This is a genomic window from Ruegeria sp. BE1 (assembly GCF_056538885.1).
This window is the reverse complement of the sequence record NZ_JBQFTY010000006.1, coordinates 1-110,040: the sequence shown is the minus strand read 5'-3', so window position 1 is coordinate 110,040 and position 110,040 is coordinate 1. Positions and strand designations below refer to the sequence as shown.

Genomic DNA, 110,040 nt, shown 5'->3' with positions numbered 1-110,040 from the left:
ATGACGAATGCGTCAGGGGCGTTGGCGGCGATGCCTTCGCCGACCGACTTCATGACCTTCAGGTTGATGCCCAGCAGGTCATCGCGGCTCATACCCGGTTTGCGGGGGACACCGGCGGTCACGATGCAGACATCGGCACCTGCGATGTCCTCATAGGACTGTGTGCCTTTCAACTTGGCGTCGAACCCTTCGGAGGGGCCGGATTCCGCGATGTCCAGCGCTTTGCCTTCCGGGGTGCCTTCGGCGATGTCGAACAGGACGACGTCACCCAGTTCTTTCATTGCAGCGAGGTGGGCGAGCGTGCCGCCGATCTGACCTGCGCCGATCAGCGCGATCTTGGGTCTGGCCATGTTGAATGTCTCCGATGGATTTAGAAATCGCGGATGTGCTAGTCGCTAAAACGGCAATAGGCAAGGGTTCCGCGACGTGGCATACAACCGCATACCGTTGTCGGCACCTGCTGGTTGCGCTAAACGACCTGTCAGACAAGCCTATTTTGGATCACCGCATGTTCGAGATGAATTTTATGTTTTTCGCTGTGGCGATTCCGGCGGTGATTTTTGCCGGGATATCCAAGGGCGGTTTTGGATCGGGCGTGGCCTTTGCGTCATCATCGATTCTGGCGCTGATCCTGACGCCCGGGCAGGCGCTGGCGCTGATGTTGCCGATCCTGATGGTGATCGATGTGGCGACCTTGCGGCCCTACTGGAAACGCTGGAGCTGGCCGGATTCGCGCCTGCTGATCCTGGGCGCTGTGCCCGGTATTGCGTTGGGCGCGTGGCTGTACCGTGCCACCGATGATGACCTTTTGCGCCTATTGATCGGGGGAATCTCGGTCGGGTTCGTGATCTGGCACGTAGCTCAAAGCAAGGGGCTGATCCGTGGCTTTGCCAACCGTTTGCCGCCACCTGCCGGTCTGTTTGCCGGTCTGGTCGCGGGTTTCACCAGCTTTGTCAGCCATGCCGGTGGTCCACCCGCCGCCGTCTATCTGCTGTCACAGCGCCTGACGAAGACCGAGTTTCAGGCCAGCACCGTACTGGTCTTTTGGGTCATCAATGCGGTGAAATTCGTGCCGTTTGCCTATCTCGGCTTGTTCACCTGGCACACGGCGCTGGCGGATCTTTTGCTGGCACCCTTTGCTATCCTGGGCGCCTGGTTGGGCGTTCGGGCGCATTTCATGCTGTCCGAGCGCCTGTTTTTTGGCATTGCCTATGTTCTGCTGACCATCACCGGCAGTAAGCTGATCTGGGATGCGCTGACTTAGGTGTTGGGGGGCAGCGCTTCGGCCGTCGTCTCATAGGCCTGACCCGTGGCGATCAGGCAAGTCGTGCCATCGGGCAGCGTTACTGTGATCGTCCAGCTGCCTGTCTGATCCGATGCAAAGACCTCCATCACAGCGCCTTGCCGGGCAATGCCGATGCCGCGACGTGTTTCGCCATAGGTTTCGGCCAGCCGTTTGATCACATCATCACGCGGGGCACAGGTGCGGGCCTGCACCTGCCCGGCGGCCAGAACCATGATGCCAAGGCCCATCGTCATCTTGAAAAGCGTCTTCTTCATCGGTCACCCCTTTCGATTCTATCTGGTAAGCAGGGTGGGGTCGTGTGACCGAAATTTGGTTAAACCGCCGCACGTTGCGTCACTTATGCTGCGTTGCGGCAATTTTGCCCTTGAACTTTCCGATAAAAAATGGCCCCTTCTGCGCAACAATCTTTCAAAGGGAGAGGCCAGTGGACATCCGTCAGCGCCCCTATCGTTCCGTTCTATACATCCCCGGCTCGCGTGACCGGGCGCTGGACAAGGCGCGGAGCTTGCCTGTGGATGCGATCATCTTCGACCTTGAGGATGCGGTGGCTGCTGATGAAAAACCCAAAGCGCGTGAGACGCTCAGGGCGGCTCTGGCTGCCGGTGGGTACGGCTCGCGGGTCAAGATCGTGCGGATCAACGGGCTGGATACCGAATGGGGCCGCGCCGATGCCGAAGCGGTGCGGGATATGGATGCTGATGTGGTTCTGCTGCCCAAAGTGAGCTCGGCGGCGGATGTGGATGCACTGGCGGCGATAACCGGTGACATGCCGATCTGGGCAATGATGGAGACGCCACGCGGCATGCTGAACGCGGCCGAGATCGCAGCCCATCCCCTGATGGCTGGCTTTGTCATGGGCACCAACGATTTGGCCAAAGAATTGCAGACCCGCTTTCGCCCCGACCGGCTGCCGATGATGACCTCGCTGGGCCTGTGCCTGCTGGCCGCCAAGGCGGAAGGGCTGATCATTGTCGATGGGGTCTACAACGCATTCAAGGATGGCGAAGGGCTGGCAGCGGAATGCGAGCAGGGCCGCGATATGGGCTTTGACGGCAAGACACTGATCCACCCGGCGCAGGTCGACATCACCAACGCGGCCTTCGCGCCTTCTGAGACCGAGATCGATCTGGCCCGCCGCCAGATCGCCGCCTTTGAAGAGGTTGAATCCCAAGGCCAGGGTGTCGCTGTCGTAGATGGCAAGATTGTTGAAAATCTGCATGTTGTAACAGCCCGCGAAATTCTGGCAAAAGCTGAGGCGATAGTAGCTTTGCAAGCGGGGTAAGCCAGCATGGGCTTTGTTCTTCTGATCCTTGGGGTGGCGCTTTGGGCGGCCGCCCATCTTTTCAAACGTCTGATGCCCGCGCAACGCGCGGCGATGGGCGATGACGGCAAGGGCGCGGTGGCGCTGGCGCTTGTTGCGGCGATTCTGTTGATGATCTTCGGCTATCGCATGACCGATTTCATCTATGTCTGGGCGCCGCCAACCTTCCTGATCCACGTCAACAACCTGTTGGTTCTGATCGCCATCTTCCTGATGAGCCCAGCAGGCAAGAAAGGCCGTCTGCTGAACAAGCTGCGCCATCCGATGCTGGGCGGGTTCAAGCTGTGGGCGTTTGCGCATTTGCTGGTGAATGGCGATCTGGCCTCGATCATCCTGTTTGGCGGCCTGCTGGCCTGGGCGGTTGTCGAGGTCATCGTGATCAACAAATCTGAGCCTGACTGGACACCGGCGGAACCCGGAACGTACGGCAAGGATGCGATGTTCTTTGTGGCGTCAATCGTGTTGTTGGGCGTGATTGGCTATATTCACGGGCTGGTTGGCCCGTCACCGTTTGGATCGTAAGGAAAACACCATGGCGAAACTCTATCGCTTGCTGACCGAGGAAGACACCTCTGCCTTCTGTCACAAGGTCACGGACGCGCTGGCCAAAGGGTGGGAGCTGTATGGCGATCCCTCCTATGCCTTTGACACGGCCAACAACGTGATGCGCTGCGCGCAGGCCGTCACCAAAGAGGTTGCGGCCGACTATTCCCCCGACATGAAGCTGGGACAGCAATAATGGCAAAAACCAATCCGGGTAACTTTTTCGAGGATTATTCCGTCGGGCAGATCCTGCACCACGCGGTGCCGCGTACCGTGACCGATGGCGAGCGGGCGCTGTATCATGCGCTGTATCCGGCGCGACATGCGCTTTATTCCTCGGATGAGTTCGCCCGGAATTGCGGTTTGCCGCAAAGCCCGATTGACGATCTGGCGGCGTTCCACGTGGTATTTGGCAAGACGGTTCCCGATATCTCGCTGAACGCCGTTGCCAATCTGGGCTATGCCGAGGGGCGCTGGCTGAAGCCGGTCTATTCCGATGACACGCTGCGGTCTGAATCCGAGGTGATCGGGGTCAAGCAGAACTCGAACGGGAAAACCGGCGTGGTCTGGGTGCGTACGCGCGGCCTGAACCAGCATGACGAGGTGGTCATCGAGTATGTGCGCTGGGTGATGGTGCGCAAATCGAACATCGACGCCCCCGCGCCCGAGGCCGTGGTGCCGGATCTGAAACAGGTGCTGACGGTTGACGATCTGGTGGTGCCCGAGGGGCTGGATTTCGCGGCCTATGATTTCGTTCAATCTGGCGAGGCCCATCGTTGGGGCGATTATGAGATCGGCGAGACCATCGACCATGTCGACGGTGTGACAGTGGAAGAGGCCGAACATATGCTGGCCACGCGCCTCTGGCAGAACACCGCCAAGGTGCATTTCGATCTGACCTTCCGCCCCGAGGGTCGCTTGATCTATGGCGGGCATGTGATCTCGATGGCGCGGGCCTTGTCGTTCAACGGCCTGGCCAACGCGCAGATGATCGTCGGTCTGAACGGGGGCGCGCATGCCAACCCGTGTTTTGCGGGCGATACGATCAAGGCGTGGTCCGAGGTTCTGGATAAGGCCGAAACCTGTGTTCCCGGCGTGGGGGCCATTCGACTGCGGCTGGTGGCCACCAAGGGCGGCGCGCCGTTTGAGCTGAAGGGCGACGATGGCCGCTACAAACCAGAGGTTCTGCTGGACCTCGACTATTGGGCGCTGATGCCAATCTGACCGGACGCACATTCATTTGATCGCAGGCGCCATCATTCGTGCTAGGTTGCGCCTATGGTCCTGTTTCGCTCAGTCGCTGCTTGCCTGTTGCTGACGCCCCCTGCGCTGGCGTGTGATCTTGCGTTGGCGCTGGCTGTGGATGTCTCGGGTTCCGTCGACTCATCCGAATACCGGATACAAATGGACGGTTTGGCAGAAGGTCTGCGTGACCCGCTGGTGTCCGAGGCGCTGGTGCGCGGGCAGGCGCAGTTGATGTTGGTGCAATGGACCGGAGCCTCGCGCCAGAAGGTGACAATTCCCTGGACCCGAATCGACAGTTTCGACACGCTGGAACGTTTCGCGGTTCAGGTCGCCGAAGACCCAAGGGTCTGGCGCAACTTTTCAACTGCGATTGGTGAGGCGCTTGAGATGACGCTGGCCAGCTTTGATGACGTGTCCAACTGCAAACGTCATCTGATCGACATTTCGGGCGATGGCGTATCGAATGAAGGGGTTGAACCGACCGAGATACATGGTCTCTTGCGCACGCATGGTGTGACGGTGAATGCCATCGCCATCGAAGAAAGCGAACCGGACCTGACCGCCTATTTCTTTGAGAACGTGATTGTGGGCGAAGGGGCCTTTGTCGTCTCGGCCGCGGGCTTTGCGGATTACCCCGAGCGTATCCGCAAGAAGTTGCTGCGCGAAGTTGTGGAGCAATCAGCCTCTTTGGACTGAGCGGTTAAGATTCGTGATCACAAAGGCTGCGATATGTAGACGCTAACATTGATTACATAGAATTAGTTTCGTGATCACAGTGCCATTTTGTGTGATCACAAATTCCGGATTTCTGCAGTTTTGCACTCGTTTTACGTGTTTTTGCGCATGCAGCACGTGACAGATTGGCAAAAACGGGTAAAACGTCTGGTAGCCAACGAAAGAGGAGCCGACATGGCCGATGTCAATCGGGGCAACCGCCCGCTCTCGCCACACATAATGATCTACCGCCCGCAGATGACGTCTCTGTCTTCGATCATGGTGCGTATCAGCGGGATCGGAGTGTTCGCTGTTGCAATTCTGGTCGTCTGGTGGCTGCTTGCCGCGTCGACATCCGAAAGCGCCTTTGGCGGGATCGATGCTTTCCTGCGCAGCTGGTTCGGCGACCTTCTCCTGACCGCCGCGACTTGGGGCTTGTGGTATCACACGCTGGGCCGTTTGCGCCACGTCATCTGGGATTTCGGCTATTGCCTGGATGTCAAAATCGCCGAGAAACTGGGGCTGGGCATGTTCGTTGGCGCGACTGTCCTGACCCTGATCACCGTGATTGCGGTTTAAGGAGGCGACGATGCGATATCTGACAGACCGCAAACGCGCGCAGGGGCTGGGCGCAGGGAAATCCGGAACACACACCCACTGGCAGGTCATGGTGCGGGCCATGGTTCTGACCGTATTGGTGCCGATCTTTATTTTCACCTTTGGTGCAGGCATTGGCGGCAGCTATGACGAGGTCATAGCCTATTTCAGCCGTCCGTTCCCGGCGATTGTCACAGCCCTGATGCTGGTCGTTGGGTTGCTGCAGCTTATGTACGAAGCGCAGGAAGCAATCGAAGATTACGTTCATGGTGTGATGGAGAAAATCTCGATCGCGGCAGTGTATGCGCTTGGCTACACACTGATGGCTGCCGGGCTGTTCGCCCTGGTCAAACTGGCCCTGTGACAAAGCGCGGTAAGGATTAAGAACGATGACAGCAGCATATGAATATGAAACCCACGAATACGACGTCGTTGTCGTAGGCGCAGGTGGTGCCGGTCTGCGGGCAACGCTGGGTATGGCGGAACAAGGTCTGCGCACGGCCTGTGTCACCAAGGTTTTCCCGACCCGTTCGCACACGGTGGCGGCGCAGGGCGGCATCGCGGCGTCCCTGTCGAACATGGGCCCCGACCACTGGCAATGGCACATGTACGATACCGTCAAAGGCTCGGACTGGCTGGGTGACACCGATGCGATGGAATACCTCGCACGCGAAGCTCCCAAAGCGGTTTATGAGCTGGAGCACTATGGTGTGCCCTTCAGCCGGACCGAAGAGGGCAAAATCTATCAGCGCCCCTTTGGCGGCCACACGACCGAGTTTGGCGAAGGCCCTGCCGTGCAGCGTACCTGTGCCGCCGCCGACCGGACCGGCCACGCGATCCTGCACACGCTGTACGGTCAGTCGCTGAAGAACAACGCTGAGTTCTACATCGAATACTTCGCCATAGACCTGATCATGTCCGAGGATGGCCAGTGTCAGGGCGTCGTCTGCTGGAAGCTGGACGACGGTACGATGCACGTCTTCAACGCCAAGATGGTGGTGCTGGCGACCGGTGGTTACGGTCGGGCCTATTTCTCGGCCACGTCGGCCCATACCTGTACCGGCGATGGTGGCGGCATGGTGGCCCGCGCGGGTCTGGCCTTGCAGGATATGGAGTTCGTTCAGTTCCACCCGACCGGCATCTACGGCTCGGGCTGTCTGATCACCGAGGGTGCACGGGGCGAGGGTGGTTACCTGACCAACTCGGAAGGTGAACGGTTTATGGAGCGCTATGCGCCCCAATACAAGGACCTCGCGCCCCGTGACTATGTCTCGCGTTCAATGACCATGGAAATCCGCGAAGGTCGCGGCCATGGCGACAATGGCGACCACATCCACCTGAACCTCAGCCATCTGCCCGCCGAAGCGCTAGCCGAGCGTCTGCCAGGCATCTCGGAATCAGCGCGCGTCTTTGCAGGCGTCGATGTGACCAAGGAACCGATCCCGGTTCTGCCGACCGTGCACTATAACATGGGCGGCATCCCGACGAACTATTGGGGTGAGGTTCTGAACCCGACCGCCGATAACCCAACTGCCGTTGTCCCTGGCCTGATGGCGGTGGGTGAGGCCGGTTGCGCCTCGGTTCATGGGGCGAACCGGCTGGGCTCGAACTCGCTGATCGATCTCGTGGTCTTTGGCCGCGCGGCTGCGATCCGGGCGGGTGAAGTTGTTGACGCGAAAGCGCCGAACCCGGTTCTGAACCAGGCGTCGGTGGACAAGGCATTTGACCGTTTCGACGAAGTGCGCAACGCAAGCGGAACAATCCCGACCGCCGATCTGCGGCTTGAGATGCAGCGCACGATGCAGGAAGACGCGGCCGTGTTCCGGACCGCCAAGACCATGGCCGAAGGCGTCGAGAAGATGACCGCAATCGCAGCCAAGATGGACGATCTGAAGGTCACAGACCGTTCGCTGGTCTGGAACAGCGACCTGATGGAATCGCTGGAACTGACCAACCTGATGCCAAGCGCTCTGGCCACCATTGTCGGTGCCGAGGCGCGCAAGGAATCCCGCGGCGCCCACGCGCATGAGGATTACACCGAACGGGATGACGAAAACTGGCGTGTCCACACAGTCAGCCGCGTCGAAGGCAACAAGGTTGAGCTTAGCTATCGCCCGGTCATCACCGATCCGCTGACGACTGAAACCGAAGGCGGCATCAGCCTCAAGAAAATCGCGCCCAAGGCGCGGACGTTCTAAGGAGAGGAACTTATGGTACAACTGACCCTCCCCAAGAATTCGCGCATCACGACGGGCAAAACCTGGCCCAAGCCGGACGGCGCGAAAAATGTGCGGAAATTCCAGATTTACCGCTGGAACCCGGAAGATGGAAAAAACCCGCAGCTCGATACTTATTTCGTCGATATGGACAGCTGCGGCCCGATGGTTCTGGACGCGCTGATCAAGATCAAGAACGAGATTGATCCGACCCTGACCTTCCGCCGGTCCTGCCGAGAAGGCATCTGCGGGTCCTGCGCGATGAATATCGACGGGATCAACACGCTGGCCTGTATCTATGGCATGGATGAGATCAAGGGCGACGTGAAAATCTATCCGCTGCCGCATATGCCGGTGGTCAAAGACCTGATCCCCGACCTGACCCATTTCTATGCGCAGCATGCATCGATCATGCCATGGCTGGAGACCAAGACCAACCGCCCGGCAAGGGAATGGAAGCAGTCCATCGAAGACCGCAAGAAGCTGGACGGTCTGTATGAATGCGTGATGTGCGCCAGCTGCTCGACCTCGTGCCCGAGCTATTGGTGGAATGGCGACCGCTATCTTGGGCCCGCCGCGTTGCTGCATGCGTATCGCTGGATCATTGACAGCCGCGATGAAGCGACAGGCGAGCGTTTGGATGAGCTGGAAGACCCGTTCAAACTGTATCGCTGCCACACGATCATGAACTGCGCCAAGACCTGCCCCAAGGGGCTGAACCCGGCCAAGGCGATTGCCGAGATCAAGAAGATGATGATCGAACGCGCGGTCTAAGCGCGGCAGAAACTGCACTTGCCGTATTGCGGCAAGTGCATGGCAAGATTGCAAAATCATGCAATGTAACCGCCCCTGTTCAGGTCTATCCTATGTTCAGGGAGGAGTGATAAAACCGAAACGGGATCGCTCCGATGCAAGAAAACCACTCAGAAAAGAACACCAAAGCAGCCGAAGCCCTGGCCTTGTTGGAACAGGCGTGGGCCTACTATACGCCAGAGGCCGTTTATGTTTCCCAAGAGCAGCACGAACCTGAACTGTTCGAATACGCAAACGCCGCCTGACGCTTGAATTTACGCAGAGATTGGGCAATGCATAAGCATGCCCATTCTGTTGCTCCTGTTGGCTGCTGGTGTGTTCGCCTATTTCGTGTGGCGGTCACACACGACCACTTTGACGCGTGATTGCCGATGGCGGCAGCATCGTAAGGAAGGCGTTTGGATTTGCGCCTATTGTGGGGCGCAGCAAGAGGGCGTGGATACGCCCACTGCCTGTTTGAAAGGGCAGTAAACAAGGTGTTCCCTGCCCTGTTGTTGTCTATGCGGCGTCGGGAAAAGCGGCCTGCAGGGCAATCTCGACCATGTCGCCAAAGCTGCTTTCGCGTTCCGACGATGGCAATGCCTCACCGGTCAGCAGATGATCGGATACGGTCAGAACGGCCAGAGCCCGGCAGTTGTGACGTGCGGCCAGAATGTACAGCTCGGCAGCTTCCATCTCGACCCCCAGAATGCCGTGCCGCACCATCTGTTCGTTCAGATCGGGGCGTTCATCATAGAAGACGTCCGACGAATAGATGCCACCCACATGAGTCGGCGTGCCCTTGGCTTCGGCGGCCTTGGCGGCGGCTTGCAGCAGGCCCCAATCGGCGCAGGGGGCAAAGTTCAGCTCTTTCAGGATGCCGCTAGACGGCGTGCTGAGCGTTGTCGACGTCATCGCCAAGATCACGTCGCGGATTTTGACGCTGTCCTGCATTCCCCCGCAGGACCCGATACGGATCAGGGTTTTTGCGCCGAAATCGCGGATCAACTCATTGGCGTAAATCGACAGGGATGGCATGCCCATACCGCTGCCCTGAATGGTGACGGGATTGCCTTTCCAGGTTCCGGTATAGCCCAACATGCCACGTACATTGTTGACCAGTTTGGCATTCTCTAGAAATGTCTCAGCCGCCCATTTCGCCCGATATGGATCACCCGGCATTAAAACGGTTTCAGCAATTTCGCCTTTTTCGGCTCCGATATGAATTGTCATTTCGCGTCCAATTCCGTCAGATTTCCAAATCGGTAATTTCCGCACCGGCCTTTAAGGCGTCATGCACCCATTGCGGTTTGCGTCCGCGGCCCGACCACGTTTGGTTTGGGTCCGCCGGGTTTTTGTATTTGGCTTTCGACTTTGCACCCTTGATTGGTTTTGCGGCGTCCTCAGACAGTTCTGAGAGAGAAAAACCAAATTCCGCCGCCGCTTTTTCGGCAGCTTTCAGCGCTTCTTTGCGTTCGCGTTTTTCTGCGCTTTTCAGTGCAATTTCTACCTTGTCGCGCAATTCCAAAAGCTCTTTGCGCGACAGGTTTTCAAGGTTGATTGCCATTTCGATTTCTCTCTATCCCGATAATTGCCCAATGCATTACCAGAACGGTAAATATCGATCTTTATCCCAATGGCAATAGAGCTGCGGAAAAGCAGACGCTATTCAGCGGCAATATTCTGCGGGTCCGCCAGGGTCACGATATCGCCCATGATTGCATTCAGCTCAAAATTCTTGGGGGTATAGATTTTCGACACCCCCATGGATTTCAGCTTTGCAGCATCTTCGTCTGGAATAATCCCGCCGACCACGACGGGGATGTCGTGCAACCCCGCGCTGCGCAGTCTTTCCATAACGTCCTCGACCAGCGGGATATGACTGCCGGACAGAATCGAAAGGCCGATCACATGGGCCTTGTCCTCAATCGCTGCGCTGACGATCTCTTCGGGTGTCAGGCGAATGCCCTCATAGCTGATGTCCATGCCACAATCGCGGGCGCGAAAGGCGATCTGTTCGGCACCGTTGGAATGGCCGTCCAGCCCGGGCTTGCCGACCAGGAATTTCAGACGGCGGCCCAGCTTGTCGCTGACCGCATCCACTGAGGCGCGCAAATCCTCCAACCCTTCGGTCTTGTTCGAGACCGAGCCCGACACGCCGGTTGGCCCACGATAGGTGCCGTAGACTTTGCGCATTTCCTCGGCCCATTCGCCGGTGGTGACGCCCGCCTTGGCGGCGGCGATGGAGGGCTCCATCACATTTGCGCCGGTCTGTGCCGCGTTACGCAAGGCGGCCAGCGCGGCGGCAACGGCTGCGTCATCACGCTCGGCCCGCCAGTCGTTCAGGCGCGCGATCTGGTCCTGCTCGACCGCAGGATCGACCACCATGATGCCGCCATCTTCGGTCTGCAGGGGTGAGGGCTCGCCTTCGGTCCATTTGTTCACACCGACCACAACGGTTTCATTGCGTTCAATCCGGTTCAGACGTTCGGCGTTCGAATCCACAAGCCGGGACTTCATGTATTCGATCGAGGCCACGGCACCGCCCATCGCATCCAGATTTGCCAGTTCAGCGCGCGCGCCCTCTTTCAACTCTTCGACCTTGGCGTCCACGGCGGGGTTGCCATCGAACAGATCGCCATATTCCAGCAGGTCGGTCTCATAGGCCAAAATCTGCTGCATCCGCATGGACCATTGCTGATCCCAGGGGCGCGGCAGGCCAAGCGCTTCGTTCCAGGCCGGCAATTGCACCGCACGGGCACGCGCCTTTTTCGACAGCGTGACGGCCAACATCTCGATCAGGATACGATAGACGTTGTTTTCCGGCTGCTGCTCGGTCAGACCCAAGGAGTTCACCTGAACCCCATAGCGGAACCTGCGGAACTTGGGGTTTTCGACGCCATAGCGGTCTTGCAGGATCTCGTCCCACAAATCGACAAAGGCGCGCATCTTGCACATCTCGGTGACGAACCGGATGCCTGCGTTCACGAAAAACGAAATCCGACCGCAAAGCGCCGGAAAATCTTCGGCGGGAACGCGGGGGCGCAGTTCGTCCAGCACGGCGATGGCGGTGGCCAGCGCATAGGCCAGTTCCTGTTCCGGTGTCGCGCCCGCCTCTTGCAGGTGATAGGAACACACATTCATCGGGTTCCATTTCGGCACGTTGGAATAGCAATACTCGGCCACATCCGCGATCATCTTCAGCGAGGGCTTTGGCGGACAGACATAGGTGCCCCGGCTGAGGTATTCCTTGATCAGGTCGTTCTGCACCGTGCCCTGCAGTTTCGAGACATCCGCGCCCTGTTCCTCGGCCACTGCGATATAGAGCGCCAGCAACCACGGCGCAGTCGCGTTGATCGTCATCGAGGTGTTCATCTGCTCCAGCGGAATCTGGTCGAACAGAACCCGCATGTCGCCAAGATGGCTGATCGGCACACCCACCTTGCCGACCTCACCGCGCGCCAGCGTATGGTCGCTGTCATAGCCGGTTTGGGTCGGCAGGTCGAAAGCCACCGAGAGTCCCGTCTGCCCTTTGGCCAGATTCCCCCGATACAGCGCGTTCGACGCCTTCGCGGTGGAGTGACCGGCATAGGTTCGGATGAGCCAGGGGCGATCTTTCTGCGTCTGCGTCATAGCGGGGCCTCACGTATCGATCGGGTAAGAAAATTACTCACGATGCTTCTAAATCGTAATTTTCATCCCGTGTCAATTCGCTGCGGCGCGGCATCTTGTGTTCTTCGGATTGTGGGGCGTTCCGTTTGCTGGCAGGGTGTGCGCATGACTCAGACCGTGGAACTTCCGCTTTGGCTTTTTTTGCTGATCCTGGTGTTTGCCGCGGTCACGTTGGCCTCGCATTTTCTATTTCCGTCGGTGCGTTGGTTCTTTCGTCGCCGCCTTGAAAGGGCGGTCAGACGCTTGAACAAGCGGCTGCAACGCCCGATTCAACCGTTCAAGCTGGCGGAACGTCACGACATGATTCAACGGTTGATCTATGACCCGCAGGTCAGCCACGCAGTACAGGATTTTGCCCGCGAAGAACGGGTGCCCGAAGCGGTCGCCTTTGAAACCGCGCGCCGTTACGCGCGCGAGATTGTGCCGTCTTTTTCCGCCGTGGCCTATTTCAGCATCGCCATTCGGGTGGCCCGGATGCTGAGCAATGCGTTCTATAACGTGCGCCTTAGTTACGTCGACGAACAGGCGGTCAAAGACATAGACCCTGATGCGACGGTTGTGTTCGTGATGAATCATCGCAGCAATATGGACTACGTGCTAGTCACCTATCTGGCGGCGCAGCAATCGGCACTGTCCTACGCGGTGGGCGAGTGGGCGCGTGTCTGGCCGCTGAGCCGTTTGATCCGCGCCATGGGGGCATATTTTATCCGGCGCAAATCCGGCAGCGAGTTATACCGGCAGGTCCTTGCATGTTATGTGCGCCACGCGACCGAGGCCGGGGTGACTCAGGCCATTTTTCCCGAAGGTGGGCTAAGCCTGACCGGCGCGCTGGGCAGGCCAAAACTGGGGCTGCTGAAATACCTGATCGATGCGACGGGCCCGGATGGGCGGGATGTGGTCTTTGTTCCGGTGGCGCTGAATTACGACCGCGTGCTTGAGGATACGATCCTGACCAAAGCTGCGCTGGGCAATGAGCGCCGGTTCCGCGCCCGTATCGGGGTGATCACTTGGTGGATTCTGAAACAGATCGGGCGTCGGCTGGTAGGCCGGTACCAGCGCTTTGGTGTGGCCTCGGTTCGCTATGGGCGTCCTGTATCCCTGCGGGAATTCCGGATCGATCACGAAGAAAACCTGATGACCGATCTGGCGCGGGACTTGATGGCCGGTATCGGCGTGGCGCTTCCGCTGGCCCCGATCCCCGTCGCCTGTTGGCTCGTGCGCGAAAAGGGAGAGGTTGCCGAAAGCGATGCCATTGAGTGGATTGATCAGCTTTTGCGACGCGACGGAGCGTCCGAGCCTGTGGACCGCCCCATGATCGAGGCTGGCCTGCAACAATTGGTCGATCGCGGCATCCTGACACGCGCGGATGGAAAAATATCCTCGTCAGGTCAACGGCTTGATCTGCTGAACTACTACGCGGCCTCGGCTTCGCTGGACGCAAATGGCAGTCTTTCTGCGCTTGCAAAGGATTTTTCTGCATCCGCTGGGTCATAAAATTACAAAAACTATCCGAATAATGTTGCATTATTTCTCAATGACCAATATCTCAACGGTTAGGTCATGCGATTCTGCATCGCGGCAATAGTTTGATTAAGGGAGGCCAAAATGGCTCTGGACACCGAAAGCGGCATTGCGTCCTACGAGGCACCGGAAAAAGACCTCTATGAAATGGGCGAAATCCCTCCGATGGGATTTGTGCCAAAGAAAATGTACGCGTGGGCGATTCGCCGGGAGCGTCACGGCGAGCCTGACACAGCCATGCAGTTGGAAGTGGTTGACGTGCCTAAGCTGGACAGCCACGAAGTGCTGGTTCTGGTGATGGCGGCGGGTGTGAATTATAATGGCGTCTGGGCGTCACTGGGCAAACCGATCAGCCCGTTTGACGGTCATGGTCAGCCTTTCCATATCGCGGGATCTGATGCCTCGGGCATCGTTTGGGCCGTTGGCGAAAAGGTCAAACGCTGGAAAGTGGGGGACGAGGTTGTCATCCACTGCAACCAGGACGACGGTGACGACGAGGCCTGCAACGGCGGCGACCCGATGTATTCCGACAGTCAGCGGATTTGGGGTTATGAGACGCCGGACGGGTCTTTTGCGCAGTTCACCAATGTTCAGGCGCAGCAGCTTATGCCGCGCCCCAAACATCTGACCTGGGAAGAAAGCGCCTGCTATACGCTGACGCTGGCCACTGCGTATCGGATGCTGTTCGGGCACGAGCCGCATGACCTGAAACCCGGTCAGAACGTTCTGGTCTGGGGTGCGTCGGGCGGTCTTGGTTCGTATGCGATCCAGTTGATCAATACGGCCGGTGCAAATGCAATCGGTGTGATCTCGGACGAAAGCAAGCGGGACTTTGTCATGGGGCTGGGCGCCAAGGGCGTGCTGAACCGCAAGGACTTCAATTGCTGGGGCCAATTGCCCACGGTGAATACACCCGAATATGCCGAGTGGTTCAAAGAGGCCCGCAAATTCGGCAAGGCGATCTGGGACATCACCGGCAAAGGCGTGAATGTCGACATGGTGTTTGAGCACCCGGGCGAAAGCACCTTCCCGGTGTCGACCTTCGTGGTGAAAAAAGGCGGTATGGTTGTGATCTGCGCCGGCACCACCGGCTATAACCTGACCTTCGATGTGCGCTATATGTGGATGCACCAGAAGCGCCTGCAGGGATCACACTTTGCGCACCTGAAACAGGCATCGGCCGCAAACCAGCTGATGGTCGAGCGCAGGTTGGACCCCTGCATGTCCGAGGTGTTCACATGGCAGGACCTGCCCGAAGCGCATATGAAAATGATGCGCAATGAGCATAAACCGGGCAACATGTCTGTTCTGGTTCAGGCGCCGCGCACCGGAATGCGGACTCTGGAAGAGGTTCTAGACGCCCGCGGTTGAGCGGTATGAAAAAAACATTAACAACGCCTGCGAATCGAGGAATCGGTTCGTGGGCGTTTTCTGTTTTGAGTAAAGTGTTTTAATTGTAACGACTTACATAAAGATCACTCCCTTTTTTTGGGGAGTAGAAACCAGTGAATAGCCCAAAAAACCTTACACATGTTATGGTTGTGTTAACCCTTCGTTAACCGTTTCGGGGAGAGGCTGATGGCGCAAAATGATTGGATACTGGACGTGTTGTCGGACCTCAACGCCTTTGCTGTTGAGAACGGTTTGACCGCGCTTGCGGAGCAGCTGGATGACACCAAGCTGATCGCTGCCGCCGAGATTGCGTCCAAAAAGACCGAGGTACGGACGCCGGCGGATGGGAATAAAACTGGATATGGGCCAAGTCCTCGAGGACTTGGAAAACACCAGCACGCTTGAAGAGCTTAGCAATGTCGCCATCCGCCTGCGGGATAGGCTGAAGGTCGAGCATCTGATCTATCACTGGGTTGATGGTGCCGGGGATCAGTACGGGTATACAACCTATCCCGACGCCTGGGCGGAACGCTATATCGAAAAGAATTACCACCGCATTGACCCGGTTATTCTGGGATGCTTTCAGCGGTTTCATCCGGTTGATTGGAAATCCCTGGATTGGTCCAGCAAAGTGGCCAAGGCTTTTTTGCAGGACGCGCAGAGCCATGGGGTCGGAAACCAGGGCTATTCGATTCCGATCCGTGGACCCAATGGGCAGTTTGCCCTCTTCACCGTGAACCATTCATGCGACGATGAAACATGGTATCGGTTCATCGAACGCCACGGGCGTGAGTTGATCCTCATTGCCCATTACTTCAATCGCAAAGCGTTGGAGTTTGAACGAGACCGGCAACCCGACGCCCCCCGCAACCTGTCGCCGCGTGAGGTGGACGCGATGACCTTGCTGGCCTTGGGCTATAGCCGCGCGCAGGTCGCCCATTCGCTGTCAATCTCCGAGCATACATTGCGGGTCTATATCGAAAGCGCCCGTGCCAAGCTTGGGGCGCAGAACACCACCCATGCCATCGCCACGGCGCTTAGCCGGGGATTAATAGTGGTTTAACGGGCGCACGCTCTCAGAACCGGAAATTAACCATGACTTTGTACCCCCTTCGTTCCTGCACAGGACGACAAGGGGAAAAAAGTCATGTTGCGTTATTTATATGCTGATGAACTGCATAGATTTCCGAATCTGGCCAAGGGCATGTTCCTTGACCGCGCCGATCAGTTCAAAACCCGGTTGGGTTGGGACGTGTACGTCAATGAAGATGGGGAAGAGCGGGATAAATACGACGATCTGAACCCGCTTTATGTCATCTGGGAAGAAGAGGATGGCAGCCATGGCGGCTCGATGCGGGTCTTGCCGACCACGGGCCCGGTGATGGTGAACGAAGTGTTTGGCCATCTGACGGGCGGTGAGCCGATTTGCAGCCCGCTGATCTGGGAGGTGACGCGGTTCTGCCTGTCCCGCACAGCCAGCCCGCATACGGCGGGGGCCATCATGCTCAGCGGGGGTGAGATGATGGAGGGGTTCGGTCTGACCCATATTGCGGGCGTATTTGATGCGCGCATGATTCGGATCTATCGCCTGATCGGGTCTTCGCCTGTGGTGCTGGGCACGCAGGGGCAAGGTCGCGACCAGATTTCGGTGGGTCTGTGGCCCTATTCCGCAGATGACTGCAACCGTGTGGCCGAACGCGCTGGCATCCAGCGCGAGCTGTCCCGGCTGTGGTTCAAGACCGCGTTTGGCACCGGCAGGCAGCATCGGTTTGCCCTGTCGGCGTAAGCGGTCGAAAAGCCAAAACCCTCTCTGGTGATAGCTGGCGCGGCCCTGTAGGGTCGCGCCATGACGACGCCTCCCGTAACCTTTTCCGAAGACCAGGCTGCCGCCTACGACAGCATCGCCGAGATGCTGCGCTCGGCCGGTGTTGATCTGGACGATGATGCCCTTTTGAAACTGCCGGGCGCTGGGAAATCCGGCGTTATGGCGGTGATTGGCAAGGCGGGGTCCGGCAAAACCCTTTTGCTGGCCGAGCTTTACAAGGCGTTGGCCGAAACCGGGGTGCAAATCGTTTCGGGCGATTTCGAAAGCCGCAAGGCCAAGGAAAAGCGCAGCCTTGCCATTCTGGCCCCCACGAACAAGGCCGCCAGCGTGTTGCGCCTGCGCGGTGTTCCGGCAACGACAATCCACCGCATCCTCTACACTCCGGTCTATGACCCGGAATATGAACGCATTGCCGAGTGGCTGGCGGGCAATGACGAACGACCCGAGATCGAAGGGCTGACCGACGAGGCCCTGGATCGGGCGGCGGCGTTTTATGCGAACAACAAGTCCATTCCGGGCGCATTGGCCGCCGCCGGACTGAGGGGGTCGGACTTCATTACCGGCTGGAAACGCCGGGATGAGCCCTTGGACATTGGGTTCGTGGACGAAGCCTCGATGCTGGACGACCGGCAGTTCGAGGACCTGCAAGAGATTTTCCCGACCCTTCTGCTGTTTGGCGACCCGGCGCAGTTGGCCCCTGTCAATCAGTCGGGCAGCATGGTGTTCGAGGCGTTGCCCGAGCCGCGCAAACAGATCCTGCACCGGGTGCACCGGCAGGATGCGGACAATCCGATTCTGGACCTTGCCCATGCGCTGGCCGACCCGCAGATGGGGTTCGAGGATTTCGAACGTCTGATCGAACAAACCGCCCGTCAGGACGACCGCGTGGTCTGGGGCCAAAGGGTTGAGGTTGACCTGATGGCCCGCAGTCCGGTTCTGGTCTGGCGCAATGCCACGCGCATCCGGCTGATCCAGGCCTTCCGCCATGTGCACGGCGCGCCGGATACCGAACTGCTTGAGGGTGAGCCGCTGATCTGCGACGGGATCGAGCTGCCGCTGAAGCACCGCAAGAAACGGCTGGACCTTGAGGCGCGCGGGCTGATCAAAGGCGCGCAGGTGATCTATCTGGGGCCGGGGCGCAAGCCGGGGTTTTCGCGCCTGCACGTCATGGGCGCCGAAGACCCGCAGGTCAGCGCCGCCTCGATCGTCAAGATCGAGAAACCGGACGAAGAAGAACCCTTCATCCCCTATGCGGCGCGGATGGGGGCAACGTTCCTGCACGGTGCAGCGGTGACCATTCACAAGGCGCAAGGGTCCCAATGGGACACCGTGCAGGTCTTTGCCCCCGACATCTACGCCGCTGCCCGCATGGGCCGGACCGAGGCTGGGCAGCCACTGTGGAAACGGCTGGCCTATGTGGCCATCACCCGCGCGCAAGAGCGGCTGATCTGGGTGGTGCGCAACCGACTGGCCAAGCCCACCCACCCTCTGCGCGTCGATGACCTGCGCGCTGTCCCCGCCGCATCGCTGACCCTGGAGGCCGAAGAAATATGACAACGATCATCGTAACCGGGGCAAGCTCGGGCATTGGCAAGGCCACGGCGGAACTGTTTCTGGCCGAGGGCTGGACGGTGGGCCTGTTGGCCCGCAGCGCCGACAAGCTGCAGCAAATGGCCGAGGGGCACGAAAAAGCGATCCCGCTGGTTGCGGATGTGACTGACCCTCAGGCGGTTCAGGCGGCGTTCGCGGCGTTTCAGGACAAGACCGGGCGGCTGGATGTGCTGTTCAACAACGCTGGTATTTTCGCGCCCGGCGGCACCATTGACGAAATCACGCTTGAGGACTGGTATCAAAGCGTCAACGTGAACCTGAATGGCATGTTCCTAAGCGCGCGTGAGGCGTTTCGGATCATGCGCCACCAATCCCCGCAGGGCGGGCGCATCATCAACAATGGCTCAATCGCTGCGCATGTACCTCGTCCAAAATCGGCGCATTACTCGGCCACGAAACATGCGATTACCGGCCTGACCCGCAGCCTGTCTCTGGATGGGCGTGAGTTTGGGATTGCCTGCGGTCAGATCGACATCGGGAATGCGCGCACGCCCATGGTGCAGGAGCTGGTCGAAAACACCATCGCCGCTGGGCAAACGCCCGACCCGACCATGGCGGTTGAGGACGCCGCGCGCTCGGTGTTGCATATGGCGACATTGCCGCCCGAGGCCAATGTGCAGTTCATGACCGTGATGGCCACGACGATGCCCTATATTGGTCGGGGCTAAGGGTTAGTTTTCGCGCAGCAACCGGAAGGCAGTCGACGCGCCCCAACCAGCCGCAATTGCGATGACCAATGACATCAGGCCGTACCAGACAGGTTGCTGGCGGGACATGTTGTAGAGGAACCGTTCCAACCCAACCTTGCGCACGTCGATGGTGGTTTCGAACTGGGAAACAACCTCGCGCCCGCGGGTCAGGTAGATACGCGCCACGTAGTCGCCCTCGGTCAGGTCTGCGGGCATGTCGATGGATGTTCTGAACAGGGTCTGTTCGTCCACCGCAACAGTGTTTTCACGGATGGAATACAGGCCCTCAGCCTCTCGGATACGGACAACGGCATCCGCGAAGTCCTGCGCGCCCTTGATGTGCATTGCTGCCCCGACCGACCGGATCGCGCGTTCGATGGACACCCGGTAGCGCAGGTCTTCGGTGTCTGACAGGATTTCGGTCAAAGGGGCGCTGGTGGCAACGGCGTAAAAGCTGGGGGCAAGGTCTACCAAGACGCTGTCGGTGTTGACCCAAATGCCCAGCCTACGTGCCTTGCGCCGCACGGTGACAGGGCCAGAGGGGCCTGCAACGGCCACGATCACCTCAAGCGGAGGTCCCGATGGGATCGGGGTTTCCCGTTTGACGGCTCCAAAAATCAGAATCTCGGACCCGTCAAATGTGGCCGTAATCGCCACGCGGTCCTGACTGAGGCCAAGTACCACGGTTTCTTCCTGGGCCAGCGCTGGCGTGACGCAGAAGACAAGCAGCAGGAGCAGGCGCTTTAGCATCATCAGTGCCCCCCTGCGGTGCCAAGCGAGTACAGCTCGGACGGTTCCAGCAGCAGGTCCAGCGCCAGTTTCCCGCACACGACCAGAACCAGGGCCGCCAGCAGGACACGCAGCTGTTCGGCTGGCATCCGCGCGCCGATTACCGTTCCGATCTGCGCACCCACAACGCCACCGACCAGCAGCAGAACAGCCAGAACGATGTCGACCGTATAGTTCGTGGTGGCGTGCAGCATGGTGGTGAAGGCGGTCACGAAGATGATCTGAAACAGCGAGGTTCCGACAACAACCTTGGTCGGCATGCCCAGCAGATAGATCATTGCCGGCACCATGATAAAGCCGCCGCCAACCCCCATGATCGCGGACAGAACGCCGACGCACAGCCCCACCATGATCGGCGGAATGACCGAGATATAGAGGCCCGATGTGCGAAACCGCATTTTGAAGGGCAGCGCATGAATCCAACCGCGCTGACGGCGTTTCGCCGGTGCGCCGCCGCCTTTTTTGGCCTTACGCAGGGCGCGCAGGCTTTCGACAAACATCAGGCTGCCGACCACGCCAAGGAAGACGACGTAACACAGCGTGACCAGCAGATCGACCTGACCCAGGCTTTTGAGGTAGTTGAATACCACCACACCCAGAGCCGCCCCCGTTAAGCCCCCGACCAACAGGACCGTCCCCATTTTCAGGTCCACGGTCTTTCGTCGGAAATGCGCCAGCACACCGGAAAAGGATGAGGCAACGATCTGGTTCGCTTCGGTGGCAACGGCAACCGCAGGGGGGATGCCGATGAAAAACAGCAGCGGCGTCATCAGGAACCCGCCGCCCACACCGAACATGCCGGACAGGATACCGACCATCCCGCCTAACCCCAAAAGCAAAAAGGCGTTGACGGAGACTTCGGCGATAGGAAGGTAAATCTGCATTTTGAATTACCGGGTACGGTCAGGCGTGCCAATCGGATTGGTGTGGGCTGACAAATACCATTGGGGTGAGGTCTTTATGCAGCGAACAGGCCGCATGGCGAATACCGGACAAGGGATTGCCCGATTTGGCTGAAAAAACCGCGCTTTGAGTAAGGCGCGCGTATGCGTTTCCCAAACCCGGGTGAAAGCGGATGCAATCACGGCTATTTCTGGAAACACACTCATACCTCTTTAGAGCGGTTGCCGCATGCAAAATCAACACTGCATGCGGCACTGCGGCGAACTGGACCGACACGCGGTCAAAACTGGACCGGTCAGCGTTCCTTTACATAGGGTTCCCCACCGGCGCGTGGCGGGGTGGCCTTGCCCACGAATCCGGCCAGAATGACCACTGTCAGGATATAGGGCAGGGCGTCCATCACCTGGACCGGGATCACCACGCCGCCCAGATCGATGTTCTGGAATCGCAACGCAACCGCTTGCAGCAGCCCAAACAGCAGACAGGCCCACATCGCATGCCATGGCCGCCATTTTGCAAAGATCAGCGCCGCCAGCGCGATAAACCCGCGCCCGGCGGTCATTTCTTTGACGAAACCGGCTTGCAGCGCGGTGGCCAGATAGGCCCCGGCGATCCCGCATAGGACGCCACAAATGGCAACAGCGGCAAAGCGCAGGCCCACGACAGACACACCTGCCGTATCCACGGCAGCCGGGTTTTCACCAACCGCGCGCAGGCGCAGGCCGAACCTTGTGCGATACAGAACCCACCATGTCAGCGGCACCATCAGAAAGGCCGCGTAGACCAGTATGGAATGGCCTGACAGAAGCTCAGCATAGATCGGGCCGATGATCGGCACCCCGCTGATGGCATCGGCAAATGGGAAATCGATCGGTTCAAACCGGGCTCCGCCAAACAGCGACGGCGTTCGGCCCCCTTGCTGAAACCAGCTCTGCGCGATCAGAACGGTCAGGCCCGAGGCCAGAAAGTTGATGGCGACGCCGGAAATCAGCTGATTGCCCCGAAAGGTGATCGAGGCCACGCCGTGTAGCGCCGACAGCACCAGAGAAGCGCCAATGCCCGCAAGCAGGCCCAGCCAAACCGATCCGGTCACGGCGGCGATTGCGGCCGAGAAGAAGGCAGCCATCAGCATTTTGCCTTCCAACCCGATGTCGAAGATCCCGGCCCGTTCCGAATAAAGCCCCGCAAGACAGGCCAGCAACAAAGGCACCGCCAGCCGTACTGTGGAATCGAGAACCTGAATGAGAGTGACGTAAAGTTCCATCATTGTGCTCCCTTCCGAACACTCAGGAACAGTTTCTCAAGCGGCATGCGGACCATGTTGTCCAGCGCACCGGTGAACAGGATCACAAGGGCCTGAATGACCACGATCAGCTCACGCGGGATCGACGTCCAAAGGGCCAGTTCGGCCCCGCCCTGATAGAGGAAGCCGAACAAAAGCGCCGCCAGGAACACGCCAAAAGGATGCGACCGACCCATTAAGGCCACGGCGATGCCGATGAACCCGGCGCCCTCGGTTGCGTTCAGGACCAGCCGCTCGGCCTCACCCATCACGTTGTTGATTGCCATCATCCCGGCCAGCGCGCCCGAGATCAGCATGGCGATGATGGTGATGCGGACGGGCGAAATCCCCGCATAAACCGCCCCGGTTTCGGAATGCCCATAGGCGCGGATTTCATAGCCCAGCCGCGTGCGCCAGATCAGCGCCCAGACGACCACACAGGCCAGAATGGCAACGAAGAATGAGATATTCGCAGGCGCGCCCCGGAACATCACGTTTTCCGCGGTCGAGAACATCGACTGGAAGGTCGGCAGGTGAACCGCATCGGGGAACCGCGCGGTGGCGGGGTCTTGCGACCCCTGCGGGCGCATCACATTGACCAGCATGTAGTTCAGGAAGGCCGCCGCGATAAAGTTGAACATGATCGTGGTGATCACGATATGGCTGCCGCGCTTGGCCTGAAGATAGGCCGGGATCGCAGCCCAGGCCGCCCCGAACAGGGCCGAGCCCACACAAGCGGCCAGCAGGGCGACGCTCCAATGCGGCCAGGGAAGGTAAAGACAGACAAAGGCGACGCCCAGCCCGCCCAACATGGCCTGACCTTCACCGCCAATGTTGAACAGGCGGGCATGAAAGGCCACGGCCACGGCCAGTCCGGTGAACATGAAATTGGTTGCGTAATACAGCGTATAGCCCCAGCCATAGGTCGACCCAAGCGCGCCCGTGACCATGGTCTTGAGGGCGTCCCACGGGTTTTCACCAATGGCGAGGATCACCAGCGCCGAGAGAATTGCGGCCAGGATCAGACTGATCAGCGGGATCAGAACGACATCGGCCCATTTGGGCATTTTATCCATGCTTCACGCGGCCTTTCCCGCAACACCGGCCATCAGCAGGCCCAGCTCTTTTTCATCTGTCTCATGGGGCAGGCGCTCGCCCATGATATGTCCGTCAAACATCACCGCGATCCGGTCGGAGAGTGAGAAGATCTCTTCCAGCTCGACCGAGACCAGCAGGATCGCCTTGCCCTGATCGCGCAGGGCGACGATCTGTTTGTGAATGAACTCGATCGCGCCAATGTCCACGCCGCGGGTCGGCTGGCCGACCAGCAGCAGATCGGGGTTCCGCTCAATCTCGCGCGCGACGACGATCTTTTGCTGATTGCCACCCGAAAAGCTTTTGGCCGACAGCCAGCCATTGGGCGGGCGCACATCGAACTTTTCAATCTTGCGCTCGGTATCGGCGCGCAGGGCGGCGTTGTTCATGAAGAGGCCGCGCTTGTAGGCCGGATCGCGGTGATAGCCAAAGGCCACGTTCTCCCACGCGTGGAAGTCCATGATCAGACCCTCGCGCTGACGGTCTTCGGGCACATGGGCGATGCCGCGCGCGCGCCGGGCCTGACCGTCTGATCCGGCACCAGACAGCGCAAGTGGCGTGCCGTTCAGGCGAATCTCGCCCTGACCGGGGCGCATCCCGCCCAGCACCTCAAGCAATTCCGACTGCCCGTTGCCCGCAACACCGGCAATGCCAACAATCTCACCGGCGCGGACAGTCAGATCGATGCCTTTGACACGTTCAACACCGGCTGAATCGAAGACCCGCAGGTTTTCCACCTCAAGCACGGGCTGCCCCGGTTTTGCGGGCACCTTGTCGACCTGTAGCAGCACCTTGCGGCCCACCATCAACTCGGCCAGCTCCTGTGGGTTGGTCTCGGCCGTTTTCACGGTGGCCGTCATCTCACCACGGCGCATGACCGAGACGGTGTCGGTGTTTTCCATGATCTCGCGCAGTTTATGCGTGATCACGATGATGGTTTTCCCTTCGGACCGCAGCCGGTCGAGGATGCGGAACAGCTGATCCGCCTCGGCGGGGGTCAGCACGCCGGTGGGTTCGTCCAAAATCAGAATCTCGGCCTTGCGATACAGCGCCTTCAGGATTTCCACCCGCTGCTGCATGCCTACGCCGATCTCGTCGATGCGCTTGTCGGGGTCGACGAACAGCTCGTATTCCTCTTCCAGCGCCTTCAGTTCTTTTCGGGCCTTGGCCAGCGACGGGGCCAGCAGGCCACCGTCTTCGGCACCAAGCACGATATTTTCCAGAACGGTGAAATTCTCAACCAGTTTGAAATGCTGGAACACCATGCCGATGCCCGCCGCAATCGCGGCCTGGCTGTCTGGGATCTCGGTCTTTTTCCCGTTGATCCAGATCTCGCCCTTATCGGCCTTGTAGAAACCGTAGAGGATGCTCATCAGCGTGGATTTGCCCGCACCGTTTTCGCCAATGATCCCGTGGATCGTTCCGGGGGCGACGCTGATGGAGATGTCTTTGTTGGCCTGAACCGGCCCAAAGGCTTTGGAAATGCCCTTAAGCTCAATGGCGGGGACGGTCATGTCTTGTCCTTGGGTTGCCGAAAGGGCCGCGCAGCTCGCGGCAGAGTGGAGACAGGGCGGAGGTTAAACCCCCGCCCCGCGTAAGATCAGAACTGCAGTGCCGGGCAGCTGTCGTTCTCATAGTAGCTGGTCACCGAGACGTTGCCGTCGATGATGTCCTGACGGGCCTTGTCAACGGCGGCTTTCATGTCGTCCGACACCAGCGACGCGTTGTTTTCGTCCATCGCATAGCCAACGCCATCTTCGGACAGGCCCATGGTGAAGACGCCGGTTTCAACATTGTCACCCGCTTTCATGGCTTCGTACACAGCCACGTCCACGCGTTTCAGCATCGAGGTCAGAACCTTGCCCGGGTGCAGGTGGTTCTGGTTGCTGTCCACGCCGATCGACAGGATGCCCTCGTCAGCAGCGGTTTGCAGAACGCCAACACCGGTGCCGCCTGCGGCTGCATAGATCACGTCAGCGCCCTGGCTGATCTGCGCCTTGGTCAGTTCCGAGCCCTTCACCGGATCGTTCCACGCCGCCGGGGTGGTGCCGGTCATGTTGGCAACAACCTCAATATCGGGGTTCACGGCTTTGGCGCCTTGCGCATAGCCACAGCCAAAGTGGCGGATCAGCGGAACATCCATTCCGCCGATAAAGCCCACGGTGCCCGACTCGGACGCCATGGCGGCCATCATGCCCACCAGATACGAGCCTTCGTGCTCAGCAAAACCAACCTGACGGATGTTCGGCGCGTCCAGCCACGTGACGTCGACCACGACAAAAGTTGTATCGGGATAGTCAGGCGCAACAGCGGACAGCGGATCGGCCATGCCGAAACCCATGGTGATGACGGGGTTCAGACCGGCCTCGGCAAAGCGGCGCAGGGCCTGCTCACGCTGGGCTTCGGACTGCATCTCGATCTCACGATAGGTGCCGCCGGTTTCTTCGGCCCAGCGAGACGCGCCGTTATGGGCTGCTTCGTTGAACGATTTGTCAAACTTGCCACCCAGGTCAAAGATCAGGGCCGGTTCGGCCATGGCTGCACCTGCGGTCAGAGCGACGGCGGCGGCAGCGCCCATCAAGGATTTCATCAGGGTCATTTGTTACTCCCGTTGGTTATTGTCGGTCGGGGCCAAGATAGCCCCGATTACCCACTGTGAGCGAGCATATCCGTTGTGATGGCGGGAATTAAGGCCGTTTGCAACCGGTGCGGTCAACTGATTTTTGACCAATTGGTCGAAAAAACTTTAGTGGGATGGCTAAGCCAGCCCGCATTCCATGACAATGGCGTCTATTTTCTGATTGTTTTCGCGTAGATAGTAGCTTTTGCGACGCCCGCAGGGGCTGTATCCACACTGTTCGTACAGGCCGATGGCGGGCTGATTGTCGGCTGCAACATCCAAAAACGCGCGGGTTGCGCCTAATATTCGCGCCTGTGCATGCCAGTTTTGCATGCAGCGCAACGCCAGACCTTGCCGTTGATGATCGGGATGGGTGGCGATTGTCAGCAATTCCGCCTCATCCGCGATGACCTGAAACAGGGCAAAAGAATCAGCCGTTCCGACGAAATGTGTGAATCGATTCTCTAGCAGATCGGCGAATTCCTGTGCCGTCCATGGGCGCGATTGGGTAAAGGCTGCCGCGTGCGTTTGGGCCAGGTCCTCGGGGCTCATCCGTCCAGCAACACAGGCGGCAGGTCTTTGGGCGGGGCCGCATCCGCCGGACGCACATAGAGAGGGGCCGGGGCGGTGGTCACGGTCTGCCAATTGCGCGCGGCAACGCGGGCGATGGCCCTGACCTGAACTTCGGAGTCGTCGTTCAGCAGCAAATTCCCCAGCGTTTCCGCCTGATCCAGCGCCATCAGCATTGGACCCTGACCGGGCTGCGCCACATAGACCTGATCACGCGGGGCGCGGATTGCAGGCAGGCCCGCGCCGGTCTCGGCCAGCGCGTCAAAGCCGGATACGCCCACGGCCGGAATACCAAGCCCAAGGGCCAGTCCGCGGGCAGCTGAGACCGAGATGCGGATGCCGGTGAAATTTCCCGGCCCGATGCCCACGCCGATTGCTGTCAGGTCGCGCCATGTGCAGTCGCCCTCGGCCAGCACCTCTTCGAGCAAGGGCATCAACCGTTCGGCTTGCCCACGTGTCATGGATTCGCTGCGTGACACCACAATCGTGTCACCCCGCAACAAAGCGGCCGCGCAATGCGCGGCCGATGTGTCAAACGCCAGAATCAGCGGGTCAGACGGCAACGGGGCGGACCTCGGTCACTTCGGGAATGTAGTGGCGCAGCAGGTTCTCGATCCCCATTTTCAGCGTCAGCGAGGATGAAGGGCACCCGGCACAAGCGCCTTGCATGTGCAGGTAGACAACGCCGCGATCAAACCCGTGGAACGTGATGTCACCGCCATCCTGGGCCACTGCCGGGCGCACGCGCGTGTCCAGCAGATCCTTGATCTGGTCCACGATTTCAGCATTTTCGCCTGTATGTTCAGCATGGCCGGACGCTGCGCTTGCCTCATCTGCCATGATCGGCTGGCCGGACTGGTAATGTTCCATAACTGCGCCAAGGATCGCCGGTTTGATGTGATCCCACTGAACGTCATCCGATTTGGTCACAGTGACAAAGTCATTGCCAAAGAACACTCCCGTGACGCCATTCACCCCGAAAATCCGCTTTGCCAGAGGTGACTTCTCACCAGCTTCGGCTGATGGAAAATCCGCTGTGCCTGCGGCCAGCACGGTTTGGCCGGGCAGGAATTTCAGCGTTGCAGGGTTCGGCGTGGATTCAGTCTGGATGAACATGGCGCGGCTCCGTTTGGGTTGTCTCTGATATGCGGGTCCGGGCCGGGGAAGTCAAGATTTGGAACGGTTCTAAATTTCAGCGGCCAGTTGCACAGCTGCGTCCAACCGGTCATCGCCCCAGAACAGTTCATCCCCCACCACAAAGCTGGGCGCACCGAACAGACCCTTTTCTTGCGCGGTCTTCGTCTGGTCAATCAACGCGGTTTTGATCGCGGGGTCCTGCGTCCGGTCCAGTGTTTCGGGCGGCAATCCGACCTGTTCCAGACATTTCGTCAGGGTCGCATCGTCGGAAATAGTCAGGCCATGCGCGAATTCGGCGGAATAGACCGCCCGGACAAACGCCGCTTTGCGCACTGGATCATCAATTGCCAACACCAGCCGCGCCGCTTTCAGGCCGTTTTGCGGAAAAGGATCAGGCCGGACAAAGGCCAGGCCGCGTTGCGCGCACAAACGTTCCATATCCCGCCACATATAGCGCCCTTTGGCGGGGTAGAGGTTGAACGGAGAGTTGTCCCACCCCTGCGCTGCAAAGATCGGCCCCAGCAAAAAGGGATGCCATTCGACTGTTACCCCGCGACCTTTCGCCAGTTCCTCGATCCGCATCGCGCTGAGATAGGAATAGGTCGAGGCGAATTCGAACCAGAACTGGATGCTGCGCGGCATGGGCGGCCCCTAGGTGATCTCTTCCAGCTTTTCCTTGCTCAGATCGCCGGGAACGATGGTGATCGGGATCGGCAGGCTGCCCGAGTTCTTGGTCAACTGCGTCACCAGCGGACCGGGGCCTTTCTTTTCAACACCAGCCCCAAGGACCAGCACGCCGATCTCAGGATCGGATTGCACGTGCTCGATGATCTGTGGCACAGGGTCGCCTTCGCGAATGGCCAGCTCCGGATCGACGCCCTGTTTGTCGCGCATCCATTTGGCGAAAACCTCGTAATGGGCATGGATACGTTCGCGGGCTTCTTCGCGCATCACTTCGGCCACGCCGATCCAATGGTTGAACTCATCCGGCGGGATGACCGACAAGATCGTCACACCGCCCCCAGTATGGGCGGCGCGCATGGCAGCAAAGCGCATCGCGTTCAGGCATTCGCGGCTGTCATCCAATACGACCAGGAACTTACGCATGGGTGTCCTCATTCATTTCGGGCGATCATGCCTGACCTGACGGGGACTGGCAACAGATGCCTAACCCGCGCTGGCAGCCCAATCCCAATACAACTCGCGCGCGCGGCGGGCGATGGGACCGACCTGATATTGCGTATCCTCCAGCGCAGTGACCGGGGTGATCTTGCTCATGTTGCCGGTCATGAACACCTCATCGGCCTTGTGGAAATCATCAAAGCTGAGGATGGCTTCGTGTACGGTCAAGCCGTCGGCACGCAGGTTTTCGATATGGCGCGCGCGGGTGATTCCAGCCAGAAACGTACCGTTTGGGGTGGGCGTGAAAACCTCTCCATCCCGGACCATAAAGATGTTGGCCGTCGCCGTTTCGGCCACATGGCCCAACGCATCCGCCACCAACGCGTTCGAGAACCCTTTGGAGCGCACCTCTTGCAGCATCCGGGCATTGTTGGGGTAAAGGCACCCGGCCTTGGCGTTCACGACCGCCGATTCCAGAACCGGACGGCGGAACCGCGTATATCCCAAGGTGGCCGAGGCGCTTTCGGGCGCCATCGGGATTTCCTCAAGGCAGATGGCAAAGCCGGTGCTGTTTTCCAAAGGTACGATGGCGGTCGCGTCGCCATCGATACCCCAATACATCGGGCGAATATAAACGGCGGCATCGCGGGAAAAGCTTTGCAGACCTTCGCGAACGATCTCGACCATCTGTTCGGTCGTCACGAAAGGGGTTAGCATCAGCGCCTCGGCAGATCGGTTTACGCGGGCGCAATGGGCCTCAAGATCGGGGGCCAGCCCGTCAAAATACCGCGCACCGTCAAACACCGATGATCCCAGCCACGCGCCATGATCAGCCGCGCGCATGATGGGGGCGTCCCCGTCATGCCACTGACCTTCGAAATAGGTGCGGATGTTTTTGCCGACTGCCATGACGCCCTCCCAAGCTTTGCGGCAAACCTAGGAAGACGTTGCGGCAACGTCCAGAGCAATCAGCCCTGTTTCGCGCCAACCATGCCCGCGATTTCGTAGGTCTGCTGCAGGATCGGGGCGGCGACGGCGCGGGCTTTTTCGGCACCTTTGGCCAAAATCCGGTCAATCTCGGCCTCTTCGCCCATCAGGCGGGCCATCTCGGACGAGATCGGGCCAAGTTTTGACACCGCCAGTTCCGCCAGCATCGGCTTGAACTCACCAAACTGTTTGCCGCCGACCTCGGCCAGAACCTGTGCGGCGGTCTGATCGCTGAGGGCTGCGTAGATGTTCACCAGATTGCGGGCCTCGGGGCGCTCGGACAGGCCATCCACCTCAGAGGGCAGGGCATCCGGGTCGGTCTTGGCCTTGCGGATTTTCTTGGCGATTGTGTCGGCGTCATCGGTCATGTTGATCCGGGTCATGTCCGACGGGTCCGAGGACGACATCTTGCGCGACCCATCCCGCAGGTTCATCACGCGCGGCGCGGGGCCGCCGATCACGGGCTCGGTCACGGGAAAGAAATCAACGCCATAGTCGTGGTTGAACTTGATCGCGATGTCGCGGGTCAGTTCCAGATGCTGTTTCTGATCTTCGCCCACCGGCACATGGGTCGCGTGATAGATCAGGATATCCGCTGCCATCAGTGCCGGATAGGCAAACAGACCCAGCGAGGCGTTCTGCGCATTCTTGCCCGCCTTGTCCTTGAACTGCGTCATCCGCTGCATCCAGCCCATGCGGGCGATACAGTTGAAAATCCACGCCAGTTGCGTGTGCTCGGGCACCTGGCTTTGGTTGAACAGGATCGATTTTTCCGGGTCCAGTCCGGCGGCGATGAAACCTGCGCAGACCTCGCGTGTTTTTTCACGCAGACGGGCCGGGTCCTGCCAGACGGTGATGGCGTGCAGATCGACCATGCAATAGATGGTCTCATAGTCTTCGCCCTGCATATCCACGAACCGCTTGAGCGCCCCCAGATAATTGCCAAGGTGCAGGTTCCCCGACGGCTGGATGCCGGAAAACACGCGCGGTGTGAACTGGGTCTCGGTCATCGAAGGGAACTCCCGTCTGGAAAAATCAGCCCCCGTCGCTTACCCATGAGGCCAAGGGACGTCAACAGCCGCGAAAGGCCAGCCCAATGAGCAGTGAGCATTATACACCCGCCGTGAACCCCCTGCCGCCCGTGGTGGTGGCGCTGGTTCTGTTTATCATGGGGATCGAACTGGCCTTTACGCTGGGCAGCCGCGGCCTGATCGGAGGGCCCGGTGCCGTCGGCTGGCGGCTGGATGCGCTGCAGAGCTATTCGTTTTCCCCCGATATTTTCGACTGGATGATGGAAAACGGGCGCTGGTCGTTTGAACATCTGATCCGATTTGTGACCTACCCGTTCGTCTCGGGCAGCTTTACGCAGGCCGTCTTTGTATGCGTTTTCCTGCTGGCCATGGGCAAAATGGTGGCCGAAGTCTTTGGTGGATTCCAGATGTTGGTCATTTTTGTGCTGTCCGGCGTCGGTGGTGCATTGGCCTATGCCCTGCTGCTGGACCCGCGCTATCCGCTCGTTGGCGGTTTCCCTCCGGTCTATGGTCTGATCGGGGCGTTCACTTGGCTGCTGTGGCGCAAGCTGTCCTTGGTGGGAGAAAACCAATCGCGGGCCTTTGGGCTGATTGCGGCACTTATGGGCATCCAACTGGTCTTTGGCCTGCTGTTCGGCGGTACGTCTGACTGGATTGCCGATCTGGGCGGGTTCGCGACCGGGTTTGGGCTGTCTTTCTTTCTGGCTCCGGGCGGTTGGGCGCGGATCGTGCGGCGCATTCGCCGAGACTGATCAGGACCGACGTAGGGCCTTTTTGAACTCTGACAGTTCAAACGCGCGCAACAGGTGGCCCAGACCGAAATACGAGACCGCGGCCACCATGATCAGAATAAGCAGTGCCAGATAGCGCCAGCCGGGCAGGCCCAGCGTCCAGCCGAACAGCTGAAGGGCGGCAAAAAGGACCACTCCCATCCCAAGCGACGCGGCCACAATCCGCCACACCCGGCGTTTGAACCGGGCGTCGAACTGCGCCTCTTCGCCCATGTGGCGCGCGCCAAAAGCCAAAAGCGCGACCATGGCCCACCCGGCAGTCGAGGCCGCAATCGCGGGTGCAATCCAACCCACCAGCGGGTACAGACCAAAGGCCAGCACCGCATTCACGATCATGGCGACCACAGCATAGTGGAACGGGGTCCGCGTATTCTCACGCGCGAAATACAGCGGTTGAAGCAGCTTTTGCAGCATGAAGGCGGGCAGGCCGATGCCATAGATCGCCACGGCCAGCGCCGTGGCCGTTGTGTCCTGCGGCGTGAACTGCCCGCGTTCGAACAGGACCGATACGATGGGGCCGGGCATGACAATGAAGGCGACGGTCGAGGGCAGCGTCAGCAGCAACGTGAACTCTCCGGCCCGGGAATAAGCGTTGCGCGCGCCATCTTTGTCCCCGGCCCGCAGACGGCGCGACAGGTCGGGCAGCAACACGATGCCCACCGCAATGCCCACCACGCCCAAAGGCAATTGATACAGACGATCCGCCGCAAACAGCCAGCTGACCGCCTTTTCCGTTTGCGAGGCGACCAACTGACCCACCACCAGATTGACCTGAGTGACCCCCATGGCGAGCGCTGCGGGAACGGCGATGCGTACCATGTGTCGCATCTCGGGGCTGAGCTTTGGCAGGCCGGGGCGGATGCGAATACCTGCACGCTCGGTCGCGACCCAGACCAGCGCCAGTTGCGCAACTCCGGCCACGGGGATAACGGCGATCAGCCAGCGAATGACCTCACCCCCCGATATGGCGCCGGCGATCAGGGCGGTGCAGGCAAAGATGTTCAACAGAACGGGCGCTGCAGCTGCCGCGGCAAAGCGGCCCGTAGCATTCAGGACACCCGAAAACAGTGCTGCCAGCGACATGAACAGGATATAGGGAAAGACCACATAGCCGTAATCCACCGCCAGATCGAACCGTTCGTCGCCATAAAACCCCTGCGCGGTGAACCAAATGAGCGCAGGCATGAACACCATCGCCAGACCGACCAAAGTCAGCACGGCGGCGGCCAACAGGTTGAACGCATCCTGCGCGAAACCTTCGGCGTTCTCGTCGCCTTCCAACCGTTTGGAAAACATCGGGACGAAGGCCGCGTTGAACGCGCCCTCGGCAAAGAACCGGCGGAACATATTGGGCAGGCGGAAAGCCGCGACAAAGGCATCCATCACCGGGCCCGGACCGATATAGGCTGTCAGCAGAATCTCTCGCAAAAAGCCCAGTACGCGGCTGGCCAGCGTCCAGAACCCGACCGTGAACAGGCCTGAAAACAGCCGGATCTGCTTCATGATTCCGCGCGCTCGGCGCCCTCGGTGATGGCTTTGCGCAGCTTGGCCTCAAGCCCGCGCTGCTTGCTCTCCGAATGGTATTTCAGCCCGAACATGTCCTTGACGTAGAAGGTGTCGACCACCTGTTCGCCATAGGTCGCGATGACGGCGTTGGCGATATAGACATTGGCTGCCGCCAGCGTCCGCGTCAGGTCATAAAGCAGACCGGGGCGGTCGCGGGTGTCAACCTCGATGATCGTGTAAATCTCGGACCCGTCATTGTCGAAGGTGACATGAGTGGGCACGTTAAAGGCGCGCTCGCGTTTCTTGATCTTGTCACGCGATTTCAGCGCGTCGCGGGCCACGACCTCACCCTTGAGCGTTTTGTGGATCATCTGCGTCAGACGCGGCAGGCGGCTGGATTCAAAGGGATGGCCGTCGGCGTCCTGAATCCAGAACGCATCGGTGACGTAGCCGTCCTTGGTCGTATAGCTGCGTGCATCCACCACGTTGGCCCCCACTAGTGCCAGCGCCCCGGCGATACGTGCGAAAATGCCGGGGTGGTCGCCCATGGCGAAGCAGGCACGGGTGGCGTCGCGGTCTTCGTCAGGTTGCAGGCGGATTTCCACCTCACCCGGATCGCCGTTTTGTTCCAGCGCCCGCAGCATGTCGGCAAATTCTACATGGGTCGACAGGTTCAGACCCTGCCAATAGGGCGGGTAATGCCGGCCGGTTTCGACCTTGAGGTCCGACTTGGACCAATCCGCCAGCGCCGCGCGCAGGGCTTTCTTGGCCTCGGTCCCGCGGTTGGCGCGGTTGAGGTCCTCCATCCCTGTCTCAAGCGCCCGCTTGGTTTCCGCATGCAGCGCCCGCAGCAGGGTTGCTTTCCAGTTGTTCCAGGTGTTCGGCCCCACCCCGCGAATGTCGCAGACGGTCAGCACGGTCAGCAAATCCAGCCGCTTGACCGTTTTCACCGCCTTGGCAAAGTCGCGCACGGTGCGCGGGTCAGAGATGTCCCGTTTTTGCGCCATGTCTGACATCAGCAGGTGATAGCGCACCAGCCATTCGACGGTTTCCGCATCCGTCTTGTTCAGACCCAGCCGGGGGGCGATTTTGCGGGCCATCTGCGCCCCCAGGATCGAGTGATCCTCGGGCCGTCCCTTGGCGATGTCATGGATCAGCAGGGCGACATACAGAACCTTGCGGTTGACGCCCTCTTTCAGGATCGATGAGGCCAGGGGCAGGGATTCCACCAGCTCTCCGCATTCGATCTGGTTGAGGTTGACGATGCACTGGATGGTATGCTCGTCCACCGTATAGCTGTGATACATGTTGAACTGCATCATCGCCACGATGTGTTCAAATTCCGGCAAAAAGGCTGACAGAACGCCCAGTTCGTTCATCCGACGCAGGGCCCGTTCGGGGTTGCCGTGTTTCAGCATCAGATCCAGGAATATGCGCTGCGCTTCCTTGTTCTCGCGCATATCGTCATCGATCAGGTGCAGGTTGGCGCTGACCAGCCGCATTGCGTCCGGGTGGATCAGCATACCCGTTCGCAGCCCCTCTTCGAACAGGCGCAAGAGGTTCAGCTTGTCGGTCAGAAATGCATCCGGGTCAGCTACGTCCAGACGGCCATGGACCACCGTATAACCTGCCTTGACCCGCGGGCGGCGGCGAAAGATGCGCTCCAGCAGGGGCGCGCCCTTCATATGGGTCGCCTCCAGCTTGGTCAGGAAAATCCGCGTCAGTTCCCCCACGCGGGTGGCCTCGCGGAAATAGCGCTGCATGAACACTTCGACCGCGCGACGACCGGCGCGGTCTTCGTACCCCATGCGGGCGGCGACCTCGACCTGCATGTCGAATGTCAGCTGTTCCGTGGCCCGCCCGGTGACCAGATGCAGGTGCGATCGGACGGCCCACAGGAAATCCTCGGCCTGCACAAAGGTGTTGAACTCGTCACGTGTAAACAGGCCCAGCGGCACCAGCTCGGCCACGTCCTGCACGCCATAGATATACTTGGCGATCCAGTAGAGCGATTGCAGATCGCGCAGCCCGCCCTTGCCCTCTTTCACATTGGGTTCAACCATATAGCGCTGGCCCTGCTTCAGGTGGCGTTCGTCGCGCTCCTGTAGCTTGGCCTCGATGAATTGCCGCTCGCTGCCCTTGAACAGATCGGATTTCAGGCGGGTGTCCAGCTCGGCCCCAAGGGCCTGATCCCCGGCCAGATAGCGCAGTTCCAACATGGAGGTGCGGATGGTGAAATCTTCGGCACCGAGCCGCAGACAGTCTTTGATCGTGCGCGAGGAATGCCCAACCTTCAGCCGCAAATCCCACAGGATATAGAGCATGGATTCAATCACGCTCTCGGCCCAGGCGGTGATCTTGTAAGGCGTCAGAAACAGAAGATCCACATCCGAGGATGGAGCCATCTCGCCCCGCCCATAGCCGCCAACCGCCATCACGGCGATCTTTTCGCCTTGGGTCGGAGTGGCCAGCGGGTGCAGGTATTCGCTGGCGACTTTCATGGCCGTGCAGACCAATCCATCGGTCAGATAGGTGTAGGAATGTGTCAGTGGACGTGCCGCAAAGGGGCGCTGGGCAAACGCGTCGGCGATGGCCTGACGCCCGGCTTTCTGGGCCGCACGCAGAATGCGCACGGTCTCATTCCGCCGCGCGCCATTGTCGGACGTGGTTTCAAATGCCTCTGACAGTTGGGCCAACACAGCCGCGCTGTCAAAGATGTCATCGACGGGGCAAATCAGCTCACCCTTAGGGGTCAGCGTCAGCGCCGCTTGATCAGAAACCGGCGCCTGAGAAGCTTTGTGGGGCAGGGTCAATCACAATTACCTGTTTATTCTGGATCGTGGCGACAGCCAGACCGCGTTCATTCGTACCGTTCGGACGCAGGCGGAAGATGCCGCCAACGCCCTGGAAACCGGCGTTTTGCGTCAGCGCCGAAGCGGTCAGCGCATTGGATTTTCCCTGGCTGACCAGTGCACCGATTGCAGCGATTCCATCATAGGCCAGCCCGCTGATCGGGTGTGGTGCCTCACCATAGGTGTTGTTGTAGCGCTGGCGATAGGCCTGCGCCTTGGACGGGTCGGGCAGCGCAAACCAGCCGCCCTGCACGCCTGGCAGTTCCAGCGTTTGCGGCGGAATATCCCAGCGGGTCAGACCGATAAATTGTGTGGTCGCGGGCGAAATACCTGCCTCGGGCAGAAGCTGGCTGAACAGCGGCAATGCACCCGCTGTGGTGGCTGTCATGAACAGCGAGTCTGCTCCTGATGCATCGACCGCTGCCTTGACGGATGGGACCGAGTTGATGACGCCCTGCTGCGAGCGGTCGTAGCCAACCGCGCCAGCATTATTCACGCGGCTGCTGCTGAGAGCCGTGGAAATAGCGGCCTGCCCCAACTGGCCCGCCGCATCATTGCTGTGCAGGATGACCATGTTGTTCTTGCCCTGCGATCCGGCAAAGCCGACCAGCCGATTGGCGGTGTTGTCAAAGGTCGGGCCCAGTACGAACACATTGCCGCCCGCGATGCTGGTGTTGTTTGAGAAGGACAGGACGTTGACGTTGTTGTTCAGCACGGCCAGCCCGGCAGAGTTTGCCGCCTGCGCGTAAACCGGACCGAGAATGATCTTGGCCCCATCGGCCACAGCCCGCTGCGCCACCTCGGCAGCTGTGTTCGAACTGCCGCGGGTGTCGTAGACCCGCAGATCGATCGTCACGTTCTGCAGGTCAGCCATGGCCAGACGTGCCGCGTTTTCCAGACTACGCGCGAGGGCTGCGTCGCCTGATTGACCCGATCCGGCGGGCACCAGCAGGGCGACGGGAACAGGGTCGGACGTGTTGATCGACGGGCCACCGCCAATGGTGCCAACCTCACACGCGGCAAGGAAAGCTGCGGTGGCCAAAATGGCGGCGGTACGTGCCAGCTTGCGAACGGGCTTGCAAACGGTAAACATCTGAATGAAAACTCCCTGTCCCAACGGCTTGTGATACCGCCAATCTATTGGGTCGCGATAATAGACGTCACGCTGTGAGGGTCCAGCTTTGAATCACCAAAAAGTCAGATTGGGCGCGGGCCTGTATTTTGTTGCCACTCCGATCGGGACGGCACGCGACATTACGCTCAGGGCGCTGGACGTTCTGGCCTCGGCGGATGTGATCGCCGCCGAAGACACCCGGAGCCTGCGCCGGTTGATGGAGATTCACGGCGTCCCGCTGGAAGGGCGCCGCATCCTGGCCTATCACGATCACAGCGGCGCGGGTGCGCGTGGAAAGATTCTGGATGCGCTGGCCGAGGGAAAATCGGTGGCTTACGCGTCCGAGGCCGGAATGCCCCTGATTGCCGATCCGGGCTATGATCTGGGGCGGCAAGCGGCTGAGGCCGGGCATGTGGTGACTTGCGCGCCGGGCCCTTCGGCGGCTTTGATGGCGCTGACTTTGGCGGGTTTGCCGACAGACGCATTCTTTTTCGCGGGCTTTTTGCCAAATGCTTCGGGTGCACGTCGAACTCGGATTGAAGCCCTGCGCGACATCCCCGGCACGCTCGTGTTTTACGAATCGCCCAAACGTGTCGCGGCCTGCCTGTCCGATCTGGTCGAGGTGCTGGGCCCCGACCGCCCGGCGGCCCTGTGCCGCGAATTGACCAAGAAATTCGAAGAGGTTCGGCGCGGGACCTTGGCAGAGCTGGCGGAGGCCCTGCAGGATGAGACTGTCAAAGGTGAGATTGTCCTGCTTGTGGACCGTGGGCATTCGGAAACTGTTAATGAATTGGACGTAGAAGAGGCGTTGAAGAAAGCCTTGGAAACCCATTCAGTTCGGGATGCGGCGGATCTGGTGTCAGAGATGTACAAGCTGCCGCGCCGCCCGATCTATCAAAAGGCGCTGAAACTGGGAAAGGGATGATATGGCTGCACGATCTGCCCGAAGTTCGGTTTCCTATCACGCCGGGCAAGCGGCCGAACAGCAGGTTGCCTCCCATTACGAACGGCTTGGATACTCAGTCGCGCAGCGGCGCTGGCGCGGCCCTGGGGGTGAGATTGACCTGATTGCGCGGAACGCTGATGGGGTCGTGTTCATCGAGGTCAAGAAAAGCAAAAGTTTTGAGGCCGCAGCCGCCCGGATCAGCCGCCGTCAGATGGATCGCATCTATGCGTCTGCCTCTCAGTTTCTGGAAACGGAACCCAACGGGCAATTGACCAATGCCCGTTTCGATGCGGCACTGGTGGATGGGACGGGTGCGGTTCAAATCATCGAAAACGCCTTTGATCAGGGCTGACACCCATTGAACCCATGGCCGCGCTGGGCCATGTATCTGGCGTGAAATTGAGGGACACGCCATGAAAATCGCCTTTCAGATGGACCCGATCGGGGCCGTGGATATCAATGCAGACAGCTCGTTCCGTCTGGCCGAAGAGGCGCAGGCGCGTGGGCATTCGCTGTTTTTCTACAGCCCCGACCAGTTGGCCTATCAAGAGGGTCGGATCACCGCGCGGGGCCATGATATGGCAGTGCAGCGCATCGCAGGTAACCCGGCGGAACTGGGCCCCGAGCGTGAGGTTGATCTGGCCGATTTCGACGTGATCTGGCTGCGGCAGGACCCGCCGTTCGATATGCACTATATCACCTCGACCCACCTGCTGGATCGCCTGAAGGGTAAGGCATTGGTGGTCAACGACCCGTTCTGGGTGCGCAATTATCCCGAAAAACTGCTGGTTCTGGATTTCCCTGACCTGACGCCTCCGACCACGATTGCGCGGGATTTGCAGACCATCAAGGCGTTCAAGGAAAAACACCAGGATGTCATTCTCAAGCCGCTTTACGGCAATGGTGGGGCCGGTGTGTTCCGGCTGGATGCCAATGACCGCAACCTGACCTCGCTGCACGAGCTGTTCACCGGGTTCTCGCGCGAGCCTTTGATCGTGCAGAAATTCCTGCCCGACGTCAGCAATGGCGACAAACGTGTAATTCTTGTGGACGGAGAACCCGTCGGCGCCATCAACCGCGTGCCTGCGGCAGGTGAGACACGCTCGAACATGCATGTGGGCGGTCGTCCAGAAAAAATCGGCCTATCCGAGCGTGATCTTGAGATTTGCGCGGCGATTGGCCCCTTGCTGAAGGAAAAAGGCCAGATTTTCGTCGGCATCGACGTGATCGGGGACTATCTGACCGAGATCAACGTGACCTCGCCCACCGGCATTCAGGAACTTGAACGGTTCGACGGTGTGAACATCGCCGAAAAAATCTGGCAGGCGATTGAGGCCAAGCTTTAAGACGCGACCTTGGCGCTGATGCGAAAGCTCAGCGCCTCGGCCACGTGCGGGCGGCGGACATCCGGCGCGCCTTCCAGATCGGCAATCGTGCGGGCCACGCGCAGAATGCGATGAAAGGCGCGGGCGGACAGGCCGAAGCGTTCGGCGGCTTTCAACAGCAGTTCTTTACCCTCGGCGTCCGGGGCGGCGATTTCTTCCAGAACCTTGCCCTCAACATCGGCGTTTTGCCGCGTGGACGTGCCCGCGAAACGGTCGGCCTGAATGGCGCGTGCGGCGTTGACCCGCGCGGCCACGGTGGCCGAACTGTCGCCCGAGGGCGGCAGATCAAGATCGGTGAAGCCCACCGGAGGCACCTCAATCCGCAGGTCAAATCGATCCATCAGCGGGCCTGAGATGCGCCCCAGATAATCCTCACCGCATACCGGCGCGCGGGAACAGGCACGGGCGGGGTCGGTCAGGTATCCGCATTTGCAGGGGTTGGCGGCGGCCACCAGCATGAAACGGCAGGGGTATTTCACATGGGCGTTGGCGCGGGCGACCATCACCTCGCCGGTTTCAATCGGCTGGCGCAGGGTTTCCAGCACGGTGCGGGGGAATTCTGGGAATTCGTCCATGAACAACACGCCGTTATGGGCCAGCGAGATCTCACCCGGTTTAGCCCCTTTGCCACCCCCAACGATAGCGGCCATCGAGGCCGTGTGATGCGGTTCACGAAACGGGCGGGTACGGCTGATACCGCCTTCGTCCAGCAATCCGCACAAGGACTGGATCATCGAGGTTTCCAATGCCTCAACCGGGGTGAGCGGCGGCAGGATGCCGGGCAGGCGGGCGGCCAGCATCGATTTGCCCGACCCCGGTGTGCCGATCATGATCAGGTGGTGACGCCCGGCGGCAGCAATTTCCAGCGCGCGTTTGGCCCGTTCCTGCCCCTTCACGTCGCGCAGATCGCGCGCGCTGGGCGCAAGGCTGACTTCGCCGGGCTGGGCGGCGGGCAAGGGGGACTGGCCCGAGAAATGGCGCACCACATCCCCCAGTGACCCTGCGCCGATCACTTGGGTGGCGTCGACCCAGGCTGCCTCGGCGCTGGAGGCTTTGGGGCACAGCAGCGTCCGATCCTCGGCCGCGGCGGTCATGGCGGCAGGCAGGGCGCCCACGACCGGCACCAACGATCCGTCCAGCGACAGCTCGCCCAGTGATACGGCCCCTTCGGCGGCGTCCGGTGGAATGATCTCCAGCGCCGACAGCAACGCGACGGCGATGGGCAGGTCGAAATGGCTGCCCTCTTTCGGCAGGTCGGCAGGGGACAGGTTGATGGTAATGCGCTTGGATGGCAAGGCGATGGCCATCGCGCTGAGTGCGCTGCGCACCCGGTCGCGGGCTTCGGACACGGCCTTGTCGGGCAGGCCGACGATGGAAAAGGCGGGCAGGCCCGGCGAGACGGCGCATTGCACCTCAACCGGGCGGGCATCGACGCCTTGGAACGCAACAGTGTGAGAGCGGGAGACCATGAACGACCTTTTTGGTTAACAGGTCGTTGCTGCCACGGCGGCGGTTTAGGAATCGTTAACGGAAGTCACCATTGCAGTGAATTTTGGCCATGCGCCCGGGTCAGCAACGGTTTTGTCGCGACAGAACGGGTTGCAAAAGCCCCAGATGCGGCCGTCCAGCTCAAGAAAATCCGTCACGGGTTTCGCAGAATAAGGGCAGCTGTCATTGACCGACGGCCCCTGATCCACCGCGCGCGCGGCAGGGGCCCCGATGGGCCATGCCTGCGTGGGCAGATCGAGCGGATAGGGAAAGGGATCATAGGCAACGGTCAATCCCATCGCCCGCCATTGCCTGACGGAGATGTCCGCAAGCAACTCAAGGCAATAGGCGCGGTTTGCGTCTGAGACTGGCAAACCGTACCCGATGATCCGCGCGGCAACCGGGGTGTAGAACACATCCGCCAGAGAATAGTCTCCGAAAAGCGGCCCGGTCTTTGCGCCGGATACCGCCCGCGCATGGGCCCAGAGGGTTTCGATCCGTTCCAGATCGGTCAATGTGTCCTGGGACGGCTCAAACCCCTCCCAGCACTGCATCAACTGCATCGGGCATTCGCTGCGCAACGCGGTGAACCCGGCCGCCATCTCGGCGCAGAGCCACCGGGCGGTTGCGCGGGCGGCGGGGCCCCTGGGCCAAAGCCCGGCCTCCGGGTGGCGCTCGGCCAGCGTTTCCGCCATGGCAAGGCTTTCGCCTACAACCGTGCCATCGGGCAGGCGCAGGGCTGGCACAAGGCGGGCAGGGGCGAGAGGTTTCATGTCCTCGGCCATGGTGCCGGAATAGAGGCCGATCATATGGCTTCGATAAGGCAGGCCGAACTTTTCCAGCATCAGCCATCCGCGCATGGACCAGCTGGAAAACAGGCGGTCCCCGATAAACAGATCATAGGTCATGCCGGTACGATGGCGCGGCGGCAGCGATCCGTAAATCAGTGATTTGTGCGGGGTGCGATCACGGACAGTGATTGATCTGCCCCACGGACCATCGATCGCCGTGATGGGTGATATCCGTGACCGACAGGTTGTCGATCCGGTGGCTGAACGCTTCGTGCGCGGTGACATCAAGGGCGCGTTGAACCTGCGTCAGGATCACGCCGAAATGGGCGACGATGACCAGATCGCGCCCGGTATGTGCGGCGATCAGGTGATCCACGACGGTATCGACGCGGGCGCGCACCTCGTTCCAGCTTTCACCTTTGGGCGGGCGCACATCGCCGGGATTGTCCCAATAGGCAAAGGCAAGCTCGGGGTCTTCGGCCTCAATCTCTTTGAAACCGCGTAATTCCCAGGTGCCAAAGTGGATCTCGCGCAGGTCCTGGTGATGGGGTAGGCGTTGGCGCGTACCCTGTATCGCTGACGCCGTTTCCGCCGCGCGGGACAGGTCGGACGAGATCACCAGCGCGTCGGCCGGAAGATGATCGTGCAGCCGTGCGATGGCGGCCTTGTCGCTGAGGTCGGCGGGCAGATCGGACCAGCCGACCATGGTTTTGGCGTGCGTCGGCCCGTGGCGGACAAGATGCAGGCGGGTCATGGCAACTGCCCTTTCAGCACCAGCGGCAACCCGGCAGTGACCTGCACGGCCAGATCGGCCTGCGCCGCCAGCGCGATGTTCAGCCGGCCCTGCGCCTCGCGAAACCGGCGCGACAGGGCGTTATCGGGGACGATCCCATGCCCGACCTCGTTCGAGACGATGACAACCGGCGCGCGGCAATCGCGCAGCGCCTGCAGCAATTCGGCCTGAACTTGTTCCAGATCGTTTTCGGCCAGCAGATGATTGGTCAACCACATGGTCGCGCAATCGATCAGGCAGATATGGTCCGGGGTCAGATCGGACAGCACCGGGCCAAGATCGAACGGAGCCTCAACCGTGTGCCAGCCCGCGCCGCGCTGGATCACGTGGCGTTGAACCTTATTGCGCATCTCATCATCAAACACTTGTGATGTCGCAAGATAAGTTCGGATTTTCCCTGATGAAACAACGATTTGCTCGGCGAATGCCGACTTGCCCGAGGCTGCTCCACCCAGCACAAAGGTTAAATCCGGGTCCACTATTCTTACCTTTCAAGTGATCCACACCGTTTTGCTCTGCGTATCGACCCTAGGTCGGTGAGGCAAGCCCGGCCAGCGGCTGTGAAAAGGGAGATTTCAATGGCACTGGATAATGCGAACGATTTCTCGATGTCCCGGCAAGCGATGAAGGCCGAACTGCTGGACGCGGAGACCGAACTGAAACTCGCCTATGCGTGGCGCGATGAACGCGATGAACAGGCCCTGCACCGGCTGATCACGGCCTATATGCGCCTTGCGATTTCCATGGCGGCCAAGTTCAAGCGCTATGGCGCGCCCATGAATGATCTGATCCAAGAGGCTGGGCTGGGCCTGATGAAAGCCGCTGATAAGTTTGACCCCGACCGTGGCGTGCGCTTTTCGACATACGCCGTGTGGTGGATCAAGGCCAGCATTCAGGACTACGTGATGCGCAACTGGTCGATGGTGCGCACCGGATCGACCTCTTCCCAGAAATCCCTGTTCTTCAACATGCGCCGTGTTCAGGCCCGGCTGGAGCGCGAAGCCGCGACCGAGGGGATGGACCTGGACCGCCACCAGTTGCACCAGATGATCGCCGCCGAAATCGGAGTACCCCTGCGCGATGTCGAGATGATGGAGGGGCGGCTTTCCGGCTCTGATTTCTCGCTGAACGCAGTGCAGTCCGCTGACGAGGACGGGCGTGAGTGGATCGACGCGCTTGAGGATGACCGCGAACAGGCCGCCGAGGCTGTCGAAAACAGCCATGACACCGAACAGCTGCGCGACTGGCTGGTGACGGCCATGCAATCCCTAAATGATCGCGAACGTTTCATCGTGCGCGAACGCAAGCTGCGCGAACCGGCGCGAACCCTTGAAAGTCTGGGTCAGGAACTGGGCCTGTCCAAGGAACGTGTGCGCCAGCTTGAGGCGGCAGCCTTCGGAAAGATGCGCAAGAACCTTGAAGCCCAATCGCGCGAGGTGCAACACTTCATCGCATGAAACAGTTTGCGATTCTGCTGTTTGCACTTGCGGTTACGGCCCTCCCTGCTTGGGCCGATGACCGGATACCTGAAAACATCCTGTCCGGGATGACCGCTGCCGATGTGGTGATCCTGGGCGAGATTCACGACAACCCTCAACACCACGTCATTCAGGCCGAGGCGCTGAAGGCGATTCAGCCCTCTGCCGTTGTGTGGGAAATGGTGACCGAGGAAGGCGCTCAGCGTTTGGCCGACAAGGCGGTCTCAAACCCCGAGGAATTGGCGCGTATTCTGGAGTGGATTGAATCGGGATGGCCCCCGCTCAGCATGTATTACCCGGTTTTTCAGGCGTCTGATGCGCCGGTTTATGGGGCCATGGTGCCCCGCGCGGCTGCGCGAACTGCGATGGAGCGTGGTGCTGCGACCGCATTAGGGGCGGATGCCGCGCGGTATGGGTTGACTGTTCCGCTGCCCACTGACGAACAGGTCGCGCGCGAGGCGGATCAGATGGCTGCGCATTGCGATGCTCTGCCGCAATCGGCGCTGCCGCAGATGGTGGCGATACAACGTCTGCGTGACGCTGTGCTGACCCGTTCAATACTGCGCGCGATCGAGGAAACCGGCGGCCCGGTGGCTGTCATCACGGGCAACGGCCATGCGCGTAAGGACCGGGGCATTCCGACCTTTCTGTCGCGCTTGCGTCCGGGGCTGAAAGTGTTCGTTCTGGGCCAGTCCGAGGAGGGCCTGATCGAAGGTGAGTTTGATGCGATCCTCGACAGCCCGGGTGTTGAGCGCGAAGATCCGTGTCTGGCGTTTCAGTCGCAGAATTAACTGCTGGAACTGAACGGCCCGCTTGCATAATGTCGGGGCCGGTCGGGACAGGAAGGGCTTATCATGCTGGCATCCAAACGCATTCTGCTGATCATCGGCGGTGGCATTGCGGCCTATAAGTCGCTGGACCTGATCCGCCGCCTGCGGGAACGCGGTGCGTCCGTGACCCCTGTTCTGACCCGCGCGGCCGAGGAGTTCGTGACACCCCTGTCGGTGTCTGCATTGGCCGGAGAGAAGGTCTATCGTGATCTCTTCGACCTGACGGATGAGGCCGAGATGGGCCATATCCAGCTGTCGCGTTCCGCCGATCTGATCGTTGTCGCCCCGGCTACGGCTGATCTGATGGGCAAGATGGCTGGCGGGCTGGCCAATGATCTTGCCTCGACCCTGCTGATGGCGACCGATACGCCGGTGCTGTGTGCGCCCGCTATGAACGTGCGGATGTGGGATCACCCGGCAACGCAGCGCAATCTGGCGCAGTTGCAGGCGGATGGCATCCGGTTTGTTGGCCCGAACGAAGGCGACATGGCCTGCGGTGAATACGGCCCCGGGCGCATGTCGGAACCGTTGGAGATTGTCGCAGCGGTTGAGGCGGAATTGGGCGATGGGCCGTTATCCGGCAAGCGCGTGCTTGTCACCTCGGGGCCGACGCATGAACCCATCGACCCGGTCCGCTATATCGCCAACCGCTCCTCGGGCGCGCAGGGCGCGGCGGTGGCGCGAGCGCTGGCGACGCTTGGGGCCGAGGTTGTGTTTGTCACCGGCCCTGCGGATGTGCCGCCCCCGCCGGGTGTGCAGGTTGTGCACGTGGAAACCGCGCAGCAGATGTCGGATGCGGTGGATGCCGCTCTGCCCGTTGATGCAGGGGTGTTTGCGGCGGCGGTTGCCGATTGGCGGGTGTCCAGTGCCTCGGACAAAAAGCTGAAGAAAAGCCGCGATGGGTTGCCCACGCTGGAATTTGCCGAAAACCCCGACATTCTGAAGCGGGTCTCGCATATGGAGGCAGGCCGCCCTGCGCTGGTTGTCGGCTTTGCGGCCGAGACGGACGACGTGATCGAACATGCCACCGCCAAGCGGGGCCGCAAAGGATGCGACTGGATCGTGGCCAATGATGTCAGCCCGGATACCGGGATCATGGGTGGATCGGAAAACGCGGTCATCCTGATCTCGGACGCGGGGGCCGAGGAATGGCCGCGCATGGGCAAGGACGACGTCGCGCAGCGTCTGGCGGGCCGGATCGCTGACGCGCTGACCCAATAAACAAGAGGAACCGCAATGGTAGCTATTCGTGTGATCCGAGAGGAAGGGTCTGATCCGTCAATCCCCTTGCCATCCTATGAAACCGAGGGCGCGGCAGGCGCGGATGTGCGGGCGAACCTGCCGGACGGGGCCTCGGTCATGTTAGAGCCCGGCCAACGCGCGCTGGTGCCCACGGGCCTGCGTATCGAAATCCCGCAAGGGTATGAGGTGCAGGTGCGCCCCCGTTCAGGTCTGGCGCTGAAACACGGTATCACACTGCCCAATACGCCGGGCACGATTGACAGCGACTATCGCGGGCCGTTGGGGGTGATTGTTCTGAATGCGGGGCAAGAGGCGTTCGAGGTCACCCATGGCGAACGCATCGCCCAGTTGATCGTCGCCCCGGTGGTGCAGGCCACGTTCGAGGCCGCCGAAACCCTTAGCGACACGGAACGCGGTGCGGGTGGGTTCGGCTCGACCGGGCGCGGCTGATGCTGCTGGTCCTGATCCTGGCGGCGGGCCTTTGGGCGGTTGGGTACGTGGCTGGCGTATCACGAATGGCCCGGGCGACCTCGGTCGGGGTTCTGGTGTTGGGCGTGATCACGGCGCAGTTGGTTCTGCCGGATGGGAACCCGTTGCGTGAGGCAACCGGCGGCTCGGCAGCGCCCTGGCTGATATTGGGTGGCCTCGCCATTCTGGTTCTGGTTTACGGGAACGTGCTGAAACGTCTGCGCAACCGCGCCACCCCTGCCGAACCCGAGGATTCCGCCATGCCGTCTGACCAATTCTCAGAGACCGAACTGGAACGCTATGCCCGCCACATCGTGCTGCGCGAGCTGGGCGGGCCGGGGCAGAAAAAGATGAAACAGGCCCGCGTGCTGGTGATCGGCGCTGGAGGGCTTGGGGCACCTGCGTTGCAATACCTTGCGGCGGCAGGCGTCGGTACAATCGGCGTGATCGATGATGATGAGGTCGAGAACGCCAACCTGCAACGTCAGGTCATCCACCGTGATGCGGATATCGGGATGCCCAAGGTGTTCTCGGCGCAGCAGGCGATGCAGGCTCAGAACCCTAACGTGACGGTGCTGCCCTACCACCGACGCCTGACCGATGAGATCGCCGCAGACCTGTTTGCCGATTTCGACCTGATCCTCGATGGCACTGACAATTTCGACACCCGCTATCTGGCCAACCGTACAGCCGTGGCGCTGGGCAAGCCGCTGATCTCGGGCGCACTGTCGCAATGGGAAGGGCAACTAAGCGTCTTTGACCCGGCCAGTGACGCGCCGTGCTATCAGTGCATCTTCCCCGAGGCCCCGGCCCCCGGTCTGGCCCCGTCCTGCGCCGAGGCGGGGGTGATAGGCCCGCTGCCCGGTGTGGTGGGGTCGATGATGGCGGTTGAGGCGATCAAGGTGATCACCGATGCCGGTCAGGCGCTGCGCGGTGAGATGCTGATTTACGACGCGCTGTATGGCGAAAGCCGCAAGATTTCCCTGTCGCGCCGCGCCGATTGTCCGATTTGTGGCACGGGCGCGTAGCGCTGCACTGGATCATCCGGCCTGTCGTTCCTAACTCTGTGGTCAAAGGAGACTTCTATGACCAATCCGATCCTGTCCGACTGGACCACGCCGTTCGAAATCGCACCTTTTGCCGACATCGCGGATGATGATTTCTCGCCCGCTCTGGATCAGGCAATGGCGGCCCATAACGCGCAGATCGATGCGATTGCCGGGAACCCGGACGCGCCTACCTTTGCCAACACCATTGAGGCGCTAGAGGCCGCGGGTGAGCAGATGGACAAGGTCCTGTCGGTGTTTTTCACCGTGGCCGGGGCCGATAGCAATCCAGCGCGCGAGGCATTGCAGCGAGATTTCTCGCCCAAACTCTCGGCGCATTTTTCGGGTATTTCGTCGAACAAAGCTCTGTTTCAACGTGTGGCTGACCTGTGGGCCCGCAGGGACGATTTGAACCTGACCGATGAACAGGCGCGGGTTCTGATGCTATCCCATCGGGGTTTCGTGCGCGCAGGCGCGGCGCTGACCGGCGACGCAGACGCGCGAATGCAGGAAATCAAGGCGCGGCTGGCCTCATTGGGGACGTCCTTTACCCAGAACCTGCTGGCGGATGAGCGGGATTGGTTCATGGAGCTGTCCGAGGATGATCTGGAAGGTCTGCCCGATTTCGTCGTGGATGCCGCCCGTGCCGCCGGTCAGGAAAAGGGCGCAGACGGCCCGGTTGTGACCCTGTCACGGTCGATCATTGTGCCGTTCCTGCAATTCTCGCCCCGCCGTGATCTGCGCGAGACGGCGTATAAGGCGTGGACCGCACGCGGCGCCAATGGGGGTGAGACGGATAACCGTGAGATCGCCGCCGAAATTCTGGCGCTGCGCGAGGAACGGGCCAAGCTGTTGGGCTATGACAGTTTTGCCGATTACAAGCTGGAAACCGAAATGGCCCGTACGCCCGACAAGGTGCACGACCTGCTGATGCAGGTGTGGGAGCCCGCCAAGGCCCGCGCGGATGCGGATGCCGACATTCTGACACAGATGATGCAGGCGGATGGGGTCAATGGCCCTCTGGCCGCGTGGGATTGGCGCTATTACGCTGAGAAACGCCGCAAGGCCGAGCATGATCTGGATGAGGCCGCGTTGAAGCCCTACCTGCAACTGGACCGGATGATCGAGGCCTCTTTTGCCTGCGCCAACCGCCTGTTCGGGTTGGAGTTCGCACCACTGGATGTGCCGCTCTACCATCCCGATTGTCGCGCGTGGGAGGTCACGCGCAGCGGCCAGCATATCGCGGTTTTCATCGGCGATTATTTCGCGCGCGGGTCAAAACGATCCGGTGCGTGGTGCAGCGCGATGCGGGGGCAGGCGAAATTCCCAAAACCGCAGGCTCCGATCGTGATCAATGTCTGCAATTTCGCCAAGGGCGATCCGGCGCTGTTGTCTTATGATGATGCGCGGACGCTGTTCCATGAGTTCGGCCACGCGCTGCACCAGATGCTGTCGAATGTGACCTATGAAAGCATCTCGGGCACGTCCGTGGCGCGGGACTTCGTTGAACTGCCCAGCCAGCTTTATGAACACTGGCTGGAGGTGCCCGAGGTTCTGTCTGAATTCGCGACCCATGCCGACACCGGCGAGGCGATGCCCCAAGAGATGCTTGAGAAAGTGCTGAAGGCCGCCAATTTCGATCAGGGCTTTCAGACGGTGGAATATGTCGCCTCGGCGCTGGTCGATCTGGCGTTCCATGATGGCGACGCCCCGGCGGACCCGATGGCCAAACAGGCCGAGGTTCTGGCCGGTATCGGTATGCCAGCAGCCATCGGGATGCGCCATGCGACACCGCATTTCGCGCATGTGTTTGCGGGCGACGGCTATAGCTCGGGCTATTACAGCTATATGTGGTCCGAAGTCATGGATGCCGACGCCTTTGCCGCCTTTGAAGAGGCGGGCGGTGCTTTTGATCCCGAACGCGCCAAGGCGCTGGAGGAAAACATCCTGTCCACCGGCGGCTCGCGTGAGGCCGAAGACCTGTATCTGGCCTTCCGGGGCCGCTTGCCGGGTGTTGAGGCGCTGTTGAAAGGGCGCGGCCTGATCGCTGCTTAGTAGCCCAGATCGCGATTGACGAGGTGCAGGAAGGGTTCGCCTTCCTCGCCCCGGCGGATGTTCTCGCAAATCACCTGCGCGGCTGTCACGGGCCGGGTTTCCGAGGCGATATGCGGCGTCACGGTCACATTCGGATGCGCCCAATAGGGGTGATCCGCAGGCAGCGGCTCGACCCGAAACACGTCCAGCGTGGCATGACCGACCTGACCGCTGTTCAACGCGGCCAGAAAGGCGTCATCGTCGATCAATGGCCCACGGCCCGGGTTGATGATACGGGCCCCTTGGGGCAGCAGGGCCAGAGTGTCCGCGTTCAGAATGCTCTCGGTGGCCGGAGTGTCCGGCAGCAGCAAAACCACGATCTCGGCGCGGGACAGGGCGGTGCGCAGCCCCTCGGCCCCGTGCAGGCAGGTGATGCCGGGAATGTCCTTGGCGCTGCGGCTCCAACCGGTGACGTTGAAGTTCAGGGCTTTCAGCGTGCGGGCGGCAGCCTCGCCCAGTTTGCCTAATCCCAAAACACACACCTCTCGCTCTGACGCTAGCGGTGGCGCGACAGGGGCCCAGGTGCCGTCCTGAATGGTGATGTGCTGATCCATACCCAGGTGATAACGCAGCACGTGGCCGACCACCCATTCGGTCATACCCTGCGTCAGACCGTGATCGACCATCCGCGCCAGTGGCACGGTCAGCGTTTCGTTGCCCGATATGGTCTCAACCCCCGCCCACAGGCTGAGGACGGCCTTGAGTCTTGTGTAGGGGGTGAAATCCAGCAAGCCCCCATTGGGCGCATAGACCACATAGTCGACCTGATCCGGCGCGATGTCCGTGCTGAGGTGAAAATCCAGTCCCAAGCCGGTCAGGTCTTTGGACAACAGCGGCTGGTACACGGGCCAAAGCTGGGGGCGCGCGGAAAACAGGATGTTCACGGACATTCAGGGCCTTTCCGGTCAACGGGGGCGGTGGATATGGGCGCTTTGGACGATGCCGAACGCAGCCATCAAAACCAGCATGGCCGAGCCGCCATAGCTGACCATCGGCAAGGGCACACCCACCACCGGGGCAAGGCCCATCACCATCGACATGTTGACCGCAAAGAACAGGAAAAAGTTCAGCGCGATGCCAAGCGTCACCAGCGACGAGAACCTGTCCTTGGTCGACAGCGCGGTGACCAGACAGAAGATCAGGATCAGGCCATACAGGGTCAGCAGGGTGATGCCGCCGACAAAGCCGAACTCTTCGGCCAGTGTGGTAAAGATGAAATCGGTGTGTTTTTCGGGCAGGAAATTCAGGCGCGATTGGGTGCCCTGCATAAAGCCCCGCCCGTTCCAGCCCCCTGATCCCAGCGCGATCTTGGATTGGGTGATGTGATACCCCGCCCCCAGCGGGTCGGTCGATGGATCAAGAAAAGTATCGATCCGGCGGAACTGATAATCCTTGAGCAGCTGCCACTCGGTCCCGCGACTGTTGAACACAGTGGCGATCAGGCCAACAACGGCGGCGATGACGGCTGCGAAATAGGCCCAGTGAACACCGGCCAGAAACATCAACCCTCCGCCCGCCGTCAGCAGCAGGATCGAAGTGCCCAGATCGGGTTGTTTCAGAACCAGCGCAGTGGGGATGAGGATCAGCGCAACCGGGATCAGCACCCATAGCGGGCGCGAGGTTTTGTGCGAGGGCAGCCAATCGTAATAGGCGGCGAGCACCATCACCAGCGCGACCTTCATCACCTCGGACGGTTGCAGGCGCATGAACCCAAGATCGATCCAGCGCTGGGCGCCCATTCCAATTGTGCCGAACAGTTCAACGAAAATCAGCAACACGATTGAGCCGAGATAAGCCAGCACGGACATGTTTCGCCAAAACCAGATGGGCACCAGCGCAATGATGAACATCACCGTCAGGCCCAGCCCGAACCTCTCCAGTTGCGGTTCGGCCCATGGCATCCACGATCCACCGGCAACTGAAAAGAGCATCAGGAAACCGGCGCTGGCCACACTGATCAGCAACAGAGTCAGCGGCCAGTTCATATAGAGGAATTTGCGAAACCCCGAAGGCGTGGATTTGACGGTATACTCAAGATAGCTCATGCGCGGTCCTTTTCGGACGGGCGCGCTTTGGGGCGGCGGTCACCTTCCAGCTTTTTTTGCTGTTCCTTGATGCGGTCGCGGTCGGCAACCGGATAGGCTTCAAGCGGGGGCGTGCCGTTATAGAGCGCCTGCAGCATGATATCGCGTGCGATAGGCGCCGCCGCCTTGGACCCGCCACCGCCATGTTCGACCACGACGGCAATCGCGTATTTGGGATTGTCATAGGGGGCAAAGCTGACAAACAGCGCGTGGTCGCGGCGTTCCCAGGGCAGGTCTTCGTTGCGGATCACGCCCGCTGCGCGCTCGGCCTTGGTGATGTTGCGCACCTGGCTGGTGCCGGTTTTGCCCGCCATGCGGAAATCATCGGCGATGATGCGGCTGCGATAGGCGGTGCCCCGGCGGTCGTTCGACACCGACCACATGGCTTGGCGCACCTGTTCCAGATTGTTGTGGTTCACCGCCAGTTTTTCGCCCGCGCCCGAGGGCTGTTCCACCCCGTTCACAGACCGCACCAGGCGTGGTGACACCGCACGCCCGGTGGCAATGCGTGCGGTCATCACGGCCAGTTGCAGCGGTGAGGCCAGCATGAAACCCTGCCCGATCGAGGCGTTGGCCGTATCGCCCACCAGCCAGTCCTGACCGTGCACGCGCTGTTTCCATTCCTGATTGGGGGCCAGCCCGGCAGCGACGGCCGACATGGGGATGTCATGTTTGGCACCCAGACCGAAGGTCCGCGCCATGTCCGAGATTTTGTCGATCCCCACCCGCAGGGCCACGTCGTAGTAATACACATCGCAGCTGCGCTTGAGCGAGGTTTCCAGATCGACCGTCCCATGCCCGCCTCGCTTCCAGCAGTGGAAACGGCGGCTCCCGACCTTGAGGTGACCGGGGCAATAAACCGTGCTTGAGGGCGCAATCACCCCGGCCTCAAGCGCGGCCATGGCGGTGATCATCTTGAACGTGGATCCGGGCGGATAGGTGCCCTGCACTGTTTTGTTCGCCAGTGGACGGTATTTGTCATTTGTCAGCGTGCGGTAGTCAGCGACCGAGATGCCGCGTACGAACAGGTTCGGGTCAAAGCTGGGGGCTGAACTGATGGCGCTGATGTCGCCTGTCTCGCAGTCGATCACCACGGCGGCGGCGCTTTCCCCGGCCAACCGGGCCTGTGCGTATTGTTGCAAATCGGCATCGACCGACAGTTGCAGATCGGCCCCGGCGGTGCCTTCCTGCCGGTCCAACTCGCGCATCACGCGGCCTGTGGCGTTGACCTCAACCCGTTTGGCCCCGGCCTTGCCGCGCAGGCTGATCTCTTGCTTGGCCTCAAGGCCCACCTTTCCGATCTGAAAGCGCGGAATGCGCAGAACCGGTTCGGGGTCTTCGATCTGGCTGAGGTCATAATCGCTGACCGGGCCGACATAGCCCACCACATGGGCAAAGTCTTCGTATCTTGGATATTGCCGCGTTTGCCCGACCTCGGGGATCACCCCGGGCAGGGCAGGGGCGTTGACGGCAACCTTCGAGATGTCCTCCCACGTGACCTGATCAGCCAGCGTGACCGGCAGGAACGGGGCCGAGCGGCGCATCTCGGTCTTGGCGCGCTCAATCTCGTCATCGGTCAGGGGGATCAGGTCAGACAGTTTGGCGATCACCTCGTCCACATCGCCCGCATCCTCACGCACCATGACGATCCGGTATGAGGGTGAGTTCTGGCCGATGATCTGACCGTTCCGGTCATAAATCCGGCCCCGGGTCGGCGGGATCAACCGGATGTTGATCCGGTTTTCCTCGGCCAGCAGGCGATATTCGTCGGCCTGATCGACCTGCATGAACCGCATTCGGGCAGCCAGCCCCCCGATGAAGGCGGCCTGCAACCCACCTAGAATCAAGGCGCGGCGTGGCAGCCGTTTATAGGCCAGGCCCTGAGATTTGGGTTTGCGCTGTTTCATCCGCGTGCCCCTATCGTGCCCGTTTCAGCGACCGATACGCGCCGCACTCCGAACGCGCTCTGACTGAGCAGAACGATCAGAGGATAAACTGCGATTGTCAGAACCACTTGTATCACAACGGGCCCCAAAGCTGCTTGTTGCACGGACAGAATAGCAAGAATAACGCGATTCAGCATAAAAACAGCTGTGATGACCACAGCAACGGTCGACCACTCGCCCGCGAACCCCATATCGCGCATGCCAAACGCGGCGGAGCGCAGATAAGCCGCGCCCATGACAACCAGCGCGGCAAGCAGACCCGGCGGGCGCTGCAGCAACAAATCCGCCATCAGCATCACGGCAGCAATCAGCAGGGTCGGGACGAACTCGGGCCGCCGCAGAACCCAGGCAAAGGTCAGCGCAATCAGCAGATCCGGAAAGGGCCAGCGATCCGGTTGCGTATCCAGTGGCAGCAGGTGCAGAAACAGGATCAAAGCGGCCAGAAACACATACAGGCCGCGCTTGGACCACAACTGCGATGTCTGGCTATCCATCCCCCACCTCCACCGGCGGCAGCGCGGCAGCGGGTCGGGTCGGCCCGACAATCGAACCGGGATCTTCAATGCGGGGCGCGGATTGGAACCGTAGCACGCGCAGGAACTCCAGCCGTTCGAAATCGGCCGACAGCCGGACGCGCAAACGCCCGCCGGGGTCAGCCGTGATCTGGCCGATCAACAGCCCGCCGGGAAACACCCCGCCATCGCCCGAGGTGACAACACGGTCGCCGGGGCGGACCAGCTCACGATTTTCCAGAAACTCAACAGCGGGCGAGGGGGTGTTGTCGCCGGTAATCAGCGCGGTTTGTCCCGATGGCTGGATGGTCGCCGGGATCGCGCTTGAGGCATCGGTCATCAGGATCACCCGTGCCGTATCCGGCCCCACGCCCGAGATGCGCCCGACCACGCCGATACCATCCATCGTGGCCCAACCATCCATGATCCCGTCACGCTCACCCACATTCAGCAGAACCGACTGCCGGAAGGGTGAGCCGCTATCGGCCATCACAACTCCGGTGATGTAGGTCAGGCGCGGGTCAAGCCGCACATTGTTGAGGTCCAGCAGGCGGGCGTTTTCCTGTTCCAACTGCAACGCGGCCTCTTTCCAGGCGCGCATCAGGCGCAGTTCGCTGCGCAACTCCTGGTTCTGTTCGCTGAGGCGTTGGTAGCTTTGGAAATCGCGGGCCAGATTGACCACAGCAGTGACCGGCACCATGGCCCATTCCATCGAGGGCACGACCCGGTCCACCACCTGTGCGCGGAACCGTTCCACGCGCGGACTGTCGATGCGCCAGACCAGAAAGATGGCCAGCAGGCACAATACCACGATCCCCAGCAACAGTCGGCGCAAGGGGGTTGTGTATTCGTCGCGCTGTGATCGGTCCTTTGCCACAGGTTACCTTCCCGTGCTGCTCATGCCCGAGTTTTTGCCCTTAAAGGGTGCGCGCCTTAGCTTTCGTAGTCAATCGCGTGGCGCAGTTGTTTTTCATATTCAAGCGCCTTGCCGGTTCCCAAAGCCACACAATTCAGGCTTTCATCGGCAATCGACACGGCCAGACCGGTCTGTTCGCGCAGCGCAAGATCCAGATCGCCCAGCAGCGCACCGCCCCCCGTCAGCATCACGCCCCGGTCCACGATGTCTGCGGCCAGATCGGGCGGCGTGGTTTCCAGCGCGGTCATCACCGCCTCGCAAATCTGCTGGACGGGCTCGGACAGGGCCTCGGCGACTTGCGCCTGGCTGATCTCGATTTCCTTGGGCACGCCGTTCAACAGGTCACGGCCCCGGATATGCATCGACTGGCCCCGGCCATCATCAGGCATCCGTGCGGTGCCGATGGTGGTCTTGATGCGTTCGGCGGTGGATTCACCCACCAGCAGGTTCTGCTGACGGCGCAGGTACGAGATAATGGCCTCATCCATCCGGTCACCACCCACACGGACCGAGCGGGCGTAAACGATGTCGCCCAGCGACAGAACCGCGACTTCGGTCGTACCGCCGCCGATATCGACGACCATGTTGCCGGTCGGATCGGTGATCGGCATGCCGGCCCCGATGGCGGCTGCAATCGGTTCCGCAATCAGGCCGGCGCGGCGGGCGCCTGCGGACAGAACCGATTGACGGATCGCGCGTTTCTCAACCGGGGTCGCGCCGTGAGGCACACAGACAATGATCTTCGGCTTAGAGAAGGTCGAGCGTTTGTGCACCTTGCGGATAAAGTGCTTGATCATTTCTTCGGCAGTGTCGAAGTCCGCAATGACACCTTCGCGCATCGGTCGGATCGCCTCGATCGAGCCGGGGGTCCGGCCCAGCATCAGCTTTGCATCCTCGCCCACGGCCAGAACTTTTTTCACGCCGTCCTTGACGTGATAGGCCACCACCGAGGGTTCCGACAGGATCACACCGCGCCCTTTGACATAAACCAACGTGTTCGCTGTCCCAAGGTCGATAGCCATGTCCGCCGTGAACAGGCCGCCCAGATTGCCAAAGATTCCCATGTTTTCACTGATCCCGTTCGTCAGAATTTCTACTGCCCGCGACTCGACGGTTCCGGGACGGATGTCTTATAGGGTGCCATCTCGCCCGGTAAAAGGGCTGATTCCGCGACAATCAGCACCTTTCCGCCTTATTGATTGGGACTTTAGAAGGCAACATGCTCTCATATCAACATATTTACCATGCTGGAAACCTGGCTGATGTGCAAAAGCACGCTTTGTTGGCATGTGTGCTGGAGTATCTGACCCGAAAAGACAAGCCTTTGACGTATCTTGAGACCCACTCAGGCCGCGGGCTGTACAAGCTGGACGCGGCCGAGGCGGTTCGGACAGGCGAGGCCGAGGCGGGTATCCGGCGGGTCCAACAGGATAAGTGGTTTGCGGCAGACCACCCGCTGGGGCGCGCCATCCGCGCGGTGCAGCAAAGGCATGGCAAAGCGGCTTATCCGGGGTCACCGCTGATCGCCGCCAATTTGCTGAGAGAGCAGGACAGCCTGCATTTCGCCGAACTGCACCCGCAAGAGCATGCGGCTTTGGATTTCGCTCTCTCGCCCTTTGGCGCCAAGGTTTATAAGCAAGACGGCTATGAGCTGGCGCAGTCTTTGCTGGCCCCTACACCCCGGCGCGGCGTGATGCTGATCGACCCGAGCTATGAGGTGAAGTCGGAGTATGATCGCCTGCCCGGGATCATCGGTAAACTGCACCGCAAGTGGAATGTCGGCGTGATCGCGCTGTGGTACCCGATCCTGACGGACAACCTCCACAAACCGATGATTGCGGCACTTCAGTCTCAGAGCTTGCCGAAAACGCTGTGCCATGAGGTCAGGTTCGCACCTGTGCGAAAGGGGCACCGCATGGTTGGGTCAGGAATGTTTCTGATCAACGCGCCATTTGGTCTGGAAGACGAGGCCACACGGCTGACAGAGTTGTTCAAGACGCTTTAACTTAGCCTCCAGCACGGCCAAATACTCCCGCCGCGCTTGCCCGCATCAAAGATGCAGCCAAGCGAGTTGGGCCCGGCAGCGCGCCGCAGGCGCGCTGCCGGGCCCAAAACCTAAGAAGGGTCGGCAAAGCCGGGCCGCCGCGGGTGCGGGAGGCTTTGCCTTTTGGTTCAGGTCAGATCCTTGTAGCTGATCTCGCGCGCATCGGCACCGGGGCCTGCCTTTTCGCGGCGCACAATCAGGCGGTTCAGGGCGTGGATATAGGCTTTGGCCGAGGCCACGACAGTGTCGGTATTCGCCGACTGGCCGGTGGCGATCATGCCGTCCTCGCCCAGCCGGACGGACACCGTGGCCTGGGCATCGGTGCCCTCGGTAACCGCATGCACCTGATACAGCTGAAGACGCGCCGCGTTGGGGTAGATCGCCCGGATTGCCTTGAACGTCGCATCAACAGGTCCATCGCCATGCTCTGTGGCGGCAACGTCTTTGCCGTTCACCTCCATCTCAACCGTGGCTTCAGCCTGACCGCCTGTGCCGCAGGTGACCTTCATGGACACCAGTTGCAGGTGATCATCTTCTTCATCCAAGGTCATCAAGGCAATGAGGTCGTCGTCAAACACCTCTTTCTTGCGATCCGCCAGATCTTTGAACCGCACGAAGATATCCTTGAGTTGGTTGTCCCCGACATCAAAGCCCAGGGTTTCCAGCTTGTCACGCAGCGCTGCACGGCCCGAGTGTTTGCCCAAGGGCAGGGACGTCCCGGACAGCCCGATATCCTCGGGGCGCATGATCTCAAAGTTCTCGCGGTTCTTCAGCATGCCGTCCTGATGGATGCCGCTTTCATGGGCAAAGGCATTCTTGCCGACGATGGCTTTGTTGAATTGCACGTTAAAGCCCGACACGGTCGCCACACGGCGCGAGATATGCATGATCTTGGTGGTGTCGATACCCGTATGCCATGGCATGATGTCATTGCGGGTGCGCAGGGCCATCACGACCTCTTCCAGCGCGGTGTTGCCAGCGCGCTCACCCAGGCCGTTGATCGTGCATTCGATCTGACGGGCACCGCCTGCAACAGCGGCCAGCGAATTCGCGGTCGCCATGCCAAGGTCGTTGTGGCAGTGGGTTGCAAAGACCACCTCATCCGCGCCCGGAACCGTTTCGATCAGGCGCTTGATCAGGTCGGCGCTTTCCACCGGCGCGGTGTAGCCAACTGTATCAGGGATGTTGATCGTCGTTGCGCCCGCCTTGATCGCGATCTCGATCACGCGGCAGAGGTAATCCCATTCTGTGCGCGTTGCGTCCATCGGCGACCACTGCACGTTGTCGCACAGATTACGGGCGTGGGTGACTGTCTCGTGGATTTTCTCGGCCATCTCATCCTGTGTCAGGTTCGGAATGGCGCGGTGAAGGGGGGATGTGCCGATAAAGGTGTGAATGCGGTTCTGATCGGCATGTTTCACTGCCTCCCAACACCGGTCAATATCGGCGAAATTGGCGCGGGCCAGGCCACAGATGCGGCTGTTTTTCGAGCGCTGGGCAATCTCGGACACGGCCTTGAAGTCGCCCTCGGACGCGATGGGGAACCCGGCTTCGATGATGTCGACGCCCATTTCGTCCAGCAGCGCGGCAATCTCAAGCTTTTCTTCATGGGTCATGGTCGCGCCGGGGCTTTGTTCGCCGTCGCGCAAAGTGGTGTCAAAGATCAAGACGCGGTCTTGGTCGGTCACGTTGGTCATGGGAATCTCTTTCTTCTTCTGTCCTAAAGCCTATGGCGCGCGGGCGTCCTCCTCTGAGCGGGCGCGCCGGATGGCACGCTCAGAGGCGGATTAGGATCAGTAGGCCACGCAGCGACGCACCACACAGGGCGGTGTCGGCAAAAGGGATATCTGCGCGGTTGATCATGGAGGCAGATTTATACAGAGCCTGCCCGGATTGAAAAGACCCATTTATGGGCGAGCCGATCTTTGTGGGCTGATTTTCCGCGCTTTGTTGATCCAGCCTACCGCGCGGCTAGATTGAGCGTAATGAAAACGGCATTGATCATAGGCGCATCCGGGGGAATCGGGCACGCGGTTTCCGCGCGGTTAAGGGCGCAAACGGTAGAGGTGACCTCTCTGTCGCGATCCACAGACGGGTTTGACCTGACCGACCCGGACGGTGTTGATCGTGCGCTGGCGGCGCTGCCCGGCCCGTTCGATCTGATCTTTGTGGCCTCAGGCGCGCTTGAGATCAACGACGCCGCCCCCGAAAAGACCATTCGAACGGTGTCGGCGCAGGCGATGATGGATCAGTTCGCCCTGAACGCCGTGGGTCCGGCCCTGATCCTGAAGCATGCGTCGCGCCTGTTGCCACGGGATCAAAGGTCCGTGGTTACGGTCCTGTCGGCGCGGGTCGGGTCAATCGGGGACAATCGGCTGGGGGGCTGGATCAGCTACCGGGCCGCAAAAGCTGCGGTGAATCAGATCGTCCACACCACGGCGATTGAGCTGGCACGGACGCATAAACAGGCCATCTGCGCGGCGCTGCATCCGGGGACGGTTGCGACGGATTTCACCCGCAAATACCTTGGCCGTCACCCTGCGGTGGCGCCAGATGAGGCTGCCGGGAACCTGCTGACTGTCGTCGATCAGCTGACCCCGCAGGATACCGGAGGGTTTTTCGACTGGGCAGGTAAACCGGTGCCCTGGTAATGCCGGGCGTTTAACCGTCTGAGGTCGTGGTCTCAGACGGCGTGGCCTCGGGTGTCGCTTCGGGCTCAGTTTCCGAGGGTTCAGCAAGCGCGCCGTTTTCCCAAACGCCGGTTTCCTCTTCGCCATTGGCATAGCGCATGGTGCCGGTGCCCTGACGTTTGGCGTCAACAAAACTGCCTTCGTAGACGTCGCCGCTTGGGTAGGTTGCGATTCCGGTGCCGGTGATTTTGCCATCGGTCCACTGGCCGGAATAGCTGAAGCCGTTTGCCATGATGATCTCGCCTTGACCCTGACGCTTGCCTGCCTGGAAATCGCCGGAATAGACGGTGCCGTCAGGATAAGTGGCCATGCCTTTGCCCTGGCGCAGCCCGTCCACCCAATCGCCGTCATAGCTGTAGCCGTCAGCCGAGGTCAGAATACCCTTGCCGTGGTTTTTGGCGTTTCGGAACTGCCCCCGGTAGATGGTGCCGTTGGGATAGGTCGAAACACCCTCACCATCAATGACGCCGGCAATCCAGTCGCCTTCATAGGTTGAGCCATCAGTATAGGTGATGCGGCCCTTGCCTTCGGCGAGATCGGCCTTGAAATCGCCCACATAGATGGAACCGTCAGGGTAAATCACCTCGCCCAGACCTTCGATCAGGCCGTTGGTCCACTGACCGGTGTAAACATAGCCATCCGTGCCGGTATAGGTGCCCTGACCATGCCGCAGGTCGTCGACATAGTCGCCCTCGTAAACATCGCCATTGGCATAGGTGACCTTACCGATGCCCTGACGGCGGGCATCGACCAGCGTGCCTTCGTAGACATCTCCGTTCAGGTATGCCAGGCGCCCGGTACCGGTGATGCGATCCTCGGTCCAGTCGCCGGTATAGGTCATCCCGTCGGCAAGTGTCAGGCTGCCCTGACCGTGGCGTTGCCCGTCGCTCACGTCGCCCTCATAGACGCCGCCTTCGGCATAGGTGATCTTGCCGGTGCCCTGTTTGTTGCCGTCGACCCAATCGCCGTCATAGCTATAGCCGCTGGGGTCGGTCATTACGCCTTTGCCGTGATACCGCGCGTTCAGGAACCCGCCTTCATAGCGCGCGCCGTTGGCATAGATCGCCAGTCCGGTGCCGTTGATCGTCCCGTTGGCCCATTCACCCTCATAGCTGCCGCCATCGGCATAAATGATCTTGCCGCGCCCTTCGGGCTGGCCTTTGGCAAACATCCCCTCATAGACCGAGCCATTCACATAGCGGGCGATGCCGGTGCCCTGAATTTCGCCCTCGGCCCATTCGCCGGTGTATTCAAAGCCGTTGGGCAATCGATAGGTGCCGGTCCCGTGCCGCAGGCCATTGACGAATGTGCCTTCGTAAACGCCGCCGACCTCATCGTCCTTGGTGATCACCTGACCGTCTTGCGCGGCGACTGAGGCGGCGATCAACGCCAGCGTTGATGCGGAAATAAATGTTCGAAAAGTCTTCATAATCGTTCCTGCCTGCCAGGTCCTTAAACTTTTGGGCAAAACTAAGGTACCAGCGGGGACAGGGCAACGGGTTTTGCTGCATTTGCCTTTCACTCGCGCAATGATCTGCTAAATGGCAGTAAGACTGACGAGGGCAAGAGGGCAGCATGGCCGACCGTTTCCGTATCACTCTGGCGCAACTCAACCCCACGGTTGGGGACATCGCAGGCAATGCGGCCAAGGCATTGGCCGCGTGGGGACAGGCGCGCGAGGCCGGGGCCGATCTGGTGGCGTTCCCTGAAATGTTCATCACCGGCTACAATACGCAGGATCTGGTGATGAAACCCGCCTTTCACCGGGCGGCGATGGCTGCTGTGCAGGATCTTGCCGAACAATGTGCCGATGGCCCAGCCGTGGCAATTGGTGGCCCATGGGCCGAAGAGGGGTCTCTGTTCAACGCCTATCTGATCCTCAAAGGCGGGCGGATCAGCAGCAAGTCCCTCAAACACCACCTGCCCAACGAAACGGTTTTTGATGAGGTGCGCCTTTATGATGCGGGGCCTCTGGGCGGGCCCTATTCTGTGGGCAATACCCGCATTGGCAGCCCGATCTGCGAAGACAGCTGGCACCCGGATGTGGCGGAAACGCTTGAGGAAACCGGGGCCGAGTTTTTGCTGGTGCCCAATGGCTCGCCGTATTTTCGCAACAAATACGATGTGCGCTTGAACCACATGGTGGCACGCGTGGTCGAAACCGGCCTGCCGCTGATTTACCTCAACATGGTCGGCGGTCAGGACGATCAGGTTTTTGACGGTGCCACATTCGGTCTGAACCCGGGCGGAGAGATGGCGTTCCGGATGCCGGTCTTTGATGAGGCCGTGACGCATATCGATCTCGAACGCGAGGATGCGGGCTGGCGCATCGTGCCTGCCGAGATCGTGCCGCAGCCGGATGAGTGGGAGCAGGATTATCGCGCCATGGTCCAGTCCCTGCGCGATTACATGGGCAAAACGGGGTTCAAAAAGGCGGTGTTGGGTCTGTCGGGCGGGGTGGACTCGGCCCTTGTCGCGACAATTGCCGTTGATGCGATCGGCGCGGAAAATGTGCGCTGCGTGATGCTGCCATCGGAATATACCAGCCAGGGCTCGCTGGACGATGCCGAGGCGGTCGCGCAGGCGCTGGGCGTTCATTATGACTACGTGCCGATCTCGGACAGTCGAGCGGCCGTGACCGAAACCCTGGCCCCCTTGTTTGCGGGACGAAATGCCGATCTGACCGAAGAAAACATCCAGTCCCGCCTGCGCGGGCTATTGCTGATGGCGATCTCGAACAAGTTTGGCGAGATGCTGCTGACCACGGGCAACAAATCCGAAGTGGCCGTAGGTTACGCCACGATCTATGGCGATATGAATGGCGGCTATAACCCGATCAAGGATCTGTACAAAACGCGGGTGTTTGAAACCTGCCGATGGCGCAACGCCAATCACCGCGACTGGATGATGGGCCCCGCGGGCGAGGTGATCCGCCCGTCCGTGATCGACAAACCCCCCAGCGCCGAACTGCGCGAAGATCAGAAGGACAGCGACAGCCTGCCCGACTATCCGGTTCTGGATGCCATTCTGGACATTCTGGTCGATCAGGACGGGTCAATCGAAGAGTGTGTGGCCGCAGGTTTTGATCGCGAGGACGCGCTGCGGGTCCAGCATTTGGTATTTATCAGCGAATATAAGCGCTTTCAGTCCGCACCGGGGACGCGCCTGACCAGCCGCGCCTTTTGGCTGGATCGCAGGTACCCGATTGTGAATCGCTGGCGGGATCAGGGGTAAGCTAAAGACGTCTGGCATCTGGGCATGCTTCGTGGAAATGGAAACTGTGCGCCAATATTGAGCTCATAGTTTCCAAATTCGATCTAATATTCTGATTTTTCTGGCGATCACGACAGGGATCACTTGAAATTGAGACATTTTCTTGCCACATTTTAGCTTGATTAACGCCCCATATGGGGCAGCGTGGCCCAAGTTCATTTTCGAATGGTGACACGCTTTCGTGTTCGATGTCTGAGTTAACGATTTGGTGTTATTATGCATGAGGGATATGACAAACCTCTTCACCCGCCTCTAAGGTACAAGGCCATGGAATCCGAAGGACGGGTTCTGGACGAAGCCAAGCTGGATTCGGCAATTGCGGATCTGCTGCGCGAGGAAGAGCCCGAAGACCCCGAGCCGGTAGCCGAAGCTGCGAAAAGCCGCTCTCCGTTCCCGGACCTGCCCCAGCAATCCGAGATGGATCAAGAGGCGCAGGCAAGAGAGTCGGGCCTCTCTGCGACCCTGCGTCAGAAATGGGCAGAGCTGAGCGGCGCGGCCTGAACCAAACAGGTTTTCCGATGTGGAAGGCGCGAGGGCTTCGCGCCTTTTGGCATGTCTGCCACAAGCTTTGAAAATCATCCTCTCTGCGACACAAGACCTGTTGCCTGATCCGCCGCTTCGCGCCTTCATGGCGGTCCAAGACATGACGTAAGAGCGGTTGATGCCCGGACCCAAACCCACACCTGTTGAGCCCGATTTGCACCTGCCTAAAACCGTGGATGTTGTTGTCATTGGCGGCGGTATCATTGGCGCGTCAACGGCGTTGGAACTGGCCGAGCGTGGGGCCTCGGTTCTGTTGTGCGAAAAGGGTCAGATCGCGGCTGAGCAGAGCTCTCGGAATTGGGGGTGGGTGCGTTTGGGGATGCGCGATCCACGGGAAATCCCGCTGATGCTTGAGGCGCTGCACCTGTGGCAGGGGCTGGATCAACGCATTGGGCGCAAGACCGGCTATACCCGCGCGGGCATTCTCTTCGGAGCTTCGGGTAAACGGAGTCGGGGCCAATTGGAGCGGTGGCTACGCCATGTGGATGGCCTGCAAACTGGCGCCAAGCTGGTTTGGGGCGCTGAACTGGGCGCTATGCTGCCGGGGCATCAAGGCGATTTTGACTGCGCGCTATATATGCCGCAGGACGGGCGCGCGGAACCTCAATGGGCCGCCCCGGCCATTGCCGAAGCTGCGCGGGATCGCGGTGCCGTGCTGATGACCAATTGTGCCGTGCGCAGTGTCGATATGGGAAATAGCCGCGTTGCGGGCGTGTTTACTGAGAGGGGCCGTGTCGCCTGTGACTTTGTGGTGCTGGCCGGGGGCGCATGGTCGCGCCTTTTTGCCGGGAACGCAGGCATTGACCTGCCGCAGTTGAAAGTGCTCAACACCGTGCTGCGTACATCCCCTGTGGACGGACCGGAAACGGCCCTGTGGTCTGACGATTTCGCGATCCGCAAGCGCGCGGACGGCGGATACACCATCGCGTCAGGGCATGAAAACACGGTAGATATTGTGCCGGACAGTTTCCGCCTTGCGCGCCAATTCTTGCCCGCTTTTGCGCAGGAATGGCGATCCCTGCGGTTCCGGCTGTCAAAACGCTGGAGTGTCGAGGCGCAACAAGACAGGACATGGCTGCCGACCGACGTCACGCCATTCGAACACTGCCGCGTGTTGGACCCCGAGCCCTCGGCCAAAGCCCTGCGGCAAGCCTGGGCGGCGGCGCGCAAAGGGTTCCCCGCGCTCGAACAGACAGAGCTTGTACAAAGCTGGGCTGGGATGATCGATGTGACGCCGGATGCTGTGCCGGTGATCTCCGGCGTGGATCACATGCCGGGGATGTTCATCGCCACCGGGTTCTCGGGCCACGGGTTTGGCATAGGCCCCGCAGCGGGACGGCTGATGGCCGATTTGGTTGCCGACACCCCGCCGTGTGTTGATCCGGCCGCCTTTCGCCTGTCCCGATTCACGGATGGCTCAAAGGTGCGGCCGGACCCTGGATATTAGAGCGTTTCGGGTTTTACCTGAATCATTCTGCGACACGAATGTCCCGAGAACGCCGCAGGCGTGGCAGGGTATTCGTGTCTCAAGTAAAACCCGAAACGTTTTGGGGCTTAGCCCATCATCTGATAGCTGACCGGTACAAAGCGGAAGCCATCGCCGCGGGTTTCAACGTAACCCGCCGCCGGGAAGGGCATGTGATAGCCGATCATCGGTACCTTGTCGGCCGCCAGCATGCCCAGCACGTCACGACGCGATTGCGTGGCGGCGGCTTTGTCCATGTCAAAGCGGACCTCCCATTCGGGATGCGCGAAGGACCAGACATAGTGGTTGGCCAGATCAGCGGTCAGAACCAGACGCTGACCATTGCTTTCCAAATGATAGACCGTGTGACCCGGTGTATGACCATAAGCAGCCACTGCGGTAATGCCCGACGCGACCTCTCCGCCATCGCCGAGGAAGGTCATTTTCTCAGCCTGAGGCGTGACCTTTGCGGCAACCAGATCACCGACGCGGTTGCCGGCATCCTGAGCGGCCCAGAAATCATATTCCGGCGAAGCGGTCACGAAGCGCGCGTTGGCAAATGTTGGCGCTTCGTTTGTGGTCATGCCGCCGATATGGTCCGGGTGCATATGGGTCAGGACCACGACATCGATCTGGTCCGGCGTCACTCCGGCATCTTTCAGTGCGGCCTGAATGCCACCCTGGCCCAGACCGGTGTCAAACAGAACCAGTTCCGATCCGGTGTTGACCAGTGTGGGCGTAAAGAAGAACTGTGCCTTGTCGGCGGGGATGAAATTCTCGGCCGAGACTTTTGCGAATTCCTCGTCTGTCGCGCCGCCGCCAAAAATCTCCTGCGCGTCGTCGCGCGGCAAGCTGCCGTCCAACAGGGTGGTTACGGTGAAGTCGCCCAACTGAAAGGATTTGGCGATTGTCGAATTGGCCTTGGTCTCGGTTCCGGCGGCCAGAAGCGGTGTTGCGGCTGATGCAAATGGCAAAGCCGCCGCTGCACCCAGTGCAGCCCGGCGAGTAAGTTTTACGGACATTTTAAATCTCCCTGTGTGTGCCAGCACGAAGAAGATAGGTTGAAGATGTCAATTTGCCACCTGACGTTGCCGTGAACGGGCCTTTGGCTGGACAAAACGCCGATCCTGTGACAAGAGCCGCGCCAACAGGAGACACCTATGACAACCACCCGTTTCGCCCCGTCGCCCACCGGTTACATCCATGTGGGCAACCTGCGCACCGCCCTGATGAACTATCTGATCGCCCGCAAGGCTGGCGGCACGTTCATCCTGCGCATCGACGACACTGACCCCGAGCGGTCGAAGGAAGAATATGTCGACGCGATCAAGCAGGATCTGGAGTGGCTGGGCCTGCATTGGGACCGGGTCGAACGTCAGTCCGAGCGTTTGGACCGCTATGCTGAGGCTGCCGACAAGCTGCGTGAGATGGGTCGGTTTTACGAGGCGTTCGAGACGCCGACCGAACTGGACCTGAAGCGCAAGAAGCAGCTGAACATGGGCAAGCCGCCGGTCTATGACCGCGCCGCGCTGAACCTGTCTGAGGCTGAAAAAGAAGCCCTGCGCGCGGAACGCGGGAACGGCGTGTGGCGCTTCAAGCTGGACCATGAGCGGATCGAGTGGAATGACGGTATTCTGGGCGACATCTCGATCGATGCGGCGTCGGTGTCCGATCCGGTGCTGATCCGGGGTGATGGTCAGGTTCTTTACACGATTGCATCCGTGGTCGACGACACCGAGATGGGTGTGACGGACGTGGTGCGCGGTTCGGACCATGTGACCAACACTGCGACGCAGATTCAGATCATTCAGGCGCTGGGTGGAGCCTGCCCGCGCTTTGCCCACCATTCGTTGTTGACCGGTCCGCAGGGTGAGGCGCTGTCGAAACGTCTGGGTACGCTGGCCCTGCGCGATCTGCGCGAACAGGGCGTGCAGCCGATGGCTCTGTTAAGCCTGATGGCGCGTTTGGGGTCGTCTGATCCGGTCGAACTGCGCTCGGGCATGGCTGAGTTGATTGACGGGTTTGACATTGGCCGTTTCGGCGCGGCGCCGACCAAATTCGACGTGCAAGACCTGTTTCCGCTGACTGCAAAGCACCTGCAGTCCTTGCCACTGGCCGATGTTGCCAATGCCGTCGCAGACGCTGGTGTTCCCTCTGACTTAGCCGAGCCTTTCTGGGCCATGGCGCGTGAGAACATCACCACCCTGGCTGATCTGAAGGGCTGGTGGGAGCTGTGCCGCGATGGGGCTGAGCCGCTGATCGATGATGAGGATCAGGAATTTATCGCCGAGGCGGTGGCGCTGCTGCCCGAAGGCCCGTTTGACGGCGAGACCTGGGGGGTATGGACCAAAGCTGTGAAAGAGGCCACAGGCCGTAAGGGCAAGGGTCTGTTCATGCCGCTGCGCAAGGCGCTGACGGGGATGGAGCGGGGGCCGGAGATGGCGGCGCTACTGCCTTTGCTTCAGGTTATCCGCGCGCGCGGGTAAGGGAACGCGCCTGTGCGGCGCGTGCCTTCGGCAACCGTATTTGGAACGAGAAGAAGGGCCGGTGGTTTTGACCTCGGTCCTTTTTTACAGGGCATGGACGAGGTTTGCCGAAAGGTTTTGCAGGCGGGCGTCCACGAACGCAGTTTCGTGCGGTTTCAGCTGCTGGTGGCGCGGGTAGCGGGGCTCGGATCGGTCGTTCAGGATCGGTGCGTCCCACCCGTCGGTCGTAGCGAAGAAGCGGTGGGCGCCATCTTTGCCAAAAGCCCGCAGGTATCCCTGTACGACCACGTCAATATAGCTGAGCAGCAACGGATGGCGGTTGGTCGGGTCCGTATGGCGGCCCTGCGGGACGGAGTAGACGGCGATTTCCACATTGTGGGTGAGGGGATGCGTTACCGATTGGGTGGCGGGAACGCGGTCATAGGCCCATTCGCGTTCGTCCAGCGCGGCCCAGTCGTTTTTGGGCACATGCGCGATCATGCCCTCGATCTGGGAGTCCGGGTCCGGGATTGCGGTCAGGAAGGCAACGGGGCGCAGATCGGTATGCCGCCAGGCGCGCCGCCAGCCTTTTAACTTTGCCGGGTGCGGATCGGGGAAGTCGTGGGTCGACAGGTTCACGAGGCTGCCATAGCCAAAGAAATAAGGGTCTGCCACCGGCCGTGTGTCCTTTTGAAAGCGATTGATGTATGTCAAACCGCTTTTTTCGCGGACATGCAATAAGGTCTCACGTTGAAGTCAGGGAGGCCATGATGCGGATTACCAAACGGACGAATATTGCAGTACGCTTGTTGATGTATTGTGCGGCGCACCAGGACAGGTTGGTGACAAAGGCCGAGATTGCGGATGTGTGCAACATCTCTGAAAACCATCTGGCACAGGTGATCAACCAGCTTAGCCAGCTCGATTTCCTGAGCACACAGCGGGGTCGCAACGGCGGAATGCAACTGGCGCGACCGGCAGAGGACATTCGGATCGGGTCGGTGTTTCGCCATATTGAGGGCAACCTGCCAATTGCCGAGTGTTTTGCCGATGCTGACAACACCTGCCCGCTGACGGATGCCTGTCGTCTGCGTCTGGCGCTGCGGGACGCGGCTGAAGTGTTTTATGCCTCGCTGGATGAGATCACGCTGGATGCGCTGGTTTGCGACAACGACCGGCTGCTGCAAATCCTGCAACCGGTCGCCTGCGTGCGCTGATCCTATTCGATGGCGCGCAGAACCCGTGCCGGTCGCGCCGCCAGAGGGCGCAGCGCAAAGGCAAGGCCCGCAGCCAATGTGACAAGGATACCTGCCGCAACGATAACGAGGGCCGAGTTCCAGATGACCGAGAAGCTGGTGTCGAAAATATAGGTGGCGACGGCCCACCCGCCCAGAATACCTGCAAACAGGGCCACGCCTCCGGCAGCGGCGCCCAGCAGGATTGAACGCAAGGCAAAGCTGACCAGGATACGTTTGCGATCAGCACCCAGCGTTTTCAGGATTGCGGATTCGTAGCGGCGGGCGCTTTCACCCGCAGCGGCGGCTCCGATCAGAACCAGAAAGCCAGTCAGCAGGGAAATCCCTGCCCCGTAAGAGGTTGCCGCGGCCAGTCCGGCCAACAGGCCCGAGACGCGATCTATCGCGTCGCGCACGCGGATTGCAGTGATATTGGGATATTGCCCAGCCAGATCGCGCAGGATGGCGGCCTCGGCCTGTTCCTCGGCATAGACGGTGGCGATGAAACTGTGAGGGGCACCGGCCAGGGCTGATGGGTTCATCGACATGATAAATCCGATGCCTGCGGTCGAGAAATCGACCTCGCGGAAGGATGTGATTTCGGCGGTGATGTCGCGGCCCAGAATGTTCACGGTCAAAACGTCGCCAAGGCTCAGGCCCATTTCCTGAGCCTCTTCAGCGGCAAAGCTGATTTGCGGAGGACCGGCATAGTCTTCGGCCCACCACGTTCCATCCATGACGCGTGCGTTCTGAGGTGGATTGGCCGAGTATGTCACCCCTCGATCCCCGTCCAGAACCCAATGATCCCCGGCAATGTCGCGGGCAGGTTGCCCGTTAATCTGCGTGATGATCCCACGCAGCATCGGGGCGCTTTCGATGCGGCTGACGGCGGGGTCCGAGTCTAGCCGTTCACTAAAACCGGGCATCTGGTCTTTCTGGATATCGACAAAGAAATACGAGGGCGCCACGTCAGGCAGATTGCCTGAGATGGCATTGCGCAACGTACCGTCGATCTGGCCCACGGCGGCAAGAACCGAAAGGCCCAGCCCAAGTGACAGGACGACTGACGCGGCACCTTCGCGCGGGTCGGAAATGGCGGACAGGGCCAATCGCAGGGCGGGGCGGCCTCGGGCCGGGGTGGTGCTGACACGGGCCAGTTTGCGAATTGCGAAGGCGGCGAGTGTCAAAAGCATCAGTGCGCCGACCAACCCGGCAGCGGTCCAGAGGGTCAGGCGCATCGATCCGCTGAACCAGGCGGCTGAGGCGATCAACAGGACCAGGCCGAGGCCGGTGGCCACTACGTAATTTGCGCGCGGGACGGCCCGGGCCGAGGACAGCGCGTCGCGAAACAGAGTGGCGGCGCGGACCTCTTCGGTTCGGGCCAGAGGCCAGAGGGTAAAGAGGAAAGCGGTCAGTGCGCCGTATAGTGCGGCCTCGGCCAAGGGGCGGGGATAGAGGGTAAAGACGGCCGGAACAGGAAGGCGCGCTTCGATCAGCGGGGCCAGCAGCAAGGGCAGGATAGCGCCAAGGGCAAGCCCCAGCAGGATACCGATTCCCGACAAAATCCCGATCTGGATCATGTAAGTCTGGAAAATCGTCGCGCGGTCTGCGCCCAGCGTGCGCAGGATGGCTATGGTCTCGGTCTTTTGGGCCAGATAGGCGCGGACGGCGGCGGATACACCTATGCCCCCGACAGCCAGACCGGACAGGCCGACCAGCACCAGAAAAGCGCTGAGCCGGGCAACGAACTCGGTAATTCCGGGCGCGCCGTTTCGGGCGTCGGTCCAGCGCATTCCGGTGCCTTTGAAGCTGTCTCGTGCGGTGGTGGAGAGCGAGGCCAGATCGGCCTCAGGGGGCAGGTCCAGCCGGTACTTTGTGGAAAACAGCGTGCCGGGGGCCAGAAGACCCGATTGCCGCAAATCTTCGGTTCTAACCAATGTGCGGGGACCCAGACCAAAGCCATCAGCAGCCCCGTCGGGTTCATGGATCAGGGCAGCGGTCAGGATAAACTCTTGCGTTCCGAGCGCGAACCGATCCCCGACGGACAGGCCCAGACGGTCGATCAGAACCGGGTCCATCACCGCCCCCGGTAAACCCTGATGGCCATCCAGTGCAACGGGCAGAGGTTGCTCGGGCTCAAGCTTTGGGGTGCCCAGCAACGGATAGGCCGCATCGACGGCTTTCACCTGCGTCAGCGCGCGCTGGGTGTCGTCGCCTTGCCGCACTACGGCCATTGATCGGAAATCGACCACCTCGGACAGGTGCGTCGCGGTTTGTTGCATCCAGTCCCACTCGTCCTCGGTGGCAAAGCGGTAGGTGAATTCCAGTTGCGCGTCGCCGCCCAGCAAGGCTGCCCCTTCCTGCGTCAACCCGGTCTGGATCGCGGACCGGACCGAGCCGATGGCCGCAATGGCTGCGACCCCTAGGGTAAGGCAGGCCAAAAACACGCGAAACCCGCGCAGGCCGCCCCGTAATTCGCGGCGGGCCAGGCGCCCGGCAAGGCGCAGGCTCATTCGGCGGCCTCGTGTCGGGTGTCCTCTGCTATTGTGCCATCTCGCAACCTGACCACCCGGTCGCATCTGCGGGCAAGACTGTGGCTGTGCGTGACCAGAACCAGCGTTGCGCCGTGCCTGTCGCGCAGATTGAACAACAGATCGACAATGGCCGCGCCAGTGGTTTCATCCAGATTGCCCGTCGGCTCATCCGCCAGCAGGATTTGCGGGCGCGGGGCCGAAGCGCGGGCCAGGGCCACCCGCTGCTGTTCGCCCCCCGACAATTGCGCCGGGTAGTGGTCGCGGCGATGCGACAGGCCCACGGCGTCCAGCTCGGCCTGTGCACGGGTGAACGCATCTTTGTGCCCGGCCAGTTCCAGCGGCGTGGCCACGTTTTCAAGCGCGGTCATGGTGGGGATCAGGTGGAAATTCTGAAACACCACCCCCATTGCATCGCGGCGGAACCGGGCGAGTGCGTCCTCGCCCATCGCGGTCAGGTCATGATCAAGCGCGGTGATCTGCCCAGAGGTTGCCTGTTCCAGCCCGCCCATCAGCATCAGCAATGAGGATTTGCCGGACCCCGATGGCCCCACCAGACCCAGCGTTTCACCTTTTGCCACTGAAAGTGAGATATCCTGCAGGATATTCACCCGCCCGGCATTGCCATCCAGCGACAAAGCGGCATTTTTAAGCGAAAGAACGGGTGGTGTCATGCGGATTTCCAAATGGCAGCGGTCAATGTGGATATGGAGCGGTTCAGATGGTGCGCAAGGTTTTGATGTCGATGCTGTTTGCGTGCTGCGGCTTTGTGGCCACAGCCGAACAGGTGGTGATTGCTGCCCTAGGGGATTCGCTGACCCAAGGCTATGGGCTGCCGGAACAGGACGGGTTTGTCCCTCAGCTGGATCGGTGGTTGCAGGCGCAGGGTGCGGATGTGCGTCTGATCAATGCAGGCGTGTCCGGGGACACGACGGCAGGGGGTGCTGCCCGCGTAGACTGGACCCTGACCCCGGAGGTGGATGGGATGATCGTGGCGCTGGGCGGGAACGACCTGCTGCGCGGCATTGATCCGGCCGTCTCGCGCGAGAATCTTGAGGCGATTGTGCAGGCGGCGGAGGCGGCGGATGTCGATCTGCTGTTGATCGGGATGCAGGCGCCGGGGAATTACGGTGCCGAGTACAAACAGGCGTTCGATGCGATCTACCCGGAGCTGGCGCAAACCTATGGCGCGGGGTATGCGCCCAGCTTTTTCACCGGGCTGACTGCAGACGGCGACCCCGACGCTGCCCGCCGCTTTATGCAATCGGACGGCATCCATCCCAATGCCCAAGGTGTTGCCCTGATTGTGGAAAACCTCGGGCCTTATGTTCTGGAGCTTGTGAACGCCGCCCGCCCGTGATCAGACGACAGTAACGACGGTTCCGATCGGCACACGCTCATACAGGTCGATCACATGGGCGTTTATCATGCGGATACACCCGTTCGAGGCCGCGTGACCTATGGTCTGCGGTTGCGTGGTGCCGTGAATGCGGAAATAAGTGTCGACACCGTTCTGGAACAGATACAGCGCCCGCGCGCCCAGCGGGTTGTCGCTGCCGCCGGGCTGGACATAGTCATTGTCCTTGAACCGGGCATAGGTTTTGGGTTCACGCTCGATCATCTCGTCCGTGGGGCGCCATGTTGGCCACTCTTTCTTGACGTCGATGGTGGCAGTGCCTGTGAATTCCAGCCCTGCCTTGCCGACGCCGCAGCCATAGCGGATCGCCTTGCGCGGTTCGGTCACGAAATACAGATAGAAAGACCGTGGCGCGACCAGCAACTGACCGGGCTGAAATTCCTTTTTGATGCGCACGAATTGAGGGGTCGGATCATATTCGACCGCTTTCTTGGCGCTGACTATGCCGGGCAACAGGCATACGGCTGTCCCGGCCACAAAAGCGCGGCGAGTAAACATATTGCGTCCCTTCCAAAGACCAATGAACTTTTGACTATAGTTTCGAAATGATAGCCGATTTGGTCAATCGTCGGGATTACATAACTAAAACGTGATGTATTTCCTGGGTCACACTGGCCAGCGTGCCGTGCGACTGTTTGGGGTAGGGTGAGGGGCGGCCCCTCACCCTGATTGGTACTTAGGCCAGCGCGATATTGTCGGCGCTTTCGCGACCGTCACGACCGGCACGCAGCTCGTATGTGACTTTCTGGTTGTCGGCCAGACCGGTCAGGCCCGAGCGCTCGACAGCTGAGATGTGGACGAAGATGTCCTTGCCGCCATCTTCGGGTGCGATAAAGCCGTAGCCTTTGGTGGTGTTGAACCATTTTACGGTGCCTGCGGGCATATCCGTTGTCTCCTGTTTGGTGCTGCCCACGGAGTTGCGGCAGCCTGGCGTCGTTGTCCGGATCGATAGACTGAGCGCCGTAGAAGGAGACAGTGGGTCGAAATAGAAAAACGTTAGCCCTCTGGATATGGCATTGGGGTGTAGATGTGGCAAGGGTGGAGTTGCAGGCTTTCCCGGGGAAACCGATCTGTTTTCGACCCATCCGCAGGTTGGCCGGGACTGCGAGCCTTTCTGTGCTGGCTTAGGACAGTCCCAACTTTTTCAGGAAATAGGAAAATGGCTTGGACCTTTTTCCCATGGGGTAGGGGGCTTCGGTGCTGTCTGAAAGCCCAAACAGGTCACCATTTTCGTATTCTTGAATTGTTGGTTTGTACGTAACCCAATTGGAATCCCAGGTTTGATTGGGTGCAGCCTTTGTAGGCAGCTTTCGACAAATCGCTGCGATCTTTACTTCTTTGACCTTCTGCGTTTTCGGATCAACCAGCTTTGCGTCTTTGGAACATGCCTTCCACGTACCAACGATGATGTTCAGCCGCGCGGGCCAGACGACAATCGTTCCATCTTTTGCGAAATACTCAATGCGGTTCCCGGTGTCGCGTGTATAGGTGCGAATCGTTTTGCCTGAAACAAACTTTTCAACCGCAGCGGGTTTCATTGCTATATCTGCATTGCTGGCGGATTGAGCATGTGATGCACCCGCGCAAAGCGTAAGTGCCGCAGAAAGTGTAAGAATTGCCTTCATTTCTTGCCTGTAAATTTTTGGAGTAAGCCGTCCAAGGTCACATATCTTTTAGACAACCTAAAGGGAACTTTATTGTTCTTAGAAAGCGAAAAAATATCTCCTTCACGTGTCGAATGAGCCGCAGATCTGGCAGAGTTATAGTCTTCACACTCAAATTGACCACCTCGTTGCTTGGTGACCGGATTCCGAGAGCTTGATGGATACTTATAGCAAATCTCTACATCGCTGGTTCTTGCGCATTTAAGAAAACCATCGCTACCCACATCACATCTCTCAGAGTGTTGAACCTTCCACTCACCTACGACTGTTTTTCGGTTCCCGGGGTACCAAAGAAACAACGCCCCATCCGGAGAGTAGTATTCAATCTGGTTTCCGTGTGCGTCATCGTGAAAGTGAACCGTTTGCCCGGAAATCTGAGCGGCGGCCTGTGAGACTGGATCGGCAAACGTAGCGCCACCTGTGCAAATAACAATCAGAGACGCCAGTGCAGTGTTTTTCATTCAATCAAGACTCCTGTTTCATATGTTTTCAACACGGCATTGCTGGTCGGGTCGTCACCAAAACGCGTTAACCACCAGAACCAAATGAGATTTTGGCAATTTATTCACCGCGCGAACTTCTTATGCTTCGACCGTTTGGGGTTTCAGCGCATCCGGTCGAAGGCAGTGCATTTTGCCCTCTTCATATCCGCTGCACACTTTTTCGAGCTGCCCACGGGGATAAGGTAGATTGGTGTCATAGTTTGGATCGATAGACTGAGCGCCGATGAAGGAGACGGCGGGTCGAGTTAGAAAAACGTGTGCCCTTTTGATGCGGCACCCACCTGATATCGAGGTAAGGTCGTTTTTCGGACATATGTCTGACTTTACAGGGCGTTCGGATCATTTTTTGCCGTTCAGGGCGTTACTGCGCATCAAGCGGCGCAACCCCCAAAGGGTGAAAGTGTGTCTCCAGGAAGACTGAAAACAGTCTGGCAATTTGGCAATAACTTCGTCGATGGGATCATATGCCTTATCCGCGGCATGCCGCAGAGCGTCGGGAATATCCTTGGCCGTCCGTTCTTTTCGCGGGGGCAATTCAAACGGAAGCCGTGTGAACTGTGCGATTTCGTCCTGATGGTCCCACAGCGCCTCATAGCGGACGCAAAGAACGGGTATCCGAGTGAACCTGGACCATTCCCAGATCTGTCGCGCCTGTTGCAGAACGTCCCCTTCAAAGAGGTCTTCATACGTGCCAGTGGCATGCAGGTTATGAAAGTGCTGGGTAATCCAGTCATCGCCATACCGTTCTTTTGCCGAATACACGGAAAGGGCGGATTCTTTTGCAGAGCCAAAGCAGAAAACGACTCGGGTGTCTTTCGGCCACGTTCTAAGGGTGTCTGGAAAATCATGTGTCTTGTAGACGGCGGGCGTATTGAACGACGCGTCCGAAATACGGGAAATGAAATCGGCAGAACCCGCGGCTTTGGGGTGAGTTTCCCTCAGAGCCTTTGCCAGTGCGAGAAAGGTGATGGTGCTGCCCGAGCGCCCGTTACTGGCGACAAAGACGCAGACAGGGCGGTTGCGCCATGCCTCGCGTTCTGCCAGCCAGCCTGCGTATCTTTCTTCCAACTCGCCACGCCAGCGAACAAACTTGCGCTTGAGCTTTCTTCTCACCGCGCAAACTTCTTATGCTTGAGGCGTTTGGGCTCCAGCGCATCCGGGCCGAGACGACGTTTCTTGTCTTCTTCGTAATCCTCGAAGTTGCCCTCGAACCACTCCACATGGGCATCGCCCTCGAACGCCAGAATATGCGTACAAATCCGGTCGAGGAAGAAGCGGTCGTGGCTGATGACCACGGCGCAGCCAGCGAAATCGACCAGCGCGTCTTCCAGCGCGCGCAGGGTTTCGACGTCCAGATCGTTGGTCGGCTCATCCAGCAGCAGGACGTTGCCGCCCTCTTTCAGCAGGCGGGCCATGTGGACGCGGTTGCGCTCACCGCCTGACAGCAGCGAGACCTTTTTCTGCTGGTCGCCGCCCTTGAAGTTGAAGGAAGAGCAATAGGCGCGGGAATTGACCTGCGCGTCGCCCAGCTGGATGATCTCGGCGCCGCCGGTGATCGCCTCCCACACGGTGTCGTTGTCTTTCAGGTCGTCGCGGGACTGGTCGACATATGACAGTTCAACCGTATCGCCCAGTGTGATGGTGCCGCTGTCGGGTTGTTCCTGACCGGTGAGCATCTTGAACAGCGTCGATTTACCGGCGCCGTTGGGGCCGATGACGCCGACGATGCCGCCGGGGGGCAGGGCGAAATCCAGACCTTCGATCAGTTGCTTGTCGCCCATGTGTTTCGACAGGCCCTCGACCTCGATCACCTTGCCGCCGAGGCGCTGGCCGTTGGGGATGACGATCTGGGCGCGGGTCAGCTTTTCGCGTTCGGACTGTTCGGCCAGCTCGTTATAGGCGTTGATTCGGGCCTTGGATTTGGCCTGACGGGCCTTTTGACCCTGACGCATCCATTCCAGTTCGCGCTGCAGGGTCTTCTGCTTGGACTTGTCCTCGCGTGCTTCCTGTTCCAGCCGTTTGGCCTTTTGTTCCAGCCATGCGGAATAGTTGCCCTCGTAAGGAATGCCGCGGCCGCGGTCGAGTTCGAGGATCCAGCCGGTGATGTCATCCAGGAAATAGCGGTCGTGGGTGACGATCAGGATGGTGCCCTTGTAGTCGATCAGGTGCTGTTGCAGCCAGGCGATGGTTTCGGCGTCCAGGTGGTTGGTCGGTTCGTCGAGCAGCAGCATGTCCGGCGCTTCGAGCAGCAGCTTGCAGAGCGCGACGCGGCGTTTCTCACCGCCTGAGAGGTTGGCGATGTTGGCATCGTCCGGCGGGCAGCGCAGGGCCTCCATGCTGACGTCGATCTGGCTGTCGAGATCCCAGAGGTTTTCCGCGTCGATTGCGTCCTGCAGGGTGGTCATCTCTTCCATCAACTCGTCCGAGTAATTCTCGGCGATCTCCATGGCGATCTCGTTGAACCGATCAACCTTGGCCTTCTTCCCGGCCACGCCCAGCATGACGTTCTCGCGCACCGACAGCGATTCATCCAGCTGCGGTTCCTGCGGCAGATAGCCGACCTTGGCGCCCTCAGCCGCCCATGCCTCACCCGTGAAATCAGTGTCGAGGCCCGCCATGATCTTCATCAACGTCGATTTACCCGCGCCGTTGACGCCGACAACACCGATTTTCACGCCGGGCAGAAAGCTCAGGTGGATGTTTTCAAAGCACTTCTTGCCACCGGGATAGGTCTTTGAGACACCCTGCATGTGGTAGACATATTGATAGGCGGCCATGTCGCGTCCTCTGGGTCGGGGAAATTGGGTTGAAACGCTTGATATCCAAGCACGGCGGGCGGGGCAAGCTAGTGGTTTCGTGATTTTTGGCCGGTCATTGGCCGGGTTATAATCGGCACCGGTTGAGAGGCGTATGAAATGTCAGAACTTGCAGAATTGATTGCTGGATGGTCGAAACCCGGTCGTGTGGAACGGATTGGCCTGCGTTCAGCCCGGCGCGAAGATATTGTTGCTGTGAATGACGCTATAATCTCTCCTGACGGCCTCGAAGGTGATCGCAGCCGTAAGGGCAAGCGGGCGGTGACGCTGATCCAGCAGGAACACTTGGCGGCGATTGGGTCTTATCTCGGGCAGGGACCTGTTGCGCCTGAAGTCTTGCGGCGCAACTTGGTCGTGTCGGGAATCAATCTGGCGGCGCTCAAAGGACGCGAGGTGCAGGTGGGCGAGGCCATTTTGCGGTTTACCGTGATTTGCGCGCCGTGCAGCCGAATGGAGGAGGCGTTTGGCACGGGTGGCTATTCTGCCGTGCGCGGTCATGGCGGGTGGTGTGCCGAAGTGGTGCGACCGGGGCGGGTGCGCATCGGTGACCCCGTGCAACCCGTTGATTGACAAGCGACCGTAGTTCTGAGCAACAGCAAGGGATGGAGCGCTTCGCCATACCATATGCACGGCCCGGGCAGGTCATCGGGCTGTTCGGGGGGTCTTTTGACCCGCCGCATCGCGGGCATGTGCATGTCACGCGCGAGGCCACGAAGGCGTTCGGGCTGGACCGGGTGTGGTGGCTGGTTTCTCCGGGCAATCCATTGAAAGAACGCGGGCCGGCGCCTTTGCAGCAACGGGTCGCAGCCGCTCGGGACGTGATGCAACACCCGCGTGTTGAGGTTACGGGGCTTGAGGCGCTGACCGGGACGCGGGCGACGGCGGACACATTGGCGGCGTTGCAAGAGCTCTATCCGCAGGTGAAGTTTGTCTGGCTGATGGGGGCGGACAATCTGGCGCAGTTTCACCGTTGGAAAAACTGGCGGTGGATTATAGAGAACGTGCCCGTGGGCGTTGTGGCGCGACCGGGGGACCGGATCTCGGCGCGTATGTCGCCTGCGGCGCGTTTATACGCGCGCTACAGGATCGATGGTCAGGCACGGCATTTGCTGGGGCGGGCGCAGGCCCCGGCGTGGTGTTTTGTCAATGTGCCGATGGTCGATGTCAGTTCAACTCAACTTCGCAATCGCGGCATCTGGACCAACGGAGTGTTGCCGGAATAGCCCCCTTGCGCGCATACTCGGGATCAAAGGTTGTGTGCCTGTGATCTGTGAGATTTTATTTGATCCATGATTGATCGTTTTTCTCGTCGCGCTTTTCTGGTTGGGTTGGGGGCCTCGGTGATTTCCGGTTCGGCCCTGGCCGATGCGCCGGTTCAGTCCCTGCGGCCCCAGTTGCGCGGGGATGTGCCCAGCGGGGCAGAGCGGCTGATACAGTCGGCGCGGCTGCGCGGCGAGGTCGCCTTTGCCGTGGCCGATGTGGAAACAGGGGTACAGCTGGAAGAATTCGGCGGTGATCAGGGCCTGCCCCCTGCAAGTGTCGCCAAGGCGCTGACCGCGCTTTACGCGTTGGACGTTCTGGGCGCTGATTACCGGTTTGAAACCACGCTGATGGCGGACGGGCCAATTGAGAACGGTGTTTTGAAGGGGGATTTGATCCTTGTGGGGGGTGGTGATCCTCTGCTGGACACCGATGATCTGGCCACAATGGCAGCCAACCTGCGCGAGGCCGGGATCACCGAGGTGCGCGGGGCGTTCAAGGTTTACGACGGCGCGCTGCCCTATGTCTTTAGCATCGATCCCGGGCAGCCGGATCACTTGGGATACAGCCCGGCGATCAGCGGCATTTCACTGAACTTCAACCGGGTCCATTTTGAATGGAAGCGCGCAGGGTCCGATTACTCGGTCACGATGGATGCGCGCACGGCCCGTTACACGCCCGCCGTGGATATGGCATCAATGCGTGTCGAAAAGCGGAACCTGCCCATCTATACCTATCAACCCAGCGCCCGGCAGGATCTCTGGACCGTCGCAAGGGGTGCGTTGGGCAATGGTGGGGCGCGTTGGTTGCCGGTGCGCAAGCCCGCGCTGTATGCGGGCGACGTTTTCCGCACTCTGGCCCGGTCGAACGGGATTGTTCTGGGGCGGGTCCAGATTACAAGCGCGACTCCGAAGGGAACCGTACTGGTCGTACATCAGAGCGATCCGCTTGAGAGTATCTTGCGCGGCATGCTGAAATTTTCGACCAATATCACGGCGGAAATGGTTGGCATGACCGCTTCGCGGGCGCGCGGGTCCGATATCCAAAGCCTCGCTGAGTCAGCGGCGGAAATGAACCGTTGGGCTGCTGAAACCTTTGGCGTGGACGGCATCAAAATGGTGGATCATTCCGGTCTGGGGGATGCGTCGCGCGTGGCACCCACAGACCTGGTGACGGTGCTGGTTGAGACCCGAAAAGATGGTGCATTGCGGGCTTTGCTTAAGAAATTCAACCTGCTGGACAGTCAGGGGCGACCCGTTCGGGATCATCCCATCCGGGTCGAAGCTAAGACCGGAACATTGAACTTTGTATCAGGTCTGGGTGGGTTCATGACCGCGCCCGACGGGTCAGAACTGGCCTTTGCGATCTTTACTGCAGATGTTGCGCATCGCGCGACTATCCCGCGTGCGCTGCGCGAACGCCCGGACGGCGCGCGCAGTTGGAACAACCGGTCCCGCAAACTCCAGCGCGCGTTGATCGAGCGTTGGGGGTCATTGTCAGGCAGTTAAGCTCAGGTGGTGTGACGGGCGCGGGCGCCACGTTCGATCGCGGCGGCGTGCAGTCGGTCGATATTCAGCTCATACCGGATTTCGCCCAGCAGGCGCAGTTCGCTTTCCGCCAGCGATCCGTCCGCCGCAGCCACGTCACAGGCCAACGCATAGGCGGTTTCGTTCAGACGCTCGGGCAGGTTGTCGCGGATCAGGCCGAACAGGGCATCCAGGCCGTCCTCTTGTTCAAACAGGTCGAACACGATCTGCGAGACTCGGCGGGTCCGGTCGGCATCATATTCGGCAAAGACCGGCAGCATGTTGACCGCGCCTTCGATCTTAACCAACTCAGCCGTGCGGATGGTTTCATCCGACGCAGAGATTGCAACCATGATCGCAACAAGGCAATCCTGAGGGGACATCGGGTGGGGTACTTGTTCGGTCATGGGGTCGTCCTGAATGGTCTTTTCTGCGCTCGCACGATAGGAGGGCTGGCGCGCAGGTTCAACGGAATTTGCCGGATTGGATCACAGAATGGGCAGCGGACCGCGTGTTTTGGTCTGACGCAGAACGAAATTGCTGCGGGTATCGCGCACCAGCCCTGACTTCAGCAGCCGCTGCATGATGAAATGCTCAAGGTCTTCGGGCGTCTTGGCATAGACCTTGAGGATAAAGTCATGGTCCCCGGTGATTGAGGCGCATTCAACGATCTGAGGTTCGGTTTCGATCAGTCGCAGGAAAGATGTGATGCTGTCCTCTTGATGGTCACGCAGGGCGACATGGACATAGGCTATGGCGTTCAGCCCCACGGATTTGGCCCGCACCTGCGCGGTGTAGCCCGAAACGATACCGGATGCCTCAAGATCCCGAACGCGCCGCCAACATTGCGAAGAGGACAGGCCGGTGCGATCAGCCAGCTCTTGCATCGACAGGCGTCCATCCAATTGCAGTTGTTGCAGGATGGAGATGTCGGCAGTTTGAAGCGTTTGTTTCACAAAAGATGTTCCATCGATATGCATTTGCCAATTTAGCTTGAAATGCCAGGCAATCCAAACAAATATATCAGATCGCGCGGCTATACTACTCTTCAAGAGGAGTATGTGATGCCAAAATCGACCAAGTATGCCGCCAAGGTTGCGGATGCGCGCGGCCACATTGCCTATACGGCTGAAGAAGATGCCGTCTGGGCCGATCTTTATGCCGCGCAAGAAAACAACATTCACCGATATATGGCGCGTGACTATCTTGAGGGGTTGCAACGTCTGGACTTGCCAAAAAACCGCGTTCCGTCCTGCGCAGTCATCTCGGAACGCCTTTTGGACATGACCGGCTGGCGGGTTCAGCCCGTGCCTGCGCTGATTGGCTTCAAAACCTTCTTTGGAATGCTGGCTGACCGCGTGTTTCCCGCCGCGTCCTTCATCCGCTCGCGCGAGGATTTCGACTATATCGAAGAGCCGGACATCTTTCACGAAATCTTCGGCCACACGCCTTTGCTGAGCGATCCGCGCTTTGCGGCCTTCAGCCATGCCATCGGCAAGGCGGGGGTACAGGCGGACGATAAGGATTATGCATGGCTGATCCGGCTATATTGGTTCTCGATCGAGTTTGGCCTGCGCCGACAGGACGGGCAGATCAAGGCGCTGGGCTCGGGGCTTGCGTCCTCACCGACCGAGTTGATTTATGCGGTTGAGAGCGAGGTGCCCGACCGTGATCCGTTTGATGTGATGACCATCCTGCGGACCCCGTACCGGATCGACATGCACCAGATGGGCTATTTCGTGCTAAACTCGCCCGAGGAACTGTTTGCCGCCGCCGAACGCGATTTGCTGGCGGATGTGCGTCAGGCGCAGTCACTGGGTTTGCTGCCCAACAAGTTCCCACCAAAAGCAACCGCAGCGGAGTAAACGGAAAATGACCACATCAGGACAAACCTGCAGCCTGTCGGATCGAACCTGTGTGCCTTGTTCCGGCGGCATCCCCGCGCTGACGCGGGATGAGGCAAACACCCACATGGGGGAATTGTCATCCAACTGGACGCTGGACGCAGATGCCAAAGAGCTGCACCGCCACTACACGTTCAAGGGGTTCGCCAAGGCCACATATCTGGCCAATCTCTGCGCATGGTTGGCCGATCAAGAGGGGCATCACCCGGATATCAGCTTTGGTTGGGGCTATGTGGATGTCAGGCTGACCACCCATGAAATCGGCGGGCTGAGCGAGAATGACTTTATCTGGGCCGCCAAACTGGACCGATTGACCGCGTAATTCGGCCCTATCATCAGGAAAAACCCCAAGGTTTATTGACTCATGCTGCAGCGGCACAATAGGAGGGGCCGGTCGGTTGCATGGGGCGACCGACATTGTTTTTCCGGATGGAGCAAATCTGATGTCTGAACTGCGTGAAACCGCGATTGCGTCTAAGGCCTGGCCTTTTGAAGAGGCGCGCCGGGTGCTCAAACGCTATCAGAAGGGTGCTCCGGAAAAGGGATATGTGCTGTTTCAGACGGGCTATGGCCCCTCGGGTCTGCCGCATATCGGCACCTTTGGTGAAGTCGCGCGGACATCTATGGTGCGCCACGCGTTCGAGCAGATCAGCGACATTCCCACCAAACTGATCTGTTTTTCAGATGACATGGACGGGTTCCGCAAGGTGCCGACCAACGTACCCATGCAGGACGAGTTGAAAGAAGACCTGCATCTGCCGCTGACCAAAGTGCGCGACCCGTTTGGCACACATGAAGGCTTTGCACAGCATAACAACGCGATGCTGTGCGACTTTCTGGACAGTTTCGGGTTCGAGTATGAATTCGCCTCGGCCACCGATTACTACACCAGCGGCAAGTTCGATGAGACGCTGCTGATCGCGCTGGAGCGGTTCGACAAGATTCAGGAAATCATGCTGCCGACCCTCGGGCCCGAGCGGCGTGAGACCTATTCATGCTTCCTGCCGATCAGCCCGAAAACCGGCCATGTGCTGCAGGTGCCGACGCTGGAACGCAATGTGGCCAAAGGCACCATTGTCTACCAAGAGCCCGATGGCGAAAAGGTCGAAATCCCGGTCACTGGCGGCAACGTCAAGATGCAGTGGAAGCCCGACTGGGCCATGCGCTGGGCCGCGCTGGGCGTGGATTATGAGATGTCGGGCAAGGACCTGATCGACTCGGTCACGCAGTCGTCGAAAATCTGTCGGGCGCTGGGCAAACAGCCGCCCGAAGCATTGAGCTATGAGCTGTTCAATGATGAACAGGGGCAGAAGATCTCGAAGTCCAAGGGCAACGGCTTGTCGATGGAAGAGTGGCTGACCTATGCCGCGCCTGAAAGCCTGTCGTATTTCATGTATCAAAAGCCCAAGACGGCCAAGCGACTGTATTTCGACGTGATCCCGAAAGCGGTGGATGAATATCACCAGCAGCTGCGCGCCTATCCGGGGCAAGAGCTGAAAGCACAGCTGAACAACCCGGTCTGGCATATCCATGGCGGTGAGGTTCCTGAATCCACGCTGATGGTACCGTTTGCGATGCTCTTGAACCTCGCGTCCGTTTCAGGGGCCGAGGATAAAGAGGCGCTGTGGGGCTTTATCCGTCGCTATGCGCCGGAGGCCACGGCGGAAACGCATCCCGATATGGATCAGGCGGCCGGATTTGCCGTGCGTTACTTCAACGACTTCGTCAAGCCAACCCGTCAGCACCGCGCGCCCACTGATCAGGAGCGCGAAGCACTGGAGGCGTTGCAAGCCGCGCTGACAGCCTATGATGGTCCCATCGAAGATGAGGCACTGCAATCGGTGGTCTATTCCATCGGGCGCGAGCGGTTTGATCCGATGCGCGGCTGGTTCACGGCACTTTACGAAGTGCTGCTGGGGGCCTCGCAAGGGCCGCGCTTTGGTGGCTTCATCGCACTTTATGGCGTGCCCGAAACGATTGCGCTGATTGACAAGGCCCTCGCCGGAGAGCTGGTCTGATTTGACCTGATCCCGCGTGGGGCTACCCTTGGATCAGGAGGTGGCCCCATGCGTCGTCTATTGCTTGCTGTTTCCCTGAGTGCCGGACTGGCCTCGGGGGCGTTTGCCCAAAACGCCGAGATCGAGGCGAATATCGCGGCGCAGATACAGGCGTTTCAGGCGGATGATTTTGCCACCGCCTTTACCTTTGCCAGCCCCAATATCCAACGTCTGTTCCAAACGCCCGAAAACTTTGGCGTCATGGTCAAGCGCGGCTATCCGATGGTCTGGCGCCCGGCGGATGTGCGGTTTCTGGAGCTGCGTGAGGTATCCGGCGCCCTTTGGCAGAAAGTGATGATCACGGATGGTGAGGGTCGGGTGCATATCCTCGACTATCAGATGGTTCCGCTGGACAACGGTTGGAAGATCAACGGCGTGCAGCTGTTGGGCAATTCCGATCCGGCGGTCTGACGCAACACGACCGTCACGGTGATATGAGCGACGGTTAATCCCTGTTCGATACTCAGGCTTTTGCGCTCGGGGCGACCCCGGGCCCTGGGTTAATGCGCGCTGATGCGGCGCGATTGGGAAAGGGATTTCTATGAACAAGGCAATCACCGACGGCATCGTGTTCATGCCGCCTGCTTTTGCGAATGGTCTGAATGTATGGTCCAGCGGCGATGGAACGCCCGGCTCGCCAACCTATGACGGGTCCGGCACAGGCGCGTTTGTCCCGGCGGATGCGGATTTCGGCGGCTGTCTGGAGATTCTGAAGGTCAGCACCACGCAGCGTCTGCGCTATATGGGTCAGACGCCGTTGCTGCCGGGGTGCTATTTGCAGATCAAAGCGCGGGTCAAAGCCATCAGCGGCCCATTGCCCGAGGTGCGCATCGCCGGTTGGGCCGGTGGGGCCGGTGACGTTCAGGTGACCGGCGTGGCCGAGCAGGGCCCGGCGACCCAGTTGTCAGGCTACGGCACGGTGCACGAGATCACGGCCATTGTCGGCACAGGCCAGCGCCCGGGCGTGGATATGCCCTGGGGTGTGCAGGCTTTGTATGGGCATTTTGGTCTGGATATTGACGGTGCAAACGGTGCTGTCATCCGGGTCGACGACATCGAGATCACCGACGTCACGGGCGTATTTCTGCGCAATCTGATCAGCCTTGTCGATGTGCGTGACTTTGGCGCGATTGGCGACGGCGTGGTGGACGACTCGGGCGCGTTCGAGGCGGCGGATCAGGCCGCCAACGGCCGCACGGTATTTGTGCCCGAGGGCACCTATCTGCTGGCCCAGAATACCTCGATGGCGTCCGAGGTGGATTTCGAGGGCACCGTCACGATGCCCGATGACAAGATGCTGTTGCTGACCAAGAATTTTGATCTGCCAACATACATCAACGCCTTTGGCAGCGAGATGCTGGCCTTCAAAAAGGCATTTCAGGCGCTGCTGAACAATTCGGATCATGAATCGCTGGATCTGGGCGGTCGGAAGATTTCGGTCAGCGAACCCATCGACATGGCCGCCGCTGTGCCGAACCGGCAAACCGGGTTCTCAACGCGCCGGGTTATCCGCAATGGCCAGTTCGACGTGCAAAGCAGTTCGGCCTGGGATACCGAGACCTTTACCTCGGTCGCGACCTACAATCCCAGCGATCCCACCCGGCTGACAAACGTGGCCAATGTGGCCAATATTCCCGTCGGATCGCTGGTGACCGGCAGCGGTGTTGGGCGTGAGATTTATGTGCGTTCGAAAAACGAAGGCGCGGGTGAGATCACTCTGAACGCGCCACTCTATGATGCGGCGGGCACGCAGACTTTCACCTTTGAAGCTTTCAAGTACCTGCTGGATTTCAGCGGCTTCAGCACCTTGCGCAAATTCGGCATGGAAGAGATCGAGTTTCAGTGCAACGGCCGCAGCAGCGCAATCCGTCTGGCCCCGTCGGGCAGCACCTTTGCCGTGACAAATTGCTTTGTCAGCCGCCCGAAAGACCGCGGCATCACCTCGATTGGCACGGGCTGTCAGGGTATGCTGATCGACAACTGCCAGTTCTTGTCCTCGGAAGAGTCCTTTAACGTCTCGGACCGGAAATCGATTGCGCTGAACGTCACGGCCAACGACGTGAAGCTGCGTCACAACAGGGCTGTGCGGTTTCTTCACTTTGCCGTCATGGGCGGCACCAACCATATGATTCTGGGCAATCACTTCTTTCAGGGCGACAGCATTCCACAGGGCGTGCGCAGCCACGGGATGATTATGATCGGGGCCTATAACAGCTCGACCATATCCGGGAACTATGTGGATAACTGCTCGATCCAGTGGACCAACGAGCGAGATGCCGACCCAGTTTACACTGCCGGGTTTTCATTCAGTTCGATGGCGATTACCGATAACATCTTCTACTCCAGCGAAGTGCCGACCTGGTTTACCTACCTGGTGATCCGTCCCTATGGGGCCGGGCACTTCCTGAACGGTGTCGTTATCACGGGAAACAAGTTCCGTTCGACCAACGGCAATATCACACGGGTTGAAAGGGTGGACACCAGTTTTGCAACCTTGAACAGGTTTGCGCATCGGGATGTGACGTTTGAGAACAACACCTTTCACGGCGTCACGCAAACGGTGTCAAACCCGTTGCGGGTTCGGAAGGCGCAGGGATCTGCTGCGCAGGTCTGGACTGTTCCCACGTCAGGAAATCTGCCCTTTGGTGGGGCGGCACGCAGCTGCGACGCAATCACCAAGTTGGGTCCGCTGAGAAACGCGTTCGGGGCGGTGTCTTATGCCAGCCCTTACATTGAAACGGGGCAAGGTGCGTCGAACAACGCTATCAACCTGCGTTGGCCCGAGGCCGTGCGGGGTGAGGTCTCGACGATTATTCGGATGGAGCGTTAAGCCCATGCAGGCCGTCCCGGATCGGGGCGGCCCATCCTTGCGGATCAGAATTCATTCCAGATCGCTAGTTTCAACCCAGTGTTGTTGCGCGCGTTGTTGCGTTCCAGGCCCAGTACCCACGTCACTTTGCCCTTCTTGGGGCGGTACATGATCGATGGCCGCGCGCGCCAATACAGCGTTTCATCCGAGCTATAGGCTGTTTCGATCTGCAAAAGCGGGTTCAATCGCCGATCCGCCGACAGCCCGGCAGTAAAATCCAGTTTGCGAAGCACGGTATCATGTGTGCGGTATTCCAGCGCTGTATCGACCGCCAGCCATCCGTTTCCCCAACCGGTTTGAAAGCCTTTGCCATAGGATAATGTCACCTTGTACGTGGCCCAGGCCCTAAGCTGGCGGTGGTGTGCGCCTGCTCCGAATTCGGCAGCAAAGCGGCCCCGGTTTCCGAAATCTGCAACAGGTACCCGCACAAAGGCCAGAGCGTGGCCAAAGTGATCCCGGTGCTCTTCGAAATCCAGCCCAATGGTCAGTTTGGGTCGATAGCCGTATTCCGCATAAAATGCTGTTTTATAATCATACCCGCCTGCAACGTCCTGAAATGCAGTGACTGAGACCGCTGTAAAAGCCGTGCCCTTTTCCCGCAGCCACGCGCCGGACCACGCTGGTCCCGCGGACAGCAACACAAAAAAAAGAACGAACACACGCCACATGCGCGCAGCATCGGTCAGCTTGGTTAACGGATCGTTAGTCTTTCGTTCATTTTTCGAGAATGTCTGAACGAACGGGGTCAGAGCATGAAACCCGGTGCCTATCAAAAAACCTGTGTTAGGCTGAGATCAGACAAAGGAGTATCCAGATGCCGAAAATTTCCAAGAGCGCGAGCGTCCAGACAGTTATCACCACCTTTGAAATGACCCCGGGAACCTGTCAGGATCTGTTAGAGGCCCTGACGGATGCGTATGCTGAATTCATTTCGAAGCAGCCCGGGTTTGTCGCAGCAGGGCTGCATGTGAATGATGCGCAGACGCGGATTGCCAACTACTCGCAATGGGAACGGCGTGACGATTTCCTGGCCATGTTGCGTACGCCAGAAATGCGAGACCGCAATCGCAAGATCAACGAGCTGTGCAAAAGCTTTGAGCCGGTGATGTATGACGTGGCCGAGACCTTCGGCAGTTCCTGATTTGGATCAAAGCCTTGGGGTTAGGTCTGGTGCAACATAACGTCAAGCAACCAGAGGTGCGCGTCATGTATCACAACATACTTGTTCCGATTTCATTCGATGCCGAACGGGATATTTCCGGACCATTGAAGCTGGCGGGGGTTTTGGCAACGCCAGACGCGCAGATCACTCTGCTCCATGTGGTCGAGCATATTCCGAACTATGCGATATCCTACATGCCACCAGAATATCTGACCCAGGCCCGCAAGGCGCTTCAGACAGAGCTGGACGAGCTGGCCTCGAAACTGCCAAACGCGAAAGGTGTGGTGGTCGAAGGCCACTCCGGGCGTACCATTCTGGACTGGGCGGCGGCGAACAAACCTGATTTGATTATCATGGCGTCTCACCGTCCGGGCATGCAGGACCTGCTGTTGGGGTCGACGGCAAACCATGTGGTCCGCCACGCCGCCTGTGCCGTTCACGTGGTGCGCTGATTGGATTGCAAGTCGGCTGCAGTCAGGCGCCATGCCTTGCCAAAGCCGCCATTCAGCAGCGCATCAACCGCTTTGAACCGCACAAAGCCGAAGTCGGCGAAATCGATGTAAAGCTTAGATTTTGGTCGCAATGTCAGATACCGCGTCCGCAAAGCCGTGTGATCTGAACTGTCGCGGGCGATGAACTGCGCCTTGGCGTGCAGGGTCAGGCGCGGATGAGTCAAAGGGTCACCGGTTTGGCCTGGCTCGCCGATCAACACTGCACAGGCGGGTGCATTGCGCAGCGCCTGTGTGTGATCCGCCAGCGTCGAGATCAGCGTTACCATCTCACCATTCTCGTCCGTTGCCACGGCAATGCGCGAGACCGAAGGTGCTGTCGTGCCCGGTTGCATCGTTGCAAGCGCGCCAAAGGTGGCGCTTTCGATCAGTGTGCGGGCCAGGTCGCGGGCCGTGTCGTCAACCTGACGAAAAGGGGTGGAGTCGGGCATTTTCTGTTGCTCTGGCGGGGTCTGTCACACGTGAACCATAACCGCATCCCCAAGCGGTCGCGAGGGTTTGTTTTGTCGGTGCCAAGGATCGCACCAGGGTCTCGGTTTCGCCACAAATCCAGAGTATGGAATCGACATGCCAAGCTCGGAATCCGAAACGGAACCTACCCCTCAAAAAATCTCGCGGCGTCAGCGGCGGGCTGAAGCCACGCGCAAGCGGGCGCTTTCGCCGGTTCGGATATTGCTCATGGTTCTGATGTTGCCAGTAACCACTTTGGGCGTTGCCATGGGTGTGTATCTGCGGACCTCGGATTATGAAGGGGAAGAGGCCCTGATCCACCTGATTGCTATGGCGGGATGTGACGCGGTTCAGTCCGTTGTGCCTGGGCCTTTTTTCGCGGGCGGGCCGGGGTATCACCCGCAACACGACCCTGACGGCGATGGCATTGCCTGCGATACTGCGGTGGAGGCTCCGGTTCAAACGGCGGCCCCGCGACAGGCCGAAAAACCGCAGTCGCGCTCAGTCGGCTCGGCCAAATTCGTCCGGCCTTAGGCAGCCGAATCCAAGAAACCGTCAATTTGTGATACACTGCGCCCCGCGGGCCATTTCGCCCGCGCTCTAGGGAATTTTGCCCTGAACGGGAGGAAAGTCATGTTTGCACGTATTACCCAATTCAAAATGAAACCCGGCATGCGCGACGCCGCAGAGGCCAAGATGAATGAATTGAAAGATCAGATCATGGGCATGAACGGCATGCACAGCTTTACGAATGTGATGAACGACGACGGCTCGGGCTATGTGGTCGCCATTGTTCAAAGCGAGGAAAGCTCGAACGCCAACGCGCCTAAAGTGGCCGCGCTTTGGGCTCATTTCGCCGACTTTCTTGAAACCCCTCCAACCCCCGTCGGGTTTGATGTCGTTGTCCATTGGGACAAGGGGTAGGTTTCCTCCTTCACAGGAAGCCAGAGCAATTATTGTACCAAAAGTTAATCATGAGGAATGTTCGATGAACTTTTTCAAATGCACCGCAATAGCTTTGATCGCGGCTCAGTTTTCCATCGCAACCGCCGCTGATGCGTCCGAAGAGTATCTGTCTGCAACCAAAGTCGCCCAGATCAAAGAGATGGGAGCGCAGCAGATGGATGGCGCCTCTATCGAAAAGATCGTGTCTGGGAAAACGCTCAAAAGTTCGAGCTGGACCTGGACGTTTGAAAAAGATGGCAGGCAGTATTCCTCTGCCAATGATGGCTCGTGGGAGGATAAGGGCACTTGGTCCGTCAAAGGCAACGAATTGTGCCGTATCTCGGAAATCAGCGGCGGGCCCGAGCGCTGTTCGATGGTCTATTTCCTGGGACGCGACCTGAGGTTCAGTGACGGCAAGCGAAATCTGCATGACTGGTGGGTCAGCTACTGACCTTTGAACCGCCAACCAGAGGAGAAATCCTCTGGTTGATCCGGGTCGGCCCGCATGCCAGTTTCCGCCCATGACCCGGGACGAGTTCAATACATTTTGCGCCAGCCTCAAGGCCACAAGCCATGTTGTGCAATGGGGCAATGCCGATGTGTGGAAAGTCGGCGGAAAGGTCTTTGCGATTTGCGGCTGGAATGACGGCAAGGACGCGTTCACCTTCAAGGCGACCGATCTGGCCTTTGAGGTGCTCAGCGATGCCCCCGGTATCCGCCCAGCGCCTTATCTGGCGTCACGGGGGATGAAATGGCTGCAGGTCTATGAAGACCGCGGGATGAGCGACACCTCCCTGCGCGACCATATTGTGACATCCTATGATCTGGTGGTCGCCAAGCTGACCAAAAAGGCACGGGCCCAGCTGGGGCTTTAACCTTTCATCGCGTGCAGCAGGTCCAGCAAGCGCTTGCGGTCATCATCGTCGGCATAATCCCCGGCGGCCAGACGTTGCGCGATGTTCAGGCGCAGGCGCTCATGCTGGGTGCGCACTTCTTCGCCAGCTGTCTCGGCCAGGGTTTTCATGATCGCGGCCACCGCCTGCTGACGTTTGGTGGTGGGGTTGGCGATGTAATCGACAAGGCTTTGCTGGCCCGAGTCCAGAATGTTCTCGGCCAGATCGCGCAGCTGTTCACCATTGGGCAGCAGAGGGGCCGGGGTGCCCTCGGGCGGCAGAATCTCGGGCAGGCTGCGCGGGGTTTCGGCCAAGGCGTTGGCACCATCCACAAAGGCTTCGGTAATCATCCGCGTGATCCGGATCGCGCGCGGGTCTTTGAACAGGGCCGAGGCGATGGCCACACCGTAATCCGTATAGACCCACGGATTGACCCGCCGTCCGCCACGCCCCTTGGGCTTTGAGATCACGTTCTGTGATTGCAAATCCGCAACCTCAGCATCGGTCAGCTGAAAGCGGTAGCCCTCGAACAAATCCTTATTGCGCGCCACCGCCTGATTAAAGGCGCTGACGGTTTTCCCATAGAACTGCGCCAGATCCTCGGCCAGCACCACGCGGGTGCCCCGCACCTTGTGAATGGCGCTCTGGACCTCGTGCGTGCTGGGCAGGTTTTGGGGGTTCGTCATGGTAACCGTTTGGAATCACAGATTGTGATTTCAAACGTGAAGCAGGCCGCGCTGGGCTGCAAGGTTGAACTGCTGATGCGCAGAAAAGGGTTGGACAAGTCGATCCCGCCAAAATGCCCGAGTAAATAAGTCAACTATATGTTTTTATTGGATTTTTTATTGACATCACTCCGGGCGTACCTATATGAAATCTACAACGAGTTCACAGGAACCCAGCAGCACGCAAGCCATCGTAAGCCGCAGCAAGCAACAGCCAGCCAAGCGCCAGCAACAGCAAGCAAAAGCCAACGACAGCCAGCCAGTGCCAGCGACAGTCAGCCCACAGCAAGCAATCGCCCGCCAGAGCTAGGCACCAAGCTGAACTCGTTTGATTTTCCTGATGTTTGCTGTGGTTGGAATAGGGCCTTCTGATACACTGTATCATCTTATGCATTCAGGCACGGTACGATAACTTTCCTCGTCTTCGGCAACTGCATTCGGATCAAACTGCAGAATAATGTCCCTCAAAAATGGTGGGTGGCACGCTATGTCTCTGGCGTAGAACTGCCTTCGATCAACAGCAATAATTGGGAACGGTATTTCAGTTTCTTTGAAATTGACAGAGAGACTGATCATAAACGGATGTACTCCAGCTTCAGTCGTAAAATTTTCTTTCAAGCCGAGTTGCTCGATAATGCTAAGAGCACCCATCTCTTCGAATTCATCCACAAATACCAGAAGCATATCGAACTCAGACAGCTTGTCCGAGTTGTGGCTGAAATCCATTTCGTCTAAGTCGTTCCAATCCAAAACTTGCCTCAACAGAATGCCTGATATCCCTTCGGTAAGTACTCTTACCGGTCGCCCTAATTCCGTTGAACGATTTTCAATTTCGGAATTCGCTGGCCCGAATGGGAAGACTGAAAAAAACCCAAAAAGAGTATGCAGTAAGAAATTCTTGAACATATTCACCGCTTCCGCCTCTTCACATTCCCACCCCGCTGCCCCGGCCGTCCTGCCGTAGACCGACCCCGCGATTTCACCGCGCCTTCGAAGGCTTTCTCGACCGCCCATTGGCGCGCCATGGGGTCGTCGGCGACGGCCAGATCGACCGCTTCCAGACGTTTGATCTCATCGCGGATATTGGCGGCCTCTTCGAATTCGAGGTTCTCGGCGGCTTTGCGCATCTTCTCGCGTAACCCGTCCAGATGCGCCTCGAGGTTGGCGCCGTGCATCGGTTTGTCGATGGTGGCGGTGACGCGGTTCATGTCGACGTCGCCCTCATAGAGCCCGGCCAGAACGTCCTCGACGTTTTTCTTCACCGTCTCGGGCGTGATGCCGTGTTCCTCGTTATAGGCGATCTGCTTGGCGCGGCGGCGGTTGGTCTCATTCAGGGCGCGTTCCATCGAGCCGGTGATCTTGTCGGCATACATGATCACGCGGCCATCGGCGTTCCGAGCGGCGCGACCGATGGTTTGGACCAAAGAGGTCTCGGAGCGCAGGAACCCTTCTTTATCCGCGTCCAGAATGGCGACCAGCCCGCATTCGGGGATGTCCAACCCCTCGCGCAGCAGGTTGATGCCGATCAGGACGTCAAAGGCGCCCAGCCGCAGGTCGCGCAGGATTTCGATCCGTTCGATCGTGTCGATGTCCGAGTGCATGTAGCGCACTTTGATGCCCTGTTCGTGCAGGTATTCGGTCAGGTCTTCCGCCATGCGTTTGGTCAGCGTCGTGACCAATGTGCGGAAACCATTGGCGGTGACCTTGCGCACCTCATCCAGCAGGTCGTCGACCTGCATGGATACCGGGCGGATTTCGACCTCAGGGTCCAGAAGGCCAGTGGGGCGGATCACCTGCTCGGTGAACACGCCGCCGGTCTGCTCGATCTCCCACTTGGCCGGCGTGGCCGAGACAAAGACGGATTGCGGGCGCATGGCGTCCCATTCTTCGAACTTCAAAGGGCGGTTGTCCATGCAGGACGGCAGGCGGAAGCCATGTTCGGCCAGCGTGAATTTGCGCCGATAGTCGCCCCGGTACATGCCGCCGATTTGGGGCACGCTGACGTGGGATTCGTCGGCGAAGACAATCGCGTTGTCGGGGATGAATTCGAACAGGGTCGGGGGCGGTTCGCCGGGGGCGCGGCCCGTGAGGTAGCGCGAATAGTTTTCGATCCCGTTGCAGACGCCGGTGGCCTCAAGCATCTCAAGGTCGAAATTGGTGCGCTGTTCCAGACGCTGCGCCTCCAGCAGTTTGCCCTCGCCCACCAGTTGGTCCAGCCGGATGCGCAGTTCCTTTTTGATCCCGATGATCGCCTGTTGCATGGTCGGTTTCGGCGTCACGTAGTGGGAATTCGCATAGACCCGCACCTGCTCCATCGTGGCTGTGCGCTCGCCAGTCAGCGGGTCGAATTCGGTGATCTGTTCCAGTTCCTCGCCAAAGAACGACAGTTTCCAGGCACGATCCTCTAGGTGGGCAGGCCAGATTTCCAAGCTGTCGCCGCGCACCCGGAACGACCCGCGCTGAAACGCCTGATCGTTGCGGCGGTATTGCTGGGCGACCAGATCGGCCATCACCTGCCGCTGATCGTACTCGCTGCCCACCTTCAGGTCCTGCGTCATCGCCCCGTAGGTCTCGACCGAGCCGATACCGTAGATGCACGAGACCGACGCCACGATGATCACATCGTCGCGTTCCAGCAGCGCCCGCGTGGCCGAGTGGCGCATCCGGTCGATCTGTTCGTTGATCTGGGATTCTTTTTCGATGTAGGTGTCGCTGCGCGGGACATAAGCCTCGGGCTGATAATAGTCGTAGTAGCTGACGAAATATTCCACCGAGTTTTCGGGAAAGAAACCTTTGAATTCACCATATAGCTGCGCGGCCAGTGTCTTGTTGGGCGCAAGAATGATAGCGGGGCGCTGGGTTTCCTCGATCACCTTGGCCATAGTGAAGGTCTTGCCCGTGCCGGTTGCGCCCAATAGCACCTGATCGCGCTCACCGTCCCGCACGCCGCCTGCCAGTTCCGTGATGGCCGTGGGCTGGTCCCCTGCGGGTGCAAAATCAGTGTGCATGACAAACGCCTTGCCACCTTCCAGCTTCAGGCGGGCGCGGACATCTTCGGCAGTCAGCTGGGTCTTGTCGGAATGAGCATAGGCCATAAGGGGGGATTCCTTTCGCGCCTGATTTTGGTCTGTTTTTGTTCTTGTTCAAGGGGGCATTTCCGATCGCTTCAATTGCGACAATTGCGGACTTGTCCGCATCGCCCGTCTGACGCATAAACATCCCCAGCCAAGTGAGTACGGAGAGGCGATATGCGCGCACGGATTTACCAGCCTTCGCGAAATGCGATGACCTCGGGGATGGCCAAGACCCGCAAGTGGATTCTGGAATACGCCCCCGCCTCTTCGCGTGAGGTGGATCCGCTGATGGGCTGGACCTCATCCAGTGACACGCAGACCCAGGTGCGTCTGAAATTCGACACCAAGGAAGAGGCGCTGGACTACGCCAAGGATAACGGGATCAACGCGCAGGTCAGTGAACCGCACTCGCGCAAACCCAACCTGCGCGCGCGCGGGTACGGGGAAAACTTTGCCACCGACCGGCGCAGCCCCTGGACCCACTAAATGATCGAAATCAAGCAGGCCGACCCCGCAGCGGACGACCTGCGCCCGATCATTCAGGCCCATCTGGCCCATAGTTGGGAGGCGACGCCGCAAACCTCGAACCATACGCTGGATGTCGACGCCTTGCGCGCGCCGGGCATGCGGTTCTGGGGGCTTTACGACGGGGATACGGCGCTTGGCTGTGGGGCGCTTAAGGCGCTGCCTGACGGGACGGCTGAGGTGAAATCGGTACATATCCTGTCCCATGCCCGAGGGCGCGGATTGGCACGGATGATGATGAGATATTTGGCCGAACAGGCGCAGGCCGAAGGGGTTTCCGCTCTGGTTCTTGAGACGGGCGCGGATCATCTGCCCGAATATGATGCCGCGCGCAAACTCTATGAGGCGCTGGGCTATTCCTATTGCGGGCCGATACATGGGTATGATGAGGATCCAAACAGCGCTTTCATGCGCTTGGCTCTTGAACCCCGTCGGTAAAAACCGCAAGAAGGGCGCAGCGGTCCCTTAGCTCAACTGGATAGAGCAGCTGACTTCTAATCAGCAGGTTGAGGGTTCGAGTCCTTCAGGGATCGCCATTTCTTCAAAGCTGTTTTGCCGCGCTTGAGAGTGTGGAAAACCGATGTTCACCATCGGAAAAATTGCTTTGCTGTGAAATTTGGAAAATGAGCTATATTATCTGTCAGATGCAGACAGGAGGATAACATGCTCTATCCAATCGCAAATTTGGAAGCTGACAAGCTTAACGCTGTTCAGGCGCTGGAAAAGGAAATCGGTCGCCCGGTTGTGGCGCTGGCCGCGGTTGAGGCCGATAGCGCGAATTTGCCGAAAGACGACCTGCGCAAATTGCAGGCGCTGGAAGAAAAGCTGGACGTGGTACTGGTCGCGGTGCAGCCGAACTAGAGCTGTTTTCCGAAGGGCCAGGAACGAATATTGGAGCTTCTGCAAGAGCGGGCTCTGCAACTCATCGAGGCTAGGATGGTGGGTGATGAGAGACTCGAACTCCCGACATCTTCGGTGTAAACGAAGCGCTCTACCAACTGAGCTAATCACCCGTGACGGTGCATGTAGCCAAGCCAGCGCGCGGGCGCAAGAGGGTCAGGCAAAATTCTTTGAGACAAATTGGGATAGCTCAGTGTCCGCTGGGCTATGACATTTCAGCACGCGCTAGGTCTCGCATCGGGAAAGGCGCTTGCCTGTTCCCTGTGACCTCAGATATTCCCGAAGAAGCTGTAACTTACCAATCGAAGGGTTCATGATCCGGTCCCTTGCCCGCCGCTGTTCAATCGCCTTGGTTCTGGGTGTTTTGACGTTGCTTCCGATCCGAGCGGGGGCAGCGGAGATTTTGGTTTTCGCGGCGGCCAGCCTGAAAAACGCATTGGATGAGATTGCTCCTGCCTTTGAGCAGCAGGAGGGGCATCATGTGATCGTCTCTTATGCCGCGTCATCCGTTTTGGCGCGCCAGATTCAACTGGGGGCCCCTGCGGATCTGTTCATCTCGGCCAATGTGGACTGGATGGATCTGTTGCAGGATCAGGACCGGGTTGATGCGACGTCGCGGGTGGATTTATTGGGGAACGGGTTGGTTTTGATCGGCGGGGCGGATCAGGAACCGGTCGGCCCAATGCGGCCAGAAACCGATCTGGTGGCGATGCTGGAGGGCGGCCATCTGGCGATGGCGCTGGTGGATGCTGTGCCCGCGGGTATTTACGGCAAGGCCGCACTGCAGAACTTGGGGATATGGGAAGATGTTCAGTCCCGGATCGCGCAAACGGATAACGTTAGGGCTGCGCTGGCGTTGGTGGCCGCGGGGGCTGCGCCTTTGGGGATTGTGTATCGCTCTGACGCTGAGGTTGAGGAGCGGGTGCGGGTTGTGGCCACATTCCCTGCAGCGCTTCATCCGCCGATTGTCTATCCGGCCGCTCTGACCACGACCGCCGGGCCGGACGCACAGTTGTTTCTTGAGTATCTGACATCTGACGCGGCCCAAAAGGTCTTTGTTGAGCAGGGTTTTGCCCTGCCGGGCGGCTAAGCGATGGGATGGTTGGGCCCCGCCGAAATGGAAGCGCTCAGGCTGTCGCTGCGGGTGTCGTTCTGGGCCACGCTGGTGACGCTGCCCTTGGGGATTTTCGTGGCCTACGCACTGGCCCGCTGGCGGTTTCCGGGCCGTCAGCTTTTGAACGGCCTTGTTCACCTGCCCTTGATTCTGCCCCCCGTTGTGACGGGTTATTTGCTGTTGCTGACATTCGGCATTCAGGGCCCACTGGGCAAGCTGTTGGCCGAATTCGGCATCGTTGTGGCCTTTCGCTGGACCGGGGCGGTTCTGGCGGCGGGGATCATGGCCTTTCCACTGATGGTGCGCGCCATCCGCTTGTCGATTGAGGCGGTTGACCCAAGGCTGGAACAGGCAGGCGCCACTTTGGGCGCATCCAGATTCTTTGTCTTTGCCACGGTGACCTTGCCGATGATCTTGCCGGGTGTGATCGCCGGTGCGATCCTGGCATTCGCCAAGGCGATGGGGGAGTTCGGGGCCACGATCACCTTTGTTTCCAACATTCCCGGCCAGACCCAGACCCTGCCATCGGCTGTTTACGCCTTTCTGCAAGTGCCGGGGGGCGAGGCCGCCGCGACCCGGCTGGTGGTGGTGTCGATCATCATCGCCATGGGGGCGTTGTTGCTGTCGGAATATGTTGGCCGCCGCGCCGCTGCTCGGGTGTCAGGGTCATGAGCCTTTCTGTCCGCCTGCAGCACGATCTGCCCGACCTTCAGTTGAACCTTGAATTCGATGCGCCTTCGGGCGTGACCGTTCTGTTCGGGCGATCTGGTTCGGGGAAAACGACGGTCGTCAACGCGGTGGCGGGGCTGCTGCGCCCAAAGGCGGGGCGCGTGGCTGTGGACGGTTGGGACTTGTTTGATACCGAGCGGAATATCTGGCTGCCCCCGCACCGTCGACGCTTGGGCTACATCTTTCAGGAAGGTCGCCTGTTTCCGCACCTGACCGTGCGGCAGAACCTGTCCTATGGCCGCTGGTTTGCGCCCAGAAAGGCCCGCCGTGAAAACCCGGACAAAGTGATTGAGATGCTGGGCATCGGGCACCTGCTGGACCGACGCCCCGCTGGCTTGTCGGGGGGCGAAAAGCAACGCGTTGCCATCGGGCGCGCCTTGCTGGCTAGTCCGCGTCTGATTCTGGCGGATGAGCCTCTGGCCGCGCTGGACGATGCCAGAAAGGCTGAAATTCTGCCCTATTTCGAACGGCTGCGGGATGAGGTTTCGGTTCCCATTCTCTACGTCACCCATTCCGCGGCCGAGGTTGCCCGGCTGGCGACCTCTGTGGTTGCTTTGCAGGATGGCAAGGCGGTGCGGCATGGCCCGGCATCCGAGGTCATGGCAGACCCATCCGTCGCCCCAGCCGGTGTGCGCGCCGTGGGGGCGGTGCTGAGGGTTCGGGTCCGCGATCATCACGCCGACGGGCTGACCGAGCTTGAGGCGGGCGACGCCCGCCTGTTCCTGCCCCGCATTCCGCATCAGATCGGGGAAGAGCTGCGCATTCGCATCCCCGCGCAAGAGGTTATCTTGTCCAACAAACGGCCCGAGGGGTTGTCGGCCCTGAACATGCTGGAGGGCACGGTTGAAACGATCCGCGCAGGGGATGGGCCGGGGGCCATCGTTTCGGTTCGCACAAACGCAGGGCCGGTGCTGGCCCGCGTCACACGGCGGTCGGTTCAGGCACTGGGGCTTGAGCCCGGTTTGCCCTGCTTTGCGGTAATCAAGACGGTGGCCTTGGCGCCGCAGGATGTGGGCGGGCGGGTCACCTTGCCGTAGGGCTTTGACGGCTTTACTCGATCCCACAAGATATTATCATGCCTACCAATGTCGACATTGAGGCAGGGATTGAGTTCATGCGTTTTCTAAAAGTATCTGGTTTGGTACTGGCCCTAATGCTACCCGTTCAGACACAGGCCGTAGGATTTGGTGTCGGGGTCAGAACCAGTCCCACCTATCGAACGACTGTCACGCCCTTGCAAGACGGCACCTTTCAAGTTGCGGCCCATGGATCTTCGGCGGCAATCGCCTATTGGTGCGGGATTGGCGATTTTGCCATTCGAACCCTTGGTGTGCCTACGACCCAACGCATCTATGTCTCAAAAGCCTATGACAAGTCGAACCGGACGGTGCAGTTTTCGCTGACCCCGCCCGAAGGGGGCGACACGTCCAAAAGCTATTCGATCACAGTCAGCCGCGTGGGCGAGAACATGTCGGCCAGTGGGGCGCAAAGCCATTGCTTTGACAATCTTCTGGATTTCGATTTCTAGGCCCGATCAGACCCATTGGGCCATGGGCGGCAGGCTCATCAAAACGGCATCCGGGTCATGGCCGGTTTCCAGCCCGAACTTGGTGCCTCGGTCATAGACAAGGTTGTATTCCGCATAAAGACCGCGATGAACCAGTTGCGTGGTCTTATCCGCCTCACCAAACCCCTGAACACGGCGCTTTTCGACCAGGGGCACAAAGGCAGGCAAGAACGCGCGACCAATATCCTGGGTCAGGGCAAAATCACCTGCCCAGTCGCCGGTGCAGTAGTCATCCATGAATATGCCACCGACACCGCGCGCCCGCTTGCGATGCGGTATATAGAAATACTCATCCGCCCATTCCTTGAGGCGCGGGTAATGTGCCGCACCATGCGGGTCCAGATACGCCTTTTGGGTGGCGTGGAAATGGGCCGTGTCCTCGGCATACTCGATGCAGGGGTTCAGGTCGGACCCGCCGCCAAACCACCAGGCATGCGGCGTCCAGAACATCCGCGTGTTCATATGGACCGCAGGGACATGCGGGTTCTGCATATGTGCCACCAGCGAAATGCCCGAGGCCCAGAAACGCGGATCTTCGGCCATACCCGGAATACCTTTGCGCGCGGCCATCGCCTGTTGCGCCCGTTCACCCAGGCTGCCGTAGACGGTCGAGATATTCACGCCGACTTTCTCAAACACCCGGCCGCCGCGCATCACGGACATCAGCCCGCCGCCTGCATCCGATCCGTCCTGAGATTGCCGCGTGGTTTCCTTGACCTCGAACCGCCCCGGTTTTGCGTCCGAGAAGGGCCCGCTGTCATGGTTGTCTTCCAGCGCTTCGAAGGCGGTGACAATTTGGTCGCGCAGTTGGCGAAACCAGGCAGAGGCGGTGGATTTTTCAGTATCAAACATGGGGATCAATGTGCCGGGGCTGCGACAGGGTCCAGCAGGGTGCGGCCGCCGTCAATGGTCAGAATTTGGCCGGTGATGAACCCTGCCGCGTCCGAGGCCAGAAACTGCGCCGTTTCGGTCAGTTCGGTGGGCGCGGCGATCCGGGCCAGCGGGGTGTGTTTTTCGATGTCGTCGCGGAATTCACGGTTCTCTTTCAGGGCCGATTGCAGAGAGGCGCTCATCACCGACCCCAGCGCGATTGAGTTCACGCGGATACGGTTCGGCGCCAACGCCACGGCCAGCGACCGGGTCATCTGATCCAGCGCGGCGGTGGAAACCGAATAGGCCATCAGATCAGGGTGGGTACGCCGGGCCGCGATCGAAGACAGGTTTATGATTGAGCCAATCGGGCCGTCACCGTCTTCACCGGCCTGTTTGATCATCCGTTTGGCAACCACCTGGCTGAGCCGCAGGGCGGGCATGAGGTTCTGGTTCAGCAGGGTCTTGACCGAGTCGTCTTCGACATCCAGCGGATCGGACGGGATCACCTGCCGCGCGCCGTTCACAAGAATATCGACCTGATCGAAGGCATCGATGGTGGCAGAGAGCAGGTTGTTGATGGTCAGCTTTTCCCGCAGGTCGCCCGCGAAAAACTTGATGTTGCTGTCATCCGCCTGTTCGCCCAGCTCTTCGGCCAGTCGCTTTTCGTCCATATCTGCGAACATGACATTGGCCCCTGCGTCGGCAAAGTGCCGACCGATGGCCAAACCCACGCCATTGGCCCCGCCGGTTACGATTGCGGTCTTGCCAGCGATAGAAAAGGACATGCGTAAACTCCTGAGTTGCGGCGCAGGTTAACGGGGATCACCGCCGAGGGCGAGAGGCGTGAAACACCTTGAACCGATTATCGCCGGTCACTTCTTCGACATGGGCGAACGCATCGGACAGCGTTGCCTCATAAGGCAAGTGGCGGTTGGCAACCATCCAAAGGCTGCCGCTGCGGGTCAGGTTCTGTGCGGCTGACCGGATAAAGCCCTGTCCCAACTCGGGCTCAGCGCTGCGGGCGGTGTGAAAGGGCGGGTTCATCACCACCGTATCGACCGGTTCAGGCGCGCGCCACGTCACCGCATCCGCCCAGTAGAATTGCGCGCGGGAATCATCGACATTGGTGTGGGCGCAGGTCAGGGCGATGTGGTCAGCCTCGACCAGATGCAGGGATTTGAGGCCCGGGGTTTGCAGCAGACCAGCCGAGAGATACCCCCAGCCAGCGCCCAGATCGGCAACCCGCGCGCCCAGTTTGCCGGGCAGGGTTGCCAGCAACAGGGCCGACGCCGGGTCAATCCCGTCTGCGGAAAACACACCGGGTGCGGTGCGATACCCGTCGGCGGCCTGCGTGTCTGGTGCCGCCCAATCCGCAAAGGCTGCCGGATCGGACTGGAACCAGAAAATCTTGCCATGGGCTTTTGAGATCGGCCCCTCGACGGAAACGCGTTTGCGGATGTCTTTCAGCAGGCTGTCCACGCCGTCTGTCTTGGCACCGTCCACAACAACCACGCCACTGGCGCGCTGGCACGCCTGATGCACCATCGACCGCGCCAGCGCCTTGGCGCGCGGCAGGAACACGATCACGTCCTGACAGCTATCCTGCGCCTCGGGCACGGTTGCAAAACCTTGCTGCGCGAAATGGTCATGGAAAGGTTTAAAGGGCTGCACCACCTGCGTTTCACGCGGCAGCGCCGAAAGATCGGTGGCCATCACGGGCGCAAGCACGCTCAGCGGTTGCGACAGCGCAAGGCCGCTTTCCAGAGCTAATTCAAGACGAGGGGACATTGTTGATTTGGAAAGAGCGCGCGGGCTTACTCTTCCCGCTCCATTGTGCATTGCAGGGGGTGCTGATGCCGACGGGCGAAGTCCATGACCTGCCCGACCTTGGTTTCCGCGATCTCATGGCTGAAGACCCCAACCACCGCCACGCCCTTTTTATGGACGGTCAGCATGATCTCGAACGCCTGCGCATGGGTCATGCCGAAGAACCGCTCCAACACATGCACGACGAATTCCATCGGCGTGTAGTCATCATTCAGCAGCAGGACCTTGTAAAGCGGCGGACGCTTGGTCTTGGGGCGCGTCTGCACCAGGAGAGACGAATCCGCATCGTCGTCGTCCGAATGGTCAGACATCATCCATTGGTGTTCCAGCATCGCGTTCCAGTGTCCAATTCAGGCTTCGGTTTGTCTGTGCGCTTATATAACGTCGAACGGGCCAGAGAAAAGAGCCAGCGGGACGTATAAGACATGGGCCAAAACCTTACCACAATCGGCTTCGATGCGGATGACACTTTGTGGCACAATGAACGATTTTTTCAGCTGACCCAGGCCCATTTCGCCGAATTGCTGGCTGATCATGCCGACAAGGACCACCTGATGGAGCGGCTTCTTGAGGCTGAAAAGCGCAACATTCGCCAATATGGCTATGGAATCAAAGGCTTTACCCTGTCGATGATCGAAACAGCGATCGAAGTCACCGAGGACCGTGTGCCCGCTGCGGTCATTCGCCAGTTGATCGAAGCCGGGCAGGACATGCTGGCCCATCCGATCGAGCTGTTGCCCCATGCACAAGAGGCGATCCGCAGCGTCGCGGCGACTCATCAGGTGGTTTTGATCACCAAAGGGGACTTGATCGATCAGGAGCGCAAACTGGCGCAGTCCGGCTTAGGCGATCTGTTCGACGGTGTCGAGATCGTGTCCGAGAAAACGCCGCAGACTTACCAGAGGATCTTTGAGGATTACGGCAATGGCCCCGAAACGGCGATGATGGTCGGCAATTCGATGCGCTCTGATGTGGTGGCCGCAATTCAGGCCGGAAGCTGGGGCGTCTACGTGCCTCACGGCCTGGTGTGGGAGATTGAGCAGGCTGAAACCCCGGCAGAAAATCCGCGTTACCGCGAATTGCAGGATTTGGGCCAATTGGCCGACCTTGTTCAGGCGCTTGCCTGATGTTGCCATTTGGCCGCAGTTCAAAAAAATCATCGAACAAGGAAAGAGTTTTCAGTGGGGGCTGCGTGATCTAGTGGGGGCCGGGGGGCTGTTCCGCTACATTTTGTGTGCAAATCCCGCCTTCACCAAATAGCGATTTGATGAGCTTTTGGTTTATTTCAACAGGTCTCTGTGCTAGCCTGAAAAGCAATAAAATAAGTAATTGCTGACCGGGAAAACCCGGCGGCCTGAGGTAGACAGAGGCAAAGATCGTGCAGGTTCGGCGGACAGTTCCGGCCCGAATGGGCTTATTTCTTATAGCATTCTTGTGGCTGCTTTCCTTTGCGCCGTTGCAAGGGATGGCCGCGCCCTATGCGGCAATGGTTATCGATGCCCGCACCGGAGAGGTGCTGCATTCACGCAACGCCGATTCCCGGCTGCATCCGGCGTCTCTGACCAAGATGATGACACTCTATATCGCGTTCGAGGCGGTTCGGAACGGTGAGATCGATCTGGACACTCAGGTTCGCATCACCAAGAAGGCTGCGGCCGAGCCGCCGTCAAAGCTGGGTCTGCGCAGCGGGCAGAGGATTGCGTTTCGCTATCTGATCCGTGCCGCTGCGGTGAAATCGGCCAATGACGCTGCGACCGCCATCGGCATCGCCATCAGCGGGTCCGAGGCCGCCTTTGCCCGCCGCATGACCCGCACCGCCAAGGCGATGGGCATGAGCCGCACGACGTTCAAAAACGCGCATGGTCTGACGGAATCCGGGCATCTGTCGACGGCACGTGACATGACCACGCTGGGCCGTCATCTGCTGTATGATTACCCGCAGTACTACAACCTGTTCTCGCGCCAATCGACCCATGCCGGGATCAAGACAGTTCCGAATACCAACCGCCGCCTGCTGGCCGCCTATAAAGGCGCTGACGGGATCAAGACGGGCTATACCCGCGCGGCAGGGTTCAACCTCGTGGCTTCGGCCAAACGCAAGGACGAGCGTATCATTGCAACCGTCTTTGGCGGCAAATCCGGGGCGTCACGCAATGCCAAAGTGGCCGAGCTGCTGGATATGGGTTTCCGCCGCGCGCCATCGCGTGCGCCGATCCGTAAACCAGCCCGTCCGGCCTATGCCGGGAATGCAGGGCTGGGCGCGACAGTTGCGGCTTTGACAGGTGCACCGACGACCAGCCTGCGGCCCGTGCTGCGCCCGGGCGTCACGGCTACTGTTCAGGTGGCGGGCACTGTGGCCGCAACGGCGGCCCAGAACCGCGCGCGCATTCAGGACGGGATCGCGGCGGCAATTGCGTCGGCGGATGTACAGACCCCGACCGACGATACCACGCGACCCGCCGCCCGCCCCAACGATCTGGTTCTGGCCTCGACCAGCCCGGTTGAGCCGCCCGAACCGGAACAAGAAATCGTCACGCGCCTGTCCACATCCGGCGGGCATCTGTGGGGCGTCAATGTGGGCCGCTATACCACCCGATATGAGGCCGAGAAGGTTTTGCTGAAAACCGCCCTGTCGGAAATGACCACTCTGGAAGGAACTCTACGCAAGGTGAACCAAGGCTCGCGCGGGTTCGAGGCGACATTTCAGGGCATGACCCGCGAACAGGCCGATTTGGCCTGCCGCCGGCTGCAGGCCCGCAATGTCACATGTTTCATGATCGGGCCGTCATAAGACCCGGCATATTACTCTCCTGGATGGATCTTGGGCTGCGAGGAAACTCGCAGCCCTTTTTTGTCATGGCACTTTAGTCAAAGACATGCCCGTGCTGGTATTGCTCATCCTGACCGGCGGCAGCGGTCAGAGCCGCGACATTATCCTTGGTGAAGAACCCGTCATAGTGATGGCAGCGCTCAATATACTCGGTGATCAAAAGCGTGTTTTTCGAGTGTTTTGAGAAGATCTGTTTCAGGTTCGGATCGTCTTTGCACTCACCCACCACATGCGCCAGGAACGGCACGCCCTTGTCCTTCAGCGTGTTGACGACAAAATCGACATTCTTTTCCCCGGCCCCATGATCGCCATCCTGAATCTCGACCGCCATATGGTGCAACCGACGGCCAAAATTGCGCACGAAATCCTCGGTCGGCATCGGCAATCGCTCGAACGAGTTCACGAAGGATGGCGTGTTGTTGGCGGTGAACACTTTGGCGGGGGATTTCTTGTCATCGTCCACACCGGCATTGCGGTTTACATTGGTCGAAGAGTTCATGTCAAAGATGTTATACGCCCCCCAAAAATAATAGGGCACCATCGTCAAAAATTCGAGGATCGCATCTTCACGCTCGCCCGCCAGAATGCGGGTAGCCAGATGGTCGATCCCCAGCATCAGGGGCGCAATTTTGGTGTCGTCCCCAAAGCCTGCGGCCTGGTCCAGTTGCCGTTGTTCTGCATCGCTGAGCAGAATGCGATCCCCCAGCTCCAGACTGTCGGGATCGTTGAAGTCCAGATCGGAATATCCAACCCGGTTGCAGGTGAAATCAGACGGCGTTGTGAAACGGAATCCATCCAGCGTGTAGAACGGGTTTTCGGTGTCCCCAGAATATTCGAACCGAATATTCTGATCCTCAAGCGTTTGGGTCAGAGCCTTCAGATCAGTTGCGCCGTAAATCTCTCCGACATAGCGGGTTTGCGGCGTTTTGCGCGCAAGCGGATACATGCGGTTTATGCGCGGAATGAAATCCTCAAAACTCGGGCTCAGCGGGGCCATCACGATCAGCGCCGGGTAATCGGCATGCGAATGCAGGACCGAGAATTTATGTGTCTGCCCAAGGTAGGAAGCCGTGTGACGGTAAGGCGTCATCACATAAAGCTCGATCAGTGTGTCGAACAGCGCGGTGGTTTCGACCTGCAGGACAATCGCCCGCATGGCCCCGACCTGCTGTGCCAGCCCAGAGCTGTCGCGCCGCTCGTAAATCCGGGGCAGGTATTCGGTGAAGAACTCGGAATTCTTTTTGTCCCCGCGGGGCTGGTACGACATCAAATCTAAAGACATACACTTTCCTCCTTGCGCGGGCCCGGTGGCAGACGGGCGCGGGCTTACCTGGATTTCCAATAATCAGAACATGCACTTGCAGGCATGCTAGGGTCAGAAATCCCAGCGGGCAACAGGAAGAAAATGCGTAATCGGTCTTACATCCGCATGATCACCGGATGAATTTCGTCACCTCAACCCCGCCTGCGATCAGGTTTTCACGCACGGATTGGGCGATCTGAACGGCCGTCGGCCCGTCGCCATGCAGGCAGATCGTGTCGATCGACGTCTCCAGCCGTTTGCCGGATTCGGTGATGATGGCGCCCTCGCGCACCATGTTCAGGATGCGCGGCCCGGCAATCTCGGGGGCATGAATGACCGCGCCGGGCAGGCTGCGATCAACCAGTGTGCCGTCGTCATTATAGGCGCGGTCGGCAAAGATCTCTCCGACCCATTTGCATCCCAGCTCGCGCACGGCGTCTTCCTGCTTGGTGGCGGCCAACACCATGATGATAATGTCCGGGTCCACATCCAGCGCGCCCTGATAGCAAGCCCGTGCCATGTCGATATCGGCCGAGCACATATTGGCCAGCGCCCCGTGCAGCTTCAGATGCCGGACCTGAGTTCCAACCGCCCGTGCCATCCCGATGGCCGCCCCCAGTTGATAGCGCACCAGATTGCGCAGGCTGCCATGCGGCACTTTCATATTCCTGCGGCCAAACCCCTGCAGATCGGGAAACCCGGGATGCGCCCCAATGCCAACGCCGTTTTCTGCCGCCAGCGCCATCGTCTGCGCCATCACATCCCAGTCGCCCGCGTGAAAGCCGCAGGCGATATTGGCCGAGGTGATGATCTTGAGCAGGCTGTCATCATCGCCCATCTTCCATGGGCCAAAGCTTTCCCCCATATCGGCATTCAGATCGACGCTGGGCATCGGCAACACTCCTTCATTCGGTGGCAGAGATCATTCCGCTGATCAATTGGTAGGACAACAGGTCCGGTATGTCATGCGGGTCACGCACCAGCGGCTCAACCTTTGTCCGCAATCGGCCCAGATCGGCCAGATAGGCGGCGTGCAGGGCGACGGCCTCGTCCAGCGTCACGAATTCAAACCGAACCTGTCCGCCTGCCGCTGTCTGCGCCGCACGCGGCAGATCACAGGGCAAGACGGTCGCGATCCGGGGATAGCCGCCGGTCGTCTGGCACTCGGGCAGCAGGATAAAGGGGTTCCCGGTTCCGGTCATCTGGATGTCGCCGGGGGTGATGACCTCTGACAGGATGTTCAACTGCCCCTGCGCGGCGAACCCTTCGCCTGTGCTGTCCAGCTGCATGCCCATCCGGTTCGCCCGCGCCCCGCGCTGAAAAACCGTTTGGGTAAAGCGGTTCAGCGTATCCTGATCGAAAAGCGGCGTCTGAAAGCTGCTCACAATGCGCAGGGTCCCGCCTTCAAACCGATTCTCCGCCGGAATCTTCAGGCCCGCACTGACATTATGTGCGCCAACAGGCAGCATATCCCCCACCTGAACCGCACGCCCCAGATTTGCCGTTAGATGCGTTGAGCGTGATCCCAGAGCAGGCGGTACATCAATCCCGCCCCCGACATGCAGATAGCCATAGGTGCCCTTTGTCACTGCCCCAAGTGTCAGCATCTGCCCCGCCTCAAGGGTATGAGAGGCGTTCCAGGCAATCGGGTTGCCGTCGATGCTGGCCTGCATCGGCGCGCCGGTCAAAGCGATGTTTAAGGTTTGCATGGCCTCGAAGGTGCCGCCCAGACCTGCCATCTCCAGCGCGGCGCAATCGGGGCTGTGCCCCAGCAAGGCGGCCCCTTCAAATAGCGCACGTTGATCCGCCGCGCCCGAGCGGGACAGGCCCTGATCCAGATACCCGGCGCGCCCCTGATCCTGCACTGTGCAGGACGGCCCAATCTGATGGATGCGCAGACTCATGCCGGGATGTCCTCGCAGGTTGCGCCACCCGTGCCATCGTTATTTGCGCGGATACGCTCAAGCTCATCGGCGCTGATGGGCAGGAACTGCATCTCATCCCCGGGACGCAGGGCAAAGCTTTGTTCAGCATCGGGGCGGAAACAGCTAAAGGCCGTCTGCCCCACATGGCGCCAGCCGGTTGGGGTCGGGCCCGAAAACAGTACGAACTGAGCGATCGCCAGCACCAGAGCCCCTTCGGGCACCATAGGGGTCAGCTCCTTGAGGCGTGGAATATTGAACTCGGGCCCCAGCGGTCCGAGATAGGGTTGCCCGGGCGCAAAGCCGATCGTCAACACACGCACCCGTGTCTCGCTCAGGCGTTTCACGGCCTCTGATGGGGACAACCCGGCCGCAGCGGCGGCTTCGTCCAGTTGCGGTGCAAGAGGGCCGCCGTAGACGGTAGGCACCTTCCACAGCCGTCGGCCCGAGGGGAGGGGGGCCTGATACCAGTCCCGATCTTCCAGCATCCGCGTCAGCTGGGCATGAATGTCCGCATGAGGCAGGGTAAGCGGGTCAAACCGAACATAAGCAGACGCCAGTGATGCGGATGTCTCGACCACGCCGTGCCACTGCATCGAGTCGATGGCGTCGCGAAATGCCAAAGCCGCGCGGTTTGACGGCTCGGCCATTGTTTCGTCAAACGAGATCAGCAGGCCATCCAGACCGACGGAGCGTATGCGTGGGAAAGGGGCAGTCAGCACAGGTGTCCTATTAAGTGAGTTCGACTGTTTCTTTGTCGCGAGGTGACCGTATCCCAGTCGGATACGCAAGTCCCCGAGGGGATGAGGAGATGTTTTCCGAGCCCTAAATCCGACCCGAGTCGGAAAAACGGGCCGGAAATGAGTCGAGAAAGGTCAGCCGACTCGGCGCGCTCTTGTAGGTGCTTGCCCCTTGTTTACTATATGTAGGGTATAGGTGGAGTCACTTGGACGATGCCCTTTGCACCGATGCTAGGCTGTAGAGCGATTCAGAGTTCTCCGTGCAGGTGGCGCATTCGTTAATCTATTGTTTTTAAACATAAAAACAAGAAATCGCAAAAAAAAGGATTTAAACGCCATTTTCTGCTTGCGGCTTTTGGGGGTAAACCTTAGAACCCCCTTCACCGGCGCTGCTGAGGCGGTGCTGACGGATCGGAGAGACGGTCGGA

The 110,040-nt window shown here is 59.8% G+C and carries 117 protein-coding genes and 2 tRNA genes (1 of these 119 only partly in view); 60 read left to right on the top strand and 59 right to left on the bottom strand.

From position 1 onward, the window contains the following. On the bottom strand, positions 1 to 350 hold the beginning of the coding sequence (gene mdh / locus ACR0J5_RS16945) for a malate dehydrogenase (RefSeq protein WP_170353522.1). It extends 613 nt beyond the left edge of the window; only the first 350 of its 963 coding nucleotides appear in the window; the start codon lies at positions 348 to 350; the stop codon falls past the left edge of the window. A gap of 158 nt (positions 351 to 508) precedes the next feature. On the opposite strand from mdh, the gene ACR0J5_RS16940 reads away from it, so the two are divergent. Continuing rightward, a complete protein-coding gene (locus tag ACR0J5_RS16940) occupies positions 509 to 1,264 on the top strand; it encodes a sulfite exporter TauE/SafE family protein (protein ID WP_480655444.1) in 756 nt (251 codons plus the stop codon). On the opposite strand, the gene ACR0J5_RS16935 is transcribed toward ACR0J5_RS16940, so the two are convergent. Next, positions 1,261 to 1,560, bottom strand: a complete 300-nt coding sequence (locus tag ACR0J5_RS16935) for a hypothetical protein (protein WP_480655442.1) — start codon at positions 1,558 to 1,560, stop codon at positions 1,261 to 1,263. The two genes, ACR0J5_RS16940 and ACR0J5_RS16935, sit on opposite strands and share 4 nt — an antisense overlap. Before the next feature lie 170 nt (positions 1,561 to 1,730). On the opposite strand from ACR0J5_RS16935, the gene ACR0J5_RS16930 reads away from it, so the two are divergent. From ACR0J5_RS16930 to ACR0J5_RS16885, 10 genes are all read left to right on the top strand, one after another. After that, positions 1,731 to 2,588: an HpcH/HpaI aldolase/citrate lyase family protein gene (locus ACR0J5_RS16930; protein ID WP_480655440.1), complete on the top strand. Its 858-nt coding sequence runs from the start codon at positions 1,731 to 1,733 to the stop codon at positions 2,586 to 2,588. Positions 2,589 to 2,594: 6 nt separating this feature from the next. Continuing rightward, positions 2,595 to 3,149 carry an NnrU family protein gene (locus ACR0J5_RS16925; protein ID WP_480655438.1) on the top strand — a complete coding sequence of 185 codons (555 nt, stop codon included), beginning with the start codon at positions 2,595 to 2,597 and terminating at the stop codon, positions 3,147 to 3,149. A 10-nt stretch (positions 3,150 to 3,159) separates the two neighbouring features. After that, on the top strand, positions 3,160 to 3,366 hold the full coding sequence (locus tag ACR0J5_RS16920; RefSeq protein WP_480655436.1) for a DUF1737 domain-containing protein: 207 nt from the start codon (positions 3,160 to 3,162) through the stop codon (positions 3,364 to 3,366). Next, a complete protein-coding gene (locus tag ACR0J5_RS16915; protein ID WP_480655434.1) occupies positions 3,366 to 4,394 on the top strand; it encodes a MaoC family dehydratase in 1,029 nt (342 codons plus the stop codon). The genes ACR0J5_RS16920 and ACR0J5_RS16915 overlap by 1 nt, the downstream gene beginning before the upstream one ends. A gap of 54 nt (positions 4,395 to 4,448) precedes the next feature. Beyond that, the gene (locus ACR0J5_RS16910) at positions 4,449 to 5,111 is read left to right on the top strand and encodes a DUF1194 domain-containing protein (protein ID WP_480655432.1); all 663 of its coding nucleotides are present in this window, start codon (positions 4,449 to 4,451) and stop codon (positions 5,109 to 5,111) included. Between the two features lie 213 nt (positions 5,112 to 5,324). After that, on the top strand, positions 5,325 to 5,708 hold the full coding sequence (sdhC, locus tag ACR0J5_RS16905) for a succinate dehydrogenase, cytochrome b556 subunit (protein WP_480655430.1): 384 nt from the start codon (positions 5,325 to 5,327) through the stop codon (positions 5,706 to 5,708). Between the two features lie 10 nt (positions 5,709 to 5,718). Continuing rightward, complete coding sequence (locus tag ACR0J5_RS16900) at positions 5,719 to 6,090, top strand: succinate dehydrogenase, hydrophobic membrane anchor protein (protein ID WP_480655428.1); 372 nt, start codon at positions 5,719 to 5,721, stop codon at positions 6,088 to 6,090. 25 nt (positions 6,091 to 6,115) lie between these two features. Next, the gene (gene sdhA, locus ACR0J5_RS16895) at positions 6,116 to 7,924 is read left to right on the top strand and encodes a succinate dehydrogenase flavoprotein subunit (protein ID WP_480655426.1); all 1,809 of its coding nucleotides are present in this window, start codon (positions 6,116 to 6,118) and stop codon (positions 7,922 to 7,924) included. A 12-nt stretch (positions 7,925 to 7,936) separates the two neighbouring features. Continuing rightward, entirely contained in the window at positions 7,937 to 8,716 is a 780-nt protein-coding gene (locus ACR0J5_RS16890) for a succinate dehydrogenase iron-sulfur subunit (protein ID WP_480655424.1), read from the top strand. A gap of 134 nt (positions 8,717 to 8,850) precedes the next feature. Further along, a complete protein-coding gene (locus ACR0J5_RS16885) occupies positions 8,851 to 9,000 on the top strand; it encodes a hypothetical protein (RefSeq protein WP_480655422.1) in 150 nt (49 codons plus the stop codon). 253 nt (positions 9,001 to 9,253) lie between these two features. Here ACR0J5_RS16885 and deoD read toward each other — a convergent pair whose 3' ends face one another. The 3 genes from deoD to ACR0J5_RS16870 form a co-directional block, all read right to left on the bottom strand. Further along, positions 9,254 to 9,967 carry a purine-nucleoside phosphorylase gene (gene deoD, locus ACR0J5_RS16880; protein WP_480655420.1) on the bottom strand — a complete coding sequence of 238 codons (714 nt, stop codon included), beginning with the start codon at positions 9,965 to 9,967 and terminating at the stop codon, positions 9,254 to 9,256. A 16-nt stretch (positions 9,968 to 9,983) separates the two neighbouring features. Then, complete coding sequence (locus ACR0J5_RS16875; RefSeq protein WP_480655418.1) at positions 9,984 to 10,301, bottom strand: H-NS histone family protein; 318 nt, start codon at positions 10,299 to 10,301, stop codon at positions 9,984 to 9,986. A gap of 98 nt (positions 10,302 to 10,399) precedes the next feature. Beyond that, the gene (locus ACR0J5_RS16870; RefSeq protein WP_480655416.1) at positions 10,400 to 12,367 is read right to left on the bottom strand and encodes a methylmalonyl-CoA mutase family protein; all 1,968 of its coding nucleotides are present in this window, start codon (positions 12,365 to 12,367) and stop codon (positions 10,400 to 10,402) included. A gap of 144 nt (positions 12,368 to 12,511) precedes the next feature. Here ACR0J5_RS16870 and ACR0J5_RS16865 point away from each other — a divergent pair, with 144 nt between their 5' ends. From ACR0J5_RS16865 to ACR0J5_RS16835, 7 genes are all read left to right on the top strand, one after another. Beyond that, positions 12,512 to 13,900 (top strand): 1-acyl-sn-glycerol-3-phosphate acyltransferase, encoded by a 1,389-nt coding sequence (locus ACR0J5_RS16865; RefSeq protein ID WP_480655414.1) that lies wholly within the window; start codon positions 12,512 to 12,514, stop codon positions 13,898 to 13,900. 111 nt (positions 13,901 to 14,011) lie between these two features. Beyond that, positions 14,012 to 15,298: a crotonyl-CoA carboxylase/reductase gene (gene ccrA, locus ACR0J5_RS16860; protein WP_480655412.1), complete on the top strand. Its 1,287-nt coding sequence runs from the start codon at positions 14,012 to 14,014 to the stop codon at positions 15,296 to 15,298. 207 nt (positions 15,299 to 15,505) lie between these two features. Beyond that, on the top strand, positions 15,506 to 15,724 hold the full coding sequence (locus tag ACR0J5_RS16855) for a hypothetical protein (protein ID WP_480655410.1): 219 nt from the start codon (positions 15,506 to 15,508) through the stop codon (positions 15,722 to 15,724). Continuing rightward, a complete protein-coding gene (locus tag ACR0J5_RS16850; RefSeq protein ID WP_480655409.1) occupies positions 15,663 to 16,382 on the top strand; it encodes a helix-turn-helix transcriptional regulator in 720 nt (239 codons plus the stop codon). Before ACR0J5_RS16855 ends, ACR0J5_RS16850 begins: the two co-directional genes overlap by 62 nt. An 84-nt stretch (positions 16,383 to 16,466) precedes the next feature. Beyond that, positions 16,467 to 17,105 (top strand): acyl-homoserine-lactone synthase, encoded by a 639-nt coding sequence (locus ACR0J5_RS16845; protein WP_480655408.1) that lies wholly within the window; start codon positions 16,467 to 16,469, stop codon positions 17,103 to 17,105. Between the two features lie 60 nt (positions 17,106 to 17,165). After that, positions 17,166 to 18,698: an ATP-dependent DNA helicase gene (locus tag ACR0J5_RS16840; RefSeq protein WP_480655406.1), complete on the top strand. Its 1,533-nt coding sequence runs from the start codon at positions 17,166 to 17,168 to the stop codon at positions 18,696 to 18,698. Continuing rightward, positions 18,695 to 19,423: an SDR family oxidoreductase gene (locus ACR0J5_RS16835; protein ID WP_480655404.1), complete on the top strand. Its 729-nt coding sequence runs from the start codon at positions 18,695 to 18,697 to the stop codon at positions 19,421 to 19,423. Before ACR0J5_RS16840 ends, ACR0J5_RS16835 begins: the two co-directional genes overlap by 4 nt. A 3-nt stretch (positions 19,424 to 19,426) precedes the next feature. Here the strand turns inward: ACR0J5_RS16835 and ACR0J5_RS16830 are convergent, their stop codons facing one another. From ACR0J5_RS16830 to trpS, 13 genes are all read right to left on the bottom strand, one after another. Then, complete coding sequence (locus ACR0J5_RS16830) at positions 19,427 to 20,194, bottom strand: TIGR02186 family protein (protein WP_480655723.1); 768 nt, start codon at positions 20,192 to 20,194, stop codon at positions 19,427 to 19,429. A gap of 2 nt (positions 20,195 to 20,196) precedes the next feature. Beyond that, on the bottom strand, positions 20,197 to 21,117 hold the full coding sequence (locus tag ACR0J5_RS16825; protein ID WP_480655402.1) for a sulfite exporter TauE/SafE family protein: 921 nt from the start codon (positions 21,115 to 21,117) through the stop codon (positions 20,197 to 20,199). 314 nt (positions 21,118 to 21,431) lie between these two features. Next, positions 21,432 to 22,400 (bottom strand): ABC transporter permease, encoded by a 969-nt coding sequence (locus ACR0J5_RS16820; protein ID WP_480655721.1) that lies wholly within the window; start codon positions 22,398 to 22,400, stop codon positions 21,432 to 21,434. Further along, positions 22,400 to 23,494, bottom strand: coding sequence for an ABC transporter permease (locus tag ACR0J5_RS16815; RefSeq protein WP_480655400.1), 1,095 nt, complete (start codon positions 23,492 to 23,494; stop codon positions 22,400 to 22,402). The genes ACR0J5_RS16820 and ACR0J5_RS16815 overlap by 1 nt, the downstream gene beginning before the upstream one ends. 3 nt (positions 23,495 to 23,497) lie before the next feature. Continuing rightward, on the bottom strand, positions 23,498 to 25,027 hold the full coding sequence (locus ACR0J5_RS16810) for an ABC transporter ATP-binding protein (RefSeq protein ID WP_480655398.1): 1,530 nt from the start codon (positions 25,025 to 25,027) through the stop codon (positions 23,498 to 23,500). Between the two features lie 86 nt (positions 25,028 to 25,113). Beyond that, entirely contained in the window at positions 25,114 to 26,112 is a 999-nt protein-coding gene (locus tag ACR0J5_RS16805; RefSeq protein WP_480655396.1) for a BMP family lipoprotein, read from the bottom strand. 159 nt (positions 26,113 to 26,271) lie between these two features. Further along, positions 26,272 to 26,685, bottom strand: coding sequence for a GNAT family N-acetyltransferase (locus tag ACR0J5_RS16800; RefSeq protein ID WP_480655394.1), 414 nt, complete (start codon positions 26,683 to 26,685; stop codon positions 26,272 to 26,274). Further along, positions 26,682 to 27,266 (bottom strand): tRNA (adenosine(37)-N6)-threonylcarbamoyltransferase complex dimerization subunit type 1 TsaB, encoded by a 585-nt coding sequence (gene tsaB, locus ACR0J5_RS16795; protein ID WP_480655392.1) that lies wholly within the window; start codon positions 27,264 to 27,266, stop codon positions 26,682 to 26,684. Before tsaB ends, ACR0J5_RS16800 begins: the two co-directional genes overlap by 4 nt. Continuing rightward, the gene (locus ACR0J5_RS16790) at positions 27,256 to 27,819 is read right to left on the bottom strand and encodes a NifU family protein (protein WP_480655390.1); all 564 of its coding nucleotides are present in this window, start codon (positions 27,817 to 27,819) and stop codon (positions 27,256 to 27,258) included. Before ACR0J5_RS16790 ends, tsaB begins: the two co-directional genes overlap by 11 nt. Positions 27,820 to 27,888: 69 nt before the next feature. Then, positions 27,889 to 28,482 carry a DsbA family protein gene (locus ACR0J5_RS16785; RefSeq protein ID WP_480655388.1) on the bottom strand — a complete coding sequence of 198 codons (594 nt, stop codon included), beginning with the start codon at positions 28,480 to 28,482 and terminating at the stop codon, positions 27,889 to 27,891. 9 nt (positions 28,483 to 28,491) lie between these two features. Next, positions 28,492 to 28,947, bottom strand: coding sequence for a universal stress protein (locus ACR0J5_RS16780; protein WP_209195306.1), 456 nt, complete (start codon positions 28,945 to 28,947; stop codon positions 28,492 to 28,494). A gap of 60 nt (positions 28,948 to 29,007) precedes the next feature. Then, a complete protein-coding gene (locus ACR0J5_RS16775; RefSeq protein ID WP_480655386.1) occupies positions 29,008 to 29,871 on the bottom strand; it encodes a branched-chain amino acid aminotransferase in 864 nt (287 codons plus the stop codon). A gap of 59 nt (positions 29,872 to 29,930) precedes the next feature. Beyond that, on the bottom strand, positions 29,931 to 30,959 hold the full coding sequence (gene trpS, locus ACR0J5_RS16770; RefSeq protein ID WP_480655385.1) for a tryptophan--tRNA ligase: 1,029 nt from the start codon (positions 30,957 to 30,959) through the stop codon (positions 29,931 to 29,933). 86 nt (positions 30,960 to 31,045) lie between these two features. Here trpS and ACR0J5_RS16765 point away from each other — a divergent pair, with 86 nt between their 5' ends. After that, complete coding sequence (locus ACR0J5_RS16765; protein ID WP_480655383.1) at positions 31,046 to 31,732, top strand: rhomboid family intramembrane serine protease; 687 nt, start codon at positions 31,046 to 31,048, stop codon at positions 31,730 to 31,732. Here ACR0J5_RS16765 and murJ read toward each other — a convergent pair whose 3' ends face one another. Genes murJ through ACR0J5_RS16750 form a run of 3 tightly spaced genes read right to left on the bottom strand, consistent with a single transcriptional unit; the run spans position 31,733 to position 37,222 of the window. After that, positions 31,733 to 33,274, bottom strand: coding sequence for a murein biosynthesis integral membrane protein MurJ (gene murJ / locus ACR0J5_RS16760; RefSeq protein WP_480655381.1), 1,542 nt, complete (start codon positions 33,272 to 33,274; stop codon positions 31,733 to 31,735). Next, on the bottom strand, positions 33,271 to 36,090 hold the full coding sequence (locus ACR0J5_RS16755; RefSeq protein ID WP_480655379.1) for a [protein-PII] uridylyltransferase: 2,820 nt from the start codon (positions 36,088 to 36,090) through the stop codon (positions 33,271 to 33,273). Before ACR0J5_RS16755 ends, murJ begins: the two co-directional genes overlap by 4 nt. Next, complete coding sequence (locus tag ACR0J5_RS16750) at positions 36,050 to 37,222, bottom strand: penicillin-binding protein activator (protein WP_480655377.1); 1,173 nt, start codon at positions 37,220 to 37,222, stop codon at positions 36,050 to 36,052. The genes ACR0J5_RS16755 and ACR0J5_RS16750 overlap by 41 nt, the downstream gene beginning before the upstream one ends. Before the next feature lie 88 nt (positions 37,223 to 37,310). Between ACR0J5_RS16750 and rsmI the strand changes: the two genes are divergently transcribed. The 3 genes from rsmI (at position 37,311) to gshB (ending at position 39,535) form a co-directional block, all read left to right on the top strand. Then, positions 37,311 to 38,168: a 16S rRNA (cytidine(1402)-2'-O)-methyltransferase gene (rsmI, locus tag ACR0J5_RS16745; protein WP_480655375.1), complete on the top strand. Its 858-nt coding sequence runs from the start codon at positions 37,311 to 37,313 to the stop codon at positions 38,166 to 38,168. A gap of 1 nt (position 38,169) precedes the next feature. Beyond that, on the top strand, positions 38,170 to 38,541 hold the full coding sequence (locus ACR0J5_RS16740; protein WP_480655373.1) for a YraN family protein: 372 nt from the start codon (positions 38,170 to 38,172) through the stop codon (positions 38,539 to 38,541). A 61-nt stretch (positions 38,542 to 38,602) separates the two neighbouring features. Continuing rightward, positions 38,603 to 39,535, top strand: coding sequence for a glutathione synthase (gshB, locus tag ACR0J5_RS16735; protein WP_480655371.1), 933 nt, complete (start codon positions 38,603 to 38,605; stop codon positions 39,533 to 39,535). Here the strand turns inward: gshB and ACR0J5_RS16730 are convergent. The 4 genes from ACR0J5_RS16730 to cobU are packed head-to-tail and all read right to left on the bottom strand — an operon-like array spanning position 39,532 to position 43,125. Continuing rightward, a complete protein-coding gene (locus ACR0J5_RS16730; protein ID WP_480655370.1) occupies positions 39,532 to 41,043 on the bottom strand; it encodes a YifB family Mg chelatase-like AAA ATPase in 1,512 nt (503 codons plus the stop codon). The genes gshB and ACR0J5_RS16730 overlap by 4 nt on opposite strands. A 45-nt stretch (positions 41,044 to 41,088) precedes the next feature. After that, positions 41,089 to 41,970 carry a glutathione S-transferase gene (locus ACR0J5_RS16725; protein ID WP_480655368.1) on the bottom strand — a complete coding sequence of 294 codons (882 nt, stop codon included), beginning with the start codon at positions 41,968 to 41,970 and terminating at the stop codon, positions 41,089 to 41,091. 58 nt (positions 41,971 to 42,028) lie between these two features. Further along, positions 42,029 to 42,607 carry a histidine phosphatase family protein gene (locus ACR0J5_RS16720; RefSeq protein WP_480655367.1) on the bottom strand — a complete coding sequence of 193 codons (579 nt, stop codon included), beginning with the start codon at positions 42,605 to 42,607 and terminating at the stop codon, positions 42,029 to 42,031. Further along, on the bottom strand, positions 42,604 to 43,125 hold the full coding sequence (gene cobU, locus ACR0J5_RS16715; protein ID WP_480655365.1) for a bifunctional adenosylcobinamide kinase/adenosylcobinamide-phosphate guanylyltransferase: 522 nt from the start codon (positions 43,123 to 43,125) through the stop codon (positions 42,604 to 42,606). Before cobU ends, ACR0J5_RS16720 begins: the two co-directional genes overlap by 4 nt. A gap of 99 nt (positions 43,126 to 43,224) precedes the next feature. On the opposite strand from cobU, the gene ACR0J5_RS16710 reads away from it, so the two are divergent. The 6 genes from ACR0J5_RS16710 to ACR0J5_RS16685 all read left to right on the top strand — a co-directional run bounded on the left by ACR0J5_RS16710 (position 43,225) and on the right by ACR0J5_RS16685 (position 49,765). Further along, on the top strand, positions 43,225 to 44,103 hold the full coding sequence (locus tag ACR0J5_RS16710) for an RNA polymerase factor sigma-32 (RefSeq protein ID WP_480655363.1): 879 nt from the start codon (positions 43,225 to 43,227) through the stop codon (positions 44,101 to 44,103). After that, the gene (locus tag ACR0J5_RS16705; protein WP_480655361.1) at positions 44,100 to 44,915 is read left to right on the top strand and encodes a ChaN family lipoprotein; all 816 of its coding nucleotides are present in this window, start codon (positions 44,100 to 44,102) and stop codon (positions 44,913 to 44,915) included. Before ACR0J5_RS16710 ends, ACR0J5_RS16705 begins: the two co-directional genes overlap by 4 nt. 63 nt (positions 44,916 to 44,978) lie before the next feature. Then, on the top strand, positions 44,979 to 46,175 hold the full coding sequence (gene coaBC, locus ACR0J5_RS16700) for a bifunctional phosphopantothenoylcysteine decarboxylase/phosphopantothenate--cysteine ligase CoaBC (RefSeq protein ID WP_480655359.1): 1,197 nt from the start codon (positions 44,979 to 44,981) through the stop codon (positions 46,173 to 46,175). A 15-nt stretch (positions 46,176 to 46,190) separates the two neighbouring features. Beyond that, entirely contained in the window at positions 46,191 to 46,646 is a 456-nt protein-coding gene (gene dut / locus ACR0J5_RS16695; protein WP_480655357.1) for a dUTP diphosphatase, read from the top strand. Continuing rightward, positions 46,646 to 47,692 carry a HesA/MoeB/ThiF family protein gene (locus ACR0J5_RS16690; RefSeq protein ID WP_480655355.1) on the top strand — a complete coding sequence of 349 codons (1,047 nt, stop codon included), beginning with the start codon at positions 46,646 to 46,648 and terminating at the stop codon, positions 47,690 to 47,692. Before dut ends, ACR0J5_RS16690 begins: the two co-directional genes overlap by 1 nt. A gap of 57 nt (positions 47,693 to 47,749) precedes the next feature. Continuing rightward, positions 47,750 to 49,765, top strand: a complete 2,016-nt coding sequence (locus tag ACR0J5_RS16685) for a M3 family metallopeptidase (RefSeq protein ID WP_480655353.1) — start codon at positions 47,750 to 47,752, stop codon at positions 49,763 to 49,765. On the opposite strand, the gene ACR0J5_RS16680 is transcribed toward ACR0J5_RS16685, so the two are convergent. The 6 genes from ACR0J5_RS16680 to ACR0J5_RS16655 are packed head-to-tail and all read right to left on the bottom strand — an operon-like array spanning position 49,762 to position 56,326. Next, entirely contained in the window at positions 49,762 to 50,694 is a 933-nt protein-coding gene (locus tag ACR0J5_RS16680; RefSeq protein ID WP_480655351.1) for a 2-hydroxyacid dehydrogenase, read from the bottom strand. The genes ACR0J5_RS16685 and ACR0J5_RS16680 overlap by 4 nt on opposite strands. A 15-nt stretch (positions 50,695 to 50,709) precedes the next feature. After that, positions 50,710 to 51,849, bottom strand: a complete 1,140-nt coding sequence (rodA, locus tag ACR0J5_RS16675; protein ID WP_480655350.1) for a rod shape-determining protein RodA — start codon at positions 51,847 to 51,849, stop codon at positions 50,710 to 50,712. Beyond that, on the bottom strand, positions 51,846 to 53,795 hold the full coding sequence (gene mrdA, locus ACR0J5_RS16670) for a penicillin-binding protein 2 (RefSeq protein ID WP_480655348.1): 1,950 nt from the start codon (positions 53,793 to 53,795) through the stop codon (positions 51,846 to 51,848). The genes rodA and mrdA overlap by 4 nt, the downstream gene beginning before the upstream one ends. Next, complete coding sequence (locus ACR0J5_RS16665; protein WP_480655346.1) at positions 53,792 to 54,328, bottom strand: rod shape-determining protein MreD; 537 nt, start codon at positions 54,326 to 54,328, stop codon at positions 53,792 to 53,794. The genes mrdA and ACR0J5_RS16665 overlap by 4 nt, the downstream gene beginning before the upstream one ends. Then, positions 54,321 to 55,223: a rod shape-determining protein MreC gene (gene mreC / locus ACR0J5_RS16660; RefSeq protein ID WP_480655344.1), complete on the bottom strand. Its 903-nt coding sequence runs from the start codon at positions 55,221 to 55,223 to the stop codon at positions 54,321 to 54,323. Before mreC ends, ACR0J5_RS16665 begins: the two co-directional genes overlap by 8 nt. Before the next feature lie 56 nt (positions 55,224 to 55,279). Beyond that, on the bottom strand, positions 55,280 to 56,326 hold the full coding sequence (locus ACR0J5_RS16655; protein WP_039523195.1) for a rod shape-determining protein: 1,047 nt from the start codon (positions 56,324 to 56,326) through the stop codon (positions 55,280 to 55,282). A gap of 155 nt (positions 56,327 to 56,481) precedes the next feature. On the opposite strand from ACR0J5_RS16655, the gene ACR0J5_RS16650 reads away from it, so the two are divergent. Beyond that, entirely contained in the window at positions 56,482 to 57,267 is a 786-nt protein-coding gene (locus ACR0J5_RS16650) for a 23S rRNA (adenine(2030)-N(6))-methyltransferase RlmJ (protein WP_480655342.1), read from the top strand. A 167-nt stretch (positions 57,268 to 57,434) separates the two neighbouring features. Here ACR0J5_RS16650 and ACR0J5_RS16645 read toward each other — a convergent pair whose 3' ends face one another. Beyond that, positions 57,435 to 59,003, bottom strand: coding sequence for a 2-isopropylmalate synthase (locus ACR0J5_RS16645; RefSeq protein ID WP_480655340.1), 1,569 nt, complete (start codon positions 59,001 to 59,003; stop codon positions 57,435 to 57,437). A gap of 288 nt (positions 59,004 to 59,291) precedes the next feature. Between ACR0J5_RS16645 and ACR0J5_RS16640 the strand changes: the two genes are divergently transcribed. Beyond that, positions 59,292 to 59,957, top strand: coding sequence for an SDR family NAD(P)-dependent oxidoreductase (locus ACR0J5_RS16640; protein WP_480655339.1), 666 nt, complete (start codon positions 59,292 to 59,294; stop codon positions 59,955 to 59,957). Between the two features lie 10 nt (positions 59,958 to 59,967). On the opposite strand, the gene ACR0J5_RS16635 is transcribed toward ACR0J5_RS16640, so the two are convergent. Next, positions 59,968 to 61,425 carry an MORN repeat-containing protein gene (locus ACR0J5_RS16635; RefSeq protein ID WP_480655337.1) on the bottom strand — a complete coding sequence of 486 codons (1,458 nt, stop codon included), beginning with the start codon at positions 61,423 to 61,425 and terminating at the stop codon, positions 59,968 to 59,970. Positions 61,426 to 61,571: 146 nt separating this feature from the next. On the opposite strand from ACR0J5_RS16635, the gene ACR0J5_RS16630 reads away from it, so the two are divergent. From ACR0J5_RS16630 to ACR0J5_RS16620, 3 genes are all read left to right on the top strand, one after another. After that, positions 61,572 to 63,230: an NAD+ synthase gene (locus ACR0J5_RS16630; RefSeq protein WP_480655335.1), complete on the top strand. Its 1,659-nt coding sequence runs from the start codon at positions 61,572 to 61,574 to the stop codon at positions 63,228 to 63,230. 306 nt (positions 63,231 to 63,536) lie between these two features. Next, positions 63,537 to 63,770 (top strand): hypothetical protein, encoded by a 234-nt coding sequence (locus ACR0J5_RS16625; RefSeq protein ID WP_480655334.1) that lies wholly within the window; start codon positions 63,537 to 63,539, stop codon positions 63,768 to 63,770. A 160-nt stretch (positions 63,771 to 63,930) separates the two neighbouring features. Continuing rightward, positions 63,931 to 65,259 (top strand): NAD(P)/FAD-dependent oxidoreductase, encoded by a 1,329-nt coding sequence (locus tag ACR0J5_RS16620; RefSeq protein ID WP_480655332.1) that lies wholly within the window; start codon positions 63,931 to 63,933, stop codon positions 65,257 to 65,259. Positions 65,260 to 65,366: 107 nt separating this feature from the next. Here the strand turns inward: ACR0J5_RS16620 and ACR0J5_RS16615 are convergent, their stop codons facing one another. Next, positions 65,367 to 66,299 carry an MBL fold metallo-hydrolase gene (locus tag ACR0J5_RS16615; protein ID WP_480655330.1) on the bottom strand — a complete coding sequence of 311 codons (933 nt, stop codon included), beginning with the start codon at positions 66,297 to 66,299 and terminating at the stop codon, positions 65,367 to 65,369. Positions 66,300 to 66,437: 138 nt separating this feature from the next. On the opposite strand from ACR0J5_RS16615, the gene gltX reads away from it, so the two are divergent. Next, positions 66,438 to 67,763: a glutamate--tRNA ligase gene (gltX, locus tag ACR0J5_RS16610; protein WP_480655328.1), complete on the top strand. Its 1,326-nt coding sequence runs from the start codon at positions 66,438 to 66,440 to the stop codon at positions 67,761 to 67,763. Positions 67,764 to 67,847: 84 nt separating this feature from the next. On the opposite strand, the gene ACR0J5_RS16605 is transcribed toward gltX, so the two are convergent. Continuing rightward, positions 67,848 to 68,417 carry a gamma-glutamylcyclotransferase family protein gene (locus ACR0J5_RS16605; RefSeq protein WP_480655326.1) on the bottom strand — a complete coding sequence of 190 codons (570 nt, stop codon included), beginning with the start codon at positions 68,415 to 68,417 and terminating at the stop codon, positions 67,848 to 67,850. 95 nt (positions 68,418 to 68,512) lie between these two features. Here ACR0J5_RS16605 and ACR0J5_RS16600 point away from each other — a divergent pair, with 95 nt between their 5' ends. Next, positions 68,513 to 68,959, top strand: a complete 447-nt coding sequence (locus ACR0J5_RS16600; RefSeq protein ID WP_480655324.1) for an RrF2 family transcriptional regulator — start codon at positions 68,513 to 68,515, stop codon at positions 68,957 to 68,959. Between the two features lie 2 nt (positions 68,960 to 68,961). Here ACR0J5_RS16600 and ACR0J5_RS16595 read toward each other — a convergent pair whose 3' ends face one another. Continuing rightward, positions 68,962 to 71,490, bottom strand: a complete 2,529-nt coding sequence (locus ACR0J5_RS16595) for an ABC transporter permease (RefSeq protein WP_480655322.1) — start codon at positions 71,488 to 71,490, stop codon at positions 68,962 to 68,964. Beyond that, positions 71,487 to 72,182, bottom strand: coding sequence for an ABC transporter ATP-binding protein (locus tag ACR0J5_RS16590; protein ID WP_480655320.1), 696 nt, complete (start codon positions 72,180 to 72,182; stop codon positions 71,487 to 71,489). The genes ACR0J5_RS16595 and ACR0J5_RS16590 overlap by 4 nt, the downstream gene beginning before the upstream one ends. A gap of 47 nt (positions 72,183 to 72,229) precedes the next feature. On the opposite strand from ACR0J5_RS16590, the gene ACR0J5_RS16585 reads away from it, so the two are divergent. After that, a complete protein-coding gene (locus ACR0J5_RS16585; protein ID WP_480655318.1) occupies positions 72,230 to 72,868 on the top strand; it encodes an arylesterase in 639 nt (212 codons plus the stop codon). Here the strand turns inward: ACR0J5_RS16585 and ACR0J5_RS16580 are convergent, their stop codons facing one another. The 6 genes from ACR0J5_RS16580 to ettA form a co-directional block, all read right to left on the bottom strand. Then, entirely contained in the window at positions 72,869 to 73,423 is a 555-nt protein-coding gene (locus tag ACR0J5_RS16580) for a L,D-transpeptidase (RefSeq protein WP_480655316.1), read from the bottom strand. It abuts the gene before it with no gap. 178 nt (positions 73,424 to 73,601) lie between these two features. Beyond that, the gene (locus tag ACR0J5_RS16575; RefSeq protein ID WP_480655314.1) at positions 73,602 to 73,808 is read right to left on the bottom strand and encodes a cold-shock protein; all 207 of its coding nucleotides are present in this window, start codon (positions 73,806 to 73,808) and stop codon (positions 73,602 to 73,604) included. 241 nt (positions 73,809 to 74,049) lie between these two features. Beyond that, entirely contained in the window at positions 74,050 to 74,550 is a 501-nt protein-coding gene (locus tag ACR0J5_RS16570; protein ID WP_480655312.1) for a hypothetical protein, read from the bottom strand. Continuing rightward, positions 74,547 to 75,050: a hypothetical protein gene (locus tag ACR0J5_RS16565; RefSeq protein WP_480655310.1), complete on the bottom strand. Its 504-nt coding sequence runs from the start codon at positions 75,048 to 75,050 to the stop codon at positions 74,547 to 74,549. The genes ACR0J5_RS16570 and ACR0J5_RS16565 overlap by 4 nt, the downstream gene beginning before the upstream one ends. A 381-nt stretch (positions 75,051 to 75,431) precedes the next feature. Beyond that, on the bottom strand, positions 75,432 to 76,205 hold the full coding sequence (locus tag ACR0J5_RS16560; protein WP_480655308.1) for a hypothetical protein: 774 nt from the start codon (positions 76,203 to 76,205) through the stop codon (positions 75,432 to 75,434). Next, entirely contained in the window at positions 76,202 to 77,869 is a 1,668-nt protein-coding gene (gene ettA / locus ACR0J5_RS16555; protein WP_480655306.1) for an energy-dependent translational throttle protein EttA, read from the bottom strand. Before ettA ends, ACR0J5_RS16560 begins: the two co-directional genes overlap by 4 nt. 138 nt (positions 77,870 to 78,007) lie before the next feature. Between ettA and ACR0J5_RS16550 the strand changes: the two genes are divergently transcribed. The 3 genes from ACR0J5_RS16550 to dacB all read left to right on the top strand — a co-directional run bounded on the left by ACR0J5_RS16550 (position 78,008) and on the right by dacB (position 80,676). Next, complete coding sequence (locus tag ACR0J5_RS16550; protein ID WP_480655304.1) at positions 78,008 to 78,478, top strand: MOSC domain-containing protein; 471 nt, start codon at positions 78,008 to 78,010, stop codon at positions 78,476 to 78,478. Positions 78,479 to 78,510: 32 nt separating this feature from the next. Next, positions 78,511 to 79,131 (top strand): nicotinate-nucleotide adenylyltransferase, encoded by a 621-nt coding sequence (locus ACR0J5_RS16545; protein ID WP_480655302.1) that lies wholly within the window; start codon positions 78,511 to 78,513, stop codon positions 79,129 to 79,131. 66 nt (positions 79,132 to 79,197) lie between these two features. Further along, a complete protein-coding gene (gene dacB / locus ACR0J5_RS16540) occupies positions 79,198 to 80,676 on the top strand; it encodes a D-alanyl-D-alanine carboxypeptidase/D-alanyl-D-alanine endopeptidase (protein WP_480655301.1) in 1,479 nt (492 codons plus the stop codon). Positions 80,677 to 80,678: 2 nt separating this feature from the next. Here dacB and ACR0J5_RS16535 read toward each other — a convergent pair whose 3' ends face one another. Beyond that, positions 80,679 to 81,101, bottom strand: coding sequence for a tellurite resistance TerB family protein (locus ACR0J5_RS16535; RefSeq protein WP_480655299.1), 423 nt, complete (start codon positions 81,099 to 81,101; stop codon positions 80,679 to 80,681). Positions 81,102 to 81,182: 81 nt separating this feature from the next. After that, the gene (locus tag ACR0J5_RS16530) at positions 81,183 to 81,650 is read right to left on the bottom strand and encodes an Lrp/AsnC family transcriptional regulator (RefSeq protein ID WP_480655297.1); all 468 of its coding nucleotides are present in this window, start codon (positions 81,648 to 81,650) and stop codon (positions 81,183 to 81,185) included. 108 nt (positions 81,651 to 81,758) lie between these two features. Here ACR0J5_RS16530 and phhA point away from each other — a divergent pair, with 108 nt between their 5' ends. The 5 genes from phhA to ACR0J5_RS16505 all read left to right on the top strand — a co-directional run bounded on the left by phhA (position 81,759) and on the right by ACR0J5_RS16505 (position 87,485). After that, complete coding sequence (gene phhA, locus ACR0J5_RS16525; RefSeq protein ID WP_480655295.1) at positions 81,759 to 82,559, top strand: phenylalanine 4-monooxygenase; 801 nt, start codon at positions 81,759 to 81,761, stop codon at positions 82,557 to 82,559. A 7-nt stretch (positions 82,560 to 82,566) separates the two neighbouring features. Continuing rightward, entirely contained in the window at positions 82,567 to 82,920 is a 354-nt protein-coding gene (locus ACR0J5_RS16520; RefSeq protein ID WP_480655294.1) for a 4a-hydroxytetrahydrobiopterin dehydratase, read from the top strand. 121 nt (positions 82,921 to 83,041) lie between these two features. Then, complete coding sequence (locus ACR0J5_RS16515; RefSeq protein WP_480655292.1) at positions 83,042 to 84,616, top strand: lysine--tRNA ligase; 1,575 nt, start codon at positions 83,042 to 83,044, stop codon at positions 84,614 to 84,616. A gap of 48 nt (positions 84,617 to 84,664) precedes the next feature. Then, positions 84,665 to 85,066, top strand: a complete 402-nt coding sequence (locus ACR0J5_RS16510; protein WP_480655290.1) for a DUF4864 domain-containing protein — start codon at positions 84,665 to 84,667, stop codon at positions 85,064 to 85,066. Positions 85,067 to 85,196: 130 nt separating this feature from the next. After that, complete coding sequence (locus tag ACR0J5_RS16505; protein ID WP_480655288.1) at positions 85,197 to 87,485, top strand: glycosyl hydrolase family 28-related protein; 2,289 nt, start codon at positions 85,197 to 85,199, stop codon at positions 87,483 to 87,485. Positions 87,486 to 87,529: 44 nt separating this feature from the next. Here the strand turns inward: ACR0J5_RS16505 and ACR0J5_RS16500 are convergent, their stop codons facing one another. Further along, positions 87,530 to 88,165 (bottom strand): hypothetical protein, encoded by a 636-nt coding sequence (locus tag ACR0J5_RS16500; RefSeq protein ID WP_480655286.1) that lies wholly within the window; start codon positions 88,163 to 88,165, stop codon positions 87,530 to 87,532. Positions 88,166 to 88,338: 173 nt separating this feature from the next. On the opposite strand from ACR0J5_RS16500, the gene ACR0J5_RS16495 reads away from it, so the two are divergent. After that, the gene (locus ACR0J5_RS16495; RefSeq protein WP_480655284.1) at positions 88,339 to 88,665 is read left to right on the top strand and encodes an antibiotic biosynthesis monooxygenase family protein; all 327 of its coding nucleotides are present in this window, start codon (positions 88,339 to 88,341) and stop codon (positions 88,663 to 88,665) included. A 65-nt stretch (positions 88,666 to 88,730) separates the two neighbouring features. Then, positions 88,731 to 89,138, top strand: coding sequence for a universal stress protein (locus ACR0J5_RS16490; RefSeq protein ID WP_480655282.1), 408 nt, complete (start codon positions 88,731 to 88,733; stop codon positions 89,136 to 89,138). Here ACR0J5_RS16490 and ACR0J5_RS16485 read toward each other — a convergent pair. Beyond that, positions 89,123 to 89,626, bottom strand: coding sequence for a HugZ family pyridoxamine 5'-phosphate oxidase (locus tag ACR0J5_RS16485; RefSeq protein ID WP_480655280.1), 504 nt, complete (start codon positions 89,624 to 89,626; stop codon positions 89,123 to 89,125). The two genes, ACR0J5_RS16490 and ACR0J5_RS16485, sit on opposite strands and share 16 nt — an antisense overlap. Before the next feature lie 247 nt (positions 89,627 to 89,873). Here ACR0J5_RS16485 and ACR0J5_RS16480 point away from each other — a divergent pair, with 247 nt between their 5' ends. The 4 genes from ACR0J5_RS16480 (at position 89,874) to ACR0J5_RS16465 (ending at position 91,465) form a co-directional block, all read left to right on the top strand. Then, on the top strand, positions 89,874 to 90,179 hold the full coding sequence (locus ACR0J5_RS16480) for an excalibur calcium-binding domain-containing protein (protein WP_480655278.1): 306 nt from the start codon (positions 89,874 to 89,876) through the stop codon (positions 90,177 to 90,179). 138 nt (positions 90,180 to 90,317) lie between these two features. Beyond that, positions 90,318 to 90,569 carry a hypothetical protein gene (locus ACR0J5_RS16475; RefSeq protein WP_480655276.1) on the top strand — a complete coding sequence of 84 codons (252 nt, stop codon included), beginning with the start codon at positions 90,318 to 90,320 and terminating at the stop codon, positions 90,567 to 90,569. Positions 90,570 to 90,633: 64 nt separating this feature from the next. Further along, positions 90,634 to 91,041, top strand: coding sequence for a hypothetical protein (locus ACR0J5_RS16470; RefSeq protein WP_480655274.1), 408 nt, complete (start codon positions 90,634 to 90,636; stop codon positions 91,039 to 91,041). A 70-nt stretch (positions 91,042 to 91,111) separates the two neighbouring features. After that, positions 91,112 to 91,465: an MmcQ/YjbR family DNA-binding protein gene (locus ACR0J5_RS16465; protein WP_480655272.1), complete on the top strand. Its 354-nt coding sequence runs from the start codon at positions 91,112 to 91,114 to the stop codon at positions 91,463 to 91,465. Here ACR0J5_RS16465 and ACR0J5_RS16460 read toward each other — a convergent pair. From ACR0J5_RS16460 to uvrB, 3 genes are all read right to left on the bottom strand, one after another. Next, positions 91,462 to 92,169 (bottom strand): ORF6N domain-containing protein, encoded by a 708-nt coding sequence (locus tag ACR0J5_RS16460; RefSeq protein ID WP_480655270.1) that lies wholly within the window; start codon positions 92,167 to 92,169, stop codon positions 91,462 to 91,464. The two genes, ACR0J5_RS16465 and ACR0J5_RS16460, sit on opposite strands and share 4 nt — an antisense overlap. A 420-nt stretch (positions 92,170 to 92,589) precedes the next feature. Continuing rightward, positions 92,590 to 93,114 carry a hypothetical protein gene (locus tag ACR0J5_RS16455; RefSeq protein ID WP_480655268.1) on the bottom strand — a complete coding sequence of 175 codons (525 nt, stop codon included), beginning with the start codon at positions 93,112 to 93,114 and terminating at the stop codon, positions 92,590 to 92,592. A 2-nt stretch (positions 93,115 to 93,116) separates the two neighbouring features. Continuing rightward, a complete protein-coding gene (uvrB, locus tag ACR0J5_RS16450) occupies positions 93,117 to 95,303 on the bottom strand; it encodes an excinuclease ABC subunit UvrB (protein WP_480655266.1) in 2,187 nt (728 codons plus the stop codon). Between the two features lie 153 nt (positions 95,304 to 95,456). On the opposite strand from uvrB, the gene ACR0J5_RS16445 reads away from it, so the two are divergent. From ACR0J5_RS16445 to ACR0J5_RS16430, 4 genes are all read left to right on the top strand, one after another. Then, positions 95,457 to 95,768: an ETC complex I subunit gene (locus tag ACR0J5_RS16445; RefSeq protein WP_480655265.1), complete on the top strand. Its 312-nt coding sequence runs from the start codon at positions 95,457 to 95,459 to the stop codon at positions 95,766 to 95,768. After that, the gene (locus ACR0J5_RS16440; protein WP_480655264.1) at positions 95,769 to 96,245 is read left to right on the top strand and encodes a GNAT family N-acetyltransferase; all 477 of its coding nucleotides are present in this window, start codon (positions 95,769 to 95,771) and stop codon (positions 96,243 to 96,245) included. A 21-nt stretch (positions 96,246 to 96,266) separates the two neighbouring features. After that, positions 96,267 to 96,343: transfer RNA gene (locus ACR0J5_RS16435), tRNA-Arg, on the top strand. 127 nt (positions 96,344 to 96,470) lie between these two features. Continuing rightward, on the top strand, positions 96,471 to 96,668 hold the full coding sequence (locus tag ACR0J5_RS16430) for a hypothetical protein (RefSeq protein ID WP_480655263.1): 198 nt from the start codon (positions 96,471 to 96,473) through the stop codon (positions 96,666 to 96,668). A 76-nt stretch (positions 96,669 to 96,744) separates the two neighbouring features. On the opposite strand, the gene ACR0J5_RS16425 is transcribed toward ACR0J5_RS16430, so the two are convergent. After that, positions 96,745 to 96,820: transfer RNA gene (locus ACR0J5_RS16425), tRNA-Val, on the bottom strand. 200 nt (positions 96,821 to 97,020) lie between these two features. Here ACR0J5_RS16425 and modA point away from each other — a divergent pair. Genes modA through ACR0J5_RS16405 form a run of 4 tightly spaced genes read left to right on the top strand, consistent with a single transcriptional unit; the run spans position 97,021 to position 100,078 of the window. Beyond that, the gene (modA, locus tag ACR0J5_RS16420) at positions 97,021 to 97,797 is read left to right on the top strand and encodes a molybdate ABC transporter substrate-binding protein (RefSeq protein ID WP_480655261.1); all 777 of its coding nucleotides are present in this window, start codon (positions 97,021 to 97,023) and stop codon (positions 97,795 to 97,797) included. A gap of 3 nt (positions 97,798 to 97,800) precedes the next feature. Next, positions 97,801 to 98,493 carry a molybdate ABC transporter permease subunit gene (modB, locus tag ACR0J5_RS16415; protein ID WP_480655259.1) on the top strand — a complete coding sequence of 231 codons (693 nt, stop codon included), beginning with the start codon at positions 97,801 to 97,803 and terminating at the stop codon, positions 98,491 to 98,493. Continuing rightward, positions 98,490 to 99,587, top strand: coding sequence for a molybdenum ABC transporter ATP-binding protein (modC, locus tag ACR0J5_RS16410; RefSeq protein WP_480655257.1), 1,098 nt, complete (start codon positions 98,490 to 98,492; stop codon positions 99,585 to 99,587). The genes modB and modC overlap by 4 nt, the downstream gene beginning before the upstream one ends. A gap of 38 nt (positions 99,588 to 99,625) precedes the next feature. Further along, positions 99,626 to 100,078 (top strand): hypothetical protein, encoded by a 453-nt coding sequence (locus ACR0J5_RS16405; protein WP_480655255.1) that lies wholly within the window; start codon positions 99,626 to 99,628, stop codon positions 100,076 to 100,078. Between the two features lie 6 nt (positions 100,079 to 100,084). Here ACR0J5_RS16405 and hemF read toward each other — a convergent pair whose 3' ends face one another. Genes hemF through clpS form a run of 4 tightly spaced genes read right to left on the bottom strand, consistent with a single transcriptional unit; the run spans position 100,085 to position 103,149 of the window. Then, entirely contained in the window at positions 100,085 to 100,969 is an 885-nt protein-coding gene (gene hemF, locus ACR0J5_RS16400) for an oxygen-dependent coproporphyrinogen oxidase (protein ID WP_480655253.1), read from the bottom strand. A 5-nt stretch (positions 100,970 to 100,974) separates the two neighbouring features. Next, the gene (locus ACR0J5_RS16395) at positions 100,975 to 101,775 is read right to left on the bottom strand and encodes an SDR family NAD(P)-dependent oxidoreductase (protein WP_480655251.1); all 801 of its coding nucleotides are present in this window, start codon (positions 101,773 to 101,775) and stop codon (positions 100,975 to 100,977) included. Positions 101,776 to 101,812: 37 nt separating this feature from the next. Beyond that, positions 101,813 to 102,778, bottom strand: coding sequence for a class I SAM-dependent methyltransferase (locus tag ACR0J5_RS16390; RefSeq protein ID WP_480655249.1), 966 nt, complete (start codon positions 102,776 to 102,778; stop codon positions 101,813 to 101,815). Positions 102,779 to 102,804: 26 nt separating this feature from the next. Continuing rightward, positions 102,805 to 103,149, bottom strand: coding sequence for an ATP-dependent Clp protease adapter ClpS (gene clpS, locus ACR0J5_RS16385; RefSeq protein WP_480655247.1), 345 nt, complete (start codon positions 103,147 to 103,149; stop codon positions 102,805 to 102,807). A 93-nt stretch (positions 103,150 to 103,242) separates the two neighbouring features. On the opposite strand from clpS, the gene ACR0J5_RS16380 reads away from it, so the two are divergent. Next, positions 103,243 to 103,944, top strand: coding sequence for an HAD family hydrolase (locus ACR0J5_RS16380; protein WP_480655245.1), 702 nt, complete (start codon positions 103,243 to 103,245; stop codon positions 103,942 to 103,944). 281 nt (positions 103,945 to 104,225) lie between these two features. After that, on the top strand, positions 104,226 to 105,608 hold the full coding sequence (locus ACR0J5_RS16375; RefSeq protein WP_480655244.1) for a D-alanyl-D-alanine carboxypeptidase family protein: 1,383 nt from the start codon (positions 104,226 to 104,228) through the stop codon (positions 105,606 to 105,608). 73 nt (positions 105,609 to 105,681) lie between these two features. On the opposite strand, the gene ACR0J5_RS16370 is transcribed toward ACR0J5_RS16375, so the two are convergent. From ACR0J5_RS16370 to ACR0J5_RS16355, 4 genes are all read right to left on the bottom strand, one after another. Beyond that, positions 105,682 to 106,929, bottom strand: a complete 1,248-nt coding sequence (locus ACR0J5_RS16370; RefSeq protein WP_480655243.1) for a hypothetical protein — start codon at positions 106,927 to 106,929, stop codon at positions 105,682 to 105,684. Between the two features lie 151 nt (positions 106,930 to 107,080). Then, entirely contained in the window at positions 107,081 to 107,842 is a 762-nt protein-coding gene (locus ACR0J5_RS16365; RefSeq protein ID WP_480655242.1) for a LamB/YcsF family protein, read from the bottom strand. Positions 107,843 to 107,855: 13 nt separating this feature from the next. After that, a complete protein-coding gene (locus ACR0J5_RS16360) occupies positions 107,856 to 108,854 on the bottom strand; it encodes a 5-oxoprolinase subunit C family protein (RefSeq protein ID WP_480655240.1) in 999 nt (332 codons plus the stop codon). Next, complete coding sequence (locus ACR0J5_RS16355) at positions 108,851 to 109,591, bottom strand: 5-oxoprolinase subunit B family protein (RefSeq protein ID WP_480655719.1); 741 nt, start codon at positions 109,589 to 109,591, stop codon at positions 108,851 to 108,853. The genes ACR0J5_RS16360 and ACR0J5_RS16355 overlap by 4 nt, the downstream gene beginning before the upstream one ends. Positions 109,592 to 110,040 lie beyond the last annotated feature (449 nt).

Bases quoted from the DNA above. Each gene is read 5' to 3' on its own strand.
- ACR0J5_RS16705 (WP_480655361.1), top strand. From the start codon at position 44,100: ATGAAACAGTTTGCGATTCTGCTGTTTGCACTTGCGGTTACGGCCCTC.
- ACR0J5_RS16940 (WP_480655444.1), top strand. From the start codon at position 509: ATGTTCGAGATGAATTTTATGTTTTTCGCTGTGGCGATTCCGGCGGTG.
- ACR0J5_RS16630 (WP_480655335.1), top strand. From the start codon at position 61,572: ATGGCCGACCGTTTCCGTATCACTCTGGCGCAACTCAACCCCACGGTT.
- ACR0J5_RS16680 (WP_480655351.1), bottom strand. From the start codon at position 50,694: ATGTCCGTGAACATCCTGTTTTCCGCGCGCCCCCAGCTTTGGCCCGTG.
- ACR0J5_RS16585 (WP_480655318.1), top strand. From the start codon at position 72,230: ATGGTGCGCAAGGTTTTGATGTCGATGCTGTTTGCGTGCTGCGGCTTT.
- ACR0J5_RS16535 (WP_480655299.1), bottom strand. From the start codon at position 81,101: ATGACCGAACAAGTACCCCACCCGATGTCCCCTCAGGATTGCCTTGTT.
- ACR0J5_RS16550 (WP_480655304.1), top strand. From the start codon at position 78,008: ATGTCAGAACTTGCAGAATTGATTGCTGGATGGTCGAAACCCGGTCGT.
- ACR0J5_RS16865 (WP_480655414.1), top strand. From the start codon at position 12,512: ATGACTCAGACCGTGGAACTTCCGCTTTGGCTTTTTTTGCTGATCCTG.
- ACR0J5_RS16720 (WP_480655367.1), bottom strand. From the start codon at position 42,607: ATGACCCGCCTGCATCTTGTCCGCCACGGGCCGACGCACGCCAAAACC.
- ACR0J5_RS16470 (WP_480655274.1), top strand. From the start codon at position 90,634: ATGAACTTTTTCAAATGCACCGCAATAGCTTTGATCGCGGCTCAGTTT.
- ACR0J5_RS16790 (WP_480655390.1), bottom strand. From the start codon at position 27,819: ATGTTCATCCAGACTGAATCCACGCCGAACCCTGCAACGCTGAAATTC.
- ACR0J5_RS16445 (WP_480655265.1), top strand. From the start codon at position 95,457: ATGCGCGCACGGATTTACCAGCCTTCGCGAAATGCGATGACCTCGGGG.
- phhA (WP_480655295.1), top strand. From the start codon at position 81,759: ATGCCAAAATCGACCAAGTATGCCGCCAAGGTTGCGGATGCGCGCGGC.
- ACR0J5_RS16485 (WP_480655280.1), bottom strand. From the start codon at position 89,626: ATGCCCGACTCCACCCCTTTTCGTCAGGTTGACGACACGGCCCGCGAC.
- ACR0J5_RS16890 (WP_480655424.1), top strand. From the start codon at position 7,937: ATGGTACAACTGACCCTCCCCAAGAATTCGCGCATCACGACGGGCAAA.
- uvrB (WP_480655266.1), bottom strand. From the start codon at position 95,303: ATGGCCTATGCTCATTCCGACAAGACCCAGCTGACTGCCGAAGATGTC.
- gshB (WP_480655371.1), top strand. From the start codon at position 38,603: ATGAAAATCGCCTTTCAGATGGACCCGATCGGGGCCGTGGATATCAAT.
- ACR0J5_RS16730 (WP_480655370.1), bottom strand. From the start codon at position 41,043: ATGGTCTCCCGCTCTCACACTGTTGCGTTCCAAGGCGTCGATGCCCGC.
- rodA (WP_480655350.1), bottom strand. From the start codon at position 51,849: ATGAGCTATCTTGAGTATACCGTCAAATCCACGCCTTCGGGGTTTCGC.
- ettA (WP_480655306.1), bottom strand. From the start codon at position 77,869: ATGGCCGCCTATCAATATGTCTACCACATGCAGGGTGTCTCAAAGACC.
- ACR0J5_RS16875 (WP_480655418.1), bottom strand. From the start codon at position 10,301: ATGGCAATCAACCTTGAAAACCTGTCGCGCAAAGAGCTTTTGGAATTG.
- sdhC (WP_480655430.1), top strand. From the start codon at position 5,325: ATGGCCGATGTCAATCGGGGCAACCGCCCGCTCTCGCCACACATAATG.
- hemF (WP_480655253.1), bottom strand. From the start codon at position 100,969: ATGTTTGATACTGAAAAATCCACCGCCTCTGCCTGGTTTCGCCAACTG.
- ACR0J5_RS16505 (WP_480655288.1), top strand. From the start codon at position 85,197: ATGAACAAGGCAATCACCGACGGCATCGTGTTCATGCCGCCTGCTTTT.
- ACR0J5_RS16850 (WP_480655409.1), top strand. From the start codon at position 15,663: ATGGGAATAAAACTGGATATGGGCCAAGTCCTCGAGGACTTGGAAAAC.
- ACR0J5_RS16640 (WP_480655339.1), top strand. From the start codon at position 59,292: ATGAAAACGGCATTGATCATAGGCGCATCCGGGGGAATCGGGCACGCG.
- ACR0J5_RS16635 (WP_480655337.1), bottom strand. From the start codon at position 61,425: ATGAAGACTTTTCGAACATTTATTTCCGCATCAACGCTGGCGTTGATC.
- modB (WP_480655259.1), top strand. From the start codon at position 97,801: ATGGGATGGTTGGGCCCCGCCGAAATGGAAGCGCTCAGGCTGTCGCTG.
- ACR0J5_RS16800 (WP_480655394.1), bottom strand. From the start codon at position 26,685: ATGAGCCCCGAGGACCTGGCCCAAACGCACGCGGCAGCCTTTACCCAA.
- ACR0J5_RS16725 (WP_480655368.1), bottom strand. From the start codon at position 41,970: ATGACCTATGATCTGTTTATCGGGGACCGCCTGTTTTCCAGCTGGTCC.
- murJ (WP_480655381.1), bottom strand. From the start codon at position 33,274: ATGAAGCAGATCCGGCTGTTTTCAGGCCTGTTCACGGTCGGGTTCTGG.
- ACR0J5_RS16430 (WP_480655263.1), top strand. From the start codon at position 96,471: ATGCTCTATCCAATCGCAAATTTGGAAGCTGACAAGCTTAACGCTGTT.
- ACR0J5_RS16380 (WP_480655245.1), top strand. From the start codon at position 103,243: ATGGGCCAAAACCTTACCACAATCGGCTTCGATGCGGATGACACTTTG.
- ACR0J5_RS16935 (WP_480655442.1), bottom strand. From the start codon at position 1,560: ATGAAGAAGACGCTTTTCAAGATGACGATGGGCCTTGGCATCATGGTT.
- ACR0J5_RS16925 (WP_480655438.1), top strand. From the start codon at position 2,595: ATGGGCTTTGTTCTTCTGATCCTTGGGGTGGCGCTTTGGGCGGCCGCC.
- ACR0J5_RS16740 (WP_480655373.1), top strand. From the start codon at position 38,170: ATGGCTGCACGATCTGCCCGAAGTTCGGTTTCCTATCACGCCGGGCAA.
- ACR0J5_RS16655 (WP_039523195.1), bottom strand. From the start codon at position 56,326: ATGGGAATCTTTGGCAATCTGGGCGGCCTGTTCACGGCGGACATGGCT.
- ACR0J5_RS16855 (WP_480655410.1), top strand. From the start codon at position 15,506: ATGGCGCAAAATGATTGGATACTGGACGTGTTGTCGGACCTCAACGCC.
- ACR0J5_RS16395 (WP_480655251.1), bottom strand. From the start codon at position 101,775: ATGTCCTTTTCTATCGCTGGCAAGACCGCAATCGTAACCGGCGGGGCC.
- ACR0J5_RS16835 (WP_480655404.1), top strand. From the start codon at position 18,695: ATGACAACGATCATCGTAACCGGGGCAAGCTCGGGCATTGGCAAGGCC.
- ACR0J5_RS16825 (WP_480655402.1), bottom strand. From the start codon at position 21,117: ATGCAGATTTACCTTCCTATCGCCGAAGTCTCCGTCAACGCCTTTTTG.
- mrdA (WP_480655348.1), bottom strand. From the start codon at position 53,795: ATGAAACAGCGCAAACCCAAATCTCAGGGCCTGGCCTATAAACGGCTG.
- clpS (WP_480655247.1), bottom strand. From the start codon at position 103,149: ATGCTGGAACACCAATGGATGATGTCTGACCATTCGGACGACGACGAT.
- ACR0J5_RS16515 (WP_480655292.1), top strand. From the start codon at position 83,042: ATGTCTGAACTGCGTGAAACCGCGATTGCGTCTAAGGCCTGGCCTTTT.
- deoD (WP_480655420.1), bottom strand. From the start codon at position 9,967: ATGACAATTCATATCGGAGCCGAAAAAGGCGAAATTGCTGAAACCGTT.
- ACR0J5_RS16625 (WP_480655334.1), top strand. From the start codon at position 63,537: ATGGAATCCGAAGGACGGGTTCTGGACGAAGCCAAGCTGGATTCGGCA.
- ACR0J5_RS16570 (WP_480655312.1), bottom strand. From the start codon at position 74,550: ATGAAGGCAATTCTTACACTTTCTGCGGCACTTACGCTTTGCGCGGGT.
- ACR0J5_RS16620 (WP_480655332.1), top strand. From the start codon at position 63,931: ATGCCCGGACCCAAACCCACACCTGTTGAGCCCGATTTGCACCTGCCT.
- ACR0J5_RS16440 (WP_480655264.1), top strand. From the start codon at position 95,769: ATGATCGAAATCAAGCAGGCCGACCCCGCAGCGGACGACCTGCGCCCG.
- gltX (WP_480655328.1), top strand. From the start codon at position 66,438: ATGACAACCACCCGTTTCGCCCCGTCGCCCACCGGTTACATCCATGTG.
- ACR0J5_RS16820 (WP_480655721.1), bottom strand. From the start codon at position 22,400: ATGGAACTTTACGTCACTCTCATTCAGGTTCTCGATTCCACAGTACGG.
- ACR0J5_RS16750 (WP_480655377.1), bottom strand. From the start codon at position 37,222: ATGTTTACCGTTTGCAAGCCCGTTCGCAAGCTGGCACGTACCGCCGCC.
- dacB (WP_480655301.1), top strand. From the start codon at position 79,198: ATGATTGATCGTTTTTCTCGTCGCGCTTTTCTGGTTGGGTTGGGGGCC.
- ACR0J5_RS16545 (WP_480655302.1), top strand. From the start codon at position 78,511: ATGGAGCGCTTCGCCATACCATATGCACGGCCCGGGCAGGTCATCGGG.
- ACR0J5_RS16460 (WP_480655270.1), bottom strand. From the start codon at position 92,169: ATGACGAACCCCCAAAACCTGCCCAGCACGCACGAGGTCCAGAGCGCC.
- ACR0J5_RS16475 (WP_480655276.1), top strand. From the start codon at position 90,318: ATGCGCGACGCCGCAGAGGCCAAGATGAATGAATTGAAAGATCAGATC.
- ACR0J5_RS16815 (WP_480655400.1), bottom strand. From the start codon at position 23,494: ATGGATAAAATGCCCAAATGGGCCGATGTCGTTCTGATCCCGCTGATC.
- ACR0J5_RS16910 (WP_480655432.1), top strand. From the start codon at position 4,449: ATGGTCCTGTTTCGCTCAGTCGCTGCTTGCCTGTTGCTGACGCCCCCT.
- ACR0J5_RS16775 (WP_480655386.1), bottom strand. From the start codon at position 29,871: ATGGCAGTCGGCAAAAACATCCGCACCTATTTCGAAGGTCAGTGGCAT.
- ACR0J5_RS16480 (WP_480655278.1), top strand. From the start codon at position 89,874: ATGGTTCTGATGTTGCCAGTAACCACTTTGGGCGTTGCCATGGGTGTG.
- ACR0J5_RS16370 (WP_480655243.1), bottom strand. From the start codon at position 106,929: ATGTCTTTAGATTTGATGTCGTACCAGCCCCGCGGGGACAAAAAGAAT.
- ACR0J5_RS16600 (WP_480655324.1), top strand. From the start codon at position 68,513: ATGCGGATTACCAAACGGACGAATATTGCAGTACGCTTGTTGATGTAT.
- ACR0J5_RS16915 (WP_480655434.1), top strand. From the start codon at position 3,366: ATGGCAAAAACCAATCCGGGTAACTTTTTCGAGGATTATTCCGTCGGG.
- ACR0J5_RS16665 (WP_480655346.1), bottom strand. From the start codon at position 54,328: ATGGATAGCCAGACATCGCAGTTGTGGTCCAAGCGCGGCCTGTATGTG.
- ACR0J5_RS16645 (WP_480655340.1), bottom strand. From the start codon at position 59,003: ATGACCAACGTGACCGACCAAGACCGCGTCTTGATCTTTGACACCACT.
- sdhA (WP_480655426.1), top strand. From the start codon at position 6,116: ATGACAGCAGCATATGAATATGAAACCCACGAATACGACGTCGTTGTC.
- ACR0J5_RS16710 (WP_480655363.1), top strand. From the start codon at position 43,225: ATGGCACTGGATAATGCGAACGATTTCTCGATGTCCCGGCAAGCGATG.
- ACR0J5_RS16650 (WP_480655342.1), top strand. From the start codon at position 56,482: ATGCTCTCATATCAACATATTTACCATGCTGGAAACCTGGCTGATGTG.
- ACR0J5_RS16685 (WP_480655353.1), top strand. From the start codon at position 47,750: ATGACCAATCCGATCCTGTCCGACTGGACCACGCCGTTCGAAATCGCA.
- ACR0J5_RS16810 (WP_480655398.1), bottom strand. From the start codon at position 25,027: ATGACCGTCCCCGCCATTGAGCTTAAGGGCATTTCCAAAGCCTTTGGG.
- modC (WP_480655257.1), top strand. From the start codon at position 98,490: ATGAGCCTTTCTGTCCGCCTGCAGCACGATCTGCCCGACCTTCAGTTG.
- ACR0J5_RS16495 (WP_480655284.1), top strand. From the start codon at position 88,339: ATGCCGAAAATTTCCAAGAGCGCGAGCGTCCAGACAGTTATCACCACC.
- ACR0J5_RS16490 (WP_480655282.1), top strand. From the start codon at position 88,731: ATGTATCACAACATACTTGTTCCGATTTCATTCGATGCCGAACGGGAT.
- ACR0J5_RS16520 (WP_480655294.1), top strand. From the start codon at position 82,567: ATGACCACATCAGGACAAACCTGCAGCCTGTCGGATCGAACCTGTGTG.
- ACR0J5_RS16565 (WP_480655310.1), bottom strand. From the start codon at position 75,050: ATGAAAAACACTGCACTGGCGTCTCTGATTGTTATTTGCACAGGTGGC.
- ACR0J5_RS16390 (WP_480655249.1), bottom strand. From the start codon at position 102,778: ATGTCCCCTCGTCTTGAATTAGCTCTGGAAAGCGGCCTTGCGCTGTCG.
- modA (WP_480655261.1), top strand. From the start codon at position 97,021: ATGATCCGGTCCCTTGCCCGCCGCTGTTCAATCGCCTTGGTTCTGGGT.
- coaBC (WP_480655359.1), top strand. From the start codon at position 44,979: ATGCTGGCATCCAAACGCATTCTGCTGATCATCGGCGGTGGCATTGCG.
- ACR0J5_RS16580 (WP_480655316.1), bottom strand. From the start codon at position 73,423: ATGTTTACTCGCCGCGCTTTTGTGGCCGGGACAGCCGTATGCCTGTTG.
- ACR0J5_RS16405 (WP_480655255.1), top strand. From the start codon at position 99,626: ATGCCTACCAATGTCGACATTGAGGCAGGGATTGAGTTCATGCGTTTT.
- ACR0J5_RS16465 (WP_480655272.1), top strand. From the start codon at position 91,112: ATGACCCGGGACGAGTTCAATACATTTTGCGCCAGCCTCAAGGCCACA.
- ACR0J5_RS16360 (WP_480655240.1), bottom strand. From the start codon at position 108,854: ATGAGTCTGCGCATCCATCAGATTGGGCCGTCCTGCACAGTGCAGGAT.
- ACR0J5_RS16575 (WP_480655314.1), bottom strand. From the start codon at position 73,808: ATGCCCGCAGGCACCGTAAAATGGTTCAACACCACCAAAGGCTACGGC.
- ACR0J5_RS16920 (WP_480655436.1), top strand. From the start codon at position 3,160: ATGGCGAAACTCTATCGCTTGCTGACCGAGGAAGACACCTCTGCCTTC.
- ACR0J5_RS16845 (WP_480655408.1), top strand. From the start codon at position 16,467: ATGTTGCGTTATTTATATGCTGATGAACTGCATAGATTTCCGAATCTG.
- ACR0J5_RS16830 (WP_480655723.1), bottom strand. From the start codon at position 20,194: ATGCTAAAGCGCCTGCTCCTGCTGCTTGTCTTCTGCGTCACGCCAGCG.
- ACR0J5_RS16690 (WP_480655355.1), top strand. From the start codon at position 46,646: ATGCTGCTGGTCCTGATCCTGGCGGCGGGCCTTTGGGCGGTTGGGTAC.
- ccrA (WP_480655412.1), top strand. From the start codon at position 14,012: ATGGCTCTGGACACCGAAAGCGGCATTGCGTCCTACGAGGCACCGGAA.
- ACR0J5_RS16785 (WP_480655388.1), bottom strand. From the start codon at position 28,482: ATGCCGCGCAGCATCCAGTTCTGGTTCGAATTCGCCTCGACCTATTCC.
- ACR0J5_RS16375 (WP_480655244.1), top strand. From the start codon at position 104,226: ATGGGCTTATTTCTTATAGCATTCTTGTGGCTGCTTTCCTTTGCGCCG.
- ACR0J5_RS16805 (WP_480655396.1), bottom strand. From the start codon at position 26,112: ATGACCCTGATGAAATCCTTGATGGGCGCTGCCGCCGCCGTCGCTCTG.
- ACR0J5_RS16780 (WP_209195306.1), bottom strand. From the start codon at position 28,947: ATGCGTAAGTTCCTGGTCGTATTGGATGACAGCCGCGAATGCCTGAAC.
- ACR0J5_RS16765 (WP_480655383.1), top strand. From the start codon at position 31,046: ATGAGCAGTGAGCATTATACACCCGCCGTGAACCCCCTGCCGCCCGTG.
- ACR0J5_RS16900 (WP_480655428.1), top strand. From the start codon at position 5,719: ATGCGATATCTGACAGACCGCAAACGCGCGCAGGGGCTGGGCGCAGGG.
- ACR0J5_RS16590 (WP_480655320.1), bottom strand. From the start codon at position 72,182: ATGACACCACCCGTTCTTTCGCTTAAAAATGCCGCTTTGTCGCTGGAT.
- ACR0J5_RS16365 (WP_480655242.1), bottom strand. From the start codon at position 107,842: ATGCCCAGCGTCGATCTGAATGCCGATATGGGGGAAAGCTTTGGCCCA.
- ACR0J5_RS16615 (WP_480655330.1), bottom strand. From the start codon at position 66,299: ATGTCCGTAAAACTTACTCGCCGGGCTGCACTGGGTGCAGCGGCGGCT.
- dut (WP_480655357.1), top strand. From the start codon at position 46,191: ATGGTAGCTATTCGTGTGATCCGAGAGGAAGGGTCTGATCCGTCAATC.
- trpS (WP_480655385.1), bottom strand. From the start codon at position 30,959: ATGACCGAGACCCAGTTCACACCGCGCGTGTTTTCCGGCATCCAGCCG.
- ACR0J5_RS16885 (WP_480655422.1), top strand. From the start codon at position 8,851: ATGCAAGAAAACCACTCAGAAAAGAACACCAAAGCAGCCGAAGCCCTG.
- ACR0J5_RS16510 (WP_480655290.1), top strand. From the start codon at position 84,665: ATGCGTCGTCTATTGCTTGCTGTTTCCCTGAGTGCCGGACTGGCCTCG.
- ACR0J5_RS16840 (WP_480655406.1), top strand. From the start codon at position 17,166: ATGACGACGCCTCCCGTAACCTTTTCCGAAGACCAGGCTGCCGCCTAC.
- ACR0J5_RS16455 (WP_480655268.1), bottom strand. From the start codon at position 93,114: ATGTTCAAGAATTTCTTACTGCATACTCTTTTTGGGTTTTTTTCAGTC.
- ACR0J5_RS16870 (WP_480655416.1), bottom strand. From the start codon at position 12,367: ATGACGCAGACGCAGAAAGATCGCCCCTGGCTCATCCGAACCTATGCC.
- ACR0J5_RS16595 (WP_480655322.1), bottom strand. From the start codon at position 71,490: ATGAGCCTGCGCCTTGCCGGGCGCCTGGCCCGCCGCGAATTACGGGGC.